118 protein-coding genes (2 of these 118 cut by a window edge) are annotated in these 112,603 nt (G+C 70.1%); 31 read left to right on the plus strand and 87 right to left on the minus strand.

Going from position 1 to position 112,603, the window contains the following annotated elements; all coding sequences use genetic code 11:
* Positions 1–23 carry the beginning of an ROK family transcriptional regulator gene (locus ACXKZB_RS17295; RefSeq protein ID WP_488823977.1) on the minus strand. It extends 1,225 nt beyond the left edge of the window, so 23 of the gene's 1,248 nt are visible here — the first part of the coding sequence; the start codon lies at positions 21–23; the stop codon falls past the left edge of the window.
* An 85-nt stretch (positions 24–108) separates the two neighbouring features.
* On the opposite strand from ACXKZB_RS17295, the gene ACXKZB_RS17300 reads away from it, so the two are divergent.
* Both ACXKZB_RS17300 and ACXKZB_RS17305 read left to right on the plus strand, forming a co-directional pair.
* On the plus strand, positions 109–564 hold the full coding sequence (locus ACXKZB_RS17300) for a GNAT family N-acetyltransferase (RefSeq protein ID WP_123311868.1): 456 nt from the start codon (positions 109–111) through the stop codon (positions 562–564).
* A gap of 23 nt (positions 565–587) precedes the next feature.
* Complete coding sequence (locus tag ACXKZB_RS17305) at positions 588–926, plus strand: MGMT family protein (protein ID WP_488823978.1); 339 nt, start codon at positions 588–590, stop codon at positions 924–926.
* A gap of 39 nt (positions 927–965) precedes the next feature.
* Here the strand turns inward: ACXKZB_RS17305 and ACXKZB_RS17310 are convergent, their stop codons facing one another.
* The 8 genes from ACXKZB_RS17310 to sucC form a co-directional block, all read right to left on the minus strand.
* Entirely contained in the window at positions 966–1,391 is a 426-nt protein-coding gene (locus tag ACXKZB_RS17310) for a DUF805 domain-containing protein (RefSeq protein WP_488823979.1), read from the minus strand.
* A gap of 37 nt (positions 1,392–1,428) precedes the next feature.
* Positions 1,429–3,237 carry an ABC transporter ATP-binding protein gene (locus ACXKZB_RS17315; protein WP_488825927.1) on the minus strand — a complete coding sequence of 603 codons (1,809 nt, stop codon included), beginning with the start codon at positions 3,235–3,237 and terminating at the stop codon, positions 1,429–1,431.
* 110 nt (positions 3,238–3,347) lie between these two features.
* Positions 3,348–5,156, minus strand: a complete 1,809-nt coding sequence (locus tag ACXKZB_RS17320) for an ABC transporter ATP-binding protein (RefSeq protein ID WP_488823980.1) — start codon at positions 5,154–5,156, stop codon at positions 3,348–3,350.
* 541 nt (positions 5,157–5,697) lie between these two features.
* Positions 5,698–7,332 carry a bifunctional phosphoribosylaminoimidazolecarboxamide formyltransferase/IMP cyclohydrolase gene (purH, locus tag ACXKZB_RS17325; protein WP_488823981.1) on the minus strand — a complete coding sequence of 545 codons (1,635 nt, stop codon included), beginning with the start codon at positions 7,330–7,332 and terminating at the stop codon, positions 5,698–5,700.
* The gene (gene purN / locus ACXKZB_RS17330; RefSeq protein WP_111085342.1) at positions 7,329–7,922 is read right to left on the minus strand and encodes a phosphoribosylglycinamide formyltransferase; all 594 of its coding nucleotides are present in this window, start codon (positions 7,920–7,922) and stop codon (positions 7,329–7,331) included. The genes purH and purN overlap by 4 nt, the downstream gene beginning before the upstream one ends.
* Before the next feature lie 41 nt (positions 7,923–7,963).
* Positions 7,964–9,958, minus strand: coding sequence for a cell division protein PerM (locus tag ACXKZB_RS17335; RefSeq protein ID WP_488823982.1), 1,995 nt, complete (start codon positions 9,956–9,958; stop codon positions 7,964–7,966).
* A 104-nt stretch (positions 9,959–10,062) separates the two neighbouring features.
* On the minus strand, positions 10,063–10,950 hold the full coding sequence (sucD, locus tag ACXKZB_RS17340) for a succinate--CoA ligase subunit alpha (protein ID WP_123311858.1): 888 nt from the start codon (positions 10,948–10,950) through the stop codon (positions 10,063–10,065).
* Positions 10,951–10,961: 11 nt separating this feature from the next.
* A complete protein-coding gene (gene sucC / locus ACXKZB_RS17345; RefSeq protein WP_488823983.1) occupies positions 10,962–12,131 on the minus strand; it encodes an ADP-forming succinate--CoA ligase subunit beta in 1,170 nt (389 codons plus the stop codon).
* Positions 12,132–12,309: 178 nt separating this feature from the next.
* Here sucC and ACXKZB_RS17350 point away from each other — a divergent pair, with 178 nt between their 5' ends.
* From ACXKZB_RS17350 to ACXKZB_RS17380, 7 genes are all read left to right on the plus strand, one after another.
* Positions 12,310–13,941 (plus strand): RecQ family ATP-dependent DNA helicase, encoded by a 1,632-nt coding sequence (locus tag ACXKZB_RS17350; protein ID WP_488823984.1) that lies wholly within the window; start codon positions 12,310–12,312, stop codon positions 13,939–13,941.
* Between the two features lie 195 nt (positions 13,942–14,136).
* Positions 14,137–14,571 (plus strand): ester cyclase, encoded by a 435-nt coding sequence (locus ACXKZB_RS17355; protein WP_488823985.1) that lies wholly within the window; start codon positions 14,137–14,139, stop codon positions 14,569–14,571.
* Between the two features lie 43 nt (positions 14,572–14,614).
* Positions 14,615–14,908, plus strand: coding sequence for a hypothetical protein (locus ACXKZB_RS17360; RefSeq protein WP_123311852.1), 294 nt, complete (start codon positions 14,615–14,617; stop codon positions 14,906–14,908).
* Between the two features lie 47 nt (positions 14,909–14,955).
* Positions 14,956–15,321: a hypothetical protein gene (locus tag ACXKZB_RS17365; RefSeq protein WP_488823986.1), complete on the plus strand. Its 366-nt coding sequence runs from the start codon at positions 14,956–14,958 to the stop codon at positions 15,319–15,321.
* A 92-nt stretch (positions 15,322–15,413) separates the two neighbouring features.
* Positions 15,414–16,217, plus strand: coding sequence for an oxygenase MpaB family protein (locus ACXKZB_RS17370; protein ID WP_488823987.1), 804 nt, complete (start codon positions 15,414–15,416; stop codon positions 16,215–16,217).
* Positions 16,218–16,222: 5 nt separating this feature from the next.
* A complete protein-coding gene (locus tag ACXKZB_RS17375; protein ID WP_488823988.1) occupies positions 16,223–16,831 on the plus strand; it encodes a hypothetical protein in 609 nt (202 codons plus the stop codon).
* Positions 16,831–17,439 (plus strand): FHA domain-containing protein, encoded by a 609-nt coding sequence (locus ACXKZB_RS17380; protein ID WP_488823989.1) that lies wholly within the window; start codon positions 16,831–16,833, stop codon positions 17,437–17,439. The genes ACXKZB_RS17375 and ACXKZB_RS17380 overlap by 1 nt, the downstream gene beginning before the upstream one ends.
* Before the next feature lie 47 nt (positions 17,440–17,486).
* Here ACXKZB_RS17380 and ACXKZB_RS17385 read toward each other — a convergent pair whose 3' ends face one another.
* Positions 17,487–21,908, minus strand: coding sequence for an FtsK/SpoIIIE domain-containing protein (locus ACXKZB_RS17385; RefSeq protein ID WP_488823990.1), 4,422 nt, complete (start codon positions 21,906–21,908; stop codon positions 17,487–17,489).
* 107 nt (positions 21,909–22,015) lie between these two features.
* On the opposite strand from ACXKZB_RS17385, the gene ACXKZB_RS17390 reads away from it, so the two are divergent.
* From ACXKZB_RS17390 to ACXKZB_RS17435, 10 genes are all read left to right on the plus strand, one after another.
* On the plus strand, positions 22,016–22,312 hold the full coding sequence (locus tag ACXKZB_RS17390; RefSeq protein ID WP_071404660.1) for a WXG100 family type VII secretion target: 297 nt from the start codon (positions 22,016–22,018) through the stop codon (positions 22,310–22,312).
* 107 nt (positions 22,313–22,419) lie between these two features.
* Positions 22,420–22,749 carry a hypothetical protein gene (locus tag ACXKZB_RS17395; protein ID WP_488823991.1) on the plus strand — a complete coding sequence of 110 codons (330 nt, stop codon included), beginning with the start codon at positions 22,420–22,422 and terminating at the stop codon, positions 22,747–22,749.
* A 2-nt stretch (positions 22,750–22,751) separates the two neighbouring features.
* Positions 22,752–24,638, plus strand: coding sequence for a WXG100 family type VII secretion target (locus ACXKZB_RS17400; RefSeq protein WP_488823992.1), 1,887 nt, complete (start codon positions 22,752–22,754; stop codon positions 24,636–24,638).
* Complete coding sequence (locus tag ACXKZB_RS17405) at positions 24,635–25,498, plus strand: hypothetical protein (RefSeq protein ID WP_488823993.1); 864 nt, start codon at positions 24,635–24,637, stop codon at positions 25,496–25,498. Before ACXKZB_RS17400 ends, ACXKZB_RS17405 begins: the two co-directional genes overlap by 4 nt.
* The gene (locus ACXKZB_RS17410; RefSeq protein ID WP_488823994.1) at positions 25,498–26,178 is read left to right on the plus strand and encodes an SseB family protein; all 681 of its coding nucleotides are present in this window, start codon (positions 25,498–25,500) and stop codon (positions 26,176–26,178) included. Before ACXKZB_RS17405 ends, ACXKZB_RS17410 begins: the two co-directional genes overlap by 1 nt.
* Before the next feature lie 12 nt (positions 26,179–26,190).
* On the plus strand, positions 26,191–26,358 hold the full coding sequence (locus ACXKZB_RS17415) for a hypothetical protein (protein ID WP_488823995.1): 168 nt from the start codon (positions 26,191–26,193) through the stop codon (positions 26,356–26,358).
* Between the two features lie 24 nt (positions 26,359–26,382).
* The gene (locus ACXKZB_RS17420; RefSeq protein WP_488823996.1) at positions 26,383–27,234 is read left to right on the plus strand and encodes a phosphoribosyltransferase family protein; all 852 of its coding nucleotides are present in this window, start codon (positions 26,383–26,385) and stop codon (positions 27,232–27,234) included.
* Positions 27,231–28,811, plus strand: a complete 1,581-nt coding sequence (locus tag ACXKZB_RS17425) for a nicotinate phosphoribosyltransferase (protein WP_123311829.1) — start codon at positions 27,231–27,233, stop codon at positions 28,809–28,811. Before ACXKZB_RS17420 ends, ACXKZB_RS17425 begins: the two co-directional genes overlap by 4 nt.
* A complete protein-coding gene (locus tag ACXKZB_RS17430) occupies positions 28,808–29,458 on the plus strand; it encodes a hypothetical protein (RefSeq protein ID WP_488823997.1) in 651 nt (216 codons plus the stop codon). The genes ACXKZB_RS17425 and ACXKZB_RS17430 overlap by 4 nt, the downstream gene beginning before the upstream one ends.
* Before the next feature lie 18 nt (positions 29,459–29,476).
* Entirely contained in the window at positions 29,477–30,112 is a 636-nt protein-coding gene (locus tag ACXKZB_RS17435; protein WP_488823998.1) for a pyridoxine/pyridoxamine 5'-phosphate oxidase, read from the plus strand.
* Between the two features lie 16 nt (positions 30,113–30,128).
* Here ACXKZB_RS17435 and ACXKZB_RS17440 read toward each other — a convergent pair whose 3' ends face one another.
* The 7 genes from ACXKZB_RS17440 to ACXKZB_RS17470 form a co-directional block, all read right to left on the minus strand.
* On the minus strand, positions 30,129–30,689 hold the full coding sequence (locus ACXKZB_RS17440; RefSeq protein ID WP_488823999.1) for a hypothetical protein: 561 nt from the start codon (positions 30,687–30,689) through the stop codon (positions 30,129–30,131).
* A gap of 309 nt (positions 30,690–30,998) precedes the next feature.
* The gene (locus tag ACXKZB_RS17445) at positions 30,999–31,604 is read right to left on the minus strand and encodes a hypothetical protein (RefSeq protein WP_488824000.1); all 606 of its coding nucleotides are present in this window, start codon (positions 31,602–31,604) and stop codon (positions 30,999–31,001) included.
* 109 nt (positions 31,605–31,713) lie between these two features.
* Positions 31,714–34,089: a GNAT family N-acetyltransferase gene (locus ACXKZB_RS17450; RefSeq protein WP_488824001.1), complete on the minus strand. Its 2,376-nt coding sequence runs from the start codon at positions 34,087–34,089 to the stop codon at positions 31,714–31,716.
* Positions 34,086–35,459 (minus strand): lysine N(6)-hydroxylase/L-ornithine N(5)-oxygenase family protein, encoded by a 1,374-nt coding sequence (locus ACXKZB_RS17455; protein ID WP_488824002.1) that lies wholly within the window; start codon positions 35,457–35,459, stop codon positions 34,086–34,088. Before ACXKZB_RS17455 ends, ACXKZB_RS17450 begins: the two co-directional genes overlap by 4 nt.
* Positions 35,456–36,814, minus strand: coding sequence for a pyridoxal phosphate-dependent decarboxylase family protein (locus ACXKZB_RS17460; protein ID WP_488825928.1), 1,359 nt, complete (start codon positions 36,812–36,814; stop codon positions 35,456–35,458). The genes ACXKZB_RS17455 and ACXKZB_RS17460 overlap by 4 nt, the downstream gene beginning before the upstream one ends.
* A 231-nt stretch (positions 36,815–37,045) precedes the next feature.
* Positions 37,046–39,490 carry an ATP-dependent helicase gene (locus ACXKZB_RS17465; protein WP_488824003.1) on the minus strand — a complete coding sequence of 815 codons (2,445 nt, stop codon included), beginning with the start codon at positions 39,488–39,490 and terminating at the stop codon, positions 37,046–37,048.
* Between the two features lie 12 nt (positions 39,491–39,502).
* Positions 39,503–40,513, minus strand: a complete 1,011-nt coding sequence (locus tag ACXKZB_RS17470; protein WP_488824004.1) for a glycerophosphodiester phosphodiesterase family protein — start codon at positions 40,511–40,513, stop codon at positions 39,503–39,505.
* A gap of 106 nt (positions 40,514–40,619) precedes the next feature.
* Between ACXKZB_RS17470 and ACXKZB_RS17475 the strand changes: the two genes are divergently transcribed.
* Both ACXKZB_RS17475 and ACXKZB_RS17480 read left to right on the plus strand, forming a co-directional pair.
* Positions 40,620–41,609 (plus strand): DUF817 domain-containing protein, encoded by a 990-nt coding sequence (locus ACXKZB_RS17475; protein WP_488824005.1) that lies wholly within the window; start codon positions 40,620–40,622, stop codon positions 41,607–41,609.
* Between the two features lie 36 nt (positions 41,610–41,645).
* Positions 41,646–42,509, plus strand: a complete 864-nt coding sequence (locus ACXKZB_RS17480; protein WP_488824006.1) for a Bax inhibitor-1/YccA family protein — start codon at positions 41,646–41,648, stop codon at positions 42,507–42,509.
* Positions 42,510–42,817: 308 nt separating this feature from the next.
* Here ACXKZB_RS17480 and guaA read toward each other — a convergent pair whose 3' ends face one another.
* The 5 genes from guaA to ACXKZB_RS17505 are packed head-to-tail and all read right to left on the minus strand — an operon-like array spanning position 42,818 to position 47,622.
* A complete protein-coding gene (gene guaA / locus ACXKZB_RS17485) occupies positions 42,818–44,398 on the minus strand; it encodes a glutamine-hydrolyzing GMP synthase (protein ID WP_123311811.1) in 1,581 nt (526 codons plus the stop codon).
* Positions 44,395–44,841 (minus strand): DUF3817 domain-containing protein, encoded by a 447-nt coding sequence (locus tag ACXKZB_RS17490; protein WP_123311809.1) that lies wholly within the window; start codon positions 44,839–44,841, stop codon positions 44,395–44,397. Before ACXKZB_RS17490 ends, guaA begins: the two co-directional genes overlap by 4 nt.
* Before the next feature lie 10 nt (positions 44,842–44,851).
* Entirely contained in the window at positions 44,852–45,631 is a 780-nt protein-coding gene (locus ACXKZB_RS17495; RefSeq protein WP_396289516.1) for an SURF1 family cytochrome oxidase biogenesis protein, read from the minus strand.
* Positions 45,632–45,636: 5 nt separating this feature from the next.
* Positions 45,637–47,088 (minus strand): cation:proton antiporter, encoded by a 1,452-nt coding sequence (locus ACXKZB_RS17500; RefSeq protein WP_340197757.1) that lies wholly within the window; start codon positions 47,086–47,088, stop codon positions 45,637–45,639.
* A 3-nt stretch (positions 47,089–47,091) separates the two neighbouring features.
* The gene (locus tag ACXKZB_RS17505) at positions 47,092–47,622 is read right to left on the minus strand and encodes a cation:proton antiporter regulatory subunit (RefSeq protein ID WP_071260110.1); all 531 of its coding nucleotides are present in this window, start codon (positions 47,620–47,622) and stop codon (positions 47,092–47,094) included.
* An 84-nt stretch (positions 47,623–47,706) separates the two neighbouring features.
* Here ACXKZB_RS17505 and ACXKZB_RS17510 point away from each other — a divergent pair, with 84 nt between their 5' ends.
* Positions 47,707–48,207, plus strand: coding sequence for a hypothetical protein (locus tag ACXKZB_RS17510; protein WP_488824007.1), 501 nt, complete (start codon positions 47,707–47,709; stop codon positions 48,205–48,207).
* A 7-nt stretch (positions 48,208–48,214) separates the two neighbouring features.
* Here ACXKZB_RS17510 and ACXKZB_RS17515 read toward each other — a convergent pair whose 3' ends face one another.
* The 7 genes from ACXKZB_RS17515 to ACXKZB_RS17545 form a co-directional block, all read right to left on the minus strand.
* A complete protein-coding gene (locus ACXKZB_RS17515; RefSeq protein WP_488824008.1) occupies positions 48,215–50,101 on the minus strand; it encodes a glycerol-3-phosphate dehydrogenase/oxidase in 1,887 nt (628 codons plus the stop codon).
* A gap of 65 nt (positions 50,102–50,166) precedes the next feature.
* On the minus strand, positions 50,167–51,285 hold the full coding sequence (locus tag ACXKZB_RS17520) for a GuaB3 family IMP dehydrogenase-related protein (protein ID WP_123311799.1): 1,119 nt from the start codon (positions 51,283–51,285) through the stop codon (positions 50,167–50,169).
* Positions 51,286–51,337: 52 nt separating this feature from the next.
* Positions 51,338–51,529 carry a hypothetical protein gene (locus ACXKZB_RS17525; RefSeq protein ID WP_488824009.1) on the minus strand — a complete coding sequence of 64 codons (192 nt, stop codon included), beginning with the start codon at positions 51,527–51,529 and terminating at the stop codon, positions 51,338–51,340.
* A gap of 216 nt (positions 51,530–51,745) precedes the next feature.
* A complete protein-coding gene (locus ACXKZB_RS17530; RefSeq protein ID WP_488824010.1) occupies positions 51,746–52,552 on the minus strand; it encodes an ABC transporter ATP-binding protein in 807 nt (268 codons plus the stop codon).
* A complete protein-coding gene (locus ACXKZB_RS17535; RefSeq protein ID WP_488824011.1) occupies positions 52,549–53,451 on the minus strand; it encodes an ABC transporter ATP-binding protein in 903 nt (300 codons plus the stop codon). Before ACXKZB_RS17535 ends, ACXKZB_RS17530 begins: the two co-directional genes overlap by 4 nt.
* Complete coding sequence (locus ACXKZB_RS17540; protein WP_123311797.1) at positions 53,444–54,430, minus strand: branched-chain amino acid ABC transporter permease; 987 nt, start codon at positions 54,428–54,430, stop codon at positions 53,444–53,446. Before ACXKZB_RS17540 ends, ACXKZB_RS17535 begins: the two co-directional genes overlap by 8 nt.
* A gap of 12 nt (positions 54,431–54,442) precedes the next feature.
* The gene (locus tag ACXKZB_RS17545; RefSeq protein WP_123312223.1) at positions 54,443–55,753 is read right to left on the minus strand and encodes a branched-chain amino acid ABC transporter permease; all 1,311 of its coding nucleotides are present in this window, start codon (positions 55,751–55,753) and stop codon (positions 54,443–54,445) included.
* 336 nt (positions 55,754–56,089) lie between these two features.
* Between ACXKZB_RS17545 and guaB the strand changes: the two genes are divergently transcribed.
* Positions 56,090–57,592 (plus strand): IMP dehydrogenase, encoded by a 1,503-nt coding sequence (gene guaB, locus ACXKZB_RS17550; RefSeq protein WP_488824012.1) that lies wholly within the window; start codon positions 56,090–56,092, stop codon positions 57,590–57,592.
* Positions 57,593–57,894: 302 nt separating this feature from the next.
* On the plus strand, positions 57,895–59,226 hold the full coding sequence (locus ACXKZB_RS17555; RefSeq protein WP_123311793.1) for an ABC transporter substrate-binding protein: 1,332 nt from the start codon (positions 57,895–57,897) through the stop codon (positions 59,224–59,226).
* Between the two features lie 121 nt (positions 59,227–59,347).
* On the opposite strand, the gene rarD is transcribed toward ACXKZB_RS17555, so the two are convergent.
* Both rarD and groES read right to left on the minus strand, forming a co-directional pair.
* Positions 59,348–60,310, minus strand: coding sequence for an EamA family transporter RarD (rarD, locus tag ACXKZB_RS17560; RefSeq protein WP_488824013.1), 963 nt, complete (start codon positions 60,308–60,310; stop codon positions 59,348–59,350).
* Between the two features lie 122 nt (positions 60,311–60,432).
* Complete coding sequence (groES, locus tag ACXKZB_RS17565; protein WP_110893972.1) at positions 60,433–60,729, minus strand: co-chaperone GroES; 297 nt, start codon at positions 60,727–60,729, stop codon at positions 60,433–60,435.
* A 160-nt stretch (positions 60,730–60,889) separates the two neighbouring features.
* Between groES and ACXKZB_RS17570 the strand changes: the two genes are divergently transcribed.
* A complete protein-coding gene (locus ACXKZB_RS17570) occupies positions 60,890–62,080 on the plus strand; it encodes a class I SAM-dependent methyltransferase (protein ID WP_488824014.1) in 1,191 nt (396 codons plus the stop codon).
* Here ACXKZB_RS17570 and ACXKZB_RS17575 read toward each other — a convergent pair.
* The 9 genes from ACXKZB_RS17575 to glmS form a co-directional block, all read right to left on the minus strand.
* A complete protein-coding gene (locus ACXKZB_RS17575; protein ID WP_488824015.1) occupies positions 62,073–62,858 on the minus strand; it encodes a DUF4190 domain-containing protein in 786 nt (261 codons plus the stop codon). The two genes, ACXKZB_RS17570 and ACXKZB_RS17575, sit on opposite strands and share 8 nt — an antisense overlap.
* 89 nt (positions 62,859–62,947) lie before the next feature.
* Positions 62,948–64,003, minus strand: a complete 1,056-nt coding sequence (tsaD, locus tag ACXKZB_RS17580) for a tRNA (adenosine(37)-N6)-threonylcarbamoyltransferase complex transferase subunit TsaD (protein WP_488824016.1) — start codon at positions 64,001–64,003, stop codon at positions 62,948–62,950.
* Positions 63,990–64,535: a ribosomal protein S18-alanine N-acetyltransferase gene (gene rimI / locus ACXKZB_RS17585; protein ID WP_488824017.1), complete on the minus strand. Its 546-nt coding sequence runs from the start codon at positions 64,533–64,535 to the stop codon at positions 63,990–63,992. The genes tsaD and rimI overlap by 14 nt, the downstream gene beginning before the upstream one ends.
* Positions 64,532–65,167, minus strand: coding sequence for a tRNA (adenosine(37)-N6)-threonylcarbamoyltransferase complex dimerization subunit type 1 TsaB (tsaB, locus tag ACXKZB_RS17590; RefSeq protein WP_488824018.1), 636 nt, complete (start codon positions 65,165–65,167; stop codon positions 64,532–64,534). Before tsaB ends, rimI begins: the two co-directional genes overlap by 4 nt.
* 41 nt (positions 65,168–65,208) lie before the next feature.
* Positions 65,209–65,721, minus strand: a complete 513-nt coding sequence (gene tsaE / locus ACXKZB_RS17595; RefSeq protein ID WP_488824019.1) for a tRNA (adenosine(37)-N6)-threonylcarbamoyltransferase complex ATPase subunit type 1 TsaE — start codon at positions 65,719–65,721, stop codon at positions 65,209–65,211.
* A complete protein-coding gene (gene alr, locus ACXKZB_RS17600) occupies positions 65,718–66,884 on the minus strand; it encodes an alanine racemase (protein ID WP_488824020.1) in 1,167 nt (388 codons plus the stop codon). Before alr (ACXKZB_RS17600) ends, tsaE begins: the two co-directional genes overlap by 4 nt.
* Positions 66,881–67,984 carry an alanine racemase gene (gene alr, locus ACXKZB_RS17605; protein ID WP_488824021.1) on the minus strand — a complete coding sequence of 368 codons (1,104 nt, stop codon included), beginning with the start codon at positions 67,982–67,984 and terminating at the stop codon, positions 66,881–66,883. The genes alr (ACXKZB_RS17600) and alr (ACXKZB_RS17605) overlap by 4 nt, the downstream gene beginning before the upstream one ends.
* Positions 67,981–68,355 (minus strand): holo-ACP synthase, encoded by a 375-nt coding sequence (locus ACXKZB_RS17610; protein ID WP_123311770.1) that lies wholly within the window; start codon positions 68,353–68,355, stop codon positions 67,981–67,983. Before ACXKZB_RS17610 ends, alr (ACXKZB_RS17605) begins: the two co-directional genes overlap by 4 nt.
* 7 nt (positions 68,356–68,362) lie before the next feature.
* Positions 68,363–70,210: a glutamine--fructose-6-phosphate transaminase (isomerizing) gene (gene glmS / locus ACXKZB_RS17615; protein WP_488824022.1), complete on the minus strand. Its 1,848-nt coding sequence runs from the start codon at positions 70,208–70,210 to the stop codon at positions 68,363–68,365.
* A gap of 70 nt (positions 70,211–70,280) precedes the next feature.
* On the opposite strand from glmS, the gene ACXKZB_RS17620 reads away from it, so the two are divergent.
* Both ACXKZB_RS17620 and coaA read left to right on the plus strand, forming a co-directional pair.
* Positions 70,281–70,766: a glutathione peroxidase gene (locus tag ACXKZB_RS17620; protein ID WP_111083439.1), complete on the plus strand. Its 486-nt coding sequence runs from the start codon at positions 70,281–70,283 to the stop codon at positions 70,764–70,766.
* Positions 70,767–70,812: 46 nt separating this feature from the next.
* Positions 70,813–71,757 carry a type I pantothenate kinase gene (gene coaA / locus ACXKZB_RS17625; protein ID WP_488824023.1) on the plus strand — a complete coding sequence of 315 codons (945 nt, stop codon included), beginning with the start codon at positions 70,813–70,815 and terminating at the stop codon, positions 71,755–71,757.
* A 96-nt stretch (positions 71,758–71,853) separates the two neighbouring features.
* On the opposite strand, the gene glmM is transcribed toward coaA, so the two are convergent.
* The 8 genes from glmM to ACXKZB_RS17665 form a co-directional block, all read right to left on the minus strand.
* Positions 71,854–73,227, minus strand: coding sequence for a phosphoglucosamine mutase (gene glmM / locus ACXKZB_RS17630; RefSeq protein ID WP_222658784.1), 1,374 nt, complete (start codon positions 73,225–73,227; stop codon positions 71,854–71,856).
* Positions 73,228–73,249: 22 nt separating this feature from the next.
* Positions 73,250–73,735 carry a 30S ribosomal protein S9 gene (gene rpsI / locus ACXKZB_RS17635; RefSeq protein WP_111083442.1) on the minus strand — a complete coding sequence of 162 codons (486 nt, stop codon included), beginning with the start codon at positions 73,733–73,735 and terminating at the stop codon, positions 73,250–73,252.
* Positions 73,736–73,772: 37 nt separating this feature from the next.
* A complete protein-coding gene (rplM, locus tag ACXKZB_RS17640) occupies positions 73,773–74,219 on the minus strand; it encodes a 50S ribosomal protein L13 (RefSeq protein ID WP_071259898.1) in 447 nt (148 codons plus the stop codon).
* Positions 74,220–74,476: 257 nt separating this feature from the next.
* On the minus strand, positions 74,477–77,584 hold the full coding sequence (locus ACXKZB_RS17645; RefSeq protein WP_488824024.1) for an ExeM/NucH family extracellular endonuclease: 3,108 nt from the start codon (positions 77,582–77,584) through the stop codon (positions 74,477–74,479).
* Positions 77,585–77,675: 91 nt separating this feature from the next.
* Entirely contained in the window at positions 77,676–77,924 is a 249-nt protein-coding gene (locus ACXKZB_RS17650) for a hypothetical protein (protein WP_488824025.1), read from the minus strand.
* 1 nt (position 77,925) lies between these two features.
* Positions 77,926–78,636, minus strand: coding sequence for a hypothetical protein (locus ACXKZB_RS17655; RefSeq protein WP_488824026.1), 711 nt, complete (start codon positions 78,634–78,636; stop codon positions 77,926–77,928).
* Positions 78,633–79,490, minus strand: coding sequence for an ABC transporter ATP-binding protein (locus tag ACXKZB_RS17660; RefSeq protein WP_488824027.1), 858 nt, complete (start codon positions 79,488–79,490; stop codon positions 78,633–78,635). The genes ACXKZB_RS17655 and ACXKZB_RS17660 overlap by 4 nt, the downstream gene beginning before the upstream one ends.
* Before the next feature lie 61 nt (positions 79,491–79,551).
* Complete coding sequence (locus ACXKZB_RS17665; RefSeq protein WP_488824028.1) at positions 79,552–79,698, minus strand: hypothetical protein; 147 nt, start codon at positions 79,696–79,698, stop codon at positions 79,552–79,554.
* Here ACXKZB_RS17665 and ACXKZB_RS17670 point away from each other — a divergent pair.
* Positions 79,697–80,023, plus strand: a complete 327-nt coding sequence (locus ACXKZB_RS17670; protein WP_488824029.1) for a hypothetical protein — start codon at positions 79,697–79,699, stop codon at positions 80,021–80,023. The two genes, ACXKZB_RS17665 and ACXKZB_RS17670, sit on opposite strands and share 2 nt — an antisense overlap.
* Before the next feature lie 61 nt (positions 80,024–80,084).
* On the opposite strand, the gene truA is transcribed toward ACXKZB_RS17670, so the two are convergent.
* The gene (gene truA, locus ACXKZB_RS17675; protein WP_488824030.1) at positions 80,085–80,972 is read right to left on the minus strand and encodes a tRNA pseudouridine(38-40) synthase TruA; all 888 of its coding nucleotides are present in this window, start codon (positions 80,970–80,972) and stop codon (positions 80,085–80,087) included.
* Between the two features lie 151 nt (positions 80,973–81,123).
* Between truA and ACXKZB_RS17680 the strand changes: the two genes are divergently transcribed.
* Positions 81,124–82,122, plus strand: coding sequence for an ATP-binding cassette domain-containing protein (locus ACXKZB_RS17680; protein ID WP_488824031.1), 999 nt, complete (start codon positions 81,124–81,126; stop codon positions 82,120–82,122).
* Complete coding sequence (locus tag ACXKZB_RS17685; RefSeq protein WP_396289538.1) at positions 82,119–82,952, plus strand: ABC transporter permease; 834 nt, start codon at positions 82,119–82,121, stop codon at positions 82,950–82,952. Before ACXKZB_RS17680 ends, ACXKZB_RS17685 begins: the two co-directional genes overlap by 4 nt.
* A 9-nt stretch (positions 82,953–82,961) precedes the next feature.
* On the opposite strand, the gene ACXKZB_RS17690 is transcribed toward ACXKZB_RS17685, so the two are convergent.
* The 8 genes from ACXKZB_RS17690 to infA all read right to left on the minus strand — a co-directional run bounded on the left by ACXKZB_RS17690 (position 82,962) and on the right by infA (position 90,684).
* The gene (locus ACXKZB_RS17690) at positions 82,962–86,168 is read right to left on the minus strand and encodes an AfsR/SARP family transcriptional regulator (RefSeq protein WP_488824032.1); all 3,207 of its coding nucleotides are present in this window, start codon (positions 86,166–86,168) and stop codon (positions 82,962–82,964) included.
* A 40-nt stretch (positions 86,169–86,208) separates the two neighbouring features.
* Positions 86,209–87,327 carry an FUSC family protein gene (locus ACXKZB_RS17695; protein ID WP_488824033.1) on the minus strand — a complete coding sequence of 373 codons (1,119 nt, stop codon included), beginning with the start codon at positions 87,325–87,327 and terminating at the stop codon, positions 86,209–86,211.
* Between the two features lie 160 nt (positions 87,328–87,487).
* A complete protein-coding gene (gene rplQ, locus ACXKZB_RS17700; RefSeq protein WP_123311750.1) occupies positions 87,488–88,057 on the minus strand; it encodes a 50S ribosomal protein L17 in 570 nt (189 codons plus the stop codon).
* A 63-nt stretch (positions 88,058–88,120) separates the two neighbouring features.
* Positions 88,121–89,116, minus strand: coding sequence for a DNA-directed RNA polymerase subunit alpha (locus tag ACXKZB_RS17705; protein ID WP_071259847.1), 996 nt, complete (start codon positions 89,114–89,116; stop codon positions 88,121–88,123).
* A gap of 190 nt (positions 89,117–89,306) precedes the next feature.
* Positions 89,307–89,705: a 30S ribosomal protein S11 gene (rpsK, locus tag ACXKZB_RS17710; protein ID WP_017885507.1), complete on the minus strand. Its 399-nt coding sequence runs from the start codon at positions 89,703–89,705 to the stop codon at positions 89,307–89,309.
* 9 nt (positions 89,706–89,714) lie between these two features.
* The gene (gene rpsM, locus ACXKZB_RS17715) at positions 89,715–90,089 is read right to left on the minus strand and encodes a 30S ribosomal protein S13 (protein WP_058728274.1); all 375 of its coding nucleotides are present in this window, start codon (positions 90,087–90,089) and stop codon (positions 89,715–89,717) included.
* Between the two features lie 186 nt (positions 90,090–90,275).
* On the minus strand, positions 90,276–90,392 hold the full coding sequence (rpmJ, locus tag ACXKZB_RS17720) for a 50S ribosomal protein L36 (protein ID WP_071276701.1): 117 nt from the start codon (positions 90,390–90,392) through the stop codon (positions 90,276–90,278).
* Positions 90,393–90,462: 70 nt separating this feature from the next.
* Positions 90,463–90,684 carry a translation initiation factor IF-1 gene (gene infA / locus ACXKZB_RS17725; RefSeq protein ID WP_017885509.1) on the minus strand — a complete coding sequence of 74 codons (222 nt, stop codon included), beginning with the start codon at positions 90,682–90,684 and terminating at the stop codon, positions 90,463–90,465.
* A 294-nt stretch (positions 90,685–90,978) separates the two neighbouring features.
* Here infA and ACXKZB_RS17730 point away from each other — a divergent pair, with 294 nt between their 5' ends.
* Positions 90,979–92,265 (plus strand): LCP family protein, encoded by a 1,287-nt coding sequence (locus tag ACXKZB_RS17730; protein ID WP_488824034.1) that lies wholly within the window; start codon positions 90,979–90,981, stop codon positions 92,263–92,265.
* 128 nt (positions 92,266–92,393) lie between these two features.
* On the opposite strand, the gene map is transcribed toward ACXKZB_RS17730, so the two are convergent.
* From map to ACXKZB_RS17880, 30 genes are all read right to left on the minus strand, one after another.
* Positions 92,394–93,227: a type I methionyl aminopeptidase gene (gene map / locus ACXKZB_RS17735; protein ID WP_488824035.1), complete on the minus strand. Its 834-nt coding sequence runs from the start codon at positions 93,225–93,227 to the stop codon at positions 92,394–92,396.
* Positions 93,228–93,233: 6 nt separating this feature from the next.
* The gene (locus tag ACXKZB_RS17740; protein ID WP_488824036.1) at positions 93,234–93,824 is read right to left on the minus strand and encodes an adenylate kinase; all 591 of its coding nucleotides are present in this window, start codon (positions 93,822–93,824) and stop codon (positions 93,234–93,236) included.
* Positions 93,821–95,143, minus strand: a complete 1,323-nt coding sequence (gene secY, locus ACXKZB_RS17745) for a preprotein translocase subunit SecY (RefSeq protein ID WP_111083457.1) — start codon at positions 95,141–95,143, stop codon at positions 93,821–93,823. Before secY ends, ACXKZB_RS17740 begins: the two co-directional genes overlap by 4 nt.
* A 147-nt stretch (positions 95,144–95,290) precedes the next feature.
* Positions 95,291–95,755 carry a 50S ribosomal protein L15 gene (gene rplO, locus ACXKZB_RS17750; RefSeq protein ID WP_027466723.1) on the minus strand — a complete coding sequence of 155 codons (465 nt, stop codon included), beginning with the start codon at positions 95,753–95,755 and terminating at the stop codon, positions 95,291–95,293.
* Positions 95,752–95,937 (minus strand): 50S ribosomal protein L30, encoded by a 186-nt coding sequence (gene rpmD / locus ACXKZB_RS17755; RefSeq protein ID WP_173168934.1) that lies wholly within the window; start codon positions 95,935–95,937, stop codon positions 95,752–95,754. The genes rplO and rpmD overlap by 4 nt, the downstream gene beginning before the upstream one ends.
* Positions 95,937–96,791 carry a 30S ribosomal protein S5 gene (gene rpsE / locus ACXKZB_RS17760; RefSeq protein ID WP_488824037.1) on the minus strand — a complete coding sequence of 285 codons (855 nt, stop codon included), beginning with the start codon at positions 96,789–96,791 and terminating at the stop codon, positions 95,937–95,939. Before rpsE ends, rpmD begins: the two co-directional genes overlap by 1 nt.
* Positions 96,788–97,162: a 50S ribosomal protein L18 gene (gene rplR, locus ACXKZB_RS17765; protein ID WP_031259041.1), complete on the minus strand. Its 375-nt coding sequence runs from the start codon at positions 97,160–97,162 to the stop codon at positions 96,788–96,790. The genes rpsE and rplR overlap by 4 nt, the downstream gene beginning before the upstream one ends.
* Positions 97,163–97,164: 2 nt before the next feature.
* Positions 97,165–97,701, minus strand: coding sequence for a 50S ribosomal protein L6 (rplF, locus tag ACXKZB_RS17770; protein ID WP_111083459.1), 537 nt, complete (start codon positions 97,699–97,701; stop codon positions 97,165–97,167).
* Positions 97,702–97,707: 6 nt separating this feature from the next.
* A complete protein-coding gene (gene rpsH / locus ACXKZB_RS17775) occupies positions 97,708–98,106 on the minus strand; it encodes a 30S ribosomal protein S8 (protein WP_017885519.1) in 399 nt (132 codons plus the stop codon).
* Between the two features lie 153 nt (positions 98,107–98,259).
* Complete coding sequence (rplE, locus tag ACXKZB_RS17780; protein ID WP_222658795.1) at positions 98,260–98,853, minus strand: 50S ribosomal protein L5; 594 nt, start codon at positions 98,851–98,853, stop codon at positions 98,260–98,262.
* Positions 98,853–99,212: a 50S ribosomal protein L24 gene (rplX, locus tag ACXKZB_RS17785; protein WP_111083461.1), complete on the minus strand. Its 360-nt coding sequence runs from the start codon at positions 99,210–99,212 to the stop codon at positions 98,853–98,855. The genes rplE and rplX overlap by 1 nt, the downstream gene beginning before the upstream one ends.
* A gap of 3 nt (positions 99,213–99,215) precedes the next feature.
* Positions 99,216–99,584: a 50S ribosomal protein L14 gene (gene rplN, locus ACXKZB_RS17790; protein ID WP_111083462.1), complete on the minus strand. Its 369-nt coding sequence runs from the start codon at positions 99,582–99,584 to the stop codon at positions 99,216–99,218.
* Between the two features lie 31 nt (positions 99,585–99,615).
* Positions 99,616–99,900: a 30S ribosomal protein S17 gene (gene rpsQ, locus ACXKZB_RS17795; protein ID WP_111083463.1), complete on the minus strand. Its 285-nt coding sequence runs from the start codon at positions 99,898–99,900 to the stop codon at positions 99,616–99,618.
* Positions 99,900–100,220, minus strand: coding sequence for a 50S ribosomal protein L29 (rpmC, locus tag ACXKZB_RS17800; RefSeq protein WP_111083464.1), 321 nt, complete (start codon positions 100,218–100,220; stop codon positions 99,900–99,902). The genes rpsQ and rpmC overlap by 1 nt, the downstream gene beginning before the upstream one ends.
* Positions 100,220–100,639 carry a 50S ribosomal protein L16 gene (gene rplP / locus ACXKZB_RS17805; protein WP_111083465.1) on the minus strand — a complete coding sequence of 140 codons (420 nt, stop codon included), beginning with the start codon at positions 100,637–100,639 and terminating at the stop codon, positions 100,220–100,222. The genes rpmC and rplP overlap by 1 nt, the downstream gene beginning before the upstream one ends.
* 2 nt (positions 100,640–100,641) lie before the next feature.
* On the minus strand, positions 100,642–101,454 hold the full coding sequence (rpsC, locus tag ACXKZB_RS17810; protein WP_017885527.1) for a 30S ribosomal protein S3: 813 nt from the start codon (positions 101,452–101,454) through the stop codon (positions 100,642–100,644).
* Positions 101,454–101,846 (minus strand): 50S ribosomal protein L22, encoded by a 393-nt coding sequence (rplV, locus tag ACXKZB_RS17815; protein ID WP_111083466.1) that lies wholly within the window; start codon positions 101,844–101,846, stop codon positions 101,454–101,456. Before rplV ends, rpsC begins: the two co-directional genes overlap by 1 nt.
* Before the next feature lie 25 nt (positions 101,847–101,871).
* On the minus strand, positions 101,872–102,153 hold the full coding sequence (rpsS, locus tag ACXKZB_RS17820; RefSeq protein ID WP_017885529.1) for a 30S ribosomal protein S19: 282 nt from the start codon (positions 102,151–102,153) through the stop codon (positions 101,872–101,874).
* Positions 102,154–102,164: 11 nt separating this feature from the next.
* The gene (gene rplB, locus ACXKZB_RS17825) at positions 102,165–103,004 is read right to left on the minus strand and encodes a 50S ribosomal protein L2 (RefSeq protein ID WP_111083467.1); all 840 of its coding nucleotides are present in this window, start codon (positions 103,002–103,004) and stop codon (positions 102,165–102,167) included.
* Between the two features lie 18 nt (positions 103,005–103,022).
* Entirely contained in the window at positions 103,023–103,322 is a 300-nt protein-coding gene (gene rplW / locus ACXKZB_RS17830) for a 50S ribosomal protein L23 (protein WP_111083468.1), read from the minus strand.
* A complete protein-coding gene (gene rplD / locus ACXKZB_RS17835) occupies positions 103,319–103,978 on the minus strand; it encodes a 50S ribosomal protein L4 (RefSeq protein WP_123311740.1) in 660 nt (219 codons plus the stop codon). Before rplD ends, rplW begins: the two co-directional genes overlap by 4 nt.
* A gap of 2 nt (positions 103,979–103,980) precedes the next feature.
* The gene (gene rplC, locus ACXKZB_RS17840) at positions 103,981–104,637 is read right to left on the minus strand and encodes a 50S ribosomal protein L3 (protein ID WP_488824038.1); all 657 of its coding nucleotides are present in this window, start codon (positions 104,635–104,637) and stop codon (positions 103,981–103,983) included.
* A 12-nt stretch (positions 104,638–104,649) separates the two neighbouring features.
* Positions 104,650–104,958, minus strand: coding sequence for a 30S ribosomal protein S10 (gene rpsJ, locus ACXKZB_RS17845; RefSeq protein ID WP_017885534.1), 309 nt, complete (start codon positions 104,956–104,958; stop codon positions 104,650–104,652).
* 508 nt (positions 104,959–105,466) lie between these two features.
* The gene (locus ACXKZB_RS17850; protein WP_123311738.1) at positions 105,467–106,294 is read right to left on the minus strand and encodes a DarT ssDNA thymidine ADP-ribosyltransferase family protein; all 828 of its coding nucleotides are present in this window, start codon (positions 106,292–106,294) and stop codon (positions 105,467–105,469) included.
* A 79-nt stretch (positions 106,295–106,373) separates the two neighbouring features.
* Entirely contained in the window at positions 106,374–107,351 is a 978-nt protein-coding gene (locus tag ACXKZB_RS17855) for a DNA topoisomerase IB (protein WP_488824039.1), read from the minus strand.
* 190 nt (positions 107,352–107,541) lie between these two features.
* A complete protein-coding gene (gene tuf / locus ACXKZB_RS17860) occupies positions 107,542–108,729 on the minus strand; it encodes an elongation factor Tu (protein ID WP_123311734.1) in 1,188 nt (395 codons plus the stop codon).
* 148 nt (positions 108,730–108,877) lie between these two features.
* Positions 108,878–110,995 carry an elongation factor G gene (gene fusA / locus ACXKZB_RS17865; protein ID WP_222658798.1) on the minus strand — a complete coding sequence of 706 codons (2,118 nt, stop codon included), beginning with the start codon at positions 110,993–110,995 and terminating at the stop codon, positions 108,878–108,880.
* An 87-nt stretch (positions 110,996–111,082) separates the two neighbouring features.
* Positions 111,083–111,553: a 30S ribosomal protein S7 gene (gene rpsG / locus ACXKZB_RS17870; RefSeq protein ID WP_055950927.1), complete on the minus strand. Its 471-nt coding sequence runs from the start codon at positions 111,551–111,553 to the stop codon at positions 111,083–111,085.
* 5 nt (positions 111,554–111,558) lie between these two features.
* Complete coding sequence (gene rpsL / locus ACXKZB_RS17875; RefSeq protein WP_017885540.1) at positions 111,559–111,927, minus strand: 30S ribosomal protein S12; 369 nt, start codon at positions 111,925–111,927, stop codon at positions 111,559–111,561.
* Positions 111,928–112,155: 228 nt separating this feature from the next.
* Positions 112,156–112,603: the 3' portion of a hypothetical protein gene (locus tag ACXKZB_RS17880; protein ID WP_488824040.1), read on the minus strand. The gene runs 710 nt beyond the window's last position; the window shows 448 of its 1,158 coding nt (coding positions 711–1,158); the start codon falls outside the window, past its right edge; its stop codon occupies positions 112,156–112,158.

Below are 112,603 nucleotides of genomic sequence, written 5' to 3' on the forward strand. Positions count from 1 at the left end.
GCTCCACGCCGATGTTCTGCCATTCCGCGACAATACCGCGGCAACGGTGCGGTCTCGGTCTCCGGTCCGCGCTGGCCCCCGCACGGGTCGCACCGTTACCCTGGCGGCATGGCCGACCTGCGTCTCGAACCACTCTCCGCGAAGACCGCTGCCGCGGCGAACTCCCTGACGCTCAAGCCGGGTCAGGAGCAGTTCGTGCAGCCGACCACCTACGGGGTCGCCGAGTCCGACGTCAAGCCGAGCTCCGCGTGGACCCGGGTGGTCCTCGACGGCGACGAGGTCCTGGGCCTCATCATCGGTTCGTTCGACGCCGACAACGCGCAGGAAGAGCTGCGCAGCGCCATCTGGCGGGTCAACGTCGCCGGCTCCGCGCAGGGTCGCGGCGTCGGCCGCTTCGCCGTGCACGGCCTGGCGGACGAGGCACGCAGCCGTGGGCAGGAACGTCTGACGGTCGTCTACGAGCCCGGTGGCGACGACAGCCCCGAGGCGTTCTTCCGCGCCGTGGGCTTCGAGGTCGTCCGCGAGACCCAGTACGGCGACCACTTCGCGGTCCTGACGCTGTAGTCCTCACCAACGACGTGGTCGACGTGGAGATCCCCGCGCCGGAGCCCGACTTCGGGGCAGCGGTGGCCGAGGTCGTCCGGATGATCCCGCCCGGTCACGTCATGACGTACGGCGACGTCGCCGCGGCGCTCGGTTCCCGCGCGTCCCGTGCGGTCGGCAAGGTGATGGCCCACGAGGGCGCGGACCTGCCGTGGTGGCGTGTGGTGCGCGCGGGTGGGCACCCGCCGCTGCACCACGAGGTCCGTGCGCTCCAGCACTACCGCGCCGAGGGCACGCCGCTCGTGCAGGGGACGGCGGCCTGGAGGCTCGACATGCGTCGCGCGCGCTGGTCGCCGTCCACGGACGCGGACGAGCCGTTCTGACGGCCGGCTCGCGCAGGTCGGCCGACAGCCCGGCAGCGGTCAGCGCTCGAAGCGCTCGCCCTTCGGGCTGGTCGGGATCAGGCACAGCAGGTACACGACGAGCGAGCCGATGCCCGGCACGACGTGCAGGAACTGCCAGAAGCCGGACAGGCCGGCGTCGTGCAGCCGTCGGGCGCCGAGTGCGAGCGAACCGACCAGGGTCGCGAGGCCCCAGAGCACGAACAGGTAGGACCCGACGGGGTTCTCGAACAGCGCGGTGTCCGGGGTGAACGCCTGCGGGACGAGCTGCAGCACGAGGCCGATCGCGAGCGACGTCAGCCACCACCACCAGAACTCGGCACGCGAGGCCCGACCGGTGAACACGGTGTACTTCCGCCAGAACCGCCGGACGGCCTCGGTGAAGGGTGCGCCGTAGAAGGGGTCGCGGAGGGCGACGCCGCCGGGCTGCACGCTGTCGTTGCTCATGGAGCAAGCCAACCACGTGGTGCAGCCCGGCCGCGTCCTACACGAGCGAGTCGCGCCAGGCCGCGTGCAGCTGGGCGAACCGCCCGGTGCCGGCGATGAGGTCGGCGGGGGTGCCGTCCTCGACGATCTTGCCGTGCTCCATGACGAGCACCCGGTGGGCGATCGCGACGGTGGACAGGCGGTGCGCGATGATCACCGCGGTCCGGTCGGCGAGCAGGGTCTCGAGACCCTCCTGCACCAGCCGCTCCGAGGGGATGTCGAGCGACGCCGTTGCCTCGTCGAGGATGAGCACCTTCGGGTCCGCGATGAACGCCCGTGCGAACGAGAGCAGCTGTCGCTGCCCCGCCGAGACACGACCGCCGCGCTTGTTCACGTCGGTGTCGTACCCGTCGGGGAGCGCCATGATGAACTCGTGCGCGCCGACCGCCTTGGCGGACGCCTCGATCTCGGCGCGGGACGCCCCCGGCTTGCCGAGGGCGATGTTGTCCGCGACCGTGCCGGAGAACAGGTACGCCTCCTGCGTGACCATGACGATCGCACGGCGCATGTCCTTCGTGTCGAGGTCGCGCAGGTCCACGCCGTCGAGCTTCACCGAGCCCTGCGACGGGTCGTAGAAGCGCGCCATGAGCTTCGCGAGCGTCGACTTGCCGGCGCCGGTGGACCCGACGAGCGCGATGGTCTGCCCCGACGGGATGTGCAGGTCGAACTCCGGCAGCACGACCTTGCCCGCGTTGTACGCGAACACGACGTCGTCGAAGTCCATCTTCCCCGTGGCGTCGGCCAGCTTCGTCGGCTTCACGGGGTCCGGCACACTCGGCCGTTCCTCGAGGACGCCGGAGATCTTCTCCATCGCCGCCGAGGCCGACTGGTACCCGTTGTAGAACATCGCGAGTTCCTGCGCCGGGTCGAAGAAGCGCTTGGCGTACAGCGCGACCGCGAGCAGCGCACCGACCTCGAGCGACCCGCCGACGATCCGGAAACCGCCGACGATGACGACCGCCGCGAGCGTGGCGTTGCCGATGAGCACGAGCACCGGGTCGAACGTCCCGAACAGGTTGAACACCTTCGTGTTCGCCAGCCGGTAGTCCTCGACGAAGCCGCCGTACTCGTCCTTGTTGCGGGACTCCTTGCGGAACGCCTGCACGGCGCGGATGCCCGTCATCGTCTCGACGAAGTGCACGATCACGCGCGCCGAGGTGACGCGGGTGGCCCGGAACAGCGTCTGCGAGTTCGTCTGGAACCAGCGGATCAGGAACCACAGCGGCACGAGCGACACCGCGAGCACGAGCCCGGACGTCGGGTCGAGCAGCACCAGGGCCACGGCGGTGAACACCATGTAGAGCACGCCCTGGATGAGCTGGTTCAGCCCGGAGTCGAGCAGCTCGCGGATCGAGTCGAGGTCACTCGTCTGGCGGGAGATGATCCGGCCGGACGTGTAGGTCTCGTGGAACTCGAGCGACAGCCGCTGCGTGTGCAGGAACACCCGCTTGCGCAGGTCGAACAGGATCGCCTGGCTGATCCGTGCGGCGAGCACGGTGTACCAGGCGGTGAGCACCGCACCGAGCACGGCCACGACGATGTACGTCGCGACGACCCCGAACGCCGGCACCCAGTCGTTCTGGTCCATCACCGCGGGCAGGGCGTTGTCGATGCCCCACGCGATGAGCGCCGGACCCGCGACGGTTCCCGCCGTGGAGACCACGACGACGATCCCGAGCAGCACCAGGCGGAGCTTCAGCGGGGCCGCGAGGGAACCGAGCAGGGCGAGGGAGCGACGCCGCAGGCGCTTGCTCTCCGCCTTGGTGAAGTCCTCGCGCTCCTCGCCGCGCACGCCCAGGGTGGTGATCGAGGCGGTGACGGGCGCGGCAGACTGCGTGTCGGCGATGTCGTCGACGACGGGATCCGCGCCTCCCGACCCGGCCGACGTGTCAAGCGGCAGGTTCTTCTCTTGCTGGCTCATGCCATCGCCTCCTGTCGTGCGGTGGCGTCATCGTCGTCGAGCGACGAGATGACGTAGCGGTAGTGCTCGTTGGTGGCCATCAGGTCGTGGTGGGTCCCGACGGCGGTGATGACGCCGTTCTCCATCAGGGCGACCCGGTCGGCCAACGTCACCGTCGACGGACGGTGCGCCACGATGAGCGACGTCGTCTCGGCGAGGACGCGGCGGAGGCCCGCCTCGACCCGCGCCTCGGTGTCGACGTCGAGCGCCGACAGCGGGTCGTCGAGCACGAGCACCGACGGCCGGGCGGCGATCGCACGGGCGAGCGCCAGACGCTGGCGCTGTCCACCGGACAGCGACAGGCCCTCTTCACCGACACGGGTGTCGACGCCGTCGGGCAGGTCGTCCACGAAGGACGCCTGCGCGATGTCGAGCGCCTCGCGCATGAGCGCCTCGGCCTCGTCGCCCTCGACGTCCGGACGACCGAGCAGCACGTTCTGCCGCACCGTCGTCGAGAACAGGGTGGCGTCCTCGAACGCGACCCCGACGTGGCGTCGCAGCTCTTCACGGGTGAGGTCGCGGATGTCGACCCCGTCGATCGTCACGGATCCGCCGGTCACGTCGTACAGGCGCGGCACCAGCGACAGCAGCGTGGTCTTGCCGCAGCCCGTGAGCCCGACGAGCGCCATGGTCTCGCCCGGCTGCAGCTGCAGCTCGACGCCGTTGATCAGGTCCGGGTACTGCGGCGCGGAGTCCTGGTACCGGAAGTGCACGCCGTTGAACGACAGGGCACCGTGCGGCTCCGTGATCGTCTTCGGGTGCTCCGGGTCCGTGATCGTGTTCTCGGAGTCCATGACCTCGAAGAAGCGGTCGACCGCCGTGCGGGTGTCGAACGTCATCGAGAGCAGGAAGCCGATCGACTCGATCGGGAACCGCAGCACCGTCGCCGTCGCGAAGAACGCGAACAGCTGGCCGACGCTGAGCTGCCCCTGCGACGCCAGCCAGATGCCGGCGAGCAGACACAGCGCGAACGCGACGTCCGGCACGAGCAGCAGCCACAGCCAGATGCTCGCGATGGCCTTCGCCTTCTTGATCTCGGTGCCGCGCAGGGCCTCGGCCTGCTCGCTGAACTCCTCGAGCTTCGCGCCGCCGCGGCCGAACGCCTTGAGCACGCGGATGCCGTGCACCGACTGCTCGACGCTCGTCGCGAGGTCACCGACCTGGTCCTGGCTGCGGCGCGCGACGACGGAGTACCGACGCTCGAACAGCAGCCCGTTGATCCACAGCGGGATCGACGCGATCAGGAAGATCAGCCCGAGCAGCCACCCGAAGGTGAACAGCACGACGAAGCCGACGACGATCGTCACGACGTTCACGACGAGCAGGACGACACCGAAGGCCAGCCAGCGGCGGATCAGCGACAGGTCCGACACGGAACGGGACAGCAGCTGCCCCGACTCCCACCGGTCGTGGAACGCGACGGGCAGGTCCTGCAGCTTCGCGTACAGCGAGTTCCGCATGCTCGCTTCGATCCGCGTCGAGGGGCGCATCACCATGCGGCGGCGCGAGGCGATGAAGAACGCCTCGAGCACACCGAGGGCGAGCACACCGAGACCGGCGGGCCAGATCTGTGCTCCGTCCTTCGATGACAGCGGGCCGTCGACGAGCCACTGCAGGACGTAGGGGATTGCGAGCGCCACCAGGGAGGCTCCCATCGCTGCGGCCATGCCGCCGATGAGGCGCCCCTGGTGGGGCTTCACGTAGGGGTAGATCCGCGCGATCGCGCGGAAGGTGGACGGGCGCGCCGTGGTGGGCGACTTGGACATGCGTTGCGTCCTCATGCGTCTGCCGGGTCTCCGGGTCGCGCTGCGCGGTACCGCCTGCTGCGTGCGGCTGGCGTGCGGTGCGTGCGCGGCCTCGACCTGGAGGCTCGGTGTGGCGTTGCGTGGTGATCGTCGGCCGGGCGCGTGGTCGCGCCTCCGCCGTCACTCGCGTGACGTCGGTCGGGCCGGAGGGCACCGGGAGACACTCGTCCCCCGGGTTCAGGCGGGTGGTTCGCGGACGCTGGTCGTGCGGCGCCGCGAGGCCGTGGGAACGGCCTGGCTAGACGGCGGCCGCGACGCGCGGTCGCGGTGCGATCAGGGATCGCCGTGCGGGAGTGGTCCCCACGACGGACACGAGACCTGCGCGGGCGGCCGTCGCCACGGTTCCGGTCATGTTGTCCATCGTCACTCCAGTCGTCGTCTTCGTCACCGTTGTGTCCGCGGTGCCACCGGTCCCGAGGGATCGTCGGCTGCCTGTCGCGGAGCCTTACAGACTATTCACAGTGACTCGCAGCGCGCAATAGGGTGCCACGATTTGTTCACTTCAGTGGAAGAAGTGGCGCTCGCCCGTGAAGTACATGGCGACCCCGGCGGCCTTCGCTGCGGCGATGACCTCGTCGTCGCGGACGCTGCCACCGGGCTGGGCCACCGCGCGCACACCGGCGTCGAGCAGCACCTGCAGGCCGTCGGCGAACGGGAAGAACGCGTCGGACGCTGCGACGCTGCCGGTCGCACGGTCACCGGCACGGTTGACCGCCAGGTGGCACGAGTCCACCCGGTTGACCTGGCCCATGCCCACCCCGACGCTCGCGCCCTGGTTCGCCAGCAGGATGCCGTTCGACTTGACCGAACGGCTCGCCTTCCACGCGAACGCCAGGTCGGCGAGGGTCTGGTCGTCGGCGGGCTCGCCGGCGACCAGGGTCCAGGTCGACTGGTCGAACGCCGTGAAGCGGTCGGCGTCCTGCACCAGGAAGCCGCCGGAGATCTGCTTGACCTCACGCGGGGCCAGGGCGAAGTCGGCCGGCAGCGTGAGCAGGCGGATGTTCTTCTTGCGCGACAGGATCTCGAGCGCCTCGGGGTCGAACCCGGGGGCGACGACGACCTCGGTGAAGATGTCCTTGACGGTCTCCGCCATGGCCACGGTGACCGGGCGGTTCGCGGCGATGACCCCACCGAAGGCGGACAGCGGGTCGCAGGCGTGTGCGGCGGCGTGGGCCGAGGCGATCGGGTCGGCGGCGTCGGCCGGGGCGATCGCGATGCCGCACGGGTTGGCGTGCTTGATGATCGCGACGGCGGGGGTGTCGAAGTCGAACGCGGCACGGACGGCGGCGTCGGCGTCGACGTAGTTGTTGTACGACATCTCCTTGCCGTGGAGCTGCGTCGCCTGCGCGATGCCGGTGCCGTCCGTGCTCGTGTAGAGCGCGGCAGCCTGGTGCGCGTTCTCGCCGTAGCGGAGCGTGGCGGACAGGTCGGCGGTGACGCTGAGGTGCTCGTCGAACGCGCCAGGCGTCGCGATGTCGCCGCTCGTCGTCGGCGCTGCGGCGGCCACGACGACGTCGCTGGCGAAGTAGGACGCGACCGCCGTGTCGTACGCCGCGGTGTGCGCGAAGGCCTGGGCGGCCAGACGCTTGCGGAGCTCGAGGGAGGTACCACCGGCGCGGACCGCCTCGACGACCTCGGCGTAGGACGACGGCGACACGACGATCGCCACGTTCGGGTGGTTCTTCGCCGAGGCGCGGACCATCGCGGGGCCGCCGATGTCGACGTTCTCGACCACGGTCGCGGTGTCGGCACCCGACGCCACGGTCTCGACGAACGGGTACAGGTTCACGACGACGAGCTCGAAGGCCGCGATCCCGAGGTCGGCGAGCTGCTGCTCGTGCGACTCGAGGCGCAGGTCGGCGAGCAGGCCCGCGTGCACCGACGGGTGCAGGGTCTTGACCCGGCCGTCGAGCGACTCCGGGAACCCGGTGACGCTCGAGACGTCGGTGACGGCGAAGCCCGCGTCGCGGATGGTCTGGGCGGTGGAGCCCGTCGACACGATCTCGACACCCGACTCGGCGAGGGCGCCGGCGAGCTCGAGCAGGCCGGACTTGTCGCTCACCGAGATGAGTGCGCGGCGGACCGGCACCACGTCACGGTCGCGGTAGAGGCTGGGGTCGGCTGCGTGCACGCTCATGCGCTCGGGGTGCCCTTCAGGTCGGTGGTGCCGTTGGCGATGTCGAGGATGGTCTGGATGAGCAGGCGGCGCTCGACCGGCTTGATGCGGTCGTGCAGCGTCGACTCGGAGTCGCCGGGGAGCACGGGGACGCGCTCCTGGGCGAGGATCGGGCCGGTGTCCACGCCGTCGTCGACCGCGATGACGCTCGCACCGGTCTCCGTGACGCCGGCCGCGAGGGCGTCCCGCACGCCGTGGGCGCCGGGGAACTCGGGCAGGTACGCCGGGTGGGTGTTGATGATGCCCGGGGCGAACTCGGACACCACGGCCGGGGGCAGCAGGCGCATGAGGCCGGAGAGCACGAGCAGGTCGGGCGACCACGGGCGGATCTGCTCGGCGAGGGACTGCCCCCACTCGGCGCGGGTCTCGTAGCGCGAGAACGGCACCGTGAAGGTCGGGATCGAGAACTCCTCGCCCAGACCGAGGCCTTCGGCGTCGCGGTCGGCACCGATGGCGACGACACGGGCGGGGTACTCGGCGTCGAAGGTCGCTTCGAGCAGGGCTCGGAGGTTCGACCCGGTACCGGAGATCAGGACGACCAGTTCGAGCACGGCACCAACCCTACCGGGACCCGCGCGTCGTGACGTCGGCGCTAGTGGTCGTCCTTCGGACGGCGCCACCAGGGCAGCTCCTCGTCGGGGATCTGGTCGGTGACGTCCCAGTTCGTCGGACGGGACGACCGGGCGGGAGCGGCGGCGGGAGCCTCGGGTGCGGCCGGTTCGTCGTCCACGTCGTCCCGTCCGGCGACGAACTCCTCGGTGCTCCACGGGAACGCCGGCTGCGCGTCGGTGTGGTCGGCCGTGGACGTCGGGGTGGCAGGCCGTTCCAGAGCGGGTGCGGGGCGCTGCTGCTCGGCGTCGGCACCGGTCACGCGGTCGCGGAGTCCACCTGCTCGCTCACGGAGTCCGCCAGCTCGCTCACGGAGTCTGCCAGCTCGCTCGCGCACACCGTCGGCGGCACCGTGCAGTCGATCACGAAGGGCACCCATCGCGGCACGTCCCGACGAGCGGGGCTCGGTCGGGCCCTCGTCGGCCAGGCGCTCCGAGGCGACGGCGTCGGTCTTCGCCCACGCCGGCAGTTCCACGTCGTGGTCGGGATCGCGCGGGGGTGTCCGAGGCGATTCGCTGGGCGCCGGCACGACCGTTTCGTCGGCGATCGGTTCCGTCGGGCTGTCGACCGTGGTGCGCGGGCGGGCAGCGGTCGAGCCGTCGTGGGATTCCTCGACCACGAACCGGTGCACGTCGGTGGTCCGTCCCGCGCCGGCCTGGTCGAGCGCGGCGAGCAGCGATCCCGTCCCGGCCTCGGCTCCGCTGCGGTCCGCGTCGTCGTCCGCCTCGGTCCAGCGCTCCCGTGTCCAGCCGCGGTCGGGCAGGCGGACGAGGTCGCTGCCCGCGGCGAGGGCGATGACCGCCGGCAGGCCGATCTCGAGCGCGGCGAAGCCACCGACCACCAGGGCGTGGGGTCCGACGTCGGCCAGTCGTCCGGGGCCGAACGATCCGGACGACACCCAGGCGATCAGCCCGGTCAAGACCCCGGCGACGATGCCCGTCGCGACACCGGCGAGCGCTCGGTGGAGTGCGGAGTCGGCGTTCGCCAGCGCACGGACGAGTCGCGGGCGCATCGAGCCGCCGATCGCGAAGCCGGCGATCACCGGCACCAGGATCCAGACGAGCCCGAACGTGTGGCCCGAGGTCGGCAGTGCGCCGAACACCGGCAGGCCGGGGATCGGGCCGAGGGTCGTGGCGATCGGGGACACGCTCGACCCGGTGCCGATGGCGAACCCCGGGCCGATCAGCCACGAGGTCGCCCACCCGACGAAGTCCGGCAGGAACGCGAGCTGCCCGACGGTGAGGGCGATCCCGCCGATCACACCGGCGTGGGACTGCTCGTACAGCGTGATGACCTCGGCGAACGAGGTGAAGAGCAGGAGCCCGACGACGACTCCGGCGAACGCGACGACGACGGCGGTGGCGGCGGTCCCGGCGCGGAGCCCGAACCCGGCGACGGTCCGCCAGAGCACGGGCACCCGGTCGAGCAGGTCGATGACGCGTTGTGTGGCGGGGTCCGCCGGCAGGTCGCGCCGTCGTCGGCACACCTCCGAGCTGATGAGCGCCGGGATCCCGAACCACAGGGCGGGCAGGACCACGGACTGCCAGATCGTCGGCTGCGTGGCGGCGGAGGTCGACGACAGTGCGACGCCGAGGCCGAGCACCGCGACGACCGCCGTCCCGACCAGCAGGCCGGTGGTGCGGTGCTCCGTCTCGGCGAACCGACGGCCGGCACGGGCACCGAGCCAGGCGGTCACGACCGCGAAGCCGAGCGCCGCGAGCGTCACGCTGATGGGGTCGGCGGCACCGCTGACCCCGGAGCTCTTCGCCACCGCCGACCCGAGCAGGAACGAGACGTCGACGCCGTGGCCGACGAGCCAGACGCTGCCGGTCGCCTTCCAGAACACGTCCCAGTCGACCTGCAGCCCGTACTCGAACCCCCAGAGCAGCGTGAGCGGGACCAGGGCGATCCCGATGCCGACGCCGACCGTCACGACCGCCTCGATCGCGGCGAGCAGAGCGGTTCCCAGGCGGTTCATCGCAGCGAGGATACGTGAGCCGGCCCCGGAACGACGGGAGGCTCGGCGCGGAACCCGCACCGAGCCTCCCGGCTTCGGCCCGGCCGTCTGCCGGGCAGTGGTCGCTAGCGGGCCGCGACGACCTCGCGCAGCAGCGCAGCGGTCTCGGACGGCGTCTTGCCGACCTTCACACCGGCGGCCTCGAGCGCCTGCTTCTTCGCCTCGGCGGTGCCGGCGGAACCGGACACGATCGCTCCGGCGTGGCCCATCGTCTTGCCCTCGGGGGCGGTGAAGCCCGCGACGTAGCCGACGACCGGCTTGGTGACGTGCGCCTTGATGAACTCGGCTGCACGCTCCTCGGCGTCGCCACCGATCTCACCGATCATCACGATGGCCTCGGTCTCGGGGTCGGCCTCGAACGCGGCGAGCGCGTCGATGTGCGTCGTGCCGATGACCGGGTCGCCGCCGATGCCGATGGCGGTCGAGAAGCCCAGGTCGCGCAGCTCGTACATCATCTGGTAGGTCAGGGTGCCCGACTTCGAGACGAGGCCGATCGGGCCCTTGCCGGTGATCGTCGCCGGGGTGATGCCGACGAGCGACTCACCGGGCGTGATGATGCCGGGGCAGTTCGGCCCGATGATGCGGGTCGTGCCGCCCTTCGCCTTGGCGTGCGCCCAGAACTCGGCGGCGTCCTGCACGGGGATGCCCTCGGTGATGACGACGACGAGCGGGATCTCGGCGTCGATGGCCTCGAGCACGGCGTCCTTGGCGAAGGCCGGCGGCACGAAGACGATGGAGACGTCCGCACCGGTGGTGTCGATGGCCTCGCGCACGGTGCCGAAGACGGGCAGTGACACGTCGCCGTGGGTGACGGTGGTGCCGGCCTTGCGTGCGTTGACGCCGCCGACGACCTGGGTGCCGGCCTTGAGCATCAGTGCGGTGTGCTTGGTGCCCTCGCCGCCGGTGATGCCCTGGACGATGACCTTGGAGTCCTTGTTGAGGAAGATCGACATGGTCAGTCCCTTCAGGCCGCTGCGGCGGCGAGTTCGGCGGCCTGCTCGGCCGCGTCGTCCATGGTCGCGGCGACGGTGACGAGCGGGTGCGCTGCCTCCGCCAGGATCCGACGACCCTCTTCCACGTTGTTGCCGTCCAGACGCACGACGAGCGGCTTGGTGGCCGCGTCACCGAGGATGCCGAGTGCGGCGACGATGCCGTTCGCGACGGCGTCGCAGGCGGTGATGCCGCCGAAGACGTTCACGAAGACGCTCTTCACCTGCGGGTCGCCGAGGATGACGTCGAGGCCGTTGGCCATGACCTCGGCCGAGGCGCCGCCGCCGATGTCGAGGAAGTTCGCGGGCTTCACGCCGCCGTGGCGCTCACCGGCGTAGGCGACGACGTCGAGCGTCGACATGACGAGGCCCGCACCGTTGCCGATGACACCGACCTGGCCGTCGAGCTTGACGTAGTTCAGGCCGTGGGCCTTCGCCTTGGCCTCGAGCGGGTCCTCGCTGGCGGAGTCCTCGAGGTCCTTGTGCGCGGGGTGGCGGAAGTCGGCGTTCTCGTCGAGCGAGACCTTGCCGTCGAGCGCCAGGATCTGGCCGTCGCCCGTACGGACGAGGGGGTTCACCTCGACGAGCGTGGCGTCCTCGCCCTTGTAGACGTCGTAGAGCTTCGAGAAGACGTCGGCCACCTGGTCGACGAGCTCCGCCGGGAACCCGGCCTGCTCGGCGATCGCGCGACCGGCGGCCGCGTCGATCCCGGTGAGCGGGTCGACCTCGATGCGGGCGAGCGCCTCGGGCTTCTCGACCGCGAGCTGCTCGATCTCCATGCCGCCCTCGACGCTGGTGAGCGAGAGGTAGGAACGGTTGGCCCGGTCGAGCAGCACGGAGAAGTAGAACTCCTCGGCGATGTCCGCCCCCTGCGCGATCATGACGCGCTCGACGGTGTGGCCCTTGATGTCGAGGCCGAGGATGGCCTGCGCGTGCTCGAACGCCTCGTCAGGGGTCTTCGCCACCTTCACGCCGCCGGCCTTGCCGCGCCCACCGACCTTCACCTGGGCCTTGACGACGACGACACCACCGATCTCCTCGGCCGCCGCTCTCGCCTCTTCCGGGGTGTCGGCGATGATCCCCTGCAGTACGGGGACGCCGTAGGACTCGAAGAGGTCCCTGGCCTGATACTCGAAAAGATCCACGCTGTTCTTCTTCCCGCACGGTTCGTGCGATCGGCATCGGTTTCCCGGTCGCGCACTCCACATCGAGGGTCGCTCGATGTCGAGACAACGGCCGGGAGCCAGCCTAGCGCCGGACCGTGAACGTCCGGTGCGCGCGATCCCGGCCCGTTCCCCAGCGAGCTCCCGGCACGGTGGATCGGTGAACGCTGCACTCCGTACCCGCACCGCCGACGTGTTCGGCTGGCACCTCCGCCCCGACCAGGAGTCCGCCATCGACGCCGTGCTCGACGGGCGCGACGCCCTCGCCGTGATGCCGACCGGATCGGGGAAGTCGGCGATCTACCAGGTCGCCGGCCTCGAGCTGGAGGGCGTCGTGATCGTCGTCTCGCCCCTCGTGGCGCTGCAGGAGGACCAGGTGGTCGGACTCGAGCACCACGTGGACGCTCCCCGCGCGGTCGCGATGAACGCCACGAGGAAGGCCCGGGACGTCGCCGAGGCCTGGGAGGCGGTCGCCGCGGGCGAGGTCGGCTACGTGTTCCTGGCACCCGAACAGCTCGTGAAGGACGACGTGCTCGAACGACTCCGCGACGCCGGTGTCGCGCTCGTCGCCGTCGACGAGGCGCACTGCATCTCGTCCTGGGGGCACGACTTCCGCCCGGACTACCTGGCGCTCGGCGAGGTCGTGGAACGCCTCGGTCGGCCGCCGGTGCTCGCACTGACCGCGACGGGCTCCGCTCCCGTGCGGGACGACATCGTCGAACGGCTCGGCATGCGTGACCCGTTCGTGCTCGCCTCGGGGTTCGACCGCCCCGGCATCCGGCTCGAGGTGGTCCGGCACGCCGAGGACGCCGAGAAGCGAGCGGCCGTGGTCGACCAGGTCGTCGGACTCGACGGGGCCACCGTCGTCTACGTCGCCACCCGCGCCGCGACGACGGAGTACGCCGACGCGATGGCCGCCCGCGGCCGTCGCGCGCGGCCGTACCACGCCGGCATGCGGGTGACGGAGCGCGAGGCGGTCCACACGGGGTTCCTCGACGGCGACGTCGACGTGGTGGTCGCGACGAGCGCGTTCGGCATGGGCATCGACAAACCCGACGTCCGCTTCGTCGTGCACGCCGACGTGCCCGAGTCGGTCGACGCCTACTACCAGGAGATCGGGCGGGCCGGCCGGGATGCCGAGCCGGCCGGCGCGACCCTGCACTACCGGGCCGAGGACTTCGGCCTGCGCACGTTCTTCGCGTCCGGTTCGCCCCGACCCGCGTCGGTCCGCGCCGTGTTCGACGCGGTCCCGGCCACCGGCCCGATCGCCCGGTCGGCGCTCGCGGAGGCCTCCGGTCTGTCGTCCCGCACCGCCGGCCGTGCCCTCAACGCCCTCCTCGACGCCGGCGTCCTGCGCGACGACGTCGACGGGGTCACGCGGGTGCCGGACGGCCCGGCGACCGCGGCACACGCGGCCCGCGCAACGGCGGACCGCGCGGCGGAGCGCGAACGGGTCGAGGAGTCCCGCATCGCGATGATGCGCCAACTCGCCGAGACGACCGGGTGCCGACGGCAGTTCCTGCTCGGCTACTTCGGCGATGAGCTCCCGGAGCCGTGTGGCAACTGCGACACCTGTTCGTCGGGGACGGCCTTCGACGGCGGAGCCCACGTGGCCGACGGCGCGAACGACGACGTCTGGCCGCCGGATGCCCGCGTCGAGCACGCCGAGTGGGGCACCGGCGTGGTGATGAGCACGGAGGAGGACCGCGTCACCGTCTTCTTCGAGTCCGCCGGGTACCGCACGCTCGGACTCGCCGACGTCGCGGAGCGCGACCTGCTCCGGCGCGTCTGACGCCCCTGCGCTGACCGGCGGGGGAAGGCGCGGTCGCTCGACCACCCGTCGGCGACCGCGCTCCACTCCCCCGAGCACCGGCAGTGTGCACGTCCCTCGTGACGAGCAGGTGACGTCGAGGTGAACTCCCCCGGCGTCCCGGGTCGTCCCAGGGGGACCGGCGTACACCGGAAGACCCCGACGGAAGGACCCCGCATGACCGCGGAACAGAACCAGCAGGCGCAGGAGCGACTCGGCGAGATCCTGGAGGCGCGCGCCTTCGACCGCTTCCCCGAGGTCTGGGCCGACGACGTCGTGGACCACGACCCCGCCCCCGCCCAGCAGCCCGGCCTCGCGGGGATCGTCGACTTCTGGACCGAGTTCACCACCGCGTTCCCGGACCTCACGCTCGAGCCCGACCCGCTCGTCGTCACGGACGACTACATCACCGCGGTGTTCACGATCCGCGGCACCCACACCGGTCCGTTCCAGGGCCACGCGCCGACGGGTCGCACCTTCGAGGTCCGCGGCATCCAGGTCTCGAAGTTCCGTGACGGCAAGATCGCCGAGCGCTGGGGCGCGACCGACGAGAAGGGTCTGGCGGAACAGCTCGCGCTCGGCTCCGGCGACGTCCACTTCGTCAGCGCCTGACCACCATCCGACACCCGGCACCACCCACACCCAGGAGGACACCATGAGCGATCCCGGCATCAGCCCCGTCGACGACTTCGAAGCCCAGCAGCGCCGCGACGACGACATCGACCGCGAGCACGTCGGCCCGTACGAGGTGGACGAGTCCGAGGAGTCCCTCGAGACCGTGACGAACGACGCGGTCGCCGGCGAGACCGTCGAGCCGCAGCCCGGTGACGGCACCGACGACGGCCCGACCGGCGGCTCCCCGCGCGAGGGGTCGCCCGACCTGTGGGAGCACGACGCCGACGAGGACCGCCCGGACCTGGGCAACGACCTCGGCACCAAGCCGCTCTGACCAGCGGTCCCCAGGGACCCGCGGAACACGGCCCGTAGCATCGGGCCGTGTTCCGTCGTGTCCGTGCCAGCGTCCGCAGCACGCCGTCGGCCGCCCGTCTGGTGGCGATCGCGGCGATGCTGCTCGTCGCGGCCTCGGCGCACCTCGCGGCGCGTTCGGAGCCCGCGGGACGATGGGTCCCGCTCCTGGCCGTCGCGGTGGTCGGTGCCGTCGTCACCGGAGCACCGAGCCGCCGCTGGCCGCTCCCCGCGATCTGGCTCGTCGCCACCCTGCTCGCCCTGACGGGCGACGTCCGGGTCGACGGCACGTACCTGGTGATCGCCCTCGCGACCGGTGCGGTCGCGCTCCTCGCGGCGATCGCCGCTGATCTCGTCCCCGTCCTGCGGGCGCGACGCCGACGGGGTGCGCCGTGACCACCCCACGGTCTGGAGGCCCGGTGCCGGGCCCGCCACGTCCCTCCAGTCACGGCCGTCACCCCGCTGGCGCGGTGCGCCGGAACCGGCTGGTGGGGCCCACCTCCCGTCCGTCGTCCGGTCGCGTTGCAGAACGCGACCTGCGTCGGTTCCTCGCCGACAGCACACCCGTGGCCGCGGGCGGCCGCGCCATCCTGCTGCAGATCGCCGACCCGGTCGTCGCGGCAGGGGTCCGCCGGCACTCGGACTTCGCACGACGACCGCAGCAGCGGCTGGCCCACACCCTGATGTTCGTGTACGCCGTCGTCTCCGGCACGGAGCAGGACGCCGCGATCGCCGCCGGCTTCGTGAACCGGGCCCACGTCCCCGTGACCGGCGCGGACGACGTCGACCGGCAGCTGTGGGTGGCCGCGACCCTGTTCGACTCGGCACGTCGGGCGCACGACCTGTTCGGTGCGCCCGTCACGGCGGAGCGGGCGGAGGACGTCCTCGCCGCCTACGCCCCGATCGCGACGACGCTGCGGGTGCCCGCCGATCGCTGGCCGACGTCGGTCGCCGCCTTCGACCGGTACTGGGCGGACACCCTCGACCGGCTCGAGGTCACGGACGACGCCCGCGGGGTGGTGCGGGACCTGCTGCACCCGCGGTTCGCGCCGCTCTGGGTGCGCGCTGCGATGCCGCTGGTGCGGATCGTCACGGCGGGGATGCTGCCGGAGCAGCTGCGCGCCGCGTACGGGTTCGCGTGGGGGCCGCGCGAGCAACGGCGGTTCGGTCGGACGGTCGCGCTGGTCGGCGGTGTGCGATCGGTCCTGCCCGGCGCACTGCTGCGGCTGCCGGGCCCGCTGCTGCTCCGGGCGATGCGCCGGACGGCCGGGCGACACGCCACGGTACGGTAGCGGGCATGTCGGTCGACCACTTCGCCATCACGGTCCCCCGCTCCTGGTTCGAGCTGCCCGTCGAGCCGGAACGCCGCGACGACCGGATCAGCGCCCTCGTGCAGGAGCGCATCGAGGACCAACGCGAGCTCTGGGACCACCGCACCGAGATCGTCCGGGCGCTCCGCCGGTTCGCGCGGTCGGCGTGGGACAGCGGTGCCCGGTACTGCGCGGCCTTCGCCGAACCGAGCGAGGACGGCATCGTCTCCGGCGCCCTGACCGTCACGGTCCTGCCCGCGCCCGAGGCCGGCGGCGACCCGCTCGCCGCCCTGACCGACCACGTCGCCGCGCTCGGTGGTGACGACGACGGCATGCACGTCGACGTGCACGAGGTCCCCCGGGTCGGCCGTGTGCCGCGTGTCTGGGGTGTCTCGACCGTGCAGGCACCGGACGGCCGCGGCTCGTTCGACGTCGTGCTCATGCAGACGTTCGTGCCGGCCGGTGACCAGGTCGCGCTGGTGAGCGTGTCCTCGCCCGCGACCGACCTGGCCGAGCCCCTGTACGAACTGTTCGAGACCGTGACGGACACCTTCGAGCTCATCGACTCGGCCACCGTCGGCGGCGGGGTCGGCTGATGCGGATCTGGCCGTTCCGGAAGCGCCTGAAGCCCGTCGAACCCGTCGTCGAGCGGGTCACCGTCGACGACCTCGCGCGGATGGCGCAGCGCGGCGAACTCGCGCGTGCGGTCGTCACGCCGCCGCCGGCTCCCCGCGCCAGTGCCGACCGGGTGCGGGCGACCGTCGCGCAGCTGCCCGGGCGTCCGCTCGGCTCGGCCGGTGGGACGGCTCGACGCGACGCGGCTCCGGCGCGCCAGACCGCTGCTGCGGTCCTGGTCCTCGACGACCACCAGCGGGTGACCGTGTCCGGCGGTGGGCTGATCGGCCGCGACCCGGCGAGCGCCCACCCGGACGGCGGCTACGCGCACATGATCGCGCTCGAGGACCCCGACAAGCTGCTCAGCCGCACGCACCTGGAGTTCGGGTTCGGCGCCGAGGGCTCGCTCTGGGTGCTCGACACGGCGTCGGCGAACGGGGTCGAGCTGCGGCGGCCGGGGTTCCCGGCGACGATGGTGCCACCGGCGCAGCGCACGGTGGTGCAGCCGGGCGACGTCGTGGTGTTCGGCGGACACACCCTGCGCGCCGAACCGCGGACCGCGCTGGTCGGCGACGCCCCACTCGGCTGACGCCGCGCGGCGCCGCGACGCGACGCCACGGCCCCGCGCCGTCCTCGTCAGTCGGCGGGCACCTGCACGAGTCGCAGTGCCTGGTCGGCGTCGTTGAGCAGTGCTCGTCCCGGCACCCGGTCCTGCGTCACCAGGCTCTTCGACAGCTTCGTGCCGATCAGGTCGCCGTCGACGGTGCTGAGCGGCGCGAGCAGCACGCCGCGACGGGCCTTCTTCGCGTCGACCTGCCAGCCGCGGAACCCGCTCGCGACGCCCTCGACGTCGCCGGCGATGACGAGTCCGACCGAACGGCCCCGGTCGGAGTCCATGATCGCCCGGAACACCGGTTCGGCCGGGGTCTCCTTGAGCGCCTCGGCGTCGTCGACGAGCACGAGCGTGAAGCCGTCCGAGCCGGTGTCGACCGCGGCCGAGAGCCCCTCGGCACCGATCCCGGCGTCGGTGACGACGGTCGCGCGCGGTGCGCCCTCGAGCGCGCGGAGCGGAGAGTCGCGCGGCGTGACCGCGACGACCGACCCACCGGCCGACAGCACGTGCCGGGCCATCGCGACGAGCGCCGTGCTCTTGCCGGACCGCGGACTGCCGGCGACGATGAACACGGGGGTGTCCTGCACGAAGTCGTGCGTGAACAGCCGGAGCTCGTCGCCGCCGACGCCGAGGGCGACCCGGCCGACCGAGGCCTCCGCCGAGGGCAGGTACCGCACGGCCTCCTCGAAGGTGATGGACCTGGGCAGCACGTCGATCCGGAACGGCTTCGGCACGGTCGCGGGGACGTGGGCGCGGACCTCGTCGCCGATGCCGCGGAGCGCCGCCGCCTGGTCGCGTCCACCGAGGCCGCCGGGCAGCACGGCGACCTGGGTCTCCGTCGCGGTGGCGTTCCGGAAGCCGCGGCCGGGCGGGATCGACTCCGGCAGCTTCTTGCCGTTGATGCCCTCGTAGTTGTAGTCGCCGCGATCGGCCAGGGCGAGCAGCAGCTTCCGCTCCACCTGGCTCGACATCCGGCCGGAGGTCAGGGTGCGGTCGCCGGAGACGATCAGGTGCACGCCGACGCCGACGCCCTCGCGCAGCAGCGTCTGGACGGCGTCGTGCAGCGCACCGTTCTCGGCGTCGGCCAGGGTCGCCATGAAGCTCTCCCACTGGTCCAGGAACACGACGACGTGCGGCAGCGGGGTGGTGTGCTCGTCGGACCGCTGCTCGGCGATGGACGAGTAGCCGCCGCTCGCGAACGCCGCCTGGCGCTCCTGGACGGTGCGGAGCAGGATGCCGAGCAGCCGTGAGACCCGGTCGGGCTCGTGCCGCTGCACCACGGCACCGCAGTGCGGCAGGGCACCGAGCGCGAGCAGGGCACCGTTGCCGCAGTCGATCCCGTACAGGTGCACGTCGCCGACGCCGAGGCGCAGGGCCATCGCACCGGCCAGGGTGCGGAGCGTCTGGCTGCGGCCGGAGCGCGGCGACCCGATGACGAACAGGTGCCCGTCGGCGTCGAGGTCGAACACCGCGGGGCGCTGCTGCTGGTCGCCGGGGTGGTCCTCGATGCCCCAGGCCACGGCGAGCGGCGGCAGGTCCGCGGTGTCGGCAGCACCGGCGGCCTCGACGTCGTCGAGCCCGACGACCGCGCCGAGCGGGGGCAGCCAGGGCTTCCGCTGCTCGGGGGTGCCGAGGGCACGGGTGGCGTCGCCGATCGACGCGACGAGGACGCTCAGGTCGGTGACCTCCACGTCGCTGGCGGCGGCCTCGACGGCTGCCGGGCGGGGGGCTGGCTCGCTGTACGAGGCGAAGGTGAGCTCGCGGACCAGGGCGGGCCGGGCCTCCTGGTCGTCCGTGCCGGGCCGGCGGCCGCCCACCCGACCGGACTGGAAGGGCAGCAACGAGGCGGCACCGAGCCGCACGTACGCACGCCCCGGCGTGGTCTTCGCGATCCGCGCGGCGTCGTTCGCGCCGATGACGTCCTGGCTCTCGGACTGGTCGGTGACGCGCAACGCGATCCGCAGGTTCGTGTTGGCGCGGATCTCGGGCGACACGACACCGCCGGGGCGCTGCGTGGCGAGCACGAGGTGGATGCCGAGCGACCGTCCGCGCTGGGCGATGTTGACCAGGCCCTTGACGAAGTCGGGCAGCTCGCGGGCGAGCGAGGCGAACTCGTCGATGACGATGAGCAGCCGCGGCAGGCTCGGGATCGCGTCGCCCGACGCGGCGCGCTTCGCCTGCAGGTCCTGGTAGTCCTCCAGGTCCTTCGCACCGACCTCGGCCAGGGCGTGCTCGCGGGTACGGAGCTCGGCGCCGAGCGACTCGAGCGCACGCTCCACCTGGTGGGTGTCGAGGTCGGTGACCATGCCGACGGTGTGCGGCAGGTCGACGCAGTCCTTGAACGCCGCACCGCCCTTGTAGTCGACGAGCACGAAGTTCATCTCGTCCGGCCGGTTCGCGACGGCGAGCGACGCGACGATCGTCTGCAGCAGCTCCGACTTGCCGGAGCCGGTGGTGCCCGCGACGAGTCCGTGCGGGCCGTCGTTCCGCAGGTCGATGGCGAACGGCCCGTCGATCGACGCGCCGATGACGGCGGTCGTGCTGCGGCCGCCGAGCAGCCACCGGGCCTGCACGGCCTCGGACGTCGGCGGTTCGAGCTGGAGGACGTCGAGCAGCCGCGCGGACGACGGGATGGCGCCGTCCTGCACGTCCGGGCTGGCGTCGACGATCGGCGACAGCGAGCGGGCGACCCACTCGAGCCAGTCCTGGTCGACCAGGTCGGGTCGGGCGTCGTCGATGCGCTCGCTGCGCTGCTGGGTGACCCGGATCCGGTCGTCGCGGACGACGACCACGGCGTCGCACTCCTCGGGCAGGAGCCGCTCGTCCAGGTCGAGGCAGATGCTGAAGACCCCGACCGCCGGGCCCTCCTTGAGCACCTGCACGAGTGACGGCATCGCACGCAGGCGCCTGGCGCCGTCCATCACGACGACGATCTCGTCGGCCGGCGGGGTCTTCTTGCCGATCCCCGCCTCCTTGCGGGCGTCGATGATCGCGGCGAGCTCGGCGATGGCGCGCGCGGTCGTCGCGGCGTTCGACGCGATGCTCGTCATCGGCTGGTCGGCGCCGTCGCGGCGCACGTGCGGCAACCAGGACATCCACTCCCACAGCGCGGTGCGGGTGGTGTCGGTGAGCAGCGTGAAGGTGACGTCCTTCGGGCTCTGCAGCGTCGCGAGCTGCGCGACCACCCAGTTCGCCAGCCTGCGGGCGTCGTCGTCCGGACCGGCGATGCCGATCACGCCACGCTCCGCCAGGCGGATGCGGACCGGCACGTCGGTCGCGTCCCACGCGACGGTCCGCTTGTGCGACAGCTGTTCCGGGTCCTCGATGGTCACCTCGGACCGCTGCGTCGCCGTGCCGACACGGACGAGCAGGTGGTCGGGGTCCGTCCGGCGTCGCTCCCACAGGCGCGGCAGCGGTGTCACCGCGGTCTCGTAGACGGCAGCCGGGTCGGGGGCGCTCGCGATCCAGCGCGCCCGTTCGGACTGGAGGCTCTCGGTCGCGTCCGCCTCGATGCGCGCCTTGGTGTCCTCGTACTCCACGATCCGCTGGCGGTACGTCTTCTTGCCCTGCCGGCGGCCCTGGAGGCCCGTGATGATCATCAGGATCGGTGACAGCAGGGCGATGAGCAGGTAGATCCAGCGACCGGTGGTCGAGACGAACATCACGGCCATGCCCATCGGCGCCAGCGCCATCAGGATGGGCAGCGCCCGCGCCGGGGGCTCGGTCGGCGGGGCCGGGAGCTGGTAGCGGGTGTGCTCGTCGGGCGGCAGGATGCGCGGCGGCCGGTTGTACTCGAGCGACATGCCGTCGTCGGCCAGGGACAGGTGCGCCCCGCGGTCCGGCGCGCGACCGAACCCGAGCAGGACCCCGCCGATCGCGAGCTGCGCGGTCTCCGGCCAGTCGGTCTCCTCGGTGACGGCAGCTCCGTCGAGCACCGCCCCGGCGAAGCCGTTCGTCGGACGGACCTTGGCGCCGTCGGCCGTGACCGAGACGAGCAGGGCGACCTCCGGAACGGTCTCGGCTCCGGACGCCTCGGCCTCGACCTCGTCGGTGGTGCTCACCGGCACACGGACCGTGGCGTTCGTCGCCGTGCCGATCGTCACCGTGCCGGTGCCCACCCGCACGATGGTCCCGGCGTGCAGCCCGGACACGATCCGGATCTCGGCATCGGTCAGTGGACGGAGCGGCTGCGGCGGCACCTGCTCGAGGCTGCGCGCCACCACCACGCCCTCGCGCACACCGGACTCGGCGACCGTCGCGGCCAGGTCGAGCGGCTGCTCGCCGACGAAGTACGCCGGGGTCCGACCGGATGCCACCACGTCCGTCGCGATGAGGCGTTCGGCCTCGGCGACGAGCTCGCCGACCGCACGGGTGTCGTCCCCGTCGACGTAGACGTTGGCGGTCTGGCCGTTCTCGCGGTCGACCATCGTGAACGTGAAGGTCATGGCATCCCCCGTAGCGTTGACTACATGTCGCAGGACGATGGTAGTGTCCCCTGCAACACGCCCCGTTGGGGGGACATGACGAAACTCCGGGGAAAGGGAGTCACACCGTGGCGAACATCAACGTCTCGTACGCAGACCTCGAGGCAGCAGCCTCCGACCTCAAGGCGGGCCAGGCGGACATCGAAGACCGCCTCTCCGCACTGCAGCGCAAGATCCAGCAGCTCATCTCCGACGGCTACGTCACCGACAAGTCGTCCGTCGCGTTCGGTGAGTCCTACGACGAGTTCAACCGTGGCGTGACCCAGACCGTCCAGGGCCTCGAGGGCCTGTCGACGTTCCTGTCGAAGGCGTCGCAGACCCTGTCCGAGACGGACGAGTCGCTCGCTTCCGGCCTCAAGGGCTGAGACCGTCGTCGACCCCGTGCCCCGCGATCGCGTGGGGCACGGGGTCGACGCGGTTCCTGTGGCGCCGTCGTGGTGGCGCCGGTTCGTGATCGGGGAGGGATTGTTCCGTGGCAGGCAGACTGCTGGTTGACCTGATGGGGCTCGGGGAGCTCCAGACCGACCTGACGACCGTGCACAGCACGCTCGAACAGGCGCACAAGCGCGTCGACGCGTCCGACGACGAGATCGGATCGGGGACGGTCCAGGACGCCCTGCACGACTTCGACCACCGCTGGGGCGACAAGCGCGACAAGATCAGCGACTCGACGAAGGCGCTGGCGGACATGCTCGGCGCATCCGTCGAGACCTACACCGAGACCGACGCGCAGCTCGCACAGGCGCTGCAGGTCAACGACGAGAACGGCGGCGGCGGACCCGCCGCCTCGGGGGCGGTGTAGTCGTGGGGCGACCATCGGGGTGGGACGTCGTCGATCAGGGTGACGACCCGGTCAAGGGTGATCCGTCGACGTTGCGGATGATGTCGCGGGAGTACCAGCGCATCTCCGACGCCGCCGAAGACGCCTCGACCCGGCTGCAGTCGGTGAAGGGGTCCGGGTGGCTGACCGACTGGGAGGGTGAAGCGGCCGACGTGTTCGTCGACGCGATCGAGGACACCCCGTCGGACCTGACCAAGCTCGTGGCCTCGTACGAGGCTGCCGCAACGGCCCTGTCGGGGTGGGCGGACACCGTCGACGACACCCAGTACCGCGCCGACGGAGCGCTCGCGGACGCGAAGGACGCCACCGGGGACCTCGCCGCAGCGCAGGACCGGCTCGCCGACGCACAGTCGACCCTGTCGCACTACCAGTCGGCGTCGTCCGACCTGTCGAAGGTCGCGGAGAAGTACCCGGCCGGGTCCGAGGTGCCGGACGGGGTGGACGTTCCCTCGCCGGCGCAGTTGCGGGCAGCGTCCGACAACGCCTCCGTCGCGCAGGGGTCCGTGTCGTCGGCGCAGGGCGACATCGCGGCCGCGCAGTCCCGGATCGACGCGGCGAAGCGACTCGTCGCCGATGCGAAGGGCGACTGGCAGGACGCCGAGCAGCGGACCGCGACCAAGATCGGCGAAGCAGCCGATGCGGGGCTCGGGAAGCAGTCCACCTGGGACAAGATCTTCGGCTCCGAGGCGTGGGAGACCATCGTCTCCATCGCGAAGGTCGTCGTCGCCGTGGGCGGCATCATCGTCATGATCATCGGCGGGCCACTCGCCTGGATCGTGCTCGGCGCCGCCCTGCTCGTGCTCGCCGACACCCTGTACAAGATGTCGAAGGGCACCGCCGACGGGTGGGACCTCGCCTTCGCGTTGCTCGACTGCATCCCCGGGATGAAGGGCATCACCACCGCGGCGAAGATCGGTGAAGAGTTCGCGAAGGGCGCCTCGCTCGCCGCCAAGTTCAGCTCAGCCGGTCGGCACGTCGCATCGGAGAGCCGACAGCTGTTCGCACCGGGTCTGCACCTGGTCAACAACCTGCGCCACGGTGCAGCACTGCGCTCGGTCGAGTCGCTCCGCGCCCTCGCCGTCCACGGTGGGTCGGCGGCGGTCGGTTCCCTCCGGCGCCCTGGGGACGGCTTCATCGCCTCGATCCGATCGATGCCGGAGATCGCGAACAAAGCGACGCAGGCGTACTGGGACAACGGCGGCTCGTCGCTCGCAGAACTCGCACGGCACTGGCAGGGCGGCAAGGGCGGCTTCCAGAGTGGCTACCTGGGTGTCGACCGCTGGGCGAACGGCGACGCCGACTCGCTCGTCGGGCAGACGCTCCAGATCAGCGGTCCTGGCCACGGCAACTTCTACGTCCCTGACGGCACCATGCACGCCGGTGGCAGTGCCTCGAACTACAGCGAGTCCGTGCAGGTGGGCGTGCAGTCGCCAGCCGGACACGACGGTGTACCTGCAGGGGCACAGACGCACTCCGACTACCGCAACACGGGCGACAGCTACCTGGTGAACCAGCCGCTGCCGCACGCCGAGGGCACCGCGCAGGCGAACACCCAGTTCGGCGGTGGCGGGCAGCACCAGCTGTTCACGGACAAGTCGACGAACGACCTCGTGAACACCGGCGTGCTCAGCCCGGTCGACCAGGCGGGGAACGTCGTCCCCGACGGGATGAACCAGGTGCTGATGGACCCGGCCACGCGGAGTCCGCAGCCGGGGGTCCTCACGACGCACCAGTACGCGAACGCGCTGCAGGACCTCGGCGCCCGCGGACCGGCGGTCGCGGCAGGCATCGTGACGGCACCGTGGGACATCAGCGAGGCGACGCAGTCCGTCCAGGACCGACTGCGGTGACCCGGAGCGGCGTCACCCGGGCGGGTCACGAGCTCCTGGACCGGTCACCGTCCTGGAACGCCCTGCCCGAGCGCGCCACGGACGGCCGGTGGACCATCACCGACACCGTCGATCCGCTGTGGCCGGAGTACGGCGCGAGCCTGCGACTGCTCAACGCCCTGTCGTCCGACGGGTACGAGGTCGAGGACCTCGACGGCACGCTGTTCGAGCGTGGGCGCCAGGTCGTCGTCCCGCGCTCGGCACTCGTCCACACGACGTCCGCGCCCGCGGTCCTCGAGTCGGTGGCCCTGGCGGACTCGTTCCACGTTGCATCGTTCGCGGTCGACGGTCGAACCGACGTCAACATCGAGGACGGCTGGAAGAACGAGTACGAAGTGCGCCGCTTCCGCACGACGTTGAGCCCGGACCGAGCAGCGATCGACCGCCACGAACCCGGTGTGGTGCCGACCACGGTCTCCCGCATCGAGAAGACCGTGGAACCCCTGCCGGTCGACGAGCGCGGCACCTACACCGTGCCGTCCACCGGCCCGTACGAACAGGGATGGGGCAGGCTCGCGCCGGTCGTCCGCACGATCGCGGAACTGGGGCTCGACGTCCGTCCTGACCTCGGTGCGTACACGACGCTGTCCGGTGTCGTCCGCCCGACGTGGGGCACCGAGATCCGCGGAGCCGACGACTGGACCGAGCTGCTCGCCCGGTTCGTGTTCCCGCCGGGCATCCACTCGGAGGTACTCTCCGATGGGTACGCGATCATCCGCGACATCCCCCACCCCGGCGACCCGCTGCACCCGACGTTCGCGCTCGTGTTCACACCACCGTCGACGGCACGACCGAGCCTGTTCGCGAGGATCTTCTCCTGATGAGCACCACCACGAACATCACCTCCGCACAGCGACGAGCCTTGATGGTTCGCTCGCGCTTCGCGTTCGCGGCAGCCGAGGTCGTCGCACTCCGACACGACGAGCAGGGAATCCCGCTCGGCGTCGTCAGTCCTGAAGGCACCCCGCTCGCGCTGGCGTTCACCGATCCTGCAGCGGCCGCCGCCCGCATCCCGGCAGGTGTCGCCGCCACGCCGCTGTCGCTGCCGATGTCGCGCCTGGTCGCCGGCTTGCCGACTGACTGGGGTCTCGTGCTCGACATCGACCAGCCCTACCCGCAGGTCGTGCAGCCCGACGAGAAGCAGGCGGTCATCGCCGCGGGCGGCCCGTTCCCCGACGGCGCCGAGGTCACGCTCCGCCCGGCACCGTCCGCGTCCCAGGGGTTCTCCGACGCACTCGCCGAACGGGCGCCACGCACGCCGGGCGTGGTCCGGGTGTGGCTGTTCCGCCACGGTGTCGACATCGTGCCCGAGGACCTGATGGTCGTGCTGGCGACGACGGATCGCAACGCCGCGTTCGCCTTCTCCGAGATCGTGTTCGAGGTCGCACGCGCGCACGACGTCCCGGTGCCGGTCCTCACCGCCTGGATCGACGAGCTCCCCGTCGAGCACGCCACGTGGGTCCGGCAGCAGCAGCCGCTCGCGCACGTCGAACGGCGCTGAGATCGATGGGCCGTGGACGCTCGGCTGCCGTGGTCCAGCGGGTCGGCTGAGGCGATCGTGCACGCCCTCGGCAACCGCCCGCACCCGGCGATCTTCGTGGTCGAAGGCGCCCGAGGGCTGCCGCGTCCGTGGCGGACCGGAGCGCACGCAGCCGTCGAAGCCGCGTTCTTGTCACTCTGACAAGTACCGTGGTACGGTCGAGCCATGGCAGTCGAACTCAGCACCTGGGACGCCCAGGGCAACCAGACGACACCGACGTTCTCCACCATGCGGTTCCCCGCCGGTGAAGCCCACGTCAAGGTCGCGAACGACACCGCCGAGCCGGGGGGACTCACCGAGATCGCGACCCTGCGCGGCACGAGCGGCGACGACCTGATCATGCTCGGCATGTGGGCGGACGCCGTGCGGCAGCGCGGATCGAGGTCCGTCGCGCTCGTCCCCTACCTGCCCGGAGCCCGGCAGGACCGCGCCCTGCCGTTCGGCGCGAAGGTCTACGCGGACGTCCTCAACGGCTTCCACCTCGACCAGGTCATCGCGTTCGACCCGCACTCGCCGGTCATCGTCGGCCTGGTCGACAACCTGACCGTCGTCACGAGCGAGCAGGTCGTCCGTGACGCCGTGGTCGACGCGCCCGAGCACGACGGCGGCGACCCGTACACCGGCATCATCGCTCCGGACAAGGGCGCGGTCCCCCGGGCAACCGCGGTCGCCGAGGCGTGCGGACTGCCGCTCTACCGGGCCGAGAAGCACCGCAACCCCGACACCGGCAAGCTCGACGGCTTCACCTGCGAACCCCTGCCCGACACCGGCCGGTTCCTGGTGGTCGACGACATCTGCGACGGCGGCGGCACGTTCATGGGCCTCGCGGGCTCGACCGGCCTGCCCAAGGAACGCCTCGGCCTCTGGGTCTCGCACGGCGTCTTCTCCGGCCGGGCAGCACAGCTCGCCGACCACTTCGGCGAGATCGTCACCACCGACTCGTACCCCGCGCAGAACGCCATCGACGGCCTGCGCACGATCGCACTCACCCCCTACCTGACGGAGCAGATCCGATGACGCAGACCACGAGCACCACGACCAGCACGAGCACCGGGATCGAGCCGCGCATCACCACGGCGAGCCCGATCGCGCCGCTGCTGGCCGTCGACGGCTACAAGCACTCGCACCGGCAGGTCTACCCGGCAGGCACCACCCGCATCCTGATCAACTGGACGAACCGATCGAACGCGCACATGCCCGAGTCGACGCACGCCGTGGTCTTCGGGCTGCAGGCGTTCATCCAGCGCTCGCTCGTCGAAGCCTGGGCGCCGTTCTTCGCCGCCGACGAAGACGAGGTCGTCCGGCTGTTCGACGAAGCGCTGCAGAGCTACTTCGGCCCGAACCACATCGGCACCGACCACGTCCGGGCCCTGCACCGCCTCGGCTACCTGCCCCTCGAGATCCGTGCGCTGCCCGAGGGCACCCTCGCACCGATCGGCGTCGCGACCCTGACGGTCGAGAACACGATCGACGAGTTCTACTGGCTGCCCAACTACATCGAGACCGCGCTGTCCGCCTCGATCTGGCACCCGTCGACGGTCGCCACGAAGGCACTCGAGTACCGCGACCTGATGGAGGACTGGGCCGCCCGCACCGGCGCGGTCCCGGCCGGCATCGACTTCGCCGCGCACGACTTCTCGTTCCGTGGGCAGTCGAGCATCGAATCGGCCGCAGCGGGTGGCGCCGGCCACCTCCTGTCGTTCCTCGGCACCGACTCGATGCCGTCGCTCGACTTCATCGACCGCTACTACCCGGGCGACAACGGTTGGGTGGCCGCGAGCGTGCCCGCCACCGAGCACAGCGTGATGTGCGTCCGCGGCGCCGACGGCGAGCTGGCGACGTTCGAGCAGATCCTCGACGTGTACCCGACCGGCATCGTCTCGGCGGTCAGCGACGGCTTCGACCTGTTCAAGGTCATCACCGAGACCCTCCCGCAGCTCAAGGACCGCATCACCGGTCGTGACGGCAAGCTCGTCATCCGCCCCGACTCGGGCGACCCGGTCGACATCGTCACCGGAACCGTGCACGGCGTCGACGACGCTGAACTGTTCGCGGCCGACCGCAGCCACGAGCAGAAGGGCGTCGTCGAACTGCTCGACGAGATCTTCGGGCACACCGTGAACGAGCAGGGCTTCAAGGTCCTCGACCAGCACATCGGCGTCATCTACGGCGACAGCATCACGCTCGACCGTGCCCGTCGCATCTACGAGCGCTTGGCCGCCAAGGGGTACTCGAGCGACAACATCGTGCTCGGCATCGGTTCGTACACGTACCAGTACATGACCCGCGACAACCTCGGCAGCGCGGTCAAGGCCACGTGGGCCCTCGTCGACGGCGAGCCCGTCGACATCCAGAAGGACCCGAAGACCGGCAGCGGCAAGAAGAGCGCGAAGGGCCGCATCGCCCTGCACCGCGACGAGACCGGTGAGATCCGTCAGACGGACCAGGCCACAGCCGACGACGAGGCGACCAGCCTGCTCCAGCCGGTGTGGGTCGACGGACGCTTCACGCGCCTCCAGTCCTTCGCCGACGTCCGCCAGACGCTCCGCCACGAGCGCGCGGCCCGAGCCACCCGCCGGGCGGCCACCGCGTGAACGACGCCGCAGCGGCGATCCGCGACCAACCGCTCATCGCGATCGACGTCGTCCCGATGTCGTTCACGACGGCGGGCGGTCTCCGGGTCGCCACGGCGCGGCGGGCGTACGCCCCGTACGCCGGAGAGCAGGCCCTCCCCGGCGTGCTCCTCGACGGCACCGAGATCCTCGCCGACGGTGCACGGCGCGCCCTGCGGGCCAAGACCGGGGTCGGCCCGACGGCGGTGCACCACCTCGCACAGGTCGGCGCGTTCGACGGACCCGACCGCGATCCGCGGAGCGCCGCGATCAGCATCGCGTTCCTCGCGGTCATCGACCCGGCAGCGGACTCCGACGCGACGTGGCACGACGTCGGCTCGCTGCCGCTCGGCCTGCCGTTCGACCACGACCGGATCGTCGACGCAGCCCTCGAGCGCGCCCGGGTACTCCTCTGGTCCGACCTGCCGTTCACACGAGCACTGCTCGGCGACCCCTTCACCACGGCCGATGCCGCTCGGCTGCGGATCGCGCTGACGGGGACGACACCGGACCCGGGCAACCTCAACCGGACGCTCCGCACGAACACCGCGCTTGCGCGGGTCGTCGCCACGGCGAGCGCGGGGCCGCGGGGTGGGCGTCCCCCGGCAGCCTGGACGTGGCAGGACTGAGCACGGTTGGGTGGACGCATGTCCTCCTCCCTGTCTGGTGACGACTCCCTGCACCTGCCCGAGTTCGACGCACCTCCGGCGTCACCGCTCGACCTCGCGCAGCAATGGCTCGACGCTGCGGACGAGCGCCACGTCTCCGAGCCGAAGTCGATGACCCTCGCCACGGCCGGGCCAGACGGCCGGGTCAGCGCCCGCACCGTCGACGTGAAGCGGCTCGACGGCCGGGGGCTCGTGTTCGGCACGTCGACGCTCAGCCCGAAGGGTCGCCAGCTCGCCGAGAACCCGCACGCGGCGCTCCAGGTCTACTGGCGCGAGACGATGCAGCAGCTCCGCTTCGAGGGCCGGGCGGTGCAGCTGTCCGACGACGAATCAGATGCGCTGTTCGCCGACCGCTCACCGAAGTCCCGCGCCGCCACTGCCATCGCCGACCAGTCCGCCGTGCTCGAACCCCGGACGCTGCAGGACCTGATCGACGACGCCAACGTGCTGCTCGACGAGTCCGACGACGCCGTTCCACGGCCGGCTGGGTGGGTGGCGTGGCGGCTCGAGCCCGACGTGGTGGAGTTCTGGTACGGCAGCCGCGACCGGATGCACCGCCGCCTGCAGTACGTGCTCGCCGACGGCGTCTGGTCGGCCACCCGCCTGCAGCCGTAGTCGAGTCCGCTCCCGGTCAGTCCCGCTGCCACCACGACGGCTTCGCGGACTCGACGGTGATCGTCAGCGACCGGGCGTTGACGGACTTCCTGCCCACCACGAACACCGTCGGCGTGGGGTCCGCGGTCAGCATGCGCCACACCGGCCACGTGTACGGGCCGAGCTTCGGGTCGTACCAGGGCCCCGGTCCGTTGTCGGTCTCGACCAGCACACGTCGAACGCTGGCAGGGTCGAGTTCGGGGACGCCAGCAGCCCGCGCCTGCGTGAGGACAAGAGCGACACCGGCATCGACGGCCGTCGTCCGCGCGGCTCGGGCCAGCCGAAGCCGGCGTCGCGTGACCAGGTACCCGAGGGCGATGAGCCCCGCGGCAACCAGCACCGTGCTGACCAGGGCCGCTGCGGCACCGCGGTCACTCGACTGCTCCGCGACGACGACTCCCCCGACAAGGACCGCGCCGCCGAGCAACAGTCCGGCGCCTCGGATCCGCTTGATTGGCCGGCATGCACCGCGCCAGGTCTGATCCGCGTCGATGACGTCCCCGAGGTCGACCGTGACCTCGTCCCCACTCGTGTGCACCGCACCAGCTTCCCAGCTGCGGGCCATCGACGCGTACCACAGCCATGTCCGCGGACGAGAGCGCTCTGCGCCGAGGAGCACAGAGCGCTCCCGTCGATGATCAGCGTCGGCGACGGTACCGGATCGTCAAGCCGACGTAGCATCCGGCTCCACCGGCTGCGAGCCCGAGGGCGACACCTCCGAGAGCACGGCCCGGCGTGTCCGCCGTGGCGCTTGCGACCGCTGCTCCGACGATCACGAGTGCAATACCGAACGCGACAGCGAACGGAACGCTGCGCAGGATCTTCGCCATGGCGTGCCGACTTCCGCCTAGACGCAACGGGACGACTTCTTGGTGACGGGGTACACGCGAACCGACTTCGGGCTCGGGCACTTGCTGTGCGTGGCGAGGTAGGAGGCGCCGAGGATGACCGCGGCGTTGCCGACCACACAAGCAGCCGGCCCGAGCGCGCAGATGCCGACGAGCAGTGCCGCGCCCGTCCCGCCGATGATCACGTTCTGGTCGAACGTGTTGAAGGCGATGTAGACGCCGCGATTGTCCGACCCGAAGCCCAGGCGCTGCCGCGGGTCTGTCTCGTTGAGCGTGAACTCGAACCCGTCGCCTCCGTCGATGGTGACCGATCGAGTTCCGTCCCGTTGCACGTCCTCGCGCTTGACTGCCCCCGCCCGTCGCGCTTCCGAGATGGCCTCGTTCACCAACGCTGGCGTGACCTCCAGGTGGTCTGCTCCGACATTGACGGCGGGCTTTGGCACCTCAGCTGCCGATGCCGCGGGCGCAGCAACGAGTCCTCCCGCGACGAGCGTGCCAGCGAGCGCTGCACCAGTGAACGTGTTCCGCAGTTTCGACATTGCGTCCCCTACCGGTTCGTGGGCCGCCACCGTCGGCGGCCTGTTCGCACGACAGTAGAGGATCATCTACTGACCGGTGATGTTCTGAAATACATTCGTTACACAGCCAGGCAATGGGGAGTCGTCTGCAAGATCGGAGCCTCGTCGCCGCTCCGGCTGGTGCGAGGCGCGGGCCCTACCGCCCGATCGGGTTCGCCATCGCCCCCGCCCGGATGAGCGACGCCGACTGGTCCGTCAGGTCGACCATCGACAGGGTGTTCCGCAGCTGCAACCGGTTCAGGCACGAGTGCTCGAACGTCGGTACCCGCAGGTCCAGCGGTCGACGGCGGTCCGGGTGTGCAGCGGCGTGCGCGTCGATGCACTCCCCCACGACCTCCCAGAACCGGCCCTCGGGCAGGACCCCGTCGTCGTCGAGGATCGCGGCGACGAACCGCAGCACCCCGTCGAACACGTCGGTGACCACGGCGAGCGCTGCTTCGTCGTCGGACACCGGGTGCACGATCCGGTCGATGTCGGCCGGCACCGGACGGTCGTCGTGCCGCCCGAGCACCGCCACCTCTTCCCCGATGTCCTTCATCACGGCACGGACGACGGCGCCGTCGCGGACGACGAGCACGAGGTTCTCGCCGTGCGGCATGAACACCAGGTCGTGCACGGTCAGGCAGTGCACGACGGGCAGCAGGTACGCGTCGAGCCAGCGCCGCACCCACGCGTCGGCGGGAAGTCCCGACGCCTCGATCAGCGCGGAGACGACGGCGTCGCCCGAGGCATCTCGGTGCAGCAGCGCCGCCATCGTCAGCAGTCGCTCGCCGTCCGTCACCCGCGGCAGCGGGCTCTCCCGCCACAGTGCCGCGAGCATCTTCCGCTGTGGCGAGGACACGTCGACCCGGTGGTACGCGTCGCCGGTGTACCCGATGGCGGCGTGCTCCCGGAGCACCGAGAACCCGAAGGACGCGAGCGTCGGATCGGCGGAGACGATCGACTCGACCCAGTCGTTCACGGCCGGGGTGTTCCGCATGTACGCGGGCGACATCCCCCGCAGGAACCCCATGTTCTGCACGGCGAGCGCCGTCTTCACGTACGAGCGCGTCGGATCGGTTCGGTTGAACGCGGTGCGGATGGACTGCTGCGGCTGGTACTCGTCCGGCCCCTCGCCGAGGTCGACCAGGTCCTGGCGTCCCAGGTCCGGCGCGAAGGTCACGGCGATGCGGTGCTGCCACTGCCAGGGGTGCACGGGGATCCACACGTAGTCGTCGGGGTCGAGCCCGAGACGCTCCAGCGTGGAGCGGAACCCGGCCACGACCGTCTCGGAGAGCTCCGACTCCCAGTGCGCTTGCTCGGTCCGGTCGGCGGCGAGTGCCAGGTGCGTGTGCGCGCGTCGAGCGGCGAGCCACCGGTAGCGGAACCGGCCGCCGGACTCCGGCGCGAAGGCCCGGTACTCGTCGAGCCCGAACCCGATCCGCCCGTTCGCGGCGACGAAGGCCGGGTGCCCTTCGGTCATCGCCGTCTCGACGTCCTGGAAGGACGCGGTGACGCCGGCGACGCCGCCGTCGGACCGCCCGCGCGCCAGCTGCGCAGCCGACGGCCCACCCCGCCGGTGCTTCGCGGCGGCGCTCGCCAGGGTCGAGGCGATCTCCTCCAGGTAGGTGCCGAGCAGCTCGTCCGGGATCCCGAGCACGTCGCGCAGTTCGAGCACGAGGTCCTGGGCGCTGAGCGCGACCGGGGCACCGCCGCGGGTCCGCGTCAGCGAAGCCTCGTCGATCGACCAGTGCTCGAGCACGTGCTGCCGCGCACGGAACCGGTAGGTGGAGTCACCCGCGTCCAACCGCCAGCCGACACCGTCCTGCGTGGGCGCGATCATCCGCTCGTGCGTGAACTCCGCGATGGCCTTCGCGACGAGGTGCCGCTCAGCGGGTTCCAGGTGTTCGGGCCGCAGGTGCGCGGCCGGCCCGTCGTCATCGGACACACCGATGCGGTCGGTCTCGAGGACCGACAACAGCGCCCGCTTGCCGTCGACGTCGACCGCTCGCAACGCGCGGAACCCGACCTCGGCGTTCTTCGCCTGCACCGCGGTGTTCCGCACGTCCGGTTCGACGACGATCCGACGTGCCCCGAGGGCAACTCGGCAGTGCTCGACGACGGCGCGCATCACGGCGCTCGTCAGTCCGTGCACGCGGCCCCCGGCGGGCACCGGCGCGACGAGCAGGTGCATGCCGACGTCGCCGGGCTCCGCCGCCCACACGTCGGTGAGCAGGACGGCCGAGGGGTCGTAGGTCTCGACGAGGAAGCACGGTTCGCCGTCGCGGCGGCCGAGCCACGCGGCCTGCGCCGGGTCCCCCTGCACGCCGGTCAGGTAGTCCCGGACGCCGTCCACGTCGAGGTCGCCCATCTCCCACCACGACGACGCCGGGTGGGCGAGCCACGACTGGACGACGGCGGCGTCGCGGTCCGGGTCCACGGGTTCGACGGCCAGGAGGCCCGGAGCAGCTCCGGCGGACAGCGTCGCCTCGGGCGCACCGGCCGGTGCAGTGCTCGTCACATCGGCGCTCATGCGGGCACCTCCGCGCGCTCGGTGACCTGCCGGTCCGGCGCGCGGTGCGCGCCGGCGACCGGGGCCGTCGACCGGTCCGTGTCGGGCAGGCCGAACTCCTGGAAGGCGATCCGGGCCTCCAGGCCGTACACGGGGCGACCCGTGACGGACCGGATGATCGACGCGTTCCGCCACGCGCCCATGCCGAGGTCGGGCGCGGTCAGGCCGTGCGTGTGCTCCTCGGCGTTCTGCACCCAGATGCGCCCCCCGAGCGTGTCGACGTGGTTGTCGCGCGCGACGGCCAGGCGACCCTGGGAGTCGCGGGCGACGAGGTGCTCGACCGGATCGAGGAACCGCGGCGCCCGCGGGCGGTAACCGGTGGCGAGGACGAGCCGCTCGACCTCGTGCTCGTAGGTCGCGCCGAGCTGCTCGTGGCGGAGTGTCAGCCGGTACGTGCCCCGGTCGGCGAGCCACTCCGCGTCGACGACACTGGTCTCGGTGCGCAGACTCGTCGGGATCGGGCCACGTGCGCTGATCCGGTACAGCTGGTCGTAGAGCTCGTCGACGAGGTCGGCACTGATGCCCTTGTAGAGCCCGCGCTGCTCGCGCCCGAGGTGGTCGCGGACGGCTTCGGGCAGCCCGTGGAAGTGGTCCGTGTACTCCGGACTCGTCATCTCGAGGGTGAGCTTCGTGTCCTCCATCGGGAAGAACCGCGGCGACCGGGTGATCCAGTCGAGGCGGTACCCGTCCTGCCGGATGTCCTCGAGCAGTTCGCGGTAGACCTCGGCAGCGGACTGCCCGCTGCCGACGACGGCGATCGACCCGGCGTCGCGCAGGGCGTCCCGGTTCGGCAGGAACTCGGCGGAGTGGATCGCCGGCCCGGCGATCCCGCGCAGCGGGGCGGGAACCGACGGCTCCGTGCCGATGCCGACGACGACGTGGCGTGCGCGGTACGTCTCGGGACCCTGATCGGTCTCGGCGTGCACCGTGAACACGTCCGTCGTCGGGTCGTGCTCGACCGCCGTGACGGACCGACCCCAGCGGAGGGTGTCGAGTCGGTCGGCGGCCCAGCGGCAGTAGGCGTCGTACTCGCTGCGCAGGGGGTGGAAGTCCTCACGGATGTAGAACGGGTACAGACGGCCGGTCTCCTTGAGCCACGCCAGGAACGAGAACGGCGACGTCGGATCCGCCATCGTCACCAGGTCCGCCATGAACGGCACCTGGATCGTGGCGTCGTCGAGCATCATGCCGTGGTGCCAGGCGAAGCCGTCGGCGGCGTCGAGGAACACCGCGTCGAGGTCGTCGAGCGGGTCGGTCAGGCAGGCGAGGCCGAGGTTGAACGGGCCGATGCCGATGCCGATCAGGTCGTGCACGGTGCGGTCGGTGGTCATCGCGTTGCTCCTTCCGGGGCGGTGGTGGTCGCGCGGACCCGTGCTGCGGTCGCGGCGACGTGGTCGAGCGAGGCGCGCATCTGCGCCGGGGTCGTCTCGGGGTTGAGCAGGGTGAGCTTGTTGCACGGGCGGCCGTCGATCACGGTCTTCGCGATGAGGACCCGGCCCTCGGCGAGCAGGGCCGCGCGGATCGGGGCGACGAGCGCGTCGGCCTCGTCGTCGGTCACCCCGGCCGGCTGCCAGCGGAACAGCACGGTGCTGAGCTGCGTCGGGGCGACGAGCACCAGGTCGGGGTGCTCCTCGATGATCCGGTGGGTGGCGGCGGCGAGGTCGATGACGGCGTCGAACGCGGTGCCGATCGCGTCGGCGCCGGTCGCGCGCAGGGTGGCCCAGAGCTTCAGGGCGTCGAACCGGCGGGTGGTCTGCAGCGACTTGTCGACCTGGTTCGGCTCGACGGCGTCCTCGGGGTTGAGGTAGTCGGCGTACCAGGCCGTCCGGCGCAGGTCGGCCGGGTCGCGGACGAGCAGTGCGCTCGAGGACACCGGCTGGAAGAAGGACTTGTGCAGGTCGGTCGTCACGCTGCGCGCCCGCTCGATGCCGGCGAGCAGGTGCCGACGCGTCGGGGACACGAGCAGGCCGCAGCCGTACGCGGCGTCGACGTGCAGCCAGACGTCCTCGAGGTCGCACACGTCGGCGATCGGCTCGATCGGGTCGATGACCCCGCGGTCGGTGGTACCGGCGGTCGCGACGACCGCGATCGGGGTCCCGCCCGCCGCCCGGGTCAGGGCGATCGCCTCGGCGAGGGCTGCCGGCCGCATCCGACCGGCGGAGTCCGTGGCGACGTCGATCACCGCCTCGAGCCCGAGGAGCCGAGCGGACTTCGCGATGCTGAAGTGGGTCTCCGCCGTCGTGAACACGGTGCCGGCGACTCCGACGGCTTCGCGTGCCAGCAGCAGTGCCTGCAGGTTGGACTGCGAGCCACCCGAGGTGAACACTCCGTCACCGGCAGCGAACCCAGCCCGGCGGGCCAGCCAGTCGACCACGTGGCGTTCGATGTCCGTGCCGATGCGGGACTGGTCCCAGGTGTCGACCGACGGGTTCACCGCCGCGAGGACGGACTCGGCGGCGACCGCTGGAAGCGCGACCGGGCAGTTCAGGTGCGCGAGGTAACCGGGGTCGTGGAACCACACCGCCTCGCGGACGAACAGGTCGTCGAGTTCGGCGAGCGCCTGCTCCGTCCCGACCGGAGCGGCGTCCAGGTCGACGGCGCGCACCCGGTCGTGGAGCGCACGCGGGTCGGTCGCGGTCGTCGGGCGGTCCACGGCGGCGAAGCGGTCGGCGAGCCGGTCGACCATCGACCCGACCGTCGATCGGTAGCGCTCGGCGGTGGCCGCGGTCAGGATCTCGATGGGGGCTGTCTGATTGAGAGCTGTCACGTTAGGTAAGGCTAACCTCACCACGTTTTCGGTGCCACCCGAACAGGGGTGGACTCCCAGGTCTCGGGCGTGGCGCGACGTCCTCGTGCCCACGACGAACACACCCCGCCGGGGAACCGGCGGGGTGTACGGACGTTCAGCCGACTCTGGCTAGATCTTCTCGATCGGCGCGATCTTGATGAGCAGCTTCTTGCGACCGGCGGAGTCGAACGCGATCTCCGCGATGCGCTTCGCGCCCTGGCCGGTCACCGCGGACACCGTGCCCTCACCGAAGTCGACGTGCGTGATGCGGTCACCGGCGACGAGTTCCATGTCCCCGTTGTCACGGACCTGGCCGGACACCCGGTTCGCCCACTCGGTCTTCGGGCGGGTCTTCGACGCGGCTGCCGCACGGTCGTACGAGCCACCGCCCCAACCGCCGCCACCGCGGTACCCACCGCCGCCGCCACCGCCGATGCCACCCTCGCGCTTGGCGTTCAGCGCACGGGGCTGCGTGCCGCCACGGCTGTTCGCCATGCCCGGCGACTGCTTCCACTCGATGAGCCCCTCGGGGATCTCCTGCAGGAATCGCGACGGCATCGCGACGTTGACGTCGCCGAACTGCGCGCGCGTCATCGCCAGCGACAGGAACAGGACCTTCTTCGCGCGGGTGATGCCGACGTAGAACAGGCGGCGTTCCTCGGAGGGGCCACCCGGCTCGTTCGCCGACATCCGGTGCGGCAGCAGGTCTTCCTCGACCCCGGTCAGGAACACGGCCTCGTACTCCAGACCCTTGGCCGTGTGCAGCGTCATGAGCGAGACCGTGCCCGACGAGTCGTCGAGCTCGTCCGCCGCAGCCACCAACGAGACCTCGGTCAGGAAGTCCGTCAGCGTGCCCTCGGGGTTGTTCTTCTGGAACTCGCGCGTCACCGCCACGAGCTCGTCGATGTTGTCGGCGCGGGCGGCGTCCTGCGCGTCGGGCGACTTCCGCAGGTTCTCGAGCAGGCCGGAGCCGTCGAGCAACTGCGTCAGGGTGTCGACGACCGGCTGGGTCTGGGCCTTCTCGGACACGGAGTCGAGCAGCGCGGCGAACGCCGTGATGGCGTTGCGGACCTTCGGGCCGAAGCCGAGCTCGTCGGCGTGCCGCAGGGCATCGCGCATCGTGGTCTCGTGCTCGTCGGCGTAGCGCTGCAGGGTCGTCTCGGTGACGGAGCCGATGCCGCGCTTCGGCACGTTGAGCACACGACGGAGCGCCATCGGGTCCGCCGGGTTCGCAACGGTGATCAGGTACGCCATGGCGTCCTTGATCTCGGCACGCTCGTAGAACTTCGTGCCGCCGAGCACCCGGTACGGGATGGCGGCGCGGATGAAGATCTCCTCGAGCGCACGGGTCTGCGAGTTCGTCCGGTAGAACACCGCCATGTCGCGGTAGTCCATGCCGTCCTCGCGCAGGCGCTGGATCTCGTCGGCGACGAACTGTGCCTCGTCGTGGCCGGTGTACCCGGTGAAGCCGACGATCTTCTCGCCAGCGCCGACGTCGGTGAACAGGTTCTTCGCCTGACGGTCGAAGTTGTTCGCGATGACGGCGTTCGCCGCGTCGAGGATGGTCTGCGTCGACCGGTAGTTCTGCTCGAGCAGGATCACCTTGGAGTTCGGGAAGTCGCGCTCGAACTCGACGATGTTGCGGATGTCGGCCCCGCGGAACGCGTAGATCGACTGGTCCGAGTCACCGACGACGGTCAGGGACGCCCCGGCGATCGAGCCGTCGCGCTCGCGCATGCGGGCGACGTGCTGGCCGGAGTCCTCGAGCTTGTCGACCTGCTCGACCGGCACCGGACGCGTGAGCTCGCGGATCAGTGAGTACTGCGCGTGGTTCGTGTCCTGGTACTCGTCGACCAGGATGAAGCGGAAGCGCCGCTGGTACAGCGCAGCGACCTCGGGGAAGGCCCGGAACAGGAAGACGGTCTGGCCGATGAGGTCGTCGAAGTCGAAGGCGTTCGCCCGGCGCAGGTCGTTCGTGTACCGACGGAAGACCTCGGTGAACATGACTTCCTGCGGGTCGTTCACGTTGATGTTGCGCGCGTAGGAGTCGATGTCCTGCAGCTCGTTCTTGAGCTTCGAGATCTTCGACGCCGCTGCGCCCACGGTGAGCCCGAGCGTGTCCGCCTCGAGGTCCTTGATGATCCGCTTCAGCAGGGCCTTGGAGTCGGCGGAGTCGTAGATCGTGAACGACTGCGCGAACCCGAACCGCTCGGCCTCGCGTCGGAGGATGCGTACGCACGCCGAGTGGAACGTCGAGATCCACATGCCGTCGGACTCGCCGCCGACCAGCGCCCGGACACGCTCGCGCATCTCGGCCGCGGCCTTGTTGGTGAAGGTGATCGCGAGGATCTGCGACGGCCAGGCTTCACGGTTGGCGAGCAGCAGCGCGATGCGGCGCGTGAGGACGCTCGTCTTGCCGGACCCGGCGCCGGCCACGATCAGCAGGGACTCGCCGCGGTACTCGACGGCTTCCTTCTGCTGGGGGTTCAGGCCCGCGGTGAACGGGTCTTCGTACGCACGGGCACCGGCGCCCGGCTCGGGCGTCGATTCGAAGGGGTCGAGCACGATCGTCATGTTCGGGACAGTCTAAGCGGGACCCCCGACAGCCGACCGGGCGAGGACCGCCAGGTCGGTGTGGTCCGCGAACACCCCGTCGAGGCCGGTCCGGATCACCGAGGTGTACCAGCGCTCCCAGTCCCCGAAGGCCGCGACGTCCCCCCCGCGGCGCAGCGGCCCGGGCAGGAACCGGTTCTCCGGCCGGAGCGTCCACGTGTACACCGCGAGGCCCACGGCGTGCGCACGGTCGACGATCGCGCTCCGGACCGGCGTCGGGTCCTCGAGCGCGACGCTGTCCACCCCGGCCATCAGCGTGCCGAGGTCGACGCTGATGCCGTGGAACTCGGTCGCGAGGGACGCGAGGGCGTCCTCGGAACGCTCCGCGGCGTAGGTGGGAGCCAGCGATCCGTGGGACGCGACCTCGTCGGCGGCGCTGCCACGGGCCTCCTGGAGGTACACCAGCCGACCACCCGTGTGCCGCTCGCGCAGCTCGCGGAGCACGCCCTTCTCGAAGCTCTCGACCGTGAGCCGCTCGTCCCGGCGCCACCCGGCGTCACCGAGTGCGCGGTCGACGAGCTCGTCCATCGGGAAGCCCGCACGGTCGAAGAAGGCCGCGTGCTTCACCTCGGCGACCAGCCCGACCGGACGAGGCGCGGCATCGAGGATCGCGAGCAGGTCCTCGAGGCGCAGGATCGGTTCCTCGCCGTCGTGCTCGGCCGACCCGGGCCGCAGCGCGGGCAGGCGCTCGCGGGTGCGGAGCGTCTGCAGTTCGGCCCACGTGAAGTCCTCGGTGAACCAGCCGGTCAGGGACTGGCCGTCGACGGTCTTCGTCGTGCGCAGGTGCCGGAACTCCGGGTGGTCCGCGACGTCGGTGGTGCCGGACACCTCGTTCTCGTGGCGGAGCACGAGCACGCCGTCCTTCGTGGGCACCAGGTCCGGCTCGATCGCATCGGCACCGAGCTCGATCGCGAGCTCGTACGCGCTCCGCGAGTGCTCGGGGCGGTAGCCGGACGCGCCGCGGTGGGCGATCACGAGGGTCATGGCGCGACCCTACTGGGCCAGGGTGACGGCCGACCGTCCTGTGTCGCGGGACACACGCACCCGGCCCGAGCCCGTGCTTCCCAGCATCGACGCCGACCATCGCCGCATGACCGTCCGTTCGCTCTCCACAGCCGTCGAGGCCCGGATCGACCGCGCCGCCCGCCGACTGCTCGACGCCGGGCACCAGCCACACCGGCCCGTCCGGCTGTTCGTCACCGAGTTCCTGGTGTTCGGCGCGAAGCAGGCATGGGCGTGCGCGTTCGGGGCGCTGCTGCTCGGCTCCATGGCCGTGGCGCACCCGACCGTGCCCGTCGCCCTCCGGAACGACGTGCTGACCGTCGTGGCCGTGCTGCTGCAGCTCGGCATGCTCGTGTTCGGGCTCGAGACCGTGCGGGAGCTCCGGGTCGTGCTGCTCTTCCACGTCGTCGGCACCGTGATGGAGGTGTTCAAGACACACGTGGGTTCGTGGTCGTACGGACCCGGCGGGCTGTTCGTGATCGCGGGGGTCCCGCTGTTCTCCGGCTTCATGTACGGCGCGGTCGGGTCGTACATGGTCCGTGTGCACCGCCTGTTCGACCTGCGGTTCGACCGGTACCCGCGGCAGTGGCTGCTCGCCGTCGTCGCTGCCGGCGTGTACCTGAACTTCTTCGGGCACCACTTCCTGCCCGACGCCCGCTGGGTCCTGCTCGCGCTCGTCGTGCTGCTCTTCGCCCGCACGACCATGCACGTCCGGATCCACCGGGCGACGGTGCGCATGCCGGTGCTCGTGGCGATGGGACTCGTCGCCGTGGTCATCTGGTTCGCCGAGAACGTCGCGACCTGGGCCGGAGCGTGGAGCTACCCCGCGCAGCTCGCGCTGTGGCAGCCGGTGGCCCCGACCAAGATCGTCGCCTGGTTCCTGCTCATGACGATCTCGGTCGCGCTCGTGACCTGGCTGTACCCGGCACTGCCGTCGGGGTCGGCGCGCTCGACGGCGGACTCTCGACGTCTTCGAGGCGTGCGTGCAGCGGGCGCCCATAGGCTGCCGTCGTCAGGGCCCCCGGGCCCGCGTCCGCTCGCCGCGAATCCTCAGCCTTCCGCGACCGAGCGCACCTAGGCTGAGAGGACTCATATCTCCTAGGAAGAGGACACCATGGCCTTCAAGCCCGGTTTCGACCAGTCCCCCGCCTTCAACGCCCAGGGACCCAACACCTGGGGCGGGCGCGGCGCTGGTCAGCAGCAGGCCGGCTGGGGACAGACCCCGCAGCAGGCACAGGGCGGGATGACCCCCGAGCAGCTGCAGTACATGTACGACCGCCCGGCGGCATCGACGGTCGACACCGACCGCATGTCGTACGAGGACACCATCGTCAAGACGCTGCTCGCCTTCAGCGTGCTCGTCGTCGGTGCCGTGGCCGGTTGGAACCTGCCCCCGATCGTCTGGATCGTCGGCGCGATCGTCGGGTTCGTCCTGGCGCTCGTGAACATGTTCAAGAAGAAGCCGTCACCCGGCCTCGTCCTGGCGTACTCCTTCGCTCAGGGTCTGTTCGTGGGCGGCATCTCCGGCGCGTACAACTCGATGTGGGGCGGCATCGTCACCCAGGCGGTGTTCGGCACGCTGGCGGTCTTCGGCATCACGCTCGCGCTGTTCGCCTCCGGCAAGGTCCGTGCGACGCCCAAGGCCACGCGCTTCTTCCTGATCGCCATGGTCGGGTACATGGCGTTCTCGCTCGTGAACCTGGTCCTGATGTGGACCGGCGTGACGAACACCGCGTTCGGTGCCCTCGGGATCACCGTCTTCGGCATCCCGCTCGGGGTCCTCATCGGCATCTTCGTCGTCGTCATGGCGGCGTACTCGCTGATCCTCGACTTCGACCAGATCCAGACCGGTGTCCAGCGCGGCGCTCCCCGGATCTACGCGTGGACCGCGGCGTTCGGCCTCATCGTGACGCTCGTCTGGCTGTACCTCGAGATCCTGCGCATCCTCGCCATCATCGCGAGCAGCGCGCGCAACTAGTACCACCGCGTCCACGAAGGGCCCCGGCGCTGCCGGGGCCCTTCGTCGTTCCCGGAGCAGTGGGGCTGTGGCGTTGTGGGGCTGTGGGGCTGTGGGGACTCGCCGTGCCCGCGGCGCCGAGGTTCCACGACATGCCGCGGGTGTGACGCCGAGGTTCCACGGGTGCCCCGGGGGAGGCGCGAGATGCCGAGATTTCGGAACCTCGGGGAAGCCCGACGCGCGCCCGACCCGCGCCCCGACGCGCACCCCCGGACGCGCGGAGGCCCGGCACGCAGTGCGTGCCGGGCCTCCGGTCGTTCAGGGGAGCGTCACTCCCACTCGATCGTCCCCGGCGGCTTCGACGTGACGTCGAGCACGACCCGGTTGACGTCGGGCACCTCGTTCGTGATGCGGTTCGAGATCTTCGCGAGCACGTCGTACGGCAGGCGCGTCCAATCGGCGGTCATGGCGTCCTCGGACGAGACCGGACGGAGCACGATCGGGTGCCCGTACGTGCGACCGTCACCCTGGACACCCACGGAGCGGACGTCGGCGAGCAGGACGACCGGGCACTGCCAGATCTCCCCGTCGAGGCCAGCCGCGGTGAGTTCCTCGCGCGCGATCTTGTCGGCCGCGCGGAGCAGCTCCAGCCGCTGCTTGTCGACCGAACCGACGATGCGGATGCCGAGTCCCGGTCCGGGGAACGGCTGGCGGCCGACGATGACCTCGGGCAGGCCGAGCTCGCGGCCGACGGCACGGACCTCGTCCTTGAAGAGCGCACGGAGCGGTTCGACGAGCTCGAAGGTCATGTCCTCGGGCAGGCCGCCCACGTTGTGGTGCGACTTGATGTTCGCGGTACCGGCTCCGCCGCCGGACTCGACGACGTCGGGGTAGAGGGTGCCCTGCACGAGGAACTTGACCTCGGCATCAGAGTCGGAAGCCTGGGCCTCGAGCACGAGCGCCTCGGCCGCGGCCTCGAACGTCCGGATGAACTCGCGGCCGATGATCTTGCGCTTCTGCTCCGGGTCGCTGACACCGGCGAGGGCGTCGAGGAACTGCTGCTCGGCGTCGATCGTGATGAGCCGGACCCCGGTGGAGGCGACGTAGTCCTCTTCCACCTGCTTGCGCTCGTCGGCGCGGAGCAGCCCGTGGTCGACGAAGACGCAGGTGAGCTGGTCTCCGACGGCCTTGTGCACGATGGCTGCGGCGACGGCGGAGTCGACACCACCGGACAGGCCGGCGATGACGCGGTTCGATCCGACCTGGGCCTGGATCCGGGCGACCTGCTCGTCGATGACGTTGCTCGAGTTCCAGTCACCGGGCAGCCCGGCGGCGCGGTGCAGGAAGTTCTCGAGGACGGCCTGGCCGTGCTCGGAGTGCTTCACCTCGGGGTGCCACTGCACGCCGTAGAGCTTGCGCTCGTCGGACGCGAAGGCGGCGACGGGGGTCGAGGCGCTCGATGCGAGGACCTCGAAGCCCTCGGGTGCCTTCGCCACGGAGTCGCCGTGCGACATCCACGTGACCTGGGACACGGGCTGCCCACCGAGCAGGACGCTGTCGGTCCCGCTGACGTCGACGGACGTGGCGCCGTACTCGCGCAGGCCGGTGTTCGCCACCTCGCCACCGAGGGCGGTCGCCATGGCCTGGAAGCCGTAGCAGATGCCGAGCACGGGGACACCGAGCTCGAGGATGTCGCCGTCGAGTGACGGGGCACCGTCCTCGTAGACGGACGACGGACCACCGGACAGCACGATGGCTGCCGGGTCCTTGGCGCGGATCTCGTCCGCGGTGATGTCGTGCGGGACGATCTCGCTGTAGACGTTCGCTTCACGGACCCGACGCGCGATGAGCTGCGCGTACTGGGCCCCGAAGTCGACGACCAGGACGGGACGCTGTTCGGTCTCGCTCACCGAGCGGCCTCCTTCTCACGCTGCTGGGCAGCGATCAGCTCGTGGTAGGTGTCCATGGCCTTCTGCTGCATGCGGTGTTCGACCACGAAGGACATGAACGGGATGATGCCACCGAGGGCGATGAGCAGGAAGCGGGAGGGCCTCCAGCGCATGATGCTCCACAGACGGAAGTCCGTGAAGAGGTAGAGGACGTACAGCCAGCCGTGCGCGATGAGGATCGCGATCGACAGGTTGAACGTGCCGGGTGCTTCGCCGGCCGTGCCGTTCGGCACGAAGAACGGGCCGTTGCCGAGCTGCATCTCCAGCTGAAGCGGCGTGTACTTGATGATGACCTCGATCACGAGGGCCAGCAGCAGCACACCGGTGATGTACGCGGAGACGCGGTACCACTTCACCGCACCCGGGATCTTCGGGACGTCGCGGGTTCGGACGGTCAGGGCCATGACGACCAGCCTACCGTCGGTCGGCGAGGGCCCCGTCGACGCTGAGGGCCGCCTCACGCCGCTCCTCTTCCTCGCGCTCCCAGGCGTCCTTCACGAACCGGTACCAGAGGAACACCGCGAAGCCGGCGAAGACGACCCACTCGATCGCGTAGAACAGGTTCAGCCAGTCGAACTGGACCTCGCGCGACGGCGCACGGTCGGCGATGGTGCCGAGGTCCGCTGCCTGCGCGGTGGCGCCGTCGGCGACGACGTACCCGAGGTACATCCGGTCGTCGAAGGCCTGCCACGTGTTGACGAAGCGCGCTGGTGCCACGGCGGAGTACTCCGCCTGCTTGTAGGTGTCCTGGTCGGGCGACTCGGCCGGGTAGTAGCGGCCCTGCACCGTGATCGTCTGCCCGTCCGCCAGGCGGTCACCACCGGCGACGGCGGCCGACCGCTGGTCGGACCACCCGATGACGACCGGGAGGCTCGCCCCACCATCCGAGTCCACCATGTGTCCCACGGTCTGGTACGTCCCACCCCCGGTGCGGCCGGTCAGGATCGTGGTGTCGCCGGCGACGAAGGTGCCGGTGACGGTGACCTTCTGGCCGGCGATGGTCTCGCTCGCGGGCTCTTCGGGAGCGGTGATCGCCTCGAGCGTCTTGCGGGTCTCGGTGGTCGCCGGCAGCGGTTTGCCGTTGGCGATGCTCCGCTCGAGCTGCCACTTGCCCAGTCCCGCGAACACCGCCGCCAGCACGAGCGCCAGCACCAGCAGCGCGATCCACCTCGGTCGTCGGGCAACGGCCCACATCTGTATCAGTACTCCGGATCGCGCTGTCGGACCGGACGCTCGGGGCGCTCGGTGGGGATCTCGACGGGCGACGTGACGGGTTCGTCGGTCGCCTCCGGTGACCCATTGTCCTGCTCGTCCCTGCCAGCGGCCTCCACGAGCGCGAACTCCTCCGCGAACTGGCGGTCCCGCTCGGCACGGCGGGCCGCGGCGGCGGACGCTGCTTCGTCCGCTTCGGCCTCGGCGGCCTCGGCGGCGGCAGCCGCGGCGACCGCACGACGACCGCCGAGCCGCCCGCGCAGGCGGGCGAGGCGGGCGGGGCGCACCACGAGGCGGCCGATCCGCTCCGAGTTCACGGCGAGCAGCGGCCCGAGGATCGCCATGACGAGGACGTAGAGGCCCGCGAACGCGGTGATCCGCGCCTCCAGTCCGGCGGCAGCCGAGAGCGTCGCGAGGATCAGCGCGAACTCGCCACGGTTCACCAGGATGACCGCGGTGTTGATCCCCTGCTGGACGTTGAAGCCGTTCATGCGCGCGACGATCTGCCCGGCGACCGCGTTCAGCACGACCGTCATGCCGATCGCACCGAGGACCGGCCAGAGCACCTCGCCGAAGGTCGACAGGTCGAGACCGAGTCCGAAGTTCACGAAGAAGAACGCGGCGAAGACGTCACGCATCGGCAGGGCGAGCTGTTCGATGCGGTCGCGGTACCGGGTGGCGCCGCAGAGCAGGCCGATGACGAAGGCGCCGATGGCGTCGGTCACGCCGAGCAGATCGCCGATGCCGCCGAACATGACGGCGAGCCCGAAGAACAGCACCGTGAACAGTTCGTCGTCACGCGTCGCGAAGATCTTCGACACCCACTTGCCGGCGAACCGGGCGAGCGTGAACATCACGATCAGGAAGCCGAACGCGAGCGCGAGCTTGCCCACGACGGCCCAGGCGTTGGTGTCGCCGGACAGCACGACGGAGACGATCGCCAGGTAGATGGCGATGAAGACGTCCTCGATGACCGTGACGCCCAGGATCATCGGGGTCTCGTCGTTCGCGAGCCGTCGCAGCTCGATGAGGAGCTTCGTCACGATCGCGCTCGACGACGTGGCCGTCATGCCGGCGATGATCAGGGCTTCTCGGGTGCCCCAGCCGAGCGAGAACCCGAAGGCGAAGCCGACACCCATGTTGATGACGACGTAGGTGCCGCCCGACACGAGGAGTTTGCCGGCGTTGCCGTAGAACTCCTCCTGGTCGAACTCCAACCCGAGGTTGAACAGCAGCAGGATGAGCCCGAACGTCGCGATGAGCTCGATCGTGTGCGACTCGACGCTCAGGCCGATCCACGGGGTGTGCGGGCTCGCGATGAGCCCGACGATCATGTAGATCGGGATCGCCGGCAGACCGATGGTCTTGCCGAGCCGCCCGAGCACGTAGGCGATGACGAACAGCACACCGATGGTGAGCAGTTCACCGCCCAGGTGCATGCCCTAGCTCTTCCGCGGGGCCTCGGCCGATGCGGCCGCAAGCTCTCCGCTGCGGTAGAAGGAGAAGGCCTTGGCGACCTTCTCGGGGGAACCGGCGACGACGATGGTGTCCCCGGGGAACACGACGAAGTCCGGCGAGGGTGCCGGGTTGGCGCTGTCGCCGCGGACGACGGCCACGACGGTCAGACCGATGAAGCCGGAGTCGTGCAGGTCGCCGAGGGGCTTGCCGGCGATCGCGTCGTCGTAGTCGACCGAGAACCAGTCGATGGACAGGCCGGGGATCTCGTCGAGCTTGTCGAGGCCCTCGGTGATCCGGGTACCGCCCAGGAGTTCGGCGAGGGTGTGCGCCTCGTCCTCGCTGAGGCGCAGCGAGACCTTCTCGGACTTGTCCGCGCCGTCGGAGACGTCGGCGAACGAGATGAGGTCGGAGTGACCCGACCGGTGCGTGATGACACCACACTTGCCACCGTCGTCGGTGTAGAAGCTGTGCAGCACGCCGACTCCGGGGAGTTTGACGCGATGGACGTCGACCATGATGGCTCCCTTTTCGAGTACCCCGATGATAACCGCCGGGGGTGCCCGGCCATTCCACACCTGCCGGGCCGCTATCGTCACCGCATGGGGAGAACTCGGATCGTCGTCGGGGTCGTCGGGACGCTGGTCGTCGCGCTGTACGCGGGGTTGCTGGCGCTCAACGCGCTCGTGCTCGATCCGCTCGGCGCGGTGCCCGGGCAGTCGCTCGGTGCGATCTACCGTCACCTCGACGCGCAGGGGTACCAGGTGCGGACCGACGTCGTGGCGGTGCTCGTCATCGCGGCGGTCGGCATCGCGTTGGCGGTCACCGTCCTGATCGTGACGCTGGTCCGGCGGACGACGGCGCACGTCGCCGCCGCCTGGCTGCTGGCGATCGTGGCCGCCGGCGCCGTCCAGGTGTTCGGTTCCGGGTTCCAGCTCGGGATGGACGTCGCGGACGGCTACGGCATCGGCGGCGAGGACCACACCATCTGGGCCGGTGTCCTCTACGGCACCAGCCTCGTCGCGCTGGTCGCGATCCCGGTCGTGCTCGTCGTCGGCGAGCGACGCCGTGGTCGCACCGTGGCGGGGACGCTGGCCGCCTGACGGATCGCTACTCCGGCTCGCTCGTCTTCTCCCCCACCACCTGCTCGTCCGACGCCTTCGCGCCCTCGGCGCCGCCACTGCGGCCGCCACCCACGACGACGTCGTCCTCGTCGAAGCCGAACGCGATGTCCGGCGCCTCGAGCCGCACGCGGTCGGCGCTCTCGTCGTCGGGCTGCAGCTGCGACTCGCGTTCCGCGGCCACGCGCTTCAGGTAGTTCGACACCTCGTGCTCGGTCGTCTCCTGGTCCCAGCCGAGCACGTCGGCCATGAGCTTCGCGGCGACCGGGGCCGCCGACTCACCGCGGTCCCAGGCCTCGATCGAGATGCGGGTGCGGCGGGCGAGGACGTCCTCCAGGTGCAGGGCCCCCTCGTGCGATGCGGCGTACACGACCTCGGCCCCGATGTAGTCGTCGGCGCCCGGGAGCGGCTCGGCCAGGGTCGGGTCCTGCTCGACGAGCTGCAGCACCTCGGCGGCCAGGGTGCCGTAGCGGTTCAGCAGGTGCTCGATGCGGACCTTGTGCACGTTGAAGCTGCGGGCGGTCCGTGCGCGACGGTTCCACGCGGCCGGGTACCCCTCGGCCCCGAGCAGTGGGATGTCCTCGGTCGTCGACGCCGGGATCTTGCCGTCCATCGCGGCGACGGCCTCGTCGATGGCGTCCTTGCCCATCACCCGGTAGGTCGTCCACTTGCCGCCGGCGACGACCACGAGCCCGGGCACGGTGTGCGCCACGACGTGCTCGCGGCTGAGCTTCGAGGTCTGGTCGGACTCCCCCGCCAGCAACGGCCGGAGGCCCGCGTAGACACCCTCGACGTCTTCACGGGTGAGCGGGACGCGGAGCACCTTGTTGACGTGCTCGAGGATGTAGTCGATGTCCGCCGCGGTCGCCGCCGGGTGCGCCTTGTCGAGGTACCAGTCGGTGTCGGTCGTGCCGACCAGCCAGTGCCGGCCCCACGGGATCACGAACAGCACGCTCTTCTCGGTGCGCAGGATCATGCCCATGTTCGACTGGAACCGGTCGCGCGGGATGACCAGGTGCACGCCCTTCGACGCCCGCACCTTGAACTGCCCGCGGGTGCCGATCATCGCCTGCGTGTCGTCCGTCCAGACACCCGTGGCGTTCACGACCTGCTTCGCGCGGATCTCGAACCGCTCGCCGGTCTGGATGTCGTGGGCCTGCGCGCCGACGACGCGCTCACCCACCTTGATGAAGCCCTCGATCCGGATCCGGCTCGCGGCGTGGGCACCGTAGGACACCGCGGTGCGGACGAGCGAGGCCACGTAGCGGGCGTCGTCGACCTGGGCGTCGTAGTAGGTCATGCCGCCGACGAAGGCGTCCTTCTTGAGCGACGGCATCGAGCGGAGCACCTGCGTGCGGCTGAGGTGCCGGTGGTGCGGGACCCCGGGCGGGCGTCCACCGGACCAGCTGAAGGCGTCGTACATCGCCATGCCGATGCCGATGTAGAACCGCTCCCACACGCGGTGGTTGAGCGGGTACAGGAAGCGCACCGGCTTCACCAGGTGCGGGGCGATCCGCTGCAGCAGCAGCCCGCGTTCGATGAGGGCCTCGCGCACGAGCCCGAAGTTCAGCTGCTCCAGGTAGCGGATGCCGCCGTGCACGAGCTTCGACGAACGGCTCGACGTGCCGGAACCCCAGTCGCGGGCCTCGACGATGCCGACGGTCAGACCGCGGGTGACGGCGTCGAGCGCACTGCCCGCACCGACGATGCCGCCGCCCACGACCAGGACGTCGAGCTCCTTCGTCTTGAGGGTCTCGATCGCGGCCGCGCGTTCGTCGGGGCCGAGCTTGGCCGCGGGGTCGAACCCCGCTCCCGGCACGACGTCGCCAGGACGTCCGGCCGAACTGGTCTGCTTCGTGGTGCTGGACTTCGCCATCGTCGCCTCCGGGTCACGGTCGGCGCCGAGGCGTCACCCGCGTCGGTGCACGGGTGCCACCAGGATCACTGGTGGTACGGCGCCACGACCACTTCTACTCGCTGGAACTCCTTGGCGTCGGAGTATCCGGTCGTCGCCATCGATCGACGCAGCGCACCGACGAGGTTGGCACGGCCGTCGTGGGTCGGCGTCGGACCGTTCAGCACGTTCTCGAGCGGGGCGATCGTGCCCACTTCGACCCGACGACCACGGGGCAGCTCCGGGTGGTGCGCCTCGGCACCCCAGTGGAAGCCGCCGCCGGGCGCTTCGGTGGCACGGGCGAGCGCGGTGCCGAGCATGACGGCGTCGGCGCCGACCGCGATCGCCTTGACGATGTCGCCGGCGGTGTCGAGACCGCCGTCGGCGATGACGTGCACGTAGCGGCCGCCCGACTCGTCCAGGTAGTCACGACGGGCACCGGCGACGTCGGCGACCGCGGTGGCCATCGGCGCGTGGATGCCGAGCGCGGCGCGCGTGGTCGACGCAGCGCCGCCGCCGAACCCGACGAGGACACCGGCGGCACCGGTGCGCATCAGGTGCAGCGCCGACGTGTAGGTCGAAGCACCGCCCACGATCACCGGGACGTCGAGCTCGTAGATGAACTTCTTGAGGTTGAGGGGCTCTTCGTTCTGCGACACGTGCTCGGCCGAGACCGTCGTGCCGCGGATGACGAACAGGTCGACACCGGCGTCGACGACCGTCTTCGAGAACTCCTGCGTGCGCTGCGGGCTGAGCGAGCCGGCGACCGGGACCCCGGCGGCACGGATCTCGGCCAGGCGCGCGGTGATCAGCTCCGGCTTGATCGGCTCGGAGTAGATCTCCTGCATGCGCTTCGTGACGTTGCCGTCGGTGAGCGACTTGATCTCGTCGTAGTAGGGCGTCGGGTCCTCGTACCGGGTCCACAGCCCCTCGAGGTCGAGGACCCCCAGGATGCCGAGCTTGCCCATCTGGATGACCGTGGCCGGCGAGGACACGGAGTCCATCGGCGCGGAGAGGATCGGCGACGCGAAGGTGAACGCGTCGATCGACCACTGCACGCTGACGTCGCGCGGGTCACGCGTCCGCCTGGAGGGGACCACTGCGATGTCGTCGAACGCGTACGCCCGACGTCCGCGCTTGCCTGCACCGATCTCGACTTCGCTCACCCGGCAAGCCTACCGGGCGGGTCCGGTGGCGTGCACGGACCGGACGGTGCGGTCAGCGCTGGCGGCGCGGGGTCCGGCGGCGCTTGCGGAGCACCCGCAGCACGAAGCCGAGCAGGAGCGCGAGCACCACGAGCACCACCAGGAGCGCGGCCGCCACCTTCACGAGCAGCGCCGCCCCGACGAACAGCGCGACGAAGACCACCCACACCAGGGCGTCCATCGCGCCCGCCGACAGTCTCCGCACCTGCGGAACGATACCGACTCGACGGAGGCGATCCGGGCCTCCCGTTCGATCCGGAGCCGACCATGTACCGTCGCGAGCCGACGGGGCCCCACGCACCGTCGCGAGCCGACGGGGCCCACGTGCAGGAGCGGGGCCGTGCGGCGCGAAGCGACCACGCACGGCCCCACCCGTCGCGGATACCACCCCCACAGCGGTACCCGCAGTCGACACAGCGCGCTAGCGCCCTGCGTCGACGTCCTTGGCGAGCGTCCCCAGGTACAGCTCGATGACCTTCGGGTCGTCCGCGAGTTCCTTCCCCGTGCCCGAGTACGCGTTCCGCCCCTGGTCGAGCACGTACCCACGATCGCAGATCTGCAGACAGCGTCGCGCGTTCTGCTCCACCATGACGATCGACACACCGGCCTTGTTGATCCGTCGGGTCCGCAGGAACGTCTCGTCCTGCCGCACCGGCGACAGGCCCGCGCTCGGCTCGTCGAGCAGGAGCACCTTCGGGTCCATCATCAGCGCACGTGCCATCGCGACCGACTGTCGCTCACCACCGGACAGGGAGCCGGCCCGCTGGCCGCGCCGCTGCGCGAGCACCGGGAACAGGTCGTAGATGACCTCGAGCCGCTCGGCGAACTTGCGGGGCCGCAGGTACAGCCCCATCTGCAGGTTCTCCTCGATGGACAGCGAAGGGAACACGTTGTTCGTCTGCGGGACGAAGCCGACGCCGGCCTGGACGAGCTTGTTCGCCTTCAGGTTCGTGATGTCCTCGCCCTGCAGCGTGACCGATCCCTCACGGATCGACACGAGACCGAACAGGGCCTTCAGCAGGGTGGACTTGCCCGCACCGTTCGGTCCGATGATCCCGATCAGCTCGCCGGGGTAGCAGTCCAGGTCGCAGCCGTTCAGGATGTTCACGCCCGGCAGGTAGCCGGCGACGAGGTTCTTCGCGCTCAGCACCGGCTCGCGTTCCATCGTGGCCGCCTGGGACGGACTGGAGGCGCTGCTCGCGTTCGTGGGGTCGACTGCGTCCGTCATCGGGTCCTCTCCTCTGCTGCTGCGTCCGCCGCGTCTTCTTCCGCGACTTCCTCCGCGAGTTCCTCGAAGGTCTCCTCGGTGAGGAGCGAGTCGTCGCCCAGGTCGGTGTCGTGGTGCGCACCGAGGTACGCGTCGATGACCGCCTGGTCGTCCATCACGGTGTCGGCCGGACCCTCGGCGACGACCTTGCCCTCGGCCATCACGACCACCCAGTCCGAGATGTGCCGGACCATGTGCATGTCGTGCTCGACGAAGAGCACGGTCATGCCGTCGTCGCGCAGGGACTGGATGTGTCCGAGCAGCGACTGCGTCAGCGCGGGGTTCACGCCCGCCATCGGCTCGTCGAGCATGATCATCGTCGGGTCGGACATCAGCGCCCTGGCCATCTCGAGGAGCTTCCGCTGCCCGCCCGACAGCGAACCGGCGTAGTCGTCGGCCTTGTCGTCGAGCTTGAAGCGGGCGAGGAGGTCCTCGGCCTTCGCGGTGATCTCGCGCTCCCGCTTCGCCCACACGGGCTTGATCAGCGCCGCGAAGAAGTTCTCGCCGGGCTGGTCGCGGGCGCCGAGGAGCATGTTCTGCATGACGGTGAGCCGCGACAACGCCTTCGTCAGCTGGAACGTGCGCACCATGCCGCGGTTGGCGATGTGGGTCGCACTCGTCTTCTGCAGGGTCGCGCCGTTGAACTGCGTCCTCGCGCCGGGGCTCGGCTTGTCGAAGCCGGTCAGCAGGTTGAAGAAGGTCGTCTTGCCGGCACCGTTCGGGCCGATCAGGGCCGTGATCGAACCGCGCTGGACCTCGAGGTGGTCGACGTCCACGGCGGTCATGCCGCCGAAGTGCCGGGTGACGCCGTCGACGGTGAGGATCGGGTCGGCCTTCGTGTAGCCGTAGGTCTCAGACACTGAACGTCAGCTCCTTCTTGTTGCCGAGCAATCCCTGTGGACGGAACACGATCAGGAGCATGAGCGCGACGCCGACGAGCACGTAGGAGAACTGCTCCGCCTGCTGCGCGTTCATGATCGAGTCCGGGATGAAGTCGCCGGCCAGGGTGCGGATGAAGAGGCGGAGGACGAAGAAGAGCACGGCGCCGAGCACCGGACCGAACACCGTCGCGGCACCGCCGAGGATGAGCGCCGTCCAGATGAAGAACGTCATCGAGCGGCCCATGGCGTCCGGCTGCACCGAACTCGGCAGGACGTAGATGATCCCGGCGATCGCACCGAGTGCGCCACCGAACACGAGCGCCTGCATCTTGTACGAGTAGACGTTCTTGCCGAGGGAGCGGACGGCGTCCTCGTCCTCGCGGATCGCCTTCAGGACACGACCCCAGGGGCTGCGCATGAGCAGGAAGAGCACGAGCGTGAACAGGGCGACGAGCGCCCAGGCCGCGATGCGGATCCACCAGCCGTTGACGCCGTTGTTGGCGTAGGTGAACCAGAGGATCGTCGTGGTGCCGTCGGGCAGCGGGCTCAGGGCGGTGAAGGGGTCGCGGTAGCTCGACCCGGTGATGCCGTTCGAGCCGCCGGTCGTCGTGGTGAGCAGGCTCGAACGGCCGACCATGCGGATGATCTCGGCGCCGGAGATCGTCACGATCGCCAGGTAGTCGCCGCGGAGCCGCAGGGTCGGGACGCCGAGGATGATCGCGAACACGATGGCGACGAGCAGGGCGATGAGCACCGCCATCACGAACGGCAGCCCGTTGGTGATCGAGATCGCGAAGCCGTAGGCACCGAGCAGCAGGAACGCCGCCTGGCCCATGTTCACGAGCCCGGTCAGGCCGAAGTGCACGTTCAGTCCGATGGCCGCCAGCGCGAACGCCGCCGTGGTCGGGGCGAGGGCCTCCTGGGTGAGCGAGGACAGCAGGTTGAGGATGTAGTCCATGCGCGTGCTCCCTTAGCCGACCCGCTCGGCGCGGCCGAAGATGCCCTGCGGCCGGAACAGCAGGATGAGGATGAGGATGACGAGGGCGGTGGCGTACTTGAAGTCACCGGGGAGCACGAGGTTCGTGAGCTCGACGACGACGCCGATGATCATCGACCCGACGAGTGCGCCGTAGGCCGTGCCGAGGCCACCGAGCGTGACCGAGGCGAACATGAGCAGGAGCAGCTGCAGGCCGGTCTGCCAGTTCACGCCGTTCAGGACGAGGCCGAGCATCACGCCGGACAGCCCGGCGAGACCGGCGGCGAGCGTCCACACGAAGCGGATGACCCGGTCGACGTCGATGCCGGACGCTGCGGCGAGCGCCGGGTTGTCCGACACCGCACGGGTGGCCCGGCCGAAGCGGGTCTTCGCCAGGAACAGCCCGGTGGCGACCAGGACGACGAGCGCGATGCCCATCGCCACGTAGGACTGCACCGTGAGGGTGACCCCGGCGAACCGGACCGTCTCGGGGTTGCCCTGCTGGATGCGGACGGTCGCTGCGCCGAAGAAGTACTGGAACGCGTACTGGGCGGCGATCGACAGACCGATCGTCACGATCATGAGCTGCGTGAGGCTGATCCGCTTGCGCCGCAGCGGTCGCCAGATCCCGGCGTCCTGCAGGTACCCGGTCGCCGCGCACAACAGCGTGACGACGATGCCGGTCACCCAGATGTTCCAGCCGAGCTGGTTCGCGAACACGTAGGCCAGCAGCCCGCCGAGGGTGACCTGCTCGCCGTGCGAGAAGCTCGACAGCCCCGTCGTGCCGTAGATGAGCGAGAGGCCGATCGACGCGAGCGCGATGAGCAGGCCGAGGCGGATGCCCGAGGCGAACTGCTGCCATGCCCGCTGCGGGCTGACGCTCGACGAATCGGACGTGGTCGTCGCGCCCTTCTGGTCGGACAGCTGGAAGATCTGTCCGACGTTGGCGTTCAGCGTCGCCTGGACCTTGCGCTCGGCGTCGGCCGCGTTCGTCAGGTACTGGCCCTTCGGCAGGGTGGCCTGGTCGACGCTGACGGTGTACTCGCCGGCCTCGTCGACACTGACCGACCAGCGGCCGTCGGCGTTCGTCGTCGCCGTCTCGGCGAAGCCACCGGGGCCGGCGACGTCGACGTCGACGTCCTCGGCCGGTTCGCGCTCGGAGTCGGTGATCGTGCCCTGGATGCACCCGTTGTCGGGGCTGACGGTGCAGGACTGACTGGTCGCCGGCGCCGACGTGGCGCTGAAGGCCGGCAGGGTGACCGCCCAGTCGATCAGGAAGGTCGCCAGGAACGCGGCGACGAGCACGGCCGCGAGGACCGGTCGACGTCGCGCCTGGCGGAGGCGGAACAGACGCGGCTGCGCCCGTCCCGGAGGAGTGATGGATCCCACGGAAGAGCCTCTCGTTCGGATGACGAGGAACCTATGGGGATTTTGTGACACCCGTGTTTCCAACACGTTCCCTGTGTGATTCGTACCCGAACTGTGACGTTGTGGAGGAACGCGTCCGGAGGGGGCGCGATCCGTTCCCCCAGGCGGAACGCGGAATAGCGGGAGGGCCCGTGCGCGTTACCATGTCCTATCCGGAACCCGCCGTTGCGTTCCCGGTGTCTCGACCACTTCACTCGCCCACGAAGGGGACCCATGGACCAGCCGGATCCGTTCGGATTCATCGGACTCACGTACGACGACGTCATGCTCCTGCCGGGGCACACCGACGTCATCCCGAGCGAGGCGTCCACCGCGTCCCGGCTCACCAGGCGGATCTCCGTCAACGTCCCGCTGCTCTCCGCGGCGATGGACACCGTCACCGAAGCCCGCATGGCCATCGCCATGGCGCGGCAGGGCGGCATCGGGATCCTGCACCGCAACCTGTCCATCGAGGACCAGGCGGCCTACGTCGACAAGGTCAAGCGCTCCGAGTCGGGCATGATCACCAACCCGGTGACCACAACCCCGGACGCCACGGTGGCCGAGGTCGACGCGATCTGCGGTCAGTTCCGCGTCTCCGGCCTGCCCGTGGTCGAGGCGGACGGCACCCTCGTCGGCATCATCACCAACCGCGACATGCGGTTCGTGGCGACGTTCGAGCAGTCGACCACCTTCGTGCGCGACGTCATGACCAAGGCGCCGCTGATCACCGCGATGGAGGGCATCGACCCGGAAGAAGCCATCGCGATCTTCGCGCAGCACAAGATCGAGAAGCTGCCGCTGGTGGACGCCCAGGGCAAGCTCCGCGGTCTCATCACCGTCAAGGACTTCGACAAGAGCGAGCAGTACCCGGACGCCACGAAGGACGACGAGGGTCGACTGCGCGTCGGTGCCGCGATCGGCTTCTTCGGTGACGCCTGGCAGCGTGCCGAGGCCCTGCGTGACGCCGGCGTCGACGTGCTCGTCGTCGACACCGCCAACGGCGAGAGCGAAGGCGTGCTCGACATGGTGCGCCGTCTCAAGGCCGACCCGTCGTTCGCGGACATCGACGTCATCGGCGGCAACGTCGCGACCCGTGCCGGTGCGCAGGCACTCATCGACGCCGGTGTCGACGCCGTCAAGGTGGGCGTCGGGCCCGGCTCGATCTGCACCACCCGCGTCGTCGCCGGCGTCGGTGTGCCGCAGGTCACCGCCGTGTACGAGGCCTCCCTCGCAGCACGCGAAGCCGGCGTGCCGATCATCGCCGACGGTGGCCTGCAGTACTCGGGCGACATCGCCAAGGCCCTGGTGGCCGGTGCCGACACCGTCATGCTCGGCTCGCTGTTGGCCGGCACCGACGAGTCCCCCGGCGACCTGGTCTTCGTGGGCGGCAAGCAGTTCAAGGCGTACCGCGGGATGGGCTCCCTGGGCGCACTGCAGACCCGCGGCAAGAAGACCTCGTACTCGAAGGACCGCTACTTCCAGGCCGACGTCCCCAACGACGACAAGCTGATCCCCGAGGGCATCGAGGGCCAGGTGCCCTACCGCGGCTCGGTCGGCAACGTCGTGTACCAGCTCACCGGTGGGCTCCGGCAGTCGATGTTCTACGTCGGCGGCCGCACGATCCCGGAGCTCAAGGCCCGCGGCAAGTTCGTCCGCATCACGGCTGCCGGGCTCAAGGAGTCGCACCCGCACGACGTCCAGATGGTCGTCGAGGCGCCGAACTACCGCAGCTGAGCCGACTGCACCCCGAACGCCCCGCTTCCCACCGGAGCGGGGCGTTCGTCGTTGGCGGATCCGGAGGGCAACGAGTTCTGTCCTGCGTTCCGCGGCTGAACGCGACGGCTGACGCGGGACCGGTCCGGGCGCCGATCCCTGATCCTCCGCACAGGAACGTCACGGCTCGGTAACGAAACAGTTTTGCGTACCGCCCCGTCACACGGGCGAAACACATGGACCCTACGTTTCTCGACATCCAGTGGAGGCGCCGCGTTCGACCCGAAGCGGCAACGCCTCCGCGCAGAGAAAGGGCTCCACGGATGATCAGAACCACCCGTGCCACCACGGCACTGGCGTTGGCAGGCGCAGCAGCCGTCCTGCTCGCAGCGTGTTCCACGACCAGCAGCGGCGACTCCCCTTCCAGCTCGGCGTCGAGCGACGCGAAGAAGGACCCCGCCGCCAGCTGCAAGGCCCCCGACACCCCCAGCACCGACGCGCTGAAGATCGGCACGATCCTGCCGCTCACCGGCTCGCTCGCCTACCTGAACCCGCCGGCCGAGTCCGGTGTCGGCCTCGCGGTCAAGGACATCAACGCCGCGGGCGGCGTCCTCGACAAGGACGTCACCATCGACCCCGCGACCGACTCCGGCGACAGCAACGACATGACCGTGTCGAGCTCGGCTGCGACGAAGCTCGTGAACGCGAAGGTCCCGGTCGCGATCGGCGCCGAGTCCTCGTCGGTCACGCTCAACGTCATCGACCAGCTCACCAGCAACTGCATCGTCGAGATCTCGCCCGCGAACACCGCGAGCGACCTCTCGGGCTACTCGTCGTACTACTACCGGACCGCTCCGCCGGACTCGGTGCAGGGTTCGGCGCTCGGTCAGCTCGTGACCGGTGACGGCAACGCCAAGGTCGCGTTCCTCGTCTTCAACGACACCTACGGCACGGGCCTCCGCAACTCGGTGCAGTCCGCGGTCGAGGCCTCCGGTGGCCAGGTCGTCTACGGCGGCAAGGGCGAGGGCCAGGAGTTCCCGCCCGGTCAGACCACGTTCTCGTCCGAGGTGACGGCCGCGCTCGCAGCCAAGCCGGACGCGATCGTCGTCCTGGCCTTCGACGAGACGAAGTCGATCATCCCGGAGCTCGTCTCGCAGGGGAACACGGCGAAGATCTACATGTCCGACGGCAACACGGCTGACTACTCGAAGGACTTCGACAAGGGCACCCTGACCGGCGCCCAGGGCACCATCCCCGGTGCCTCGCCGAAGGACGACTTCAAGAAGCAGCTGTCCGCCTTCTACAAGGACTCGTCGGGCAAGACGCTCGCCGACTACTCGTACGCGGCGGAGTCGTACGACGCCACCGTCCTCGCCGCCCTGGCAGCGGTGAAGGGCAAGGGCACCGACTCCGGCACGATCCAGGCCAACATGGCCGCGGTCTCCGGAGCCGACGGCGGCACCGAGTGCGCCACGTTCAAGGAGTGCGTCGCGCTCCTCGACGACGGCAAGGACATCCACTACACCGGCCCGTCCGGCATCGGTCCGTTCGACGACAACAACGACCCGTCGAGCGCCTACATCGGCATCTACAAGTTCGACGGCGACAACAAGCCCGTCTACCAGAGCGCCATCCAGGGCGCGGTCAAGAAGTAGGGCACCGGCTCCACCCCACGAAAGCGACAGTCCCCCGCGGGTCATCCGCGGGGGACTGTCGCTTTCGCGTGCGGGTGGCTGAGCGGGCGGACGGGCGGACGGGAGGCCCGGGGTGCGCCCGTCAGGCGGGCTCGGCCGGAGCAGGTGCGAGCGCTCGGCGGCGGGACGCCCGCGCGGCGGCGAACGAGTCCGCCGTCAGTACCGCGAGCGCCAACCACACGATGCCGAAGCCGAACCAGCGCGCCGGCGGCATCGCCTCGTGCTGCACCACCACACCGACGAGCAGCTGCATCACGGGCGCGAGGTACTGCGTCAACCCCAGGGTCGACAGGCTCACCCGCCGCGCCGAGGACGCGAACAGCAGGAGCGGGACCGCCGTCGCCGGCCCCGTGAGCACCGTCACCAGGACGTGCACCCAGCCCTCGCTCGTGAACGTCACGCCGCCGCCGAGGCCCGTCGCACCGAGGACGAGCAGCGCCACGACCGCGATCGGCAGCAGCCACACGGTCTCGATCGTGAGGCCACTCAGTGCGTCGACCGTGCCGCCGACGCGCTTCTTCACCAGGCCGTAGAGGCCGAAGGAACACGCGAGCACCAGCGAGATCCACGGCACCTGGCCGTAGCCGACGGCGATCACGACGACCGCCACGACGCTGATGCCGACGGCCGCCCACTGCGCCGGCCGAAGCCGTTCGCGCAGGACCACGACGCCGAGTGCGATCGTGACCAGGGGGTTGATGAAGTACCCGAGTGCCGCCTCGACGGTGTGGCCGGTGGTCGTCGCCAGGACGTACACGGTCCAGTTCACCAGGATGAGGACCGCGGCCAGGCCCATCACGGCCATCACCCGCCGCTGCGCCATCAGGGTGCGGGTGCGGAGCCACGAGCGGGTGACGGCGATCGCCACCGCGCAGAACACCAGCCCGAAGACGATGCGCCAGGCGACGATCTCGAACGCGCCGGCCGGGGCCATGGCTGCGAAGAGCAGGGGCATGAGGCCCCAGAGCCCGTACGCGATGATCGCCTGCACCACGCCGACGGATGCCTCGCTGCGGACGGGTCGCGCCGGACTCGGTTCACTCACGGAACCATCCTAGGAACGACCGCCGACGAGCCGGACGGACCACGGGCCTCCCGGTCGCCCCGAACGCACGGACGCCCCGCCGGCCGACAGGCCGAACGGGGCGTCCGAGAGGAGTACTGGACTCAGTTGACGACGACCGCGAGGACGTCACGGGCCGACAGGACCAGCAGGTCCTCGCCCGAGTACTTGACCTCGGTTCCGCCGTACTTGGAGTAGATGACCTTGTCACCCACGGCGACGTCGAGCGGGACGCGGTTGCCGTTGTCGTCGATGCGACCCGGACCCACGGCGACGACCTCGCCCTCCTGGGGCTTCTCCTTCGCGGTGTCGGGGATGACCAGACCGGATGCGGTGGTCTGCTCCGCCTCGACCTGGCGGATGACGATGCGATCCTCGAGCGGCTTGATGCTGACGGCCACGGTGACCTCTTCTTTCTCGGTACGGACTCGGTACAGATGAAAACCGGGTTGGCACTACGCACAGGAGAGTGCCAACGCCAACTCTAGGGGGACACTGGCACTCGGTCAATCCGAGTGCCAGCACATCCGGAGAACATCCAGCACCTGGGAGGATCGGGACATGGAAGCCGCCGAACTCGCCGCACTGCTGACCCCTGACGGGATGGCCCTGCTCGACCGTACCCCCGGCGTCTCGGACGGCGGCGAGATCGTCCGGGTGGTGTCCCGGCTCCGGTCCGAAGGCCACGACCAGCAGCTCGTCTCGGCGGTCCTGACCCAGGCGAAGCTCCGGCAGAAGGCCCGTGGCAAGTTCGGCGACTTCGCCGCCCGCATGCTCTTCACCGAGGCCGGTCTCGAGCAGGCGACCCGCCTGCAGGTCGCCGCACAGCACGCCGGGCGCTTCGCCGCGGCCGGGCTCACGCGTGTCGCCGACCTCGGCTGCGGCATCGGCGGCGACGCGATGGCGATGGCCGCGCTCGACCTCGACGTCACCGCGGTGGACCGCGACGAGGTCACCGCTGCGGTCGCGACGCACAACCTCGCGGTGTGGCCGAACGCACGGGTCGAACTGGGCGACGCGGCCGCGTTCGACGTCTCCCGCGTCGACGGCATCTGGATGGACCCCGCACGTCGGACCTCCGGCCACTCGGACACCCGTCGCCTGGCCGACCCCGACGACTGGTCGCCGTCCCTGGACACCGTGTTCGCCGCCGCGACGAGCACCCCGACGGGCGTGAAGCTCGGGCCCGGCATCGACCGCGAACTGATCCCCGACACCGCCGAGGCGCAGTGGACCTCCGTCGACCGCGAGGTCGTCGAGCTCGCGCTGTGGTTCGGGCCCCTCGCCCGGCCGGGGATCCGCCGAGCGGCCACCGTGATCGGTGCGCACGGCATCGCCGAGATGACCGGCCCGGCCGACGCCGAGGACGCCGAGGTGGGCCCGCTCGGCGCCTACCTGTACGAGCCGGACGGCGCCGTCATCCGCGCACGGCTCATCGGCGACCTGGCACGCGCCCTCGACGGCCACATGGTCTCCGACGGGATCGCGTACGTGACCTCGGACCGTGCCGTGACGACGCCGTTCGCCCAGGGCTTCCGGGTGCTGGACACCATGCCGCTCGACGTCAAGCGCCTGTCGGCGCGGCTCGCAGCGGACGGCATCGGCACCGTGGAGATCAAGAAGCGCGGCGTCGACGTCGACCCGGCGCAGTTCCGCAAACGGCTGCGGCTGCGCGGGACCGGCCGGGTCACGCTCGTGCTCACCCGCCTGGACGGGCGGCACAGCGCGGTCCTGTGCGAGCGGCTCAGCTGATGAAGGCGCCGGTGCCCGAGTCGTAGTCGTAGGTGGAGTACGAGCTCTGGCCGATCGCGCCGAGGAAGATGATGAAGGCGATCCAGATCAGCCAGACACCGGTCATCACCCAGCCGGAGATGATGCCGGTGAGGGCGAGGCCGCGGCCGGCTTCGCCGTTCTGCTTGATCTTGCCGAGCGCGACGTGGCCGAGGATCGCGCCGGCCGGACCGAGCAGGATCGCGATGAACCACATCGGGATGGCGGCGAGACCGAACACGATCGAGAGGATCGCCAGGGTGTTGGTCTTCGGGCGCTGCGCGTAGGGCTGGTACCCGGTCGACCCGTAGGCGCCAGCGGGCGCGTACGGCTGCTGCTGCGGCTGCGCGTAGGGGTTCTGCCCGCCCTGGGGCTGCGCGTAGGGGTTCTGGCCGCCCTGCTGCTGCGCGTACGGGTTCTGCTGGCCGTACGGGTTCTGGGCCGCACCGTACGGGTCCTGGGGCGCCTGCGGGGCCGAGTACGGGTTCTGCGGCTGCTGCGGCTGCGCGTACGGGTTCGACGGCTGCGGCTGTCCGTACGGGTTGGACTGCTGGGGCTGGCCGGAGGGGTTCGGCTGCTGCGGTGCCGCGTACGGGTTCGACGGGTGCTGCTGTCCGTACGGGTTCTGCGGCTGCTCGGGAGCCGACGGGGCCCGCGGTGCCTGCGGTGCGTCCGGTGCGGGCGTCCCCTGCGGCTGCCCACCGGTCGTGCTGCCCGGCGTCGTCTCGCCCGGCTTCGGCCACTCGTTCTGATCGGACACCGTCCACCCCTCTCGGCGCCCGGTCTCTCCGACGCCACGTGAATCCTCCCACAGGCACCCGACGGCCGACCGGTCGGGGCCCGGACGGTTCAGACCTGGACGGTCGTCACCGGCAACGTCGAATCGGCCGCGATCCCGAGGTCGCTCGGCGCATGCCCCTCGGCGACCAGCCGTGCGCCGACGGCCGCGATCATGGCGCCGTTGTCCGTGCACAGGTCGAACGGCGGGATCCGCAGCTGCACCCCCGCGGCGGCGCACCGCTCCTCGGCGACCTGCCGCAGCCGGGCGTTCGCGACGACACCGCCACCGAGCAGGAGCCGGTCGACGCCGGTGTCGCGGCAGGCGTTCAGGGCCTTGGTCAGCAGGACGTCGACGACGGCTTCGCGGAAGCTCGCCGCGACGTCGGCCACGGGCACCTCGCGCCCCTCGTCACGGCAGCGCTCGACCCAGCGGGCGACGGCGGTCTTCAGTCCCGAGAACGAGAAGTCGTAGCGGTGCGCGGCCAGGTCCTTCGGCAGCGTCAGGCCGCGGGGGAACCGGATGGCCTTCGGGTCACCGTCGGCCGCGGCCCGGTCGATCTGCGGCCCGCCGGGGTACGGCAGACCGAGCAGCCGTGCGACCTTGTCGAACGCCTCGCCCGCGGCGTCGTCGATCGTCTCGCCGAGCAGTTCGACGTCGCCGACCAGGTCCTTCACGAGCAGCAGCGAGGTGTGCCCGCCGGACACCAGCAGCGCGATCGTCGGCAGCTCGATGTCGCTGCCGTCGGTGCGCAGGACGTCGGCGCCGACGTGCCCGACCAGGTGGTTCACGCCGTACAGGGGCTTGCCGGTGGCGACGGCGAGCGCCTTCGCAGCCCCCACCCCGACCATGAGCGCACCCGCCAGACCGGGTCCGGCGGTGACGGCGACGGCGTCGAGCTCGTCGAGGGTGACCCCGGCCCGCTCGAGCGCCTCGTGGAGCGTGGGGGTCATCGCCTCGAGGTGGGCTCGTGCGGCGACCTCGGGCACGACACCGCCGTACCGGGCGTGCTCGTCCATGCTCGAGGCGATGACGTTCGCGAGCAGGGTGCTCCCCCGCACGATGCCCACGCCGGTCTCGTCGCAGCTCGTCTCGATGCCGAGCACCAGTGGTTCAGTCCCGCTCACCGAGGGCCTCCTGTCCGATGGGTCCGACGCCCGACGACCGCTCGGCGTCCGGGCCGGGCAGTTGCGCCCGCATCACCCACGCGTCGACGCCGTCCGGCTGGTAGTAGCGCGGCCGGGTCGCGATGTGCTCGAACCCGAACGCCGTGTACATCGACTGCGCGACCGGGTTGTCGGCGCGCACCTCGAGGAAGACCTCGCGCACACCACGGCGGCGGGCCTCGTCGAGGAGCTCCGTGAACAGCACCCGCCCGAGCCCCTTGCCGCGCTGGTCCGCAGCGACCGCGATGGTCTGCACGTCGGCGACCGGGTTGCCCGCCAGCGAGGACAGTCCGGCGTACCCGACGACCAGCGGTGCCGCGGGTTGGTCGACGGTCTCGATGACGATGTAGTACCCGTGCGGCGAGTACAGCTCGCCGGACATCTGGGACGCCGACCAGGCGTCCGTCGGGAACGAGACGTGCTCGAGCCACATGATGTCGTCGAGGTCCTGCGGGTGCGCCCGCCGCAGGCGGAGCCCGTCCGGCAGGGTCACTGCTTCACCCGTTTCGGCGCACCCGGCACCGTGACGTCGGGTTCCCGCAGGTACAGGGGGGCGTCCTGGTCGAACCCCGTGCCGGACCGCAGGCGGTCCGCGGCGAGTGATCCGAGCCTCCGGGCGGGGATGGACAGGGCCGTCACGCGGTCCCAGCCCACCGCTTCGGGCCGGGAGGCACGGATCGCCTCGTCGAGATCGGCGGGCCTGGCGAGACCCGGACCCGCAACCCGCGTGCCGGTCTGGTCGTACGCGCTCCAGTAGACCTCGCGCCGGCGGGCGTCCGTCAGGACGACGAACGGTCCGTCCCGTCGGCCGTCGCGCTCATCGGCCGCGACCGCGTCGTGGCTGACGAGCGGCAGGACGGGGACACCGACCGCCGCGGCGAAGGTGCGCGCGGCAGCGATGCCGACGCGCAGGCCGGTGAACGGGCCGGGGCCCATGCCGGCGACGACACCCGTGACGTCCGCGCCGGTGATGCCCGCCTCGGCGAGCGCGTCGGCCAGGAACGGTCCGATCACCTCGGCGTGCCGGCGGCTGTCCTCGGTGTCACGGGTCGCGACGGGCTTGCCGGTGGCCGGGTCGACGACGGCGACGGATGTTCCGGCGGAGGTGTCGATGGCGAGGAGCACCCGTCCATCGTAGGCGTGCCCGTGGTGGCGGCGAGGCCGTGTCAGAGGGAGACGTCAGCCCACCGCGGGCCGGACGCGGTGACGACGACGCGGCGAGGCTCGTCGGGGACGTCGTCGGGGTCGTCGGCCTCGGCGGTGCTGGAGGCGTCGGCACCGGTCGCCCGCGTGATCTCGACGTCGAGCACGTTGTCGCTGATGCCGTCGACCATGCCGCGGCCCCACTCGACGACGACGATCGATGCGTCCCAGTCGAGGTCGAGGTCGTCGAGCTCCACGGGGTCGGACAGCCGGTACGCGTCGACGTGCACCAGGTCCGGGCCGGCGGTCGTCGGGTGCGTCCGGGCGAGGACGAAGGTCGGGCTCGACACCTGGCCGCGCGCGCCGAGGGCAGCGCCGAGCCCACGGGTCAGCGTCGTCTTGCCGGCACCGAGCGGCCCGGTGAGCACGACCAGGTCACCGGCACGCAGGACCGCGGCCAACCGCGCTCCGAGTTCGCCCATCGCGTCGGTGCCGTCGACGGCCGTGTCGAGCAGGACGCGTGCGGCCTCGGTCACGACTGGTCGCCCCGCAGGTACTCCCCGACGCGTCCCTCGATGTCGTGGCCCTCGTAGAACCGCGGCACGCGGGTCCCGATGCGGCAGACGATCTCCTCGCCGATGGTGCCGAGCGAACGGCCCCAGTCGAGGACCGTCATCTCGTCGTGCTCGCCGGTGCCGAACAGCGTCACGGTGTCACCGGTCTGCACGTCGTCGTCGCCGACGTCGACGAGGAACTGGTCCATCGCGACGCGGCCGGCGATCGGGTAGCGCTTGCCGCCGATCGCGACCTCGATGCGGCCCTGCGCCAGACGCGGGACGCCGTCCGCGTACCCGACGGGCACGAGCGCGAGGGTGGTCTCCGAGGTGGTGCGGTACGTGTAGTCGTACGAGACGCCGGTGTCGACGGGGACCCGCTTCGTCTTGGCGACCGAGGCCGTCAGGGTCATCACGGGTTCGAGCCCGAGGTCGGCGGCCGAGACACCGTCGGCGCCGGGGATGCCGAACAGGTTCGCACCCATCCGGACCATGTCCTTGCGGAACTCCTTGCGCTCCAAGCCGGCGAGCGATGCGGCGACGTGCTCCATCGGGACGTCGAGCCCCAGGTCCTCGGCGATCTCGATCGCGGCGTCGAACACGGCGACTGCGGCACTGTCCTCGTGGTCGGACGACTCGGCCAGGTGCGTGTACGCGGCGACGACCTCGATGCGGCCGTTCCGCTGGGCGTCGCGGGCGAGCTCGACGAGTGCGGGCCAGTCGGAGGGAGTCGCGCCGTCACGGTGCAGTCCGGAGTCGACGCCGAGGTGCACCCGGGCCGGGCGCTGGTCGACGGCGTCCACGACGCGCTGCAGCTCGGCGACGTTCGAGACGCCGAGGTCGACAGCCGAGTCGATGGCGTCGCGGAAGTCGAGGTCCGGGTCGTGCTGCCAGGTGAACAGGTGGACGTCCTCGCCGACGCCGATCGACCGCAGACGCAGGGCCGCGGGGACCGTGAGCACGCCGATCCACCGGATGCCGGCGTCCACCGCGGCGAGCGCGATCGGTTCGAGGCCGTGCCCGTAGGCGTCGGCCTTCATGATCGCCATGACCGCGACGGGGTCCATCCACTCGCGGACCAGGTCGAGGTTCGCGCGGTAGGCGTCCAGGTCGATCCGTGCCTGGCGCAGGGGTGCGGAGCTCACGTCGTCCTCCGGTGCACGCTGTGGCCGACCCGGGCGACCACCTCGTAGTTGATGGTGCCGATCGCGGCGGCCCAGTCCTCGACCGCGGGGTCGCCGTTCGCCGGGTCGCCCCAGAGCACGGCTTCGTCGCCGATGCTGACGTCGGCGTCGCCGACGTCGACGTGCATGGCGTTCATCGCGACCCGTCCGACCACCGGGAACGTGCGGTCGCCGATCCGGACCGAGACCCGGTTGCCGAAGTCGCGGTCGAACCCGTCGGCGTACCCGAGACCGATGACAGCGAGGCGGGTGTCGGTCGACGCCCGCCAGGTGTAGCCGTAGGACACGCCCTCGCCGGCGCGGACGTCGACGGTGCGGAGCACGGCAGCGGTCACACGCATGGCCGGCCGGAGGCCGAGGTCGGCGGAGGTACGGTCGGCGAACGGGCTCAGGCCGTAGAGGGCGAGTCCGACGCGGGACAGGTCGCGGCGCGTCTCCGGCACGGCGATGCTCGCGGCACTCGCGGCGAGGTGCACCAGCTCGGGCACGATCCCGTTCGCGGCGAGGCCGTCGAGCGCGCGCTGCAGTGCGGCGTCCTGGTCGAGGTCGTCCGTGCGCGACGCGTTGGACAGGTGCGACATCAGCCCCTCGACACGGGTGCGGTTGCCGCCCCTCGCCAGGGCCCCGGCGGTGGCGAACAGCTCGGCCCATTCGGACTCGACCGCACCGTTGCGACTCAGGCCGGTGTCGACGCAGATGTGCACGGCGCCGACCTCGGAGTCGGCAGCGGCCGACAGCTGCTCGACGCTCGACACCGCCGGGGTGATGTCGTACTGCGCTGCGCGACGGAAGTCCTCGTCGGGGGCGTGCAGCCACGCGAGGATCCGGACGTCCTCGTCGATGCCGCCCTGACGGAGCGCGACGGCTTCGTCGATGTCCGCGACGCCGAGCCACTCGGCACCGGCGTCCACGAAGGCCCGAGCGGCGTCGAGCGCGCCGTGGCCGTAGGCGTTGGCCTTGACCACCGCGATGACACCGGACGGCGCGACCTGCTCGGCGATCGTCGCGTAGTTCTCGATCAGGGCCTCACGATCGACCGTGATCCCGGTGAACGCACTCACTGAACCGTCCCCTCCAGGACCACGAACGCGGTCGCGATCCCTCCATCATGCGAGAGCGACAGGTGCACGCTCGTCACGCCACGCGCATCCGCCACCTGTCGCGCCTGTTGGTGCAGCGTCAGCGACGGGTTGCGCTGGTCGTCCGACACGACCTCGAGGTCCTGCCAGCTGAGCCCCGCGCTGGACCCGAAGGCCTTGATCAGGGCCTCCTTTGCCGCGAACCGTGCCGCGAGCGACGCGATCGGCCGTGGTTCGCCGTCACGGACCTGCTCGGCCGGGGTGAACAGCCGCGCACGCATCGCCGGCGTGCGCGACAGCACCCGTTCAAACCGCTCCAGGTCCACCACGTCGACCCCGATGCCGATGATCATCGTGCGACTACTCGACGGTGACCGACTTCGCGAGGTTGCGCGGCTGGTCCACGTCGAGGCCCTTGGCCGCGGCGAGCTCCATGCCGAACATGTGCAGCGGCGCCACGGCGAGCAGCGGCTCGAACAGCGGGGTCGCGAGCGGGATCCGCAGGACCTCGTCCGCGAAGGGCAGCACGGCGGCGTCGCCCTCTTCCGCGATGGCGATCACCCGGGCACCCCGGGCGCGGATCTCCTGGATGTTCGAGACGACCTTCGGGTGCAGCGAGCGCGGGTCACGCGGGGACGGCACGATGACGAAGACGATCTGCCCAGGCTCGATGAGCGCGATCGGGCCGTGCTTGAGCTCACCGGCGGCGAAGCCCTCGGCGTGGATGTACGCGAGTTCCTTGAGCTTGAGCGCACCCTCGAGCGCGATCGGGTAGCCGACGTGGCGGCCGAGGAACAGGACGCTGCGGGTGTCCGCCATCCAACGCGCGAGGTCCTTGATGCCGGCGGCGTCGTCGATGGTCTGCTGCAGCTTCGGGGCGAGGCCCTCGAGCTCCGCGACCTGCTCCGCGATCTGCTCGGGCGTGAGCGTGCCGCGCAGGGTGGCCAGGTGCAGTCCGAGCAGGTACAGCGCGACGCCCTGGGCGATGAAGGCCTTCGTCGAGGCCACGGCGACCTCGGGTCCGGCGTGCGTGTAGATCACGGCGTCGGACTCGCGCGGGATGGTCGCGCCCTGGGTGTTGCAGATCGACAGGACCTGCGCGCCCTGCTCGCGGGCGTACTTGACGGCCATCAGCGTGTCCATGGTCTCGCCGGACTGGCTGATCGAGACGACGAGCGTGCGGTCGTTCAGCACCGGGTCGCGGTAGCGGAACTCGTGCGCGAGCTCGACCTCGACCGGGATGCGAGCCCACTGCTCGATGGCGTACTTGCCGAGGACGCCGGCGTAGGCAGCGGTGCCGCAGGCGATCACGATGACGCGGTCGACGGTCGCCAGACGTTCGGCGATCGGGTCGAGGTCGGTCAGGGTCACGGCGCCGTCGTGCACGCGGCCGAGGATCGTCTTCGCGACGGCCTCGGGCTCCTCGCTGATCTCCTTCGCCATGAACGAGGACCACCCGCCCTTGTCGGCGGCGGAGGCGTCCCAGTTCACCTCGAACTCGCTCGGCGTGGCCGGGGTGCCGTCGAAGTGGATGACGTCGACGCCGTCGGGGCGGATCGTGGCGATCTCGTCCTGCCCGATCGACAGCGCACGCTGCGTGTAGGCGACGAACGCGGCGACGTCCGAGCCCATGAAGTTCTCGCCGTCGCCGAGGCCGACCACGAGCGGGGAGTTGCGACGGGCGCCGACGACGACGCCGGGCTGGTCGGCGTGCACGACGAGGAGCGTGAACGCCCCGTCCAGTCGCTGCACGGCCTGCTGCATGGCGGCGGTCAGGTCACCGGTCTCGCGGAACGCCCGACCGACCAGGTGCGCGGCGACCTCGGAGTCGGTCTCGCTGCGGAACTCGATGCCCTCGGCCTGCAGTTCGGCGCGCAGCTCGGAGAAGTTCTCGATGATGCCGTTGTGGATGAGGGCGAGCTTGTCGCCGTCGGCCAGGTGCGGGTGCGCGTTGCCGTCCGTCGGGCCACCGTGGGTCGCCCAGCGGGTGTGCCCGATGCCCGTGGTGCCGTCGGGGATCGGCGACGACTCGAGCTCGTCGACGAGGGCTTGGAGCTTGCCCGCCTTCTTGGCGGAGACGAGGTCCCCCGCGGGGTCGACCACGGCGATGCCCGCCGAGTCGTAGCCGCGGTACTCGAGGCGACGGAGGCCACCGAGGAGGACGTCCTGGCTGCTGTTGCTGCCGACGTAGCCGACGATTCCACACATGGAAGCGATCCTACGGTCTGCCTGAGCGCGCACCCTGCGAAGCAGCAGGGCTGGGGATAACGTTTCGGCCATGGGACGCTTCGACGACATCGCCATCACCACGCTGCACGGCGAGGACACCACGTTCGGTTCGTTCGCGGACAAGGCGGTGCTGGTCGTGAACGTGGCGTCGCGGTGCGGTCTCGCCCCGCAGTACGAGCAGCTCGAGGCCCTCCAGAAGCAGTACGGCCCGCGGGGCTTCACGGTCCTCGGGTTCCCGAGCAACCAGTTCCTGCAGGAGCTCGGCTCGTCCGAGGCCATCGACGAGTACTGCTCCACCACGTGGGGCGTCACCTTCCCGATGTCCGAGAAGGTCAAGGTCAACGGCAAGAGTGCCCATCCGCTCTACCAGGCGCTGAAGGAGACCCCGGACGCCGACGGCAAGGCCGGCCGCGTGAGCTGGAACTTCGAGAAGTTCCTCGTCGCACCCGACGGCACCGTCTCGCGCTTCCGTCCGACCACGAAGCCGGACGCCCCCGAGGTGATCGCGGCCATCGAGGCCGCCCTGCCCGCCTGACGCCGCCCTGCCCGGCTGACGGCCGCCCGTCTGTACGCTCGACTCCATGCCGATCCCGGAGACCGCCGTCGCGCACCCGACCCCGTTCGTGGAGATCCCGCGCAACGAGTGGTCGCAGCTCGCACCCAAGGAGCACCTGTCGCTCACCGAGACCGAGATCGTGCAGCTGCGCGGCCTCGGTGACCGGCTCGACATGCAGGAGGTGCAGGAGGTCTACCTCCCGCTGTCGCGGCTGCTCACGCTGTACGCGGCCGGTGCGCGCGACCTGCACGCCGAGACGAGCCGCTTCCTGGGTGAGCGAGCCGGACGCACGCCGTTCGTCATCGGCGTCGCCGGTTCCGTCGCCGTCGGCAAGTCCACCGTCGCCCGTCTGCTGCGCGAGCTGACGAAGCGCTGGCCGGACACCCCCCGGGTCGAGCTCGTGACGACCGACGGCTTCCTGTACCCGAACGCCGAGCTCGAGCGTCGCGGGATCATGGACCGCAAGGGCTTCCCGGAGTCGTACGACCGTCGCTCCCTGCTGCGGTTCGTCAGCCAGGTGAAGAGCGGCGCGACCGAGGTCCGGGCGCCGTACTACTCGCACCTGGTCTACGACATCGTGCCCGATGCCGAGATCGTCGTCCGCCAGCCGGACATCCTCATCGTCGAGGGCCTGAACGTCCTCGCCCCGCCGGTGCACGGGCGCCTCGCACTGTCCGACCTGTTCGACTTCACGATCTACGTCGACGCGAAGACCAAGGACATCGAGTCCTGGTACGTCGACCGGTTCCTCGCGCTGCAGGAAGAGGCGTTCTCGAGCCCGGACTCGTTCTTCCACCGGTTCGCGTCGCTCTCACGCGAGGACGCGGTCGAGACGGCGACGCAGGTGTGGCGGGCGATCAACGAGCCGAACCTGCTCGAGAACGTGCTGCCGACCCGGTCCCGCGCGACGCTGGTGCTGAAGAAGGGCGCGAACCACAAGGTGAACTCGGTCCTGCTCCGCAAGATCTGAGCCGGGGGCCGCCCGGAACCAGGTTCCGGACACCACACCACGGAAGAGCGCGGTGCTGTGTCCGGAACCTGGTTCCGTGAGCGGCGGAGGGGAACCCTACGCGGCGTCGAGCGCCAAGCGCTCCTGCACGACTGCGGCGAGCTCCTCGGCGATGCGCTGGGCGTCGTCCTGCGAAGCGGCCTCGACCATCACGCGCACCACGGGCTCGGTGCCCGACGGTCGGAGCAGCACGCGCCCGGTGTCCCCGAGCGCTGCCGACGCCGCGGCGACGGCGTCCTGCACGCCCTGGTCGGCGAGGCCGTGACGGTCGACGCCCCTGACGTTGAGCAGGACCTGCGGGAACACCGTCATGCACGAGGCGAGCTCCTGCAGGGACTTGCCCGTGCGCGCCATCTCGGCCACCAGGTGCAGCCCGGTCAGGATGCCGTCGCCCGTGGTGGCGTACTCGTTGAAGATGATGTGGCCGGACTGCTCGCCACCGATGGAGTAGTCACCCTCGGTCATCTTCTCGAGCACGTACCGGTCCCCCACGCCGGCCTCGATCACGGTGATGCCCGCGTCGGCCATCGCCCGCTTGAGCCCGAGGTTGGACATGACCGTCGCGACGAGGGTGTCGTCCTTCAGCCGACCGCGTTCCTGCAGCGACAGCGCCAGGATCGCCATGATCTGGTCACCGTCGATGGCGTTGCCCGCGGCGTCCACGGCCAGGCAGCGGTCCGCGTCGCCGTCGTGCGCGATGCCGACGTCCGCGCCGTGCTCGAGCACCGCACGGGCCAGGTTGTCGATGTGGGTCGAACCGACACCGTCGTTGATGTTCCAGCCGTCAGGGTCGGCACCGATGAGCGTGACGCGTGCCCCGGCGTTCACGAACACCTCGGGCGAGACGCCGGCGGCGGCACCGTTGGCGCAGTCGAGCACGACGTGGATGCCGTCGAGCCGGTGCGGCAGCGTGCCGAGCAGGTGGACGACGTAGCGGTCCTCGGCGTCGGCGAACCGCGAGATGCGCCCGACGTCGATGCCGGTGGGGGTCGGCGCGGAGTGGTCGTGCATGGCCGCCTCGATGCGGTCCTCGACCTCGTCCGGCAGCTTGCGACCACCCGTTGCGAAGAACTTGATCCCGTTGTCCGGGGCGGGGTTGTGCGACGCGGAGATCATCACGCCGAAGTCGGCGTCGATGTCCGCGACGAGGAACGCCGCAGCGGGGGTGGGGATGACCCCGGCGTCGAGGACGTCGACGCCGGCGGAGGCGAGTCCGGCCGCGACAGCGGAACCGAGGAACTCACCGGAGACGCGCGGGTCGCGCGCCAGGACCGCGCGCGGGCGCGGCCGACCGGACGCCCGGCGGGCGTCGGCATGGTGTCCGTGTGTGAGGACGGCCGCGCTCGCCTGGGCAAGACCCAGTGCGAGCGCGGCCGTCAGCTCGCCGTTGGCGAGACCACGAACCCCGTCGGTACCGAACAGACGCGGCATTGCGATCTTCAGCCGGTGACGACTAGCGCTTCGAGAACTGCGAAGCCTTGCGGGCCTTCTTGAGACCGGCCTTCTTGCGCTCGATGACGCGGGCGTCACGGGTGAGGAAGCCAGCCTTCTTGAGGGTCGCGCGGTTGTTCTCGCGGTCGATCTCGTTCAGGGTGCGGGCGATGGCGAGGCGGAGCGCGCCGGCCTGACCCGAGGGGCCGCCACCGGTGATGCGGGCGACGACGTCGTACGAGCCGAGGAGCTCGAGGACCTTGAACGGGTCGTTGATGAGCTGCTGGTGCAGCTTGTTCGGGAAGTAGTCCTCGAGCGAGCGACCGTTCACGACGAACGTGCCGGAGCCCGGAACGAGGCGAACGCGCGCGATGGCCTCCTTGCGGCGCCCGACGGCACCGCCGGAGACGTTGAGGATCTGACGGGGAGCGGCCTCGGCAGCGGCGGGTGCGCTCTCCGTGGTGAAGCTCTCCGGGGTCTGGTCGAGGGAATCAGCGATCTGAGCCATGAGTTTCTCTATGTCCTTGAAGTCGTCGTGGCCGGAACTACTGTGCGACCTGGTCGAAGATGTACGCCTTGGGCTGCTGCGCGGAGTGCGGGTGCTCCGCGCCGGCGTAGACCTTCAGCTTCTTGAGCTGCTCGCGACCGAGGGTGTTCTTCGGCAGCATGCCGCGGATCGCCTTCTCGACGGCGCGGGTGGGGTGCTTCTCGAGCATCTCCGGGTAGGAGGTCGCCGTGAGGCCGCCCGGGTAGCCCGAGTGGCGGTAGTAGACCTTCTTCGCGAGCTTCGACCCGGTCAGGGCGACCTTGTCGGCGTTCACGATGATGACGTAGTCACCCATGTCCATGTGCTGGGCGAAGGTGGCCTTGTGCTTGCCGCGCAGGAGCGCCGCGGCGTGGGTGGCGAGACGGCCGAGGACGACGTCGGTCGCGTCGATGACGATCCAGTCGTGCTGGACGTCTGCCGGCTTCGGTGAGAACGTGCGAGTCACAGGAGTGCTGCTTTCGTGTCGAGGTGAGGAGTCCGTGAATCCCACTCCGGTCGGGGTTCCCCGCGGCAGAAGCCGGCGGAACGCCCGGGTGGAGGGCTCATCTGACTGTCCGGCGCGCGTGGCGCACAGACCAAGGTGAGAGCCTAGCCGACGCGGGTCGCCTCGGTCAAGCGCAGCCACTGCCGGACGGGAGGCCCGTGACCGCCTGGCCACGGGCCTCCCGTCCGTCCTGCACTCGCGCCCACGGCGCGGCGTGACTAAGCGGCGGCGGCTGTCGCCCGGCGACGGCGCGCGATCATGACGCCGGCACCCGCCGCGAGCAGCAGGAACGCGACCAGCGCTCCGGCACCGAGCCCGGAAGCACCCGTGAACGCGAGCTGTCCGTCCGCCGTGATCGTGATCGGGGTCCAGCCGATCAGGCTCCCGTCAGCAGCCGTCACCGCGAGCCGGTGCGCACCAGCGGGGGTGTCCGAGGGGATCGTCACCCGCACGGTGCCGTCGGCCGCGACCTCCGCGGTCCCGATCAGCGTCGGGGTCGAGAACAGCCACACGTCGACCGTGTCACCGGCAGCCGCCGAGCCGACCGTCACCGTGATGGTCTCCCCCGCACGGGCCGTCGCCGGTGCGGACACCCCGCCGCGGTTCGCCTCGGTCAGGAGCGACTCCGACGGCGCCGCCGGGCCAGCCGGCGGGGTGATCCCGTCGACCGGCGGCACCGGCGTCGGGGTCGGGGTCGGCACCGGGGTCGGGGTCGGCACCGGTGCCGGCACCGGTGCCGGCGTCGGCGTCGGCACCGGGTCCGTCCCGGGGTCCGTGCCCGGGTCCGTCCCCGCGGCGTCGAGGTCGAAGCCGACCAGGATCGGGTCGTGGTCGCTCGCGCGGAACACGTCGTCGGTGTACAGGTCCGACGCGTTGTAGTTGTAGCGGCTGTACTCCAGGCCCACCGACTCGACCGAGTTGATGTTCCAGATGTCCACGCCCGTGACCGTCTCGGCAGCGGCGGGTGAGGCGAACACGTGGTCGAGCGACCCGCTCAGGCCGGAGAACACGTACGAGTACTCGGTGGCGTCGAGCGCCGGGCCGAGGTCGGTGTAGCCGGCGTCGTCGAGGACGACCACCGGGTCCTCCTTGCTGTAGGCGTTGAAGTCGCCGAGCATGAACACCTTGTCGGTGCCGTACTGCGCCTGCATGTCGGTGGAGAAGGTCACGAGGGCCTTCGCCTGCCGCACCCGGTCGGCGTTCGAGGCGCCCTGGCCGTCGCCCTGGTCGGCGTTCTCGCCGGTACCGGAGCCCTTCGACTTGAAGTGGTTCGCGATCACCAGGAAGTCGTCGTCCTCGATGCCACCGACGGGGCGGAACGCGTCCGCGACGGGCTGCCGGGCGTTCGTGAAGGCGTCGTCGAGCAGGATCGTGGACTCGCCGACGGGTGCGACACGGTCCTGCTTGTAGATGAGCGCGAGGCGGATGACGTCCTCGCTCGCCGGCACGGTCGCGGGCGACTTCGCGTACGCCCAGGTCTCCTCGCCGGTGGCGGCGTTGAGCGCGTCGACGAGGGTGGCCACGGCGGCGTCGCGGTCCTGGCCGAAGCGGGCCGAGTTCTCGATCTCCTCGAGCGAGACGACGTCGGCGCCGAGGCCGTTGATCGCCTTGACGATCTTGACCTGCTGACGCAGGAAGTCCTCTTCCTCGGCAGCACCGCGGGCGTCGCAGCCCGAGTTGACCGTGACGGGGTCGCCCGCGCGGTCGGTGTAGTACGAGCAGCCGGTGAGCTGGTCGCCGGTGGTCGGGAAGTAGTTCAACACGTTGAACCCGGCGAGCTTCAGGTCGCCGCCGACGTCCTGCGGCTTCGCCTGCCGCACGGTCGAGAACGACGCGGGCAGGTCGGCTGCCGGGGTCGCGCCGGTGATCGGCGCGGTCGGCTGGAACTTCCACCCGCTGTTGCGGTAGTCGAGGACGACCGGCTGCGAGAACGTGGCGGTCGCGCCGACGGTGACCGGCCCCTGGGTGAGCCACGACACCGGGATGCCCTGGTTCGCCTTCGTCAGGAAGTTGGTGCTGGCACCGTCGTCGAGCGTCACCTTGCGCGCGGCGTTCGACGCCTCGACGGCCTTCGCCTCGGCGCTGCCCGGACGGCCGACCTCGGTCGGCTGGACGAGCCGGCCCGCACCGCTGGCGAGGACGACCTCGCCGTACTGGTTCGTCGTGTAGTTGTCGGCGACCGTGTAGGAGCCCTGCGGCGCGATGAGCATGCTCTCGAGCGACTCCCGCTGTGCGTCCGAGGACGGGAACGCGACCGCGGCGGGTTGCGGGGCGACGACGGTGTCGGCGAGCTTCTCGAAGGACGCCGCACTCGACACCGTGAGCTCGGTCAGGCCGAAGTACTCGGAGACCCCACCGGTGACGCGCACGTGGTCGCCCTCCGCCACCAGCCCGGCGGTCGCGGACGAGAAGACGAAGACGGCGTCCGAGGCCGTGTGGGTACCGAGGTCGATCGCGCCGCCGGTGCCCGGGGTCTGGATCGTGTAGCCGTTGAAGCCGCCGGACGCGTAGACCGCGGTGACGACGCCGTCGGTGGTGACGGTCGTGCCGGCGTAGGGCGAGGTGTCCGTGGTGCCCTGCAGCTGGGCGATGGTGACGGCCTCGGCGGGCGCGCCGGGGTCCGTCGGCTCCGTCGGGTCGGTGGGCTCGGTCGGGTCGGTCGGCGCGGTCGTCGCACCGGCGGCGTTCCGCGGCGTCAGGGTCGTCGTCCCCGAGAAGTCGGCCCCGTTGTCGTCGGTGTCCGTGGTGCCCTGACGCACGAGGCCGTTCGGCACGCCGTTCGCGCCCTCGACGGTGCGTACCGTGCCCTCGTACGTGTTCGAGGCGCCGTAGCCGAGCAGGTCGACGACGCCCGCGGTACCGGTCGGCACCGGGCCGGCGGCGAGCGTCAGCGGTGTGGCGGTGTTCGACAGCACGATCGTGCCCGTGGTGCCGGAGGGGTTCAGCGACGCGGTGTCGTCCGCCGTCGGCAGGTCCGCACCGACCGCGGTGGCCCCGCCGTTGCCGGCCATCGACACCAGGAAGGTGCCCTCGGCCGGGACCGTGCCCTCGAGCGCGCTCGTCGAGAAGGCGCCGGCGCTCGTCGCCGAGCGGTACTGCAGCGACCAACCGTCGAGTGACACCGGGGCGTCGGTCGGGTTGCCGATCTCGATGAACTTCTGGTTGTAGAAGGCGCCGTTGCTGCCCGCCTTCAGGTAGGCCTCCTCGATGACGAGGCCGCTCCCCTCGGGGTTCGCGCTGGCGGCGGTGACGGTGACGAGCGGGGCGGCGAGGAGCGTCGCGGCAGCCGTGGCGCACAGCAGAGTGCGCCCGAGGAGGTTGGGCATGCCCGCACGCTACCGACCTGCGGAGTCCCTCAGGTTGCGTCGAGGTAAATGATTGCGCTCGGCAACATCAGCGGGACGTGCTTGCCCCGGTTCACGCTCCGCCCACCAGCCGGAAGAGCACGACAGCGACGGTGATCGCGTACCAGCCCCACAGGCCACTGCGCTTGCGCGTGAACCAGAGGGAGGCTGCACCGGAGAGGACGGCGATCCCGGCAGCGACGAGTCGGATCGACGGTGCTTGGCCGTTGACCCCGACGACGAACAAGCCGAGGGTCGCAATGACGATGAGGGTCCCCGTGCCGATCGATCGCTGTCGATCGTGCGTTCTTGTGTCTGCCACGTCACACCTCCGCTGAACGCGTGCGGAGCCAGCCTCCGACCAGAGGAACGCCGACCCACAAGAGCCCGGACGTCGCAGAAGGCGGGAACGGAGCAGATCCAGTCACCCCTGCCTGAACGGTGCTGAACCGGATGAAGTCCGACCAGGGCCCGGCGAGCGCCAGCGTCGTGTCGACGACGAGGATGATCAAGAGGACACTCACGAGTGCAAGCGCGAGGCCTCGAAGCGATGCACCGAGGCCGAAGCCCAGGGCTGCCGCCGAGAAGGCGAGCGCAGCGACCTCTCCGAGTTGTGCGACGAAGGACACCGACGACAACTCACCACCGAGCGCGCCGGCCACGATGACGGAGACAAAGCTCACAACTGCGCTCGCGATGACCAGACCAGTCACCATCGCAGCACAAGCACATACGCGCGCGAGGTAGAGCGTGTCACGCGAAAGACCCGTGAGTATTCCGTCGCGTTCACCACCGACCCGTCCGTCGCCCACACCGAACACGACGCCGACGATCGCCGATGCAAGCGCCACCGGGAGACCAACGATCACGAGCACTTCGCCGGCTCCGAAGGACGGAGCCGACTTCACGACAGAGATGCTGAGCGCACCGCAGGCGATGACCACGGCACACAACAGCGCGTACGCAGCGATGGCCCCCTGCGTATCGGTGCGTTTGCGGAGCTCCAGGAACGAGCTCTGGACGAACGAGATCATCGCGCCTCCCCCGCCACGTGCTCACCTGTGGAGGTGGTCGCGTAGAGGTCCTCGAGGTCGATCCCACGTTCCTCGACGCCGAGGACGTCGAGCGAATTCCTGACCGCTTCTCGAACAACGTCCGGCGCGGGCCGGTCGACGCTCACCCATTCACTGCGCATCGCGCTCCTGTAGCCCTGCCGACCCAAGATGTCGATCAACGCGGCCGGATCGCTCACTCGGATGAGACAGCCGATCTGTCCGATGCCACGCATCGACTCGATGCGTGTGATCGTTCCGGCACTGATGATCACCGCGACGTCGATGAACTGCGCCAGTTCGCTCAAGAGGTGGCTCGACACCACGACGATCACGCCCCGGCTCCGCAGGTCTGCGATGACCGACCTGACCCACGAGATCCCGTTCGGATCGAGACCGTTCATCGGTTCGTCGAGGATCACGAGGCCGGGCTCGCCGATGGTCGCTGCAGCGATCGCCAAGCGCATGCGCATGCCGAGGGACAGCGTGCCGACCCTCCGGCGTGCAACGGACTCCAAGCCAGCTCGGCGGAGCGCATCGTCAGCGGCTTCCGCTCCCACCCGCGCGTACAGGCCACGCAGGCGGATGGTCTCGCGGACAGTCCGTCCCGGGTGAAGTCCGTTGTCCGACAAGACGGCCCCGACGAGGGCAGGAGGTGACGACAACCTTCCCGACGAGGCCGGGACCAGCTGCGCGAGTACTGACATCAACGACGACTTCCCGGCCCCGTTCGGACCGATCAGGCCGTACACGACTCCTGGGTCGAAACGGATGCTCACCCCGTCCAGGCGCGGGCGACCACGCCCGCGCAAGCGAACGTCGACCATCTCAAGCATGGTGCTCCTCTCGAGCCACGGCTGCGGGGAGGGTTTCACCGATCCCCGCAGCCGTCTCGGATCAACCGAAGAAGTAGTTCCAGAGCGCGCTGAAGAGCTCGGTCACGCTCAAGTTGCCGACAGCCGTGATCCCGGTGCGGATCCAGCCCGCCAACCCGTTCCACCAGTTCTTGAACGCCTTGACACCGCTCCGGACCGCGTTCTTCATGCCGGTGACGATCGACGGCGCGTTCTTCTTGATCCAGTTGACGATCGTCCCGATCGGTACTCGATCCGTCGAGATCTCCCCCTGCGGGGCAGGCGAGCTCGGCACAGGGTTCGACCTCGTCGGGACCGGCACCGGAACGCCACGCTGGACAGCGTTGGCCGACGCTGAGATCGTCGACGCAGGTGTTGCCGTCGCAGCGGTTGCGCCCACTGTGCTCAGCATGGCGCCGGTGACAATTGCCCCGATCACCCCGACGGTACGAACTCGGTTCATTTTTACCCCAATCGTTGCGGCTTCTTCGCCGTCACCGATCCTGGCAGACTGACCGTTCGTATTTCAAGTTGTGCAATGATACGTATCGCACGTGCAACATCAGGGCCGAGCGTTCACCCCCGCCGCGCCCGCGTCTGCTCCGCCCGCCCCGCGAGCTCCCCGTCCGCCGGGTACCCCACCTCGGTCAGCGTCAGCCCCTTCGCCGGCGCCGTCTTGAACACGCTCGTCCGCGCCCCGGCGACGCGGAGCTCCTCGAGCTGCTGCGGACCGAACCGCCCCTCGCCGACGGCGATGGTCGCCCCCACCATCGCGCGCACCATGGAGTGGCAGAAGGCGTCGGCCTGGAGGCGCGCCACCAGCACGCCGTCCGGCTCGCGGTCCCAGCGGAACTGCTGCAACGTCCGGATGGTCGTCGCTCCCTCGCGCGGCTTGCAGAACGTCGCGAAGTCGTGCAGCCCGAGCAACGTCAGCGCACCACGCTCCATCGCTGCCGGGTCGAGGCTCGCCCCGTGCCAGACGGTGTGTCCACGTCGACGTGGATCGCGCGGGGCGTCGGCGTCCGCGATCCGGTACTCGTACCGTCGCCAGAGCGGGGAGAACCGGGCGTCGAACCCGTCCGGCGCGACCGAGGCCCGGGTGACGACGACGTCGCCCTCGGATGCCGCGATGCCGTTCACTCGTTTCACGAGCCCGTCGAGCGGCGAGCGCCCCGAGCCGCGCTTGGCGCTGAGCGCGTCCCACTGCTCGGCCGACAGGTCGAGGTGGGCGACCTGTCCGGTGGCGTGCACGCCGGCGTCGGTGCGTCCGGCGACGGTGAGCAGTGGCGGCTCGCCCCACCGGGTGAACACGGTGGCGAGGGCGGCCTCGAGCGCGCCCTGCACGGTCCGCAGCCCGGGTTGCCGGGCCCACCCGGAGAACGCGGCCCCGTCGTACGCGATGTCCAGCCGCAGCCGGACGCTGCCGGCGTCACCGCCGCCCTGCAGGCCCGCCGTCTCGTCCACGCGACCACCGTACCGGGGCCGCACCGCGCCTCCCGACAGTCCTGCACAGCACCTTCCTGACGCGTGCTGTCCACCGATGTCAGCGCCACGTCAGTGCCGCGTGAGCGCCCCGCGGCACCATCGTCCTCGACATCGACGAAAGGACATTTCGATGACCACGACACCGCTCGCGGTGGAGGCCTCCGGCCTCGTGAAGACCTTCGGGACGAACCGCGCAGTGGACGGTGTCGACCTCCGCGTGGAGGCCGGCACGGTCTACGGCGTGCTCGGTCCCAACGGCGCCGGCAAGACCACCACCATCTCCATGCTCGCGACCCTGCTCAAGGCCGACGGCGGCGAGGCCCGGATCTTCGGGCACGACGTCCGGCGTGAGGCGCAGACGGTCCGCACCCTCATCGGGGTGACCGGTCAGTACGCCAGTGTCGACGAGACGCTCAGCGCGACCGAGAACCTGGTGGTCTTCGCGCGCCTGCTCGGGCTGTCCCGCGCCGACGCGAAGCGCAAGGCCGTGGAGCTGCTCGAGCGCTTCGGGCTGACCGAGGCCGCGTCGCGCCCGCTCAAGAACTTCTCCGGTGGCATGCGTCGCCGGCTGGACCTGGCCGCGAGCCTCATCGCCCAGCCGCCGCTGATCTTCCTCGACGAGCCCACCACGGGGCTCGACCCCCGGACCCGTGCGCAGATGTGGGACACCATCCGCGAGCTGGTGGCGACGGGGTCGACCGTGCTGCTGACGACGCAGTACCTGGACGAGGCGGACCAGCTCGCCGACCGCATCGCGGTGATCGACCACGGCAAGGTGGTCGCCGAGGGCACGAGCGACGAGCTGAAGGCCTCGATCGGGAGTTCGTCGCTGCAGCTCCGCCTGACCGATGTGCTCCGGCTCGACGCCGCGCGCTCGATCGTGCGGAACACCCTCGGTGTCGACGCGGTGGCCAGCCCCGAGGGTTCACGCCTCACCGCACCGATGTCGGACCCGGACCGTGTGACCGACCTGCTCGTGTCGTTCCGCGAGGCCGGCATCACCCTCGCCGAGATGAGCGTGCAGAAGCCCACCCTCGACGAGGTCTTCCTGACCATCACGGGTGCTCCGGCGACCACCGACGACGACACCGACAGCACTGACCGCGAACTCGCAGGGAGCATCGCATGACCACCATCACCACGCCCACGGGCACCGCTGCGCCCCGGGTCACCCCACGTCCCGGCGTCGGTGCGACCGGTCTCGGCGCCACCGTCCGGCAGTCGCTCACGATGGCGTACCGCGGCCTGATCAAGGTCCGGCGCACCCCGGAGCAGCTGTTCGACGTCACCCTGATGCCGATCATCTTCACCGTGATGTTCACGTACATCTTCGGTGGCGCGATCGCCGGTGACGTCGCGAGCTACCTGCCGATCATCATCCCGGGCATCCTCGTGCAGACGAACATCACGTCGTCGATCGTGACGGGCGTGCAGCTGCGCGAGGACATGGACAAGGGCGTCTTCGACCGCTTCAAGTCCCTGCCCATCGCCCGGATCGCCCCGCTCGCGGGTGCGTTGCTCGCCGACACCGTCCGGTACGCGATCGCCACGACGATCACCTTCACGGTCGGCATCATCATGGGTCTGCGTCCGGCCGGCGGTTTCGGCGCGGTCGTCCTGGCCGGGCTGCTGGTCATCGTCGTCGCCTGGGCGATCAGCTGGATCTTCGCCTACTTCGGCGTCGTCGCGCGGACGGCGTCGAGCGTCTCCGGCATCTCCAACATGGTGCTGTTCCCGCTGACGTTCCTGTCGAACGCGTTCGTGCCGGCGGACACCCTGCCGGACTGGTTGCGCTGGTTCTCCGAGGTCAACCCGATCTCGCACCTGATCACGGCGGTCCGCGACCTCGTGAACCACGGCACGGTGGGCGTCGACCTCTGGATCAGCCTGCTCGGCGCAGCGGTCGTCGTCGCGGTGTTCGCACCGCTGACGGTCCGCGCGTACATGCGGAAGGCCTGACGGGCGCCGTCAGCGCACGCGGAACCGCAGCTCATCGAGCAGGAGCCGCGCCTGCGAGACGGCCTCGGCCCGGTTCGATCCGGCCGAGGCCGTCTCGGCGTCCGCCAGCACCGTGGCGCCGAGGGCTCCGGCCAGCACCTGCCGCATCCGTGTGTGTGCGAGCACGCCGAAGTCCTGCCGCGAACCGAGTCGGATCGCCAGCCCCCAGCACCGGGCTGCGTGCTCCCGCTGCCCGTCACGGGCGGCGGCGAGCGCCAACCCGAGCAGGGCGGTGCCGATCACGGGCAGGTCCAGCCACCACGGGTGGACGCGCAGCATCACGAGCGCACCGACGCGCAGGCGTCTCGCGACCGCCACGTCGTCGACCGGGAGGCCCGTCACGGCTCCGTCGGACCGGCGCACCGCCGCCTCGTCCCGCGCCGCGATCCGCGCCGAGCCCGCCATGAGCGTCCAGTGGGGTGTCTGCTTCCGCAGGGGCAGCACGGAGTCCCACGCGCGGGCGTACTCCGCCGCGGCGTGGTCGAGGGCTCCCTCCCAGCGCGAGCACTCCGCGCCGATGGCCATCGCGAGGACGCCGATCTGCACCCGGTCTTCGTCGAACCCGCCGCGGGCCTCGACCGGCCGGTGCTGGAGGTCGTCGGCGACCTGCCGGGCACGGACGACGTCGCCGGTGCTCGCGGCGCAGAGCCCGACGGTCCAGCCGATCTCGTACAGGTCGTCGTCGGCCCCGAACCGTTCGAGCTGTTCGCGGGCGACCTCGGCGGAGCGCAGGGCGTCGGCGTGCCGGCCGGTCTGCGCCAGGAGCTGGGTCATCGTGACGGCGATCGACCCGGTGGTCCAGGCGTCATCACTCGTGCGCGAGAGGGTCGCGGCGCGGGTCGCGTACCGCAGGGCGTCGGCGGAATCCCCGTCGTTCTCGGCGAGGGGCGCGCTGAGCATGTTCGCCAGGCAGGCGACACCGGGCTCCGGGTCGTCGCGGTAGCGGGCGAGCAGGGTGTGACCGTCGGCCGGTCGCCCCAGGGTGAGCAGCAGGGCCGCCTGGGCGTCGAGCACGGCGAACCCGGTGGTGCCGTCGCGCATCATCCGGCGCAGGGTCGACACCGCCAGGGCAGCGGTCCGTTTGTCGCTGAACGCGGACGACCCGCCGGTGACCACGAGCCCGAGCACGGTGGCGGCGCGGTCCTCGGCGACCGGTCGGGTACGGCGCAGGGCGGGGACGACCTCGGGGCCGAGTGCGACGACCTCGCCGTGCGCCCCGCGCAGCGACCAGTAGCCGCCGAGGGCCGCGAACAGGTGCGCGACCGCCGAGGTGTCGTCGACCGCCAGGCTCCAGCGGAGCAGGGTGACGAGGTTGTCGGATTCGCGGGCGACCTCACGGAACCGGTCGAGCTGTGCGGCACCCGTGATCGTGAGCAGGTTGCGGTCGGCGGCGAAGTCACGCCCCCAGCCGATCATCGCCGTGCGGACGGCCTCGGTCGCACCGCGCGCCTCGAGCCGGGTGGCCCCGAACTCACGCACGGTCTCGAGCAGCCGGTACCGCACGGGCCCGCCCTCGTGCTCGACGAGCTGCACGAGCGACTGTTCCACGAGTTCGGCGAGGTCGTCGAGCGCGTCCGCCCGGCGGTCCGGAGCAGCGACGGCCTCGACCGCGTCGACCGCGAGCCCGTCCGGGAACAGTGCCAGACGCGTCAGCAGGTCCTGTGCCCCGTCGTCGAGCAGGCGCCAGCTCCACTCGATCACGGCGAGCAGGGTCCGGTGCCGCTCCGGAGCGCTCCGGTCACCGCCACGCAGGAGCGCGAACCGGTCGTCCAGTCGGCGCTCGATCTCGTCGGCACTCATCCCGCGGATCCGAGCCGCCGCGAGTTCGATGGCCAGTGGCGAGCCGTCGAGCCGCGTGCAGATCCGGCGAACGGCGTCCACGGGCAGCACGGCGCCGGGTCGTGCGGCCCGCGCCCGCTCGGTGAACAACCGGACCGCGGCGCCGTCGGCCTCGACGGGCAGCGGCGCCAGGGGAGCCACGACCTCACCGGCGATGGCGAGCGGGGCGCGCGAGGTCGTCAGGATCCGCAGGGTGGGCACGGTCGCGAGCAGGTCCGCGGCGAAGGCGGCGACCTCGGCCACCAGGTGTTCGCAGTTGTCCAGGACGAGCACGGTGGGTCCGTCGGCGAGTGCTCGTACCACCCGGGTGCGCAGGTCTGCGGCGACGGCGTCCCGGAGCGACCGGGTGGACCGGAACTCGGCGATCCCGAGGAGTGCACCGAGTGCCGGCACGACGTCGTCGCCCGTGGCGAGCGGCGCCAGCTCGAACACGACGACGCCCTGGGTCGGCGGCAGGTCGGCTGCGACCGCCTGTGCGAGGCGGGTCTTGCCCAGCCCACCCGCTCCGAGGATGGTGACCAGCCGCCCGGTGGACAGCAGGTCCGCGACGGCGACGAGGTCCTCCTGCCTCCCGACCAAGGTGTTCGGCGCGGCACGCAGCCCGATGCGCCGGACGCCGCCCGTCGCGGGGCCGGAGCGGCGCAGCAAGTCAGCGTTGAGGCGGACCAGGTCGGCCGAGGGATCGGCGCCGAGTTCGTCGGCGAGTCGGTCGCGGTGCGCCGCGAAGACGGCGATGGCCTGGCTCGTGCGGCCGGCCGCGGCGAGGGCGCGCATCGAGCCGGCGACCGCGATCTCGTCGTAGGGGTCGGCGGCGGCTTCCGCCGCCCAGAGTTCGGCGGCCTCGTCGGCGTGGCCCTCGTCGAGCAACGTGCCGCCGAGCGCCCTGCGGAGCGTGCGACGGAGCGCTGCGGCACGGTCCGTGAGCGCCGCACCCAGGTCCCCCTCGACGTCGGCGCCCGGATCGCCGCGCCAGAGGTCGAGTGCGGCGCGGACCGCTGCCGGCCCCGCGACGCCCGCAGCACGCTCGGCGCGGACGAGGTCGACGTCCTCGGGGCCGCCGCCCAACGCGTACCCGGTGCTCGTCGACACCACGAGGCCCTCCGCCACGGTCCGGCGCAGACGGGAAACGAGCGTCTGCAGCGCCGCGCGGGCGCCCCGCGGCTGCGCGTCCGGCCAGAGTTCCTCGATCAGGGACTCGGTGGTCAGGGCGTGGCCGCGCGCGAGTACCAGTGCCGTCAGGAACGACCGTGCGAGCGCGCCCGGCACCGCCGTCTGCTCGCCGTCCGCACCCGTCACCGTGACCGGGCCGAGGACGGCGATGCGGGGTAGGACGGTCACGGTGCGAGTCTACGGAGCACGGGTCGTGCCTGATCCCGTGTCAGCCGCGCGGACGGTGGAACGCCGACGGACCGGTGCGGGTGTCGAGATTGTCCGTCGCGCGGCGCTCGGACTCCACGATGCCCCGCAGCGCCACCAGCGCCGACGCCGTCACCGCGACGTGCGAGGGGTTCTCGCGCGAGGCGTCGAGCGCGTGCTCGAGCCGCTCGATCGCTTCGTCGCCCTCGTCCTCCGGGCAGTCCCCGCGGATGACGCACGCGAGCTGGCGGATCGCAGCGGCCAGCGGCTCCGTGAAGGCCGGGTCGGGCCGGCCGAGGTTCGAGGAGACCGGACCGGACCGCGCCACGAGCTCGGTGAGGTCGGTCGTGTACCAGGCGACGCGCTCCAACGCGCGGAACCTGGCGCCGTCCTGCTGCAGCCGCGCGCGGGACCCGCGGAGCGCCCCACGCGGGTTGATCTTCCGGCTCTCGTGGGCGACGGACACCCGCGCGCGCACGTCGGCGATCGCACGGTCGAGCTTGTCCTGCTGCCGGTTCCAGGCGTCCTCGTCCCGCTTGCCGCTCTCCAGCACGCCCGCCAGGCCTTCCAGGTGTGCGGCCAGCACGGCGTTCACCTCGTCGATCCGGCGCTCCGCGTCCCAGAAGTGCAGCGGGGGGAACACCAGGAAGTTCACGAGCAGGCCGACGACCACGCCGATGCCCATCTGCACGAGGTACCCGAACGAGTAGCCCTCCGCGTTGGCCCCGCCGACGAGCAGCACGAACAACGCCGCTGTCGAGACCCAGGTGCTGCCCTCGCCGAGCACCCGGAACCCGCCGACGAGCACCCCGATGCCGACGGCCAGGGCCACGGCGAGGATCCCCGGGTCCCCCACGAGCATCGTGAAGCCCGCGACGGCGATGCCGAGCAGGATGCCGACGAGCGTCTGGATGCCGTTCCGCAGTCCGGCGTAGACCGTCGTCTGCATCGCGACGATCGCCCCGAGGGGTGCGTAGTACGGGTAGTCGGACGCGACCCCGGGCACGTGCCTGGCGATGACCCAGGCCAGTGCCGCGGCGCCGGCGGCCTTGGCAGCGTGCAGCAGTCTCGGCTGCGTGCCGGACGTGCGGCTCCACCGCCATGCGCGGCGACCGACTCCCGCGATGTGTTGGAACTCCATGTGGTGACTCTCCCTGTCGGGCGGACACGCTACGGGGCGCCCACTGGGAAGGCGACGGTCCTGCGTTCTCCGGACGTCGGGGCGGCTGACGGCCGCTCCCGGACGCGACGAAGCCCCCACGACCTGGGTCGCGGGGGCTTCGTCGTGGTGACGCGGGGTGCTACTTGGCGTCGTCGCTCTTCTCGGCGGCGTCGGCCTCGACCTCGGCAGCAGCCTCGGTCTCGGTCTCCGACTCGACCGGAGCGGACTCCTCGGTGGTCTCGGTCTCCTCGACCGGGGCCTCCTCGGTGGTCTCGTCGGCGGCCGGCTCCTCGACCGGAGCGGCGGCGGCCGGAGCCGCGGTGCGCTTCACCGGCGCGGGCGTGCCCGAAACCGGCTCGAGGACGAGCTCGATCGACGCCAGCGGGGCGTTGTCGCCCTTGCGGAAGCCGAGCTTCGTGATGCGGGTGTAGCCGCCCTGACGGTCCTCGACCTGCGGGGCGATCTCCGTGAACAGCGTGTGCACGACGGACTTGTCGCGCAGGGTCGCGATGACCCGACGACGAGCGTGCAGGTCGCCGCGCTTCGCGAACGTGATGAGCCGCTCGGCGACCGGACGGAGGCGCTTGGCCTTCGTCTCGGTGGTCGTGATGCGACCGTGCGTGAAGAGGGCGTTGGCGAGGTTGCTCAGGAGCAGGCGCTCGTGAGCGGGACCGCCACCGAGGCGGGGGCCCTTGGTGGGCTTCGGCATGTCAGTTCTCCAGTGGTGAAAGTGGTGCGCGCGGTGTCAGCGCGCTTGCGCGTGAGCGCGAGATCAGTTGTTGGACTCGTCCTCGTCGTACCCGCTGTAGAAGTGGGCGCCGTCGAATCCGGGGACGGTGTCCTTGAGGGACAGGCCGAGCTCGGTGAGCTTGTCCTTGACCTCGTCCACCGACTTCTGACCGAAGTTGCGGATGTTCATGAGCTGCGTCTCCGACAGGGCGACGAGCTCGGACACCGTGTTGATGCCCTCGCGCTTCAGGCAGTTGTAGCTGCGGACCGACAGGTCGAGGTCCTCGATCGGGGTCTGCAGCTCGTTCGAGAGGACGGCGTCGACCGGCGCGGGGCCGATCTCGATGCCCTCTGCGGCCGTGTTGAGCTCGCGGGCGAGCCCGAACAGCTCGACCAGCGTGCGACCGGCCGACGCGATGGCGTCACGCGGCGTGATCGCCGGCTTCGACTCGACGTCGACGACCAGGCGGTCGAAGTCCGTGCGCTCACCGGCACGCGTCGCCTCGACGCGGTAGGTGACCTTGAGGACCGGCGAGTAGATCGAGTCGATCGGGATCTGACCGGCCTCGGAGAACTCGGAACGGTTCTGCGTGGCCGAGACGTAGCCACGGCCACGCTCGATCGTGAGCTCGAGCTCGAACCGCGCGGTGTCGTTCAGGGTCGCGATGACGAGTTCCGGGTTGTGGATCTCGACGCCGGCCGGAGCGGAGATGTCCGCTGCGGTGACCTGACCGGCACCCTGCTTGCGCAGGTACGCGGTGATCGGCTCGTCGTGCTCGCTGGAGACGACGAGGCTCTTGATGTTGAGGATGATCTCGGTGACGTCTTCCTTCACACCGGGGACGGTGCTGAACTCGTGGAGGACACCGTCGATGCGGATGCTGGTGACAGCCGCGCCGGGGATCGAGGAGAGGAGCGTGCGGCGCAGCGAGTTGCCGAGGGTGTAACCGAAGCCCGGCTCGAGCGGCTCGATGACGAAGCGCGAGCGGTGCTCGGAGATCGACTCCTCGGTCAGGGTGGGGCGCTGTGCAATGAGCACTGTGGGATTCCTTTCGGCGAAGTGTCCGCTATATGACACTTGGCGGTACGACGGGGCCGCGTGGGCCCCGACGGGTCTGTTGAGTTGTGATCACGCGCACCGATGTGCGCGATCGAACGACCAGGAATGGCCGCGGGCCCTGCCCGACCCCGTCAGGGGACGAGCAGGGCGCGGCCGGTTGCTCCTCGCGTCAGACGCGACGACGCTTCGGCGGGCGGCAACCGTTGTGCGCCTGCGGAGTGACGTCGTTGATCGAGCCGACCTCGAGGCCAGCGGCCTGGAGCGAACGGATCGCGGTCTCGCGGCCCGAACCCGGACCCTTCACGAAGACGTCGACCTTCTTGACGCCGTGCTCCTGCGCCTGACGCGCAGCGGACTCGGCGGCGAGCTGCGCCGCGAACGGCGTCGACTTGCGCGAACCCTTGAAGCCCACGGCACCCGAGGACGCCCAGCTGAGGACGGCACCCGACGGGTCGGTGATGCTGACGATCGTGTTGTTGAACGTGCTCTTGATGTGGGCCTGGCCCACAGCGACGTTCTTCTTCTCCTTGCGGCGCGGCTTGCGCGCGGCAGTCTTGGGGGTAGCCATCGGGGTCTCCTATCGAGCCTTCTTCTTGCCTGCCACGGTGCGCTTCGGTCCCTTGCGGGTACGCGCGTTGGTCTTGGTGCGCTGACCGCGCACCGGGAGACCACGACGGTGGCGAAGACCCTCGTAGCTACCGATCTCGACCTTGCGGCGGATGTCGGCGGCCACCTCACGGCGGAGGTCACCCTCCACCTTGAAGTTGCCCTCGATGAAGTCACGGAGGGCGACGAGCTGGTCGTCGGTCAGGTCCTTGACGCGGATGTCACCGGAGATACCGGTCTCGGCGAGTGCCTGGACCGCGCGGGTACGGCCGACGCCGTAGATGTACGTGAGTGCGATCTCCACGCGCTTCTCGCGCGGGATGTCGACGCCTGCTAGACGTGCCATGTGATGGCTGCTCCTGTTGTCGATGGAGGTGTGGAGCAGTACCGGTGCCCGGGCCTCCGACCCGAGGTGTCCCCCGGTCGTCGTGCGACCGGGTTCTGGTACTGCGTTGTCGATCTTCAGTTGTGGGTCGTGCTCGAGCAGCCCGCTGTCCGAGGGACAGCGTCGGTGCCGGTCACGCGCCCGGGACTAGCCCTGGCGCTGCTTGTGACGCGGGTTGCTCTTGCAGATCACCATGACGCGGCCCTTGCGGCGGATCACTCGGCAGTGCTCGCACATGGGCTTGACGCTGGGGTTGACCTTCATTGTTCTTTCCTCGTGCTCGCTGGCTTCGTGCGCGGCAGGATTGCCGAGCCGTTCCTTTCCAGCTCGCGGATCACTTGTAGCGGTAGACGATCCGGCCGCGGGTCAGGTCGTACGGGCTCAGCTCCACGATCACGCGGTCCTCGGGGAGGATGCGGATGTAGTGCTGGCGCATCTTCCCGGAGATGTGCGCGAGGACCTTGTGTCCGTTCGTCAGCTCAACGCGGAACATCGCGTTGGGCAGAGCTTCGAGCACCGAGCCTTCGATCTCGATGACGCCGTCTTTCTTGGCCATAGCCTCACTGTCGCTTGGTTGTGGAACAGGTGTGATCCCCGAACCGGTCTGCGGGTCGGTCGCCACACCCGAGAGGGCATGACACACCAAAGATCGATCCTATGTGGTAAACCCCCAATTGCCAAGTGCAAGCACGGCACGCCCCCTCACCTGGGGCTTCCGGTCACGTGCCTGAGTGTTCCACAGTGGTTTGACGGCGCGCTCCGGGCCCGCGCTTGCGCCAGGACCGTAGCGTTGCTCCGCAGCCACGTCCGCCGCCGACGCACCCTGCGCGGACCACCGAACGGAGACCACGTGCCCGACGTCACCCGACGCCCCTTCGCCGCACACGGCAAGCTGGCCCGCCGCCGCGGCTGGACCACGCTCGTGACCGTCGTGGCCTCGGCGTTGGCCGTCGTGCTGGTGAGCGGGACGAGCGTCGCCGCCATCGCCGGCGCCCAGCTGGCGACCGCACCGCAGACCGTGCAGCTCAGCACCGACGACCAGAGCACCGCGAAGACCGCCGACATCACGGCGATCAAGGGCGGGGCGAACATCCTGCTCATCGGCAGCGACACCCGCGTGGGGCAGTTCGACTCCGACGAGGACGTCGAGGGTGCCCGCAACGACGTCACGATGCTCATCCACATCTCGCAGGACCACCAGCAGCTCACCGCGGTCAGCTTCCCCCGCGACCTGATGGTGCCGATCCCCGCGTGCACCAACCCCGCGACCGGCACCACGTACCCTGCGTCGACCTCCGCCATGTTCAACACGGCACTCGGCAACGGCGGCGTCTCGTGCGTCGTCGACACGGTCGAGAACCTCACCGGCCTGAGCATCCCCTACGCCGGGCTCATCACCTTCGACGGCGTGATCGAGATGTCGAACGCCCTGGGCGGCGTCGACGTCTGCGTCGCGGAGCCCATCGACGACACCTTCACCGGCCTGCACCTGACCGCCGGCTCGCACAACCTCGAAGGCTCGGACGCGCTCGCGTTCCTGCGCACCCGCCACGGCGTCGGCGACGGCAGCGACCTGGCCCGGATCAGCTCGCAGCAGGTGTTCCTGTCCGCCCTGCTGCGCAAGGTCACGTCCGACGGGACGCTGTCGAACCCCATCACGCTGTACAAGCTCGCCGGCGCGGCCCTGTCGAACATGACGCTGTCGGACGGTCTGGCGCAGACCCGCACCCTCGTCGGGCTCGCCTCGGCGCTGCGTGGGATGAGCACCGCCAACATGCTCTTCGTGCAGTACCCCGTCGCCGACGACCCCGACGACAGCGCACGCGTGATCGTCGACCAGGAGACCGCCCACACCCTCAACGTGGCGTTGCAGAACGACGTGAAGTCGTCGCTGAGCGACTCGAGCACCGGGCGCGCGTCCGAGGAGTCCCCGACCGCCGGGGCCACGGCGACGAGCGCACCGACGACCGGCACGACGCCGTCCGACACGAACTCGTCGTCCGCGTCGGGCGGCGCAGCGTCCGGCACGTCGTCCACGCCGAGCTCGTCCGCCACCACGACCGCGACGTCGACCCCGCTGCCGTCGTCGATCACCGGGCAGAGCGCCTCCGAACAGACCTGCTCCGTCGGCAACTGACCGCCGGACGAGGCCGACGGCGCGGCACGCCCGGGTACTGGACGCATGCGCCTGCGCGCGGCGGCAGACGGGACGGGAGCGAGCCGCGCCTCCAGGCCGTCACGACCGGGGCGGACGGGAGGCCCGACCTACGGGATCGGGACGGGCGTCACACCCAGCGGGGCCAGGCCCGCGGCGCCGCCGTCGGCGGCGGTGAGGACCCAGACGCCGTCGGCGTGCACCGCGACACTGTGCTCCCAGTGCGCGGCGTCCTTGCCGTCCGCGGTGCGGACCGTCCAGTCGTCGTCGTCCGTCGTGCTGTCGATCGACCCCGCCGTGACCATCGGCTCGATGGCGACCACCAGGCCGGGCTTCACGGCCGGACCGGCGCCGCGGACGCGGTAGTTGAAGACCGGAGGGTCTTCGTGCATGGACCGACCGATGCCGTGCCCGGTGTAGTCCTCGACGATGCCCCATGAACCGGTCTCGTCGATCGCGTCCTCCACCGCAGAGCCCACCTCGTGCAGGTTCTTCGCGTGCGCGAGCGCTGCGATCCCGTGCCAGAGCGACCGCTCCGTGGTGTCGCAGAGGGTCTGCCGGGCGGCGGTGACGCTGGCGTCCCCGCCGGGGACGACCGTGGTGAACGCGCTGTCGCCGTTCCAGCCGTCGACCTCGGCGCCGGCGTCCACCGAGACGATGTCGCCGGGGGCGAGCACGCGGTCGCCGGGGATGCCGTGCACGATCTCGTCGTTGACGGAGACGCACAACGTGTGCCGGTAGCCGGGCACGAGCTGGAAGTTCGGGATCCCGCCGCCGGCGCGGATCGTCCGCTCGGCGATCTCGTCGAGCGCACCCGTCGTGATGCCGGGCCGGATCGCGGCACGCACGGCGTCGAGCGCCTCAGCGGTCAGCCGACCAGGGCGCACCATGGCGCGGAGCTCGTCGGGCGTCTTGTAGATCGAGGGCTTGCGGAAGCGGACCACGCTGGGTCAGACGCCCGCGGTGAGCCCGCGAGCCGTCAACGCGGCCTGGATGCGGTCGCCGACCTCGTCGATCGGGCCGAGGCCGTCGACGTCGAGCACGAGGCCGCGGTCACCGTAGGCACCGACGATCGGGGCGGTCTGCTCCGCGTAGACCTGCTGGCGACGACGGATCGTCTCCTCGTTGTCGTCGCTACGGCCCTGCTGCTCGGCGCGCTTGAGCAGCCGGCCGACGAGCTCGTCCTGGTCGGCGACGAGCTGCACCACCGCGTCGATCCCGGTGCCCTGCTCGGCGAGCAGCGCGTCGAGGTACTCGACCTGCCCGACCGTACGGGGGTACCCGTCGAGCAGGAACCCTTCGGCCGCGTCCGCCTCGTTCAGGCGGGACTTCACGAGCTCGTTCGTCAGGGAGTCCGGCACGTAGTCGCCGGCGTCCATGATCGCCTTGGCCTGCACACCGAGGGGCGTACCCTCTGCCACGTTCTTGCGGAAGATGTCACCGGTCGAGATCGCCGGGATCCCGAAGGACTCGGCGATCCGTCCGGCCTGGGTGCCCTTCCCCGCTCCGGGGGGTCCGACGATGATGAGACGTGCGCTCAACGGAGAAGCCCTTCGTAGTGACGCTGCTGCAGCTGGGAGTCGATCTGCTTCACGGTCTCGAGACCGACACCCACGATGATCAGGATGCTCGCGCCACCGAACGGGAAGTTCTGGTTCGCGCCGAACAGCGCCAGTGCTGCCAGCGGGATGAGCGCGATGAAACCGAGGTAGAGCGAGCCGGGCAGCGTCACCCGGGTGAGGACGTAGTCGAGGTACTCGGCGGTCGGACGACCGGCACGGATGCCGGGGATGAACCCGCCGTACTTCTTCATGTTGTCGGCGACCTCTTCGGGGTTGAAGGTGATCGCCACGTAGAAGTACGTGAACCCGACGATGAGCAGGAAGTACAGCACCATGTAGAACAGGTTGTCGCCGGAGACGAGGTTGTTCTCGATCCAGGTGACCCACGCCGCGGGCTCGGAGCCGTCGGACGGCTTGTTGAACTGCGCGACCAGGGCCGGCAGGTACAGCAGTGACGACGCGAAGATGACGGGCACGACGCCGGCCATGTTGACCTTGATCGGGATGTACGTGTTGTTGCCGCCGTAGGTGCGGCGACCGACCATGCGCTTGGCGTACTGGACCGGGATCCGCCGCTGCGACTGCTCGACGAACACGACGGCCATCATGATGACCAGTCCGACCAGGATGACGAACAGGAAGAGCTCGAACGACTGCGACTGCTCGATGGCCCAGAGCGCCGACGGGAACTGCGCCGCGATCGACGTGAAGATGAGGAGCGACATGCCGTTGCCGATGCCGCGCTCGGTGACGAGCTCGCCCATCCACATGATGAGGCCGGTACCGGCGGTCAGCGTGACGACCATGAGCATGATCGCGTACCAGCTGTCGTTCGAGATGATCGACGAGCAGGAGGACGACGCGTTCGTGCCGAAGAGGGCACCCGAGCGGGCGACCGTGATCAGGGTGGTGGACTGCAGCACGCCCAGCGCGATCGTGAGGTAGCGCGTGTACTGCGTCAGCTTCGCCTGACCGGACTGGCCCTCCTTGTAGAGGGAGTCGAAGTGCGGGATGACCACGCGCAGGAGCTGCACGATGATCGACGACGTGATGTACGGCATGATGCCGAGCGCGAAGACCGAGAGCTTCAGCAGCGCGCCGCCGGAGAACAGGTTGATCAGGTCGTAGAGACCACCCGACGACGAGGCGCTGGCGAGACAGCTCTGAACGGCCGCGTAGTCGACGAACGGTGCCGGGATGTACGACCCGAGGCGGAACAGCGCGATGATCGCGAGGGTGAAGCCGATCTTCTTGCGAAGATCAGGGGTGCGCATGATGCGCGCGACCGCTCTGAACACGAGGACTCCGAACTTCTGGGACCGGGGCCGACGATCGCGACCGTTCCGGTGTCGGTCGGCAGGGCCGACCTGGCCGGCGGATGCCGGCCACTGTCAAGGAAACCGTAACGGCGGCCCGTGCGCAAACGCACGGGCCGCCGACGGGGGTTACTGGGAGACGGTGCCGCCAGCAGCCACGATCTTCTCGGCGGCGGACGCCGAGACCTTGTCGACCGTGACCGTGATCTTCACGGTGATGTCACCCTGACCGAGAACCTTGACCTTCTCGTTCTTGCGGACGGCGCCCTTGGCGACCAGGCCCGCAACGGTGACGTCGCCACCATCGGGGTAGAGCTCCGAGATCTTGTCCAGGTTCACGACCTGGTACTCGACCCGGAACGGGTTCTTGAACCCGCGGAGCTTCGGGGTGCGCATGTGCAGCGGCATCTGCCCACCCTCGAAGCCGACCCGGACCTGGTAACGGGCCTTCGTGCCCTTGGTACCACGCCCAGCGGTCTTGCCCTTCGAGCCCTCACCGCGACCCACACGGGTGCGGTCCTTCTTGGCGCCCTCGGCGGGGCGGAGGTGGTGCAGCTTCAGCACCTGCACGCGCTCGTTCTTCTCGTCGCTCATGCGTCGACCTCCTCGACCTTCACGAGGTGCGCCACCGTCGCGATGTACCCGCGGTTCTGGGCGTTGTCCTCACGCTCGACCGTACGGCCGATGCGCTTGAGACCCAGGCTGCGGAGCGTGTCGCGCTGGTACTGCTTCTCGCTGATAACGGACTTGATCTGCGTGATCTTCAGCGTTGCCATCACGCACCTGCCTTCTCGGTCGCGGCACGCAGTGCTGCGGCCTCGGCCTGGAGCAGACGAGCCGGGACGACCCGCTCGACGTCGAGGCCACGACGGCTCGCGACGGCGCGGGGCTCCTCGAGCTGCTTCAGAGCCTCGACGGTCGCGTGCACGATGTTGATGGTGTTCGACGAACCGAGCGACTTGCTCAGGACGTCGTGGATGCCGGCGCACTCGAGGACGGCGCGGACGGGACCACCGGCGATGACACCGGTACCCGGACCAGCCGGGCGCAGGAGGACGACGCCAGCAGCGGCCTCACCCTGCACGGGGTGCGGGATGGTGTTGCCGACGCGGGGGACGCGGAAGAAGTTCTTCTTCGCCTCTTCGACGCCCTTGGAGATCGCCGTGGGGACCTCCTTGGCCTTGCCGTAGCCGACGCCCACGAGGCCGTTGCCGTCACCCACGACGACGAGCGCCGTGAAGCTGAAGCGACGACCACCCTTGACGACCTTCGACACGCGGTTGATGGTCACCACGCGCTCGAGGAACTGGCTGTCGCCACCGCGGTTGTTGCGGTCGCGGCCCTGCTGACGGTCACGACCGCCACCACGACGGCCACGGTTGTCGGCCGAGTCGCGGTTGTTGGACGCGGAACCGGCAGCGGTCTCGACGGGACGCTCGGCGACGGCAGGTGCCTCCGCCTCCTTGCCCTTCGCGGCGGTGTCGGTGCCCTCGGCGGGTGCCTCGGTGCCCTCAGCGGTCGCCTCGGTGGCCTCGGTGGGCTCCGTGCTCGCCTCGGTGGTCTCGACGGCGTCCGTGGCCTCGACGGCCTCGGTCTTGGCGTCTTCGTTGGTGTTCGCGTTGTCGCTCACAGGTTCAGCCCTCCTTCACGGGCACCATCGGCGATCGCGGCGACGCGACCGGCGTACTTGCTGCCACCGCGGTCGAAGACCACGGCCTCGACGCCAGCCGACTTCGCGCGCTCGGCGAGGAGCTCACCGACGCGACGGGCCTTGGCGGTCTTGTCGCCGTCGAACGAGCGGAGGTCTGCCTCCATCGTCGAGGCGCTTGCGAGGGTGTGACCCTTCGCGTCGTCGATGACCTGCACGAACACGTGACGCGACGAGCGGGTGACGGCGAGACGGGGACGAGCCTCGGTGCCGGTGATCTTCTTGCGGAGACGGTTGTGACGACGCGCCTTGGCGGCCGCCTTGCTCTTGCCTCGTGTCTTGAGGAGTCCCATGATCACTTACCTGACTTTCCGGCCTTGCGGCGCACGTTCTCGCCGGCGTAACGGACACCCTTGCCCTTGTACGGCTCGGGCTTCCGGAGCTTCCGGATGTTCGCCGCCACTTCGCCGACTGCCTGCTTGTCGATGCCGGCGACCGTGACCTTGTTGTTGCCCTCGACCGCGAAGCTGATGCCCGCGGGCGGCTCGACCGTGATCGAGTGGGAGTACCCGAGCGCGAACTCGAGGTTCGAGCCCTTCGCCTGCACGCGGTAACCGGTGCCGACGACCTCGAGGCCCTTGGTGTAGCCCTGGGTCACGCCGATGATGTTGTTGGCGATGAGGGTACGGGTCAGGCCGTGGAGCGAACGCGACTCGCGCTCGTCGTCCGGACGGGTGACGAGAACCTGGTTCTCCTCGACCTTGGCCTGGATGGGCTCCGCGATGACGAGCGCGAGCTCGCCCTTCGGGCCCTTGACCGCCACGCTCTGACCGTCAACGGAGACGGTCACGCCGGCGGGGATGTCGATGGGAAGACGTCCGATTCGTGACATTGTCGATCACCACACGTAGGCGAGGACTTCCCCACCCACGCCCTTCTGCTCGGCTTCGCGGTCGGTCAGCAGCCCGGACGAGGTCGAGAGGATCGCCACGCCGAGGCCACCGAGGACCTGGGGGATCTCCGTCGACTTCGCGTAGACCCGGAGGCCCGGCTTCGACACGCGCTTGATGCCGGCGATCGAACGCTCGCGCTCGGGGCCGTACTTCAGGTCGATGGTGAGGGTCTGCCCGACGCGGGCGTCCTCCACCTTCCACTCGCTGATGTAGCCCTCACGCTTGAGGATGTCGGCGATGTTCTTCTTGAGCTTGGAGCTCGGGAGCGCGACGGCGTCGTGGTGCGCGGAGTTCGCGTTCCGCAATCTGGTCAGCATGTCTGCGACCGGATCGGTCATCGTCATGATGTTCGTCCATTTCTCGCCTGGTTTCGACACCCGTTCCACGAATGCCGACCTGAGCGATCGAGTGATCCCGGGGCGGTTCCCCAGGATCGGTGTGTTCGTGCGTGCGGGCCGGAGGACGTGAATCCTCCGGCCCGCACCGCCCGAAGTAGTTTAGACCGTCTGCTCGCTGGAGCGGAACGGGAAGCCGAGCTGGCGGAGCAGCGCGCGTCCCTCGTCGTCCGTCTTCGCGGTGGTCACGACAGTGATGTCGAAGCCGCGGACACGGTCGATGCGGTCCTGGTCGATCTCGTGGAACACGGACTGCTCCGAGAGACCGAACGTGTAGTTGCCGTTCCCGTCGAACTGCTTGTCGCTGAGACCGCGGAAGTCGCGGATGCGGGGCAGTGCGAGCGAGATCAGGCGGTCGAGGAACTCCCAGGCACGGTCACCACGGAGGGTGACGTGCGCACCGATCGCCTGACCCTCGCGCAGCTTGAACTGCGCGATGGACTTGCGAGCGATGTTGACCTGGGGCTTCTGACCCGTGATCGCCGTGAGGTCCTTGATGGCCCCCTCGATGATCTTCGAGTCGCGAGCGGCCTCGCCGACACCGGTGTTCACGACGACCTTGACCAGGCCGGGGACCTGGTTGACGTTCGCGTAGCCGAACTGCTCGGTGAGCGTGGCCTTGATCTCGTCCTTGTACTTCTGCTTGAGGCGCGGCTGGGCCTTGGGGGCCTCAGTCGTTGCAGTCGTGTCAGTCATCAGAGCGTCTCACCTGACTTCTTGGCGTAGCGGACACGGACGGTCTTCTTGACCCCGCCCTTCTCCACCTCTTCGGTACGGAAGCCGACGCGGGTCGGCTTCTTCGTCTTCGGGTCGACGAGGGCGACGTTCGACACGTGGATCGAGGCTTCGTGCTTCTCGATGCCACCCGTCTTCGAGCCGCGCTGCGTCTGGCCGACGCGGACGTGCTTCGTGACGAAGTTCACGCCCTCGACGACGACGCGCTGCTTGTCCTTGAGGACCTCGATGACCTTGCCCTGCTTGCCACGGTCGCCGCCACGCTCCTGCGTCGCGCCCGTGATGACCTGGACGAGGTCACCCTTCTTGATGTTCGCCATGGCTTACAGCACCTCCGGCGCGAGCGAGATGATCTTCATGAACTTCTTGTCACGGAGTTCGCGACCGACCGGACCGAAGATGCGCGTGCCGCGCGGGTCGCCGTCGGCCTTGAGGATCACTGCCGCGTTCTCGTCGAACTTGATGTAGGAGCCGTCCTGACGACGGGTCTCCTTCTTGGTGCGAACGATGACCGCCTTGACGACGTCACCCTTCTTCACGTTGCCGCCGGGGATGGCGTCCTTCACCGTGGCGACGATGACGTCACCGAGACCGGCGTAGCGACGACCCGAACCACCGAGCACGCGGATGGTCAAGATCTCCTTGGCACCCGTGTTGTCGGCGATCTTCAGGCGGGATTCCTGCTGAATCACTGCTGTCTCCTATTCCGAAGCAGGCCGAGGCCTACTTGGCCTTCTCGAGGATCTCGACCAGGCGCCAGCGCTTGGAAGCGCTGAGGGGACGGGTCTCGCTGATCACGACGAGGTCGCCGACACCAGCGGTGCCGAGCTCGTCGTGGGCCTTCACCTTGGACGTGCGACGGATGATCTTGCCGTAGAGCGCGTGCTTCACGCGGTCCTCGACCTCGACCACGATGGTCTTGTCCATCTTGTCGCTGGTCACGTAGCCGCGACGCGTCTTGCGGTAGCCGCGAGTGAGGGCGGCGGAGGTCTTCTCTTCGTTCGCCATTACTTCTCCTCGGCGGTCTCGGCCTCGGTCGACTCAGCCGGCTTGTCAGCCTTCTTCGTCGTCTTCTTGGCCTTGGTGGCGGTCTCGACGGGCGCGGGAGTGGCACGGATGCCGAGCTCGCGCTCGCGGAGGACGGTGTAGATGCGTGCGATGTCGCGCTTGACGGCACGGAGACGACCGTGGCTCTCCAGCTGGCCGGTGGCCGACTGGAAGCGGAGGTTGAAGAGTTCCTCCTTGGCCTTCTTCAGCTCGTCAGCGAGACGCTCGTTCTCGAACGTGTCGAGCTCCGTCGGACGGAGCTCCTTGGAACCGATCGCCATTATGCGTCGCCCTCCTCGCGCTTGATGATGCGTGCCTTGAGGGGCAGCTTGTGGATTGCACGGGTCAGCGCCTCACGGGCGATGTCCTCGGTGACGCCGGAGAGCTCGAAGAGCACACGACCCGGCTTGACGTTGGCGACCCACCACTCGGGCGAGCCCTTACCGGAACCCATGCGGGTCTCAGCCGGCTTCTTCGTGAGCGGACGGTCCGGGTAGATGTTGATCCAGACCTTGCCGCCACGCTTGATGTGACGCGTCATGGCGATACGAGCGGACTCGATCTGACGGTTGGTCACGTACGCCGGGGTGAGGGCCTGGATGCCGTAGTCGCCGAAGCTGACCTTGGTACCACCGGTTGCCTGACCCGAACGCTTCGGGTGGTGCTGCTTGCGGTGCTTGACTCGACGGGGAATAAGCATGGTTACGCCTCAACTCCTGCGCCGGCCGGCGCGTCCTGCGGGGCCTGCTGCGGGCGGCGGTCACCGCGGTCGCCGCCACGACGGTCGCCGCCACGGTCGCCGCGCTCACCGCGCGGGCCGCCACGACGCTCGGGGCGCGACGAACGCTGGTTCGCCTGCTCGCGAGCGAGCTCCTTGTTCGTGATGTCGCCCTTGTAGATCCAGACCTTCACGCCGATGCGGCCGAACGTGGTCCGGGCCTCGTAGAAGCCGTAGTCGATGTTCGCGCGGAGGGTGTGCAGCGGCACACGGCCTTCGCGGTAGAACTCCGAACGGGACATCTCGGCGCCGCCGAGACGACCCGACACCTGGATGCGGACACCCTTGGCGCCGGCGCGCTGTGCACCCTGCAGGCCCTTGCGCATGGCGCGACGGAACGCGACACGAGCGGAGAGCTGCTCGGCGATGCCCTGCGCGACGAGCTGGGCCTCGGTCTCGGGGTTCTTGACCTCGAGGATGTTCAGCTGGATCTGCTTCTTGGTGAGCTTCTCGAGCTCACCGCGAACGCGCTCCGCCTCGGCGCCGCGGCGGCCGATGACGATGCCCGGACGCGCCGTGTGGATGTCCACGCGGACACGGTCACGGGTGCGCTCGAGCTCGATGCGGGCGACACCGGCGCGGTCGAGGGTCTTCTTCAGGTACTCGCGCACCTTGATGTCCTCGGCCACGTAGTCGGCGTAGCGCTGACCGGCCTTCTTGCTGTCGGTGAACCAGTGCGAGACGTGGTCCGTCGTGATCCCGAGACGGAAGCCGTACGGGTTGACCTTCTGGCCCATTAGTTGCTCGCCTTCTTGCTCGTCGCGGCAGCCTCGGCCTCTTCCGGCGTCGCGAGGACGACCGTGATGTGGCTGGTGCGCTTGTTGATGCGGAAGGCCCGGCCCTGGGCGCGCGGCTGGAACCGCTTCAGGGTCGTACCCTCGTCGACGAAGACGCGGCTCACGTAGAGGTCGCGCTCGTCGAGGAAGCTGTTCGTCGAGTCAGCCTTCACCCGGGCGTTCGCGATCGCCGAGGCGACCAGCTTGTACACGGGCTCCGAAGCGCCCTGGGGGGCGAACTTCAGGATGGCGAGCGCCTCGTGGGCCTGCTTGCCGCGGATCAGCTCGATGACGCGACGGGCCTTCTGAGGCGTGACGCGGATGTGTCGCACGCGTGCGATCGACTCCACCATTTCGTTCCTCCTCTGCGTCCCCGCGTTAGCGGCGACGGCCCTTCTTGTCGTCCTTCACGTGACCACGGAAGGTGCGGGTCGGCGCGAACTCGCCGAGCTTGTGACCGACCATCGACTCGGTGACGAACACCGGGATGTGCTTGCGGCCGTCGTGCACGGCGATGGTGTGCCCGAGCATGTTCGGGACGATCATCGACCGACGCGACCACGTACGGATCACGTTCTTGGTGTTGGCCTCGTTCTGCGTGACGACCTTGCGGAGCAGGTGCTCGTCGACGAAGGGGCCCTTCTTCAGACTGCGTGGCATCTTCTGAACTCCTACTTGCGCTTCTTGCCGGCGTTACGGCGACGGACGATGAGCTTGTCGCTCGGCTTGTTCGGCTTGCGCGTGCGACCCTCGGCCTGGCCCCAGGGGCTGACCGGGTGACGACCACCGGAGGTCTTGCCCTCGCCACCACCGTGCGGGTGGTCGACCGGGTTCATCGCGACACCACGCACGGTCGGGCGGACGCCCTTCCAGCGCATGCGGCCGGCCTTGCCCCAGTTGATGTTCGACTGCTCGGCGTTGCCGACCTCGCCGATCGTGGCGCGGCAGCGTGCGTCGACGTTGCGGACCTCGCCCGACGGCAGACGGAGCTGCGCGTAGGGGCCGTCCTTGGCGACGAGACGCACCGAGGCGCCGGCGGAGCGGGCCATCTTCGCGCCGCCACCGGGGCGGAGCTCGATGGCGTGCACGACGGTACCCACGGGGATGTTGCGCAGCGGCAGGTTGTTGCCGGGCTTGATGTCGGCGCCGGGGCCCTGCTCGATGACGTCGCCCTGCTTGAGCTTGTTCGGCGCGATGATGTACCGCTTCGTGCCGTCCACGTAGTGCAGGAGCGCGATGCGCGCGGTGCGGTTGGGGTCGTACTCGATGTGAGCGACCTTGGCGTCCACGCCGTCCTTGTCGGAGCGACGGAAGTCGATCACGCGGTACTGGCGCTTGTGGCCACCACCGATGTGACGCGTGGTGATGCGGCCGGAGCTGTTGCGACCACCGGTCTTCGGCAGCGGACGAAGCAGGGACTTCTCCGGAGTCGAACGGGTGATCTCAGCGAAGTCGGCGACCGACGAGCCGCGACGACCGGGGGTCGTCGGCTTGTAGTTACGAATAGCCATGATTTATCCCTCTGGTCCTCAGCCGACAGCCGTGAAGATGTCGATCGAACCGGACTTGAGCGTCACGATGGCACGCTTGGTGTCCTTGCGCTTGCCGAGACCGAACTTGGTGCGGCGGGTCTTGCCCGGGCGGTTCAGCGTGTTGATGCTCGCGACCTTGACCTCGAAGATCTTCTCGATGGCGAGCTTGATCTCGGTCTTGTTCGAACGGGGGTCCACGATGAACGTGTACTTGCCCTGGTCGATGAGCGCGTAGCTCTTCTCCGAGACGACCGGCGAGATGATGACGTCGCGCGGGTCCTTGTTGAAGCCGCTCATGCGGTGATCTCCTTCGCGGTCTTCGACGCGATGAAGGCGTCGAGGGCGCTCTTGCTGAAGACGACGGCGTCCGACTTGAGGACGTCGTAGGCGTTCAGCTGGCCGTACGAGAGCGCGTGGACGTTCGGCAGGTTGCGGATCGACTTGAGCGTCAGCTCGTCGTTCGACTCGAGCACGATCAGCACGTGCTTGACCGGCGCGACCTTCTCGAGGAGCGTGCGGGCGACCTTGGTCGAGGGCACGTCGGCCTCGACGAAGCCGTCGACAGCCGAGATGCGGCCACCGCGGGCGCGGTCCGAGAGCGAGCCGAGCAGCGCTGCGGCGATCATCTTCTTGGGGGTGCGCTGCGAGTAGTCGCGGGGGGTCGGTCCGTGGACGACGCCACCACCGGTGTGCTCGGGAGCACGGACGGAACCCTGACGGGCGCGGCCGGTGCCCTTCTGCTTGAACGGCTTGCGACCGGCACCGCGGACTTCGCCGCGGTTCTTGGTCTTGTGGGTGCCCTGACGCGCGGCTGCGAGCTGCGCGGTGACGACCTGGTGGATCAGCGGGACGTTGGTCTCGACGTCGAAGAGAGCTGCGGGCAGCTCGACGGTGCCGGACTTGGCACCCGATGCGTCGAGGACGTCGATCGTGGTTGCGGTCGTGGTGGCCATGATCACTTACCCTTCACGGCGGTGCGGACGAAGACGGAGCGGCCACGAGCACCGGGGACGGCGCCCTTGACGAGCAGCAGACCCTTCTCGGCGTCGATGGCGTGCACCGTGAGGTTGAGGACGGTCACGCGGTCGCCACCCATACGACCGGCCATGCGCATGCCCTTGAAGACACGCGACGGGGTCGAGGAAGCACCGATCGAGCCGGGCTTGCGGTGGTTGCGGTGCGCACCGTGCGAGGCGCCGACGCCGTGGAAGCCGTGGCGCTTCATGACACCGGCGAAGCCCTTGCCCTTGGAGGTACCGACGACGTCGACCTTCTGGCCCGCCGTGAACGTGCTGTCCACGGTGAGCTCCTGGCCGAGCGTGTACTCAGCGGAGTCGTTGGTACGGATCTCGGTGAGGGTGCGACGCGGGGTCACGCCAGCGGCCTCGAAGTGACCGGCGGCCGGCTTGTTGACCTTGCGCGGGTCGATGGCGCCGGCGGCGATCTGGATCGCCTCGTAGCCGTCGCGCTCGGCGTTGCGGATCTGGGTGACCACGTTCGGGCCGACCTCGATCACGGTGACGGGGATGAACTTGTTGTTCTCGTCCCACACCTGGGTCATCCCGAGCTTCTTGCCGAGGAGGCCCTTGACGGTCTTGGTTGAGTTCGCCATTGGTCAGCCCCCTTACAGCTTGATCTCGATGTTGACGTCTGCCGGCAGGTCGAGTCGCATGAGCGAGTCCACGGCCTTCGGCGTCGGGTCGACGATGTCGATGACCCGCTTGTGCGTGCGCTTCTCGAAGTGCTCGCGCGAGTCCTTGTACTTGTGAGGGGAACGGATCACTGCGATCACGTTCTTCTCGGTGGGGAGCGGCACCGGGCCGACCACGGTCGCACCGGCACGGGTCACCGTGTCGACGATCTTCCGGGCCGACGTGTCGATGACCTCGTGGTCATACGACTTGAGCCGGATGCGGATCTTCTGTCCCGCCATGTGTCTCTTGTCCTCTCTGCGCCGCGCACCCTCTGGCCGCCTGACGCCGCTCGGCTCTGCATTCCTGCAGACCGTGCTGTTTTCCTGAACCAACCGGCCGCATCCGCTGGGGATGACCGCTGTTCACCTGTCAACCGCGCGGGCGACCTTGGCCGTCCAGCGTGGGCAATCGACTTCCTCGCACTCCGGGCGCAACAGTGTCGCGTCCGTCATGACCTCGGGGAGTCGTGTTCTGCTGCCTGCGGCCCAACCCAGCCCTGCTGAACAGGGGGGTTGTGCACTGCCAGAGCAGTGATCCTGCGGACTCGCACCCGCGGGGAATTCGGAACCGGACAAGTCTCGCATGTCCCGAGCCCGCGTGCAACCCGGGCGTGTCGCGGGATACCGGGCGTGTCGACACCGGCTCGCTTCCCGGGATCCACGCGGATCGGACGGTCGGGAGGCCCGGCTCGCCGCCGCAACGCGGAGCGCCCTCCGGAGATGGTCCGGAGGGCGCTCGTGGAGACGGTTACTCGGCCGTCACCGGGGGCACGAACCAGGGCGGGAAGACCGCCACGCGCGGCGCGTGTCCGCCGTGGTCGGCGAGCACCGCACGGACCGTCTGCCGTGCCTTGTCGTTCGGGACGCCGATCACCGCGACCGACGAGAACGGCACGCTCGGCCCGGCGAGGAGCTCGAGTCCGAGCATCTCCGGGTCGGAGAAGTCGGTGCGACGGATCAGGTTGGTCGCAGCGTCCGGGCCGACCGCGAACCGCACGTCGTCGGCGTCGGCGTCCTGGTCGGCGACGACCACCGAGGCGCCGAACGCCGACACCGGGACGACGAGCACGACGTAGTCGACGGCGCGCGTGCGGCGCGCGGCGTCGGACCACCGCTCGCCCTCGGCGCCGGTGCGGAGCTCGTCCCAGCGGACGGCGTCCGGCGACAGCGTGAAGGGCACGTGGCTGGCGATGGTGCTGCCGTCGGGCGCTTCGGCCTCGGCGCGGGCGGCACGGGTCTCCGGGCTGCTGACGTCGACGGCGGGCTCCGCCTGGTCGGCCGCCAGGATCGCGCCGGACCCGACGATGCCGTCGAGGTTGTCGATGTGGGTCACGTGGTGCGCGCGCAGCGACGCGAAGACCCGGGCCTCCGGCAGCTCGGCCGACGACGACCGGAGTGACGTCGGCGAACGGAGCGACGTCCCCGGGCCGGAGGCCGGCGGGTCGACGCGCAGGTTGGTGGTGATGCGGGTCCGCCGTGGCGTCGGAGCGGCAGGGATCGCCGACTCCTCACGCTGGCGGGGCGCGCAGATGTCGCAGAGTTCGGTGGGGAAACCGTGGATGCACTCGTCAGTCACGACTGTTGTGGGTCCTTCCGTGCCGTGTGGGGTGGTCCGGCACGTCGACCAACGCTACGTCATCCGGACGCCCCCGGGGTCATTGTCGGTAGAGCAGCGCCCGGACCTCGGACTCGGCAGCGTGGATCCGAGCCGGATCGATGGTCTCTCCGTGCTCGTAGGCGTCGAGCAACCGCGGGTCGATGTAGCTCTGTCGGCACACCGTCGGGGTGTTCCCGAGCTCCTCGCTCGCGGCCTTCACGGCGTGGGAGACGGCGCGCTTCCGCTTCGCCTCCGACGACAGCGGACCGGTCCGTGCCAGGTCGACGGCCGCGGCCACCGTGCCGTGCAGGGTGCGGAAGTCCTTCGCCGTGAACTCGTCGCCCGCACGTTCCTTCACGTAGGCGTTGATGTCCTCTGCGGAGAGCGGCTCCCATTCGTCCCCACGGCGTTCGCGGAACGAGAGCAGTCGCGCGTTCGGCCCGCGGCGCTTCATGCCGGCGATGACCGTGGCGAGGTCGGCGTCGTGGATGGACGACGACCACTCCTGGCCGCTCTTGCCGGGGAAGTCGAGCTCGATGTCGTCACCGGAGACGTGCGCGTGGGCACAGAGCAGGGTCGAGAGCCCACGGCTGCCGTGTTCCGTCGCGTAGCGTTCCGAACCGACCCGGAGGGACCCCTGGTCGAGCATCCGGAACGCAGCAGCGAGCGCCCGGCGGCGATCGGGCTCCGGGCGGCGGAGGTCCTGGGTCACCCCGCGACGCGCGACCGGCAGCGACTCGGCGAGGGCGAGGGCGCGGTCGTACTTGATCCGGTCCATCCGCTCACGCCAGGACGGGTGGTACATGTACTGACGTCGACCGGCACCGTCGATCCCCGTCGCGAGCACGTGCCCGTTCTCGTACGGCGAGATCCAGACGTCGTCCCACGCCGGCGGGATGACGAGGTCCTCGAGCCGTTGACGGACCGCGGCATCGGTGACGGTCGCACCGTCGGGATCACGGTACGAGAAGCCGCGTCCGCTCCGGACACGGTGGTAGCCACGACCGGAGGTCGTGGAACGGCGCAAGCGGGTCACCTGTCCGAGCCAACTCCACGATGCCTGGGACCCCGCACGGGGCGGACCGGCGCCGTCGCAGCGGACCCGCCCCGGGCCTCCCGTCCGACGCCCGTCGGGGCCGTGAGCGGCCGTCAGTGGCGCGTGGACCGGAGACGACAAAGCGGGGCCGAGCCCGAAGGCTCGACCCCGCTGAGGCAGGTAACCGGAGTTACTTGAGGATCTTCTCGACCGTACCGGCGCCGACCGTACGACCACCCTCACGGATGGCGAAGCGGAGGCCCTCCTCCATGGCGATCGGCTGGATCAGCTCGACCGTCATGGCGACGGTGTCACCGGGCATGACCATCTCGGTGCCCTCGGGCAGCGTGATGACGCCGGTGACGTCCGTGGTGCGGAAGTAGAACTGCGGGCGGTAGTTCGCGTAGAACGGGTTGTGACGCCCGCCCTCTTCCTTCGTCAGGATGTACGCGTTCGCCTGGAACTCGGTGTGCGGCGTGACCGAACCCGGCTTCACGACGACCTGGCCGCGCTCCACGTCCTCGCGCTTGAGGCCACGGATGAGCAGACCGGTGTTGTCACCGGCGACCGCCTGGTCGAGCAGCTTGCGGAACATCTCGATGCCCGTGACGGTGGTCTTCTGCGTCGCGCGGATGCCGACGATCTCGACCTCCTCGTTCAGGTTGAGCGTGCCACGCTCGACGCGACCGGTGACGACCGTGCCACGACCGGTGATCGTGAAGACGTCCTCGATCGGCATCAGGAACGGCTGGTCGGTGGCGCGCACCGGGTCCGGCACGTGCTCGTCGACCTGGGCCATGAGGTCCTGGACCGACTTGACCCACTTCTCGTCGCCCTCGAGCGCCTTGAGCGCCGAGACCTGCACGACGGGAGCGTCCTCGTCGAACTGCTGCGAGCCGAGGAGCTCGCGGACCTCGAGCTCGACGAGCTCCAGGATCTCCTCGTCGTCCACCATGTCGGACTTGTTCAGCGCGACGACGATGTACGGGACGCCGACCTGGCGGGCGAGCAGGACGTGCTCACGCGTCTGGGGCATCGGGCCGTCGGTAGCGGCGACCACGAGGATCGCGCCGTCCATCTGCGCCGCACCCGTGATCATGTTCTTCACGTAGTCGGCGTGACCGGGGGCGTCGACGTGCGCGTAGTGACGCTTCTCGGTCTGGTACTCGACGTGCGAGATGTTGATCGTGATGCCGCGCTGGCGCTCCTCGGGAGCGTTGTCGATCTGCGCGAAGTCACGGGCCTCGTTGAGGTCCGGGTACTGGTCGTGCAGAACCTTGGTGATCGCCGCCGTGAGCGTGGTCTTGCCGTGGTCGACGTGACCGATGGTTCCGATGTTGACGTGCGGCTTGGTGCGCTCGAACTTGGCCTTGGCCACTGTGGGTCCTCCTCAGGACTCGGAAGCGTCATCCCCGGCCGGCCCTGGATGGGCTCGCGACCGTTGATGCGCGGTGTGTGTCTTTACTTTACTTGGTGGCGGGGGGCCCGTCGCCGGGCACCCCCGCCTGTGGAGAGACGCTCGAGCGTCACTCCCCCGCGTTCTTCGCGATGATCTCCTCGGCGACCTTGGCCGGGACCTGGCTGTAGGTCTCGAAGGTCATCGAGTAGACCGCACGACCAGAGGTCTTCGACCGCAGGTCGCCGACGTAGCCGAACATCTCGGACAGCGGCACGCTCGCGCGGACCACCTTGACGCCCGAGGCGTCCTCCATCGAGGCGATCTGGCCACGACGGGAGTTCAGGTCACCGATGACGTCGCCCATGTACTCCTCAGGAGTACGGACCTCGACGGCCATGATCGGCTCGAGGATCGCCGGACCGGCCTTGCGAGCCGCTTCCTTGTAGGCGATCGAACCGGCGATCTTGAACGCCATCTCGGACGAGTCGACGTCGTGCGCCGCGCCGTCCTTGAGGGTGGCCTTCACGCCGACCGTGGGGTAACCGGCGAGGATGCCGACCTGCATGGCGTCCTGGATACCGGCGTCGACCGACGGGATGTACTCGCGCGGGACACGGCCACCGGAGGTCGCGTTGACGAACTCGTAGACCTTCTCGCTCGTGACCTCCATCGGCTCGAGCGCGATCTGCACCTTCGCGAACTGGCCGGAACCACCGGTCTGCTTCTTGTGGGTGTAGTCGTAGCGCTCGACGACCTTCGTGAGGGTCTCGCGGTAGGCCACCTGGGGCTTGCCGACGCTCGCCTCGACGTGGAACTCGCGCTTCATGCGGTCGACGAGGATGTCGAGGTGGAGCTCGCCCATGCCCTTGATCGTCGTCTGACCGGTCTCGGCGTTGAGCTCGACGCGGAACGTCGGGTCCTCTTCGGCGAGCTTCTGGATGGCCGTGGAGAGCTTCTCCTGGTCGGCCTTCGTGTTCGGCTCGATCGCGACCTCGATGACCGGCTCCGGGAACGTCATCGACTCGAGGACGACCTGGTTGGTCGGGTCGCACAGGGTGTCACCGGTGGTGGTGTCCTTGAGGCCGATGACCGCGTAGATGTGGCCAGCGGTCACGTTGGCGACCGGGTTCTCCTTGTTGGAGTGCATCTGGAAGATCTTGCCGATGCGCTCCTTCTTGCCCTTGGTCGAGTTGATGACCTGTGCACCGGACTCGATCGAGCCGGAGTACACGCGGACGTAGGTGAGGCGACCGAAGAAGGGGTGCACCGCGACCTTGAACGCCAGGGCCGAGAACGGCTCCGACGCGTCGGGCTTGCGGATGATCTCCTTCTCCTCGTCCTTGACGTCGTGGCCGATCATCGGCGGCACGTCGAGCGGGGACGGGAGGTAGTCGATGACGGCGTCGAGCATCGGCTGGACACCGCGGTTCTTGAACGCGGAACCGCACAGCACCGGGTAGAGCGTGCTGCTCACGGTGAGGGCGCGGATCGCGGCCTTGATCTCGGCGACCGAGAAGTCGGTGTCGCCCTCGAGGTAGCGCTCCATGAGGACGTCGTCCGCCTCGGCCACGCGCTCGATGAGCTTCTCGCGGTACTCGGCGGCGCGGTCCTGCAGGTCGGCCGGGATCTCCTCGATCTCGTACTTCGCACCCATCGCGACGTCACCCTTGGCGTCGCCGCGCCAGGTGAGTGCGCGCATCTGGACGAGGTCGACGACGCCTTCGAACGAGCTCTCGGAACCGATCGGCAGCTGGAGCACGAGGGGCTCCGCGCCGAGGCGGTTGATGATCGTGTCGACGGTGTAGTAGAAGTCCGCGCCGAGCTTGTCCATCTTGTTGACGAAGCAGATGCGCGGGACGTTGTACTTGTCCGCCTGACGCCACACGGTCTCGGACTGGGGCTCGACGCCCTCCTTGCCGTCGAAGACGGCGACGGCACCGTCGAGGACGCGGAGCGAACGCTCCACCTCGACCGTGAAGTCCACGTGACCGGGGGTGTCGATGATGTTGATCTGGTTGTTGTCCCAGAAGCAGGTCGTCGCGGCCGACGTGATCGTGATGCCGCGCTCCTGCTCCTGCGCCATCCAGTCCATCGTGGCAGCGCCGTCGTGGACCTCACCGATCTTGTGCGTGATGCCCGTGTAGAACAGGATGCGCTCGGTCGTCGTGGTCTTGCCGGCATCGATGTGCGCCATGATGCCGATGTTGCGGACCTTGTTCAGGTCGGTGAGCACGTCCTGTGCCACAGGGTTCCTCCGGAAGAGTTGTAGGAGAGGTTGGCGGCCGTCCGGGCGCCGGGGTTCTTGACCACCGGTGCCCGGACGGTGCCGGGACTACCAGCGGTAGTGGGCGAAGGCCTTGTTCGACTCGGCCATCTTGTGCGTGTCCTCGCGGCGCTTGACCGCGGCACCGAGGCCGTTCGACGCGTCGAGGATCTCGTTCATGAGACGCTCGGTCATCGTCTTCTCGCGACGGGCCTTGGCGTACGAGGTCAGCCAGCGGAGCGCGAGGGTGTTCGCGCGGTGCGGCTTGACCTCGACCGGGACCTGGTAGGTCGAGCCACCGACGCGGCGGCTGCGGACCTCGAGGGTCGGACGGACGTTGTCGAGCGCCTTCTTGAGCGTGACGACAGCATCCTGCTGGTTCTTGGCAGTGACGCCCTCGAGTGCACCGTAGACGATGCGCTCGGCGAGGCCCTTCTTGCCGTCGAGCAGGATCTTGTTGACGAGCTGGCTGACGATCGGCGCACCGTAGACCGGGTCGGCGACGACGGGACGCTTGGGGGCGGGACCCTTACGAGGCATCTAACTCAACCCTTCTTCGCGCCGTAGCGGCTACGAGCCTGCTTACGGTTCTTCACGGCCTGGGTGTCCAGGGCGCCACGGATGATCTTGTACCGCACACCGGGGAGGTCCTTCACACGACCGCCACGGACGAGCACCATCGAGTGCTCCTGGAGGTTGTGGCCCTCACCGGGGATGTACGCCGTGACCTCGGTGCCGTTCGACAGCTTCACACGAGCGACCTTGCGCAGTGCGGAGTTCGGCTTCTTCGGGGTGGTGGTGTAGACGCGGGTGCACACACCACGCTGCTGGGGGTTCGCCTTCAGGGCGGGCGCCTTGGTCTTGGTGACCTTCGGCGTACGACCCTTGCGAACCAGCTGCTGAATAGTAGGCAACTGTTCTCCTGGTTCTTCGCTCGTGCTCTCTGGCCGGCGCGATCCGCCGGCTTCCTCGTCCCACGCTGATGACCGCCTGACGGCGGAGGAACCTGCGGGGGACGGAGTGGTCCGGCTGGGCGATCTCGCTCGCCGGACTTTTCGGGCGCGCCCGAGGGCGCACACCCAGAAGAGACTACCCGCGTAACGGAACGAAATCAATCCGGGCCGGCACCACGCCGGACACCGTCATGAGCCGGTGTCCGAGGACCCGTTGCCGACCGCCGAGCGGAACGTCGCGCCGGAGCTCGAGAACCCCGTGATGTACCCGCTCGCGTTGACGTTGAGCGGCCCGGCCGAAGCCGTCCCGGTGCCGCCCGCGCCGGCGATGTCCGCCGTGAAGGTCGCCCGGCCGAAGGTGGTGGTGGAGACCAGCCACCCGTTCGAGGTCCAGCTGCCGACGGCGACCGTGGGCCGTGACTCGAGCGTCCACTTCTCGTTCGTGTACGTGTACGCGGGGTTCTCGCCGTAGGCGTAGAAACTGCACCCGGCCGGGGCGGCGTCGTTCGAGGCGATGCAGCCGTCGACCCATGCGTCCACGGCCCGCTTCGCCGCCTGCTCCCCCGCGTTCGTGAGCGCCGCGGTCATCTGCACGGATGTCGAGGCACCGACCCCGAATCCGCCCACGTCGGCGCTG

Source organism: Curtobacterium sp. ABR8 (genome assembly GCF_057812125.1).

Excerpts from the sequence above, each read along its gene's own strand:
- ACXKZB_RS17300 (WP_123311868.1), top strand. The coding sequence starts at position 109 with ATGGCCGACCTGCGTCTCGAACCACTCTCCGCGAAGACCGCTGCCGCG.
- ACXKZB_RS17310 (WP_488823979.1), bottom strand. The coding sequence starts at position 1,391 with ATGAGCAACGACAGCGTGCAGCCCGGCGGCGTCGCCCTCCGCGACCCC.
- ACXKZB_RS17320 (WP_488823980.1), bottom strand. The coding sequence starts at position 5,156 with ATGTCCAAGTCGCCCACCACGGCGCGCCCGTCCACCTTCCGCGCGATC.
- purH (WP_488823981.1), bottom strand. The coding sequence starts at position 7,332 with ATGAGCGTGCACGCAGCCGACCCCAGCCTCTACCGCGACCGTGACGTG.
- ACXKZB_RS17335 (WP_488823982.1), bottom strand. The coding sequence starts at position 9,958 with ATGAACCGCCTGGGAACCGCTCTGCTCGCCGCGATCGAGGCGGTCGTG.
- sucD (WP_123311858.1), bottom strand. The coding sequence starts at position 10,950 with ATGTCGATCTTCCTCAACAAGGACTCCAAGGTCATCGTCCAGGGCATC.
- ACXKZB_RS17355 (WP_488823985.1), top strand. The coding sequence starts at position 14,137 with ATGACCGCGGAACAGAACCAGCAGGCGCAGGAGCGACTCGGCGAGATC.
- ACXKZB_RS17360 (WP_123311852.1), top strand. The coding sequence starts at position 14,615 with ATGAGCGATCCCGGCATCAGCCCCGTCGACGACTTCGAAGCCCAGCAG.
- ACXKZB_RS17375 (WP_488823988.1), top strand. The coding sequence starts at position 16,223 with ATGTCGGTCGACCACTTCGCCATCACGGTCCCCCGCTCCTGGTTCGAG.
- ACXKZB_RS17380 (WP_488823989.1), top strand. The coding sequence starts at position 16,831 with ATGCGGATCTGGCCGTTCCGGAAGCGCCTGAAGCCCGTCGAACCCGTC.
- ACXKZB_RS17385 (WP_488823990.1), bottom strand. The coding sequence starts at position 21,908 with ATGACCTTCACGTTCACGATGGTCGACCGCGAGAACGGCCAGACCGCC.
- ACXKZB_RS17410 (WP_488823994.1), top strand. The coding sequence starts at position 25,498 with ATGAGCACCACCACGAACATCACCTCCGCACAGCGACGAGCCTTGATG.
- ACXKZB_RS17420 (WP_488823996.1), top strand. The coding sequence starts at position 26,383 with ATGGCAGTCGAACTCAGCACCTGGGACGCCCAGGGCAACCAGACGACA.
- ACXKZB_RS17425 (WP_123311829.1), top strand. The coding sequence starts at position 27,231 with ATGACGCAGACCACGAGCACCACGACCAGCACGAGCACCGGGATCGAG.
- ACXKZB_RS17435 (WP_488823998.1), top strand. The coding sequence starts at position 29,477 with ATGTCCTCCTCCCTGTCTGGTGACGACTCCCTGCACCTGCCCGAGTTC.
- ACXKZB_RS17445 (WP_488824000.1), bottom strand. The coding sequence starts at position 31,604 with ATGATCCTCTACTGTCGTGCGAACAGGCCGCCGACGGTGGCGGCCCAC.
- ACXKZB_RS17450 (WP_488824001.1), bottom strand. The coding sequence starts at position 34,089 with ATGAGCGCCGATGTGACGAGCACTGCACCGGCCGGTGCGCCCGAGGCG.
- ACXKZB_RS17455 (WP_488824002.1), bottom strand. The coding sequence starts at position 35,459 with ATGACCACCGACCGCACCGTGCACGACCTGATCGGCATCGGCATCGGC.
- ACXKZB_RS17460 (WP_488825928.1), bottom strand. The coding sequence starts at position 36,814 with ATGGTCGACCGGCTCGCCGACCGCTTCGCCGCCGTGGACCGCCCGACG.
- ACXKZB_RS17465 (WP_488824003.1), bottom strand. The coding sequence starts at position 39,490 with ATGACGATCGTGCTCGACCCCTTCGAATCGACGCCCGAGCCGGGCGCC.
- ACXKZB_RS17470 (WP_488824004.1), bottom strand. The coding sequence starts at position 40,513 with ATGACCCTCGTGATCGCCCACCGCGGCGCGTCCGGCTACCGCCCCGAG.
- ACXKZB_RS17475 (WP_488824005.1), top strand. The coding sequence starts at position 40,620 with ATGACCGTCCGTTCGCTCTCCACAGCCGTCGAGGCCCGGATCGACCGC.
- ACXKZB_RS17480 (WP_488824006.1), top strand. The coding sequence starts at position 41,646 with ATGGCCTTCAAGCCCGGTTTCGACCAGTCCCCCGCCTTCAACGCCCAG.
- ACXKZB_RS17490 (WP_123311809.1), bottom strand. The coding sequence starts at position 44,841 with ATGGCCCTGACCGTCCGAACCCGCGACGTCCCGAAGATCCCGGGTGCG.
- ACXKZB_RS17495 (WP_396289516.1), bottom strand. The coding sequence starts at position 45,631 with ATGTGGGCCGTTGCCCGACGACCGAGGTGGATCGCGCTGCTGGTGCTG.
- ACXKZB_RS17500 (WP_340197757.1), bottom strand. The coding sequence starts at position 47,088 with ATGCACCTGGGCGGTGAACTGCTCACCATCGGTGTGCTGTTCGTCATC.
- ACXKZB_RS17505 (WP_071260110.1), bottom strand. The coding sequence starts at position 47,622 with ATGGTCGACGTCCATCGCGTCAAACTCCCCGGAGTCGGCGTGCTGCAC.
- ACXKZB_RS17510 (WP_488824007.1), top strand. The coding sequence starts at position 47,707 with ATGGGGAGAACTCGGATCGTCGTCGGGGTCGTCGGGACGCTGGTCGTC.
- ACXKZB_RS17515 (WP_488824008.1), bottom strand. The coding sequence starts at position 50,101 with ATGGCGAAGTCCAGCACCACGAAGCAGACCAGTTCGGCCGGACGTCCT.
- ACXKZB_RS17530 (WP_488824010.1), bottom strand. The coding sequence starts at position 52,552 with ATGACGGACGCAGTCGACCCCACGAACGCGAGCAGCGCCTCCAGTCCG.
- ACXKZB_RS17540 (WP_123311797.1), bottom strand. The coding sequence starts at position 54,430 with ATGGACTACATCCTCAACCTGCTGTCCTCGCTCACCCAGGAGGCCCTC.
- guaB (WP_488824012.1), top strand. The coding sequence starts at position 56,090 with ATGGACCAGCCGGATCCGTTCGGATTCATCGGACTCACGTACGACGAC.
- ACXKZB_RS17555 (WP_123311793.1), top strand. The coding sequence starts at position 57,895 with ATGATCAGAACCACCCGTGCCACCACGGCACTGGCGTTGGCAGGCGCA.
- ACXKZB_RS17570 (WP_488824014.1), top strand. The coding sequence starts at position 60,890 with ATGGAAGCCGCCGAACTCGCCGCACTGCTGACCCCTGACGGGATGGCC.
- ACXKZB_RS17610 (WP_123311770.1), bottom strand. The coding sequence starts at position 68,355 with ATGATCATCGGCATCGGGGTCGACGTGGTGGACCTGGAGCGGTTTGAA.
- glmS (WP_488824022.1), bottom strand. The coding sequence starts at position 70,210 with ATGTGTGGAATCGTCGGCTACGTCGGCAGCAACAGCAGCCAGGACGTC.
- ACXKZB_RS17620 (WP_111083439.1), top strand. The coding sequence starts at position 70,281 with ATGGGACGCTTCGACGACATCGCCATCACCACGCTGCACGGCGAGGAC.
- coaA (WP_488824023.1), top strand. The coding sequence starts at position 70,813 with ATGCCGATCCCGGAGACCGCCGTCGCGCACCCGACCCCGTTCGTGGAG.
- glmM (WP_222658784.1), bottom strand. The coding sequence starts at position 73,227 with ATGCCGCGTCTGTTCGGTACCGACGGGGTTCGTGGTCTCGCCAACGGC.
- rpsI (WP_111083442.1), bottom strand. The coding sequence starts at position 73,735 with ATGGCTCAGATCGCTGATTCCCTCGACCAGACCCCGGAGAGCTTCACC.
- ACXKZB_RS17645 (WP_488824024.1), bottom strand. The coding sequence starts at position 77,584 with ATGCCCAACCTCCTCGGGCGCACTCTGCTGTGCGCCACGGCTGCCGCG.
- ACXKZB_RS17655 (WP_488824026.1), bottom strand. The coding sequence starts at position 78,636 with ATGATCTCGTTCGTCCAGAGCTCGTTCCTGGAGCTCCGCAAACGCACC.
- ACXKZB_RS17660 (WP_488824027.1), bottom strand. The coding sequence starts at position 79,490 with ATGCTTGAGATGGTCGACGTTCGCTTGCGCGGGCGTGGTCGCCCGCGC.
- ACXKZB_RS17670 (WP_488824029.1), top strand. The coding sequence starts at position 79,697 with ATGCCGGTGACGATCGACGGCGCGTTCTTCTTGATCCAGTTGACGATC.
- ACXKZB_RS17665 (WP_488824028.1), bottom strand. The coding sequence starts at position 79,698 with ATGAAGAACGCGGTCCGGAGCGGTGTCAAGGCGTTCAAGAACTGGTGG.
- ACXKZB_RS17680 (WP_488824031.1), top strand. The coding sequence starts at position 81,124 with ATGACCACGACACCGCTCGCGGTGGAGGCCTCCGGCCTCGTGAAGACC.
- ACXKZB_RS17685 (WP_396289538.1), top strand. The coding sequence starts at position 82,119 with ATGACCACCATCACCACGCCCACGGGCACCGCTGCGCCCCGGGTCACC.
- ACXKZB_RS17695 (WP_488824033.1), bottom strand. The coding sequence starts at position 87,327 with ATGGAGTTCCAACACATCGCGGGAGTCGGTCGCCGCGCATGGCGGTGG.
- rplQ (WP_123311750.1), bottom strand. The coding sequence starts at position 88,057 with ATGCCGAAGCCCACCAAGGGCCCCCGCCTCGGTGGCGGTCCCGCTCAC.
- rpsK (WP_017885507.1), bottom strand. The coding sequence starts at position 89,705 with ATGGCTACCCCCAAGACTGCCGCGCGCAAGCCGCGCCGCAAGGAGAAG.
- rpsM (WP_058728274.1), bottom strand. The coding sequence starts at position 90,089 with ATGGCACGTCTAGCAGGCGTCGACATCCCGCGCGAGAAGCGCGTGGAG.
- rpmJ (WP_071276701.1), bottom strand. The coding sequence starts at position 90,392 with ATGAAGGTCAACCCCAGCGTCAAGCCCATGTGCGAGCACTGCCGAGTG.
- infA (WP_017885509.1), bottom strand. The coding sequence starts at position 90,684 with ATGGCCAAGAAAGACGGCGTCATCGAGATCGAAGGCTCGGTGCTCGAA.
- rplO (WP_027466723.1), bottom strand. The coding sequence starts at position 95,755 with ATGAGCGACGAGAAGAACGAGCGCGTGCAGGTGCTGAAGCTGCACCAC.
- rpmD (WP_173168934.1), bottom strand. The coding sequence starts at position 95,937 with ATGGCAACGCTGAAGATCACGCAGATCAAGTCCGTTATCAGCGAGAAG.
- rplR (WP_031259041.1), bottom strand. The coding sequence starts at position 97,162 with ATGGGACTCCTCAAGACACGAGGCAAGAGCAAGGCGGCCGCCAAGGCG.
- rplF (WP_111083459.1), bottom strand. The coding sequence starts at position 97,701 with ATGTCACGAATCGGACGTCTTCCCATCGACATCCCCGCCGGCGTGACC.
- rpsH (WP_017885519.1), bottom strand. The coding sequence starts at position 98,106 with ATGACGATGACCGATCCGGTCGCAGACATGCTGACCAGATTGCGGAAC.
- rplE (WP_222658795.1), bottom strand. The coding sequence starts at position 98,853 with ATGACTGACACGACTGCAACGACTGAGGCCCCCAAGGCCCAGCCGCGC.
- rplX (WP_111083461.1), bottom strand. The coding sequence starts at position 99,212 with ATGGCGAACATCAAGAAGGGTGACCTCGTCCAGGTCATCACGGGCGCG.
- rpsQ (WP_111083463.1), bottom strand. The coding sequence starts at position 99,900 with ATGGCGAACGAAGAGAAGACCTCCGCCGCCCTCACTCGCGGCTACCGC.
- rpmC (WP_111083464.1), bottom strand. The coding sequence starts at position 100,220 with ATGGCGATCGGTTCCAAGGAGCTCCGTCCGACGGAGCTCGACACGTTC.
- rplP (WP_111083465.1), bottom strand. The coding sequence starts at position 100,639 with ATGCTTATTCCCCGTCGAGTCAAGCACCGCAAGCAGCACCACCCGAAG.
- rpsC (WP_017885527.1), bottom strand. The coding sequence starts at position 101,454 with ATGGGCCAGAAGGTCAACCCGTACGGCTTCCGTCTCGGGATCACGACG.
- rplV (WP_111083466.1), bottom strand. The coding sequence starts at position 101,846 with ATGGTGGAGTCGATCGCACGCGTGCGACACATCCGCGTCACGCCTCAG.
- rpsS (WP_017885529.1), bottom strand. The coding sequence starts at position 102,153 with ATGCCACGCAGTCTGAAGAAGGGCCCCTTCGTCGACGAGCACCTGCTC.
- rplB (WP_111083467.1), bottom strand. The coding sequence starts at position 103,004 with ATGGCTATTCGTAACTACAAGCCGACGACCCCCGGTCGTCGCGGCTCG.
- rplW (WP_111083468.1), bottom strand. The coding sequence starts at position 103,322 with ATGAGCGGCTTCAACAAGGACCCGCGCGACGTCATCATCTCGCCGGTC.
- rplD (WP_123311740.1), bottom strand. The coding sequence starts at position 103,978 with ATGGCCACCACGACCGCAACCACGATCGACGTCCTCGACGCATCGGGT.
- rplC (WP_488824038.1), bottom strand. The coding sequence starts at position 104,637 with ATGGCGAACTCAACCAAGACCGTCAAGGGCCTCCTCGGCAAGAAGCTC.
- rpsJ (WP_017885534.1), bottom strand. The coding sequence starts at position 104,958 with ATGGCGGGACAGAAGATCCGCATCCGGCTCAAGTCGTATGACCACGAG.
- rpsG (WP_055950927.1), bottom strand. The coding sequence starts at position 111,553 with ATGCCTCGTAAGGGTCCCGCCCCCAAGCGTCCCGTCGTCGCCGACCCG.